The sequence below is a fragment of the Sinorhizobium alkalisoli genome (assembly GCF_008932245.1).
GTDB lineage: Bacteria > Pseudomonadota > Alphaproteobacteria > Rhizobiales > Rhizobiaceae > Sinorhizobium > Sinorhizobium alkalisoli.
In genome coordinates, this window is sequence record NZ_CP034909.1 from 113,747 (window position 1) to 227,959 (window position 114,213).

The following is a 114,213-nucleotide window of genomic DNA, read 5'->3' on the forward strand; positions in this document are numbered from 1 at the left end:
GGGGTGGACAAAAGTTGCGCCCGCGGTGAGCCCGTCAAAAACCGTAGAGGGCCTCGTCGGCGGCGGGCTCTCTGCCGTACTGGCGGGAGCCGGACTCTGGTGGATCACGCCTTTCACGCCGCTCGAGGCAGCGGCCATGGCGCTGGCGATTGTCGCCATGGGTTTCCTCGGCGGGCTGGCGCTCTCCGCCGTCAAACGCTCCATGGGTGTGAAGGATTGGGGCACGATGATCAGCGGTCATGGCGGGGTACTGGATCGCATGGATTCGCTGAGTTTCGCCGCACCCGTCTTCTTCCACCTGACGCGGTATTTCTATACATGACTCACTCGCTGGAGCAGCCAGTCCTGTGAGCCGTAACCTTGCGTCACGACCTATACGGCGATGTGCTTGAAAAGAATGGTGCCGCTTACGTGACTCGAACACGTGACCCCATCATTACGAATGATGTGCTCTACCGACTGAGCTAAAGCGGCCCATGAGGCGGTTCCGCAGATGGCCGCGGAACGGATGTGAGGCGCTGATAAACGCAAAGCGGCAAGAATTCAAGCCATCAGTTTCGAGAACCTGAAAATTCCTTGGAGGCGCGCCGCTCCCCTTGGGGCGAAAGCCCGAGGCGGGCGCGGGCGGCGTCGTATTCGCGCTTCAGCCGATCGACCATTTGGGCGACTGGACCGATCTCACGGACCGCTCCGATTCCCTGGCCGCAGCCCCAGATATCCTTCCACGCCTTGGCGCCGTCGGCGGCATTGCCGAAGTCCATCTTGGACGGGTCTGCCTCCGGCAGGTTGTCCGGGTCCATGCCCGCGGCGCGGATCGAGGCCTTGAGATAATTGCCGTGGATGCCGGTAAAATAGTTGGAATAGACGATGTCGGCGGCGGCGCTGTCGACGATCATCTGCTTGTAGGCGTCGCTGGCTCGGGCCTCTTCGGTGGCGATGAAGGGCGAGCCGATATAGGCCATGTCGGCGCCCATCGCCTCGGCAGCGAGGATTGCGCCGCCGGTGGCTATCGCGCCGGAGAGGAGCAGGGGCCCGTCGAACCAGGCGCGGATTTCCTGTACGAGTGCGAAGGGCGAGAGCGTGCCGGCATGGCCGCCGGCGCCGGCGGCGACCGCGATCAGTCCGTCGGCGCCCTTGCGGATCGCGGAGTTCGCATGGCGGTTGTTGATGACGTCATGCAGCACGATCCCGCCATAGGAATGGATCGCATCGTTCACCTCCGGCACCGCGCCGAGCGAGGAGATGACGACAGGCACCTTGTATTTGACGCAAAGCATCAGGTCGTGCTCGAGGCGGGCGTTCGACTTGTGGACGATCTGGTTCACGGCGAAAGGGGCGGCCGGACGGTCCGGGTTCTTGGCATCGTGCTCGGCGAGCGATTCGGTGATCTCGGCCAGCCAATCTTCGAGCTGCGCCTGCGGGCGCGCGTTCAGGGCCGGGAAGGCGCCGATGACGCCCGCCTTGCATTGGGCAATCGTCAGCTTCGGATGCGAGACGATGAAGAGCGGTGCTGCGACAACGGGCAGTCTCGTCGTTCCGGAAAGGATTGGCGGCAACGGCATCAGGCACCTCTATAAATTGACGTTCGCGTAAACGTCAAAACAGATAGCAGCAAGCGGCGTGCTTTGCTAGGCCCGAGCTCGACGGCAATCGTCTCCCCGAGCGTTATCGGTAGAAGGGAATATCCGCACGTGTCAGCTTTTTCCCGTGCGAGGCAGAGGAAGACGCAGCTGGACTTGCAGTTTGCGAAAGCAGCGGTTACCCAATCCTTAATGAAACCAATGGCGCCGGGAAAGAGACCGGTGATCGTTGGCCCGAGGTCGATGCGCAGAAGGAGCTGACGTGAGCGGACTTGAGACTGCCATCAGGAATGCGCTGGAGCGTTCGGACCGGAGCAATGCGGAGACCCGCGCGCGCATCTATCAGTCGGCACGCCAGGCGCTGGAAAACGGCCTGCAGAAGCAGCAGATCGAGGATCCGGAGTTCATCGCCAAACAGCGCCATCGGCTTGAAGCGATCATCCATGCAATCGAGACGGAGGAGCGTGCCGCCCTGAAGGCGCGCACGACGGCACCGCCCGTCGTCAGTTTTGGAGAAGGACGGCCGGGACAGGTGAAGGCAGGCGGCGGTGCCGCCGGCGTCGAGCCGCCGACGCGTCGCGAGCCGGCGTTCGAGGGTGCCCGGCCGGCTGCGCAGGCCGATGCGGGGCTGCAGGCGCTGCGAGCGGACCGGGACGGGCCCATGGTTTCCACGCGCCCGGCCGCCGAGGAGACGAGGCAGGCCGCCGGTGCCCACTCCACTCCCGCGGCGTCCGACCTCGGCGTCACGGACAAGCGTCCGCGCAAGCGCCGGCGCGGACGCTTGCTATCCTTTCTCATGGTTTTCACGACGCTCGCCGCCGCGGCAGGTGCCGCTGTCTGGTGGGTTCAGACAAACGACCTTCTGAGGCCGCCCGCCGATACCAATGTCGCCAACCCGCCTCCGAGCGTCGAGACGGAGGACTTCAGCGGTGCGGCCCTGCCGACGCTTGGCGAGCAGGAGGGTTTCTCTTCCGATTGGATCGAGATATTCACGGCTGCAGAAGCCGCAGCAGTCAGGCCGGCTGCGCGCGCCAGGGCCGAACCAGTGGACGACGGCGGCGGCGCCCGCGTCCGCCTCACTTCGATGACCGTGACGGAAGACGGCGATGTGGCCATCGAAATTCCGGCGGATGTTTTGTCCGAACTCTCGGGCAAATCGTCTACTCTGGCCCTGAGCGTCAAGGCGTTGCCCGGCAAGGCGACGGAATTCGCCGTCGAGTGCGATTTCTCCACTCTGGGCGCCTGTGGCCGCCATCGGTTCACCGTTCACGACGAAAGGCTGGACATGCTGTTCAAGGTGTCCTTCGACCGGAGCCTCGCGCCGAACAGCCCCGGAAGGCTGCTGATTAACAGCGACGTCAGCGGCGGCGGCAACAGCCTCGAGGTCTACGCGATCCGCGTGCTGCCCGGACAGTGACAGGTGACCGCAGTCTCGCTGATCGAGTTCGAACCAAGCGCTGCGCGTCTGATCGGAGCATTCTGCAGTCAGGTGGAATCACCTGACGTCGCACAAATGCGGCAAAAACAAGCGGGTAGAGCGGCAGCGCGAACGTATGTGAGCGCGCGCCGCTCTAGCGCATCGGCCCGAAAATCGTACCCGATTTTCGGAAAGCTCGATGCTCAGATTCAAAGAGTTACAGCGACCTTTGCGCGTCCGAAACGACGTGCGGCGCTGTAAAGCCGCGCGCGGCCGCGGCCCCTGCGCCGTGCCGTGTATCACTTCAGGAAGCCCGGGCCGAAACCGAGGACCTTGTCGTCCACATCGCCTATCGCGGCCTTGTCCTTGCCGTCGTAATCGAGCGCCGAGAGCATGTGGCGGATCAGGTTGATCCGCGCACGGCGCTTGTCGTTGCCGCGGATCACGGTCCAGGGCGCGTGGCCCGTATGGGTATCCTTCAGCATCCGGTCGCGCTTCTCCGTGTAGTCGTCCCATTTTTGCAGGGCGGCGATGTCCATCGGTGACAGCTTCCAGATCTTCAGCGGATCGTGCCGGCGATCGTGGAAACGCTTCAATTGCATCTCGCGGCCGATATTGAGCCAGAACTTGAAGAGATGGATGCCGTCCTCGGTGATCATCTTCTCGAAACGCGGGACCTGCTTCAGGAAATGCTCGTACTGCTCCGACGTGCAGAAACCCATGACCGGCTCCACGCCGGCACGGTTGTACCAGGAGCGGTCGAAGAGAACCATTTCGCCCGCCGTCGGGAGCGTCGCGACGTAGCGCTGGAAGTACCACTGCCCACGCTCGGTCTCCGTGGGCTTCGTCAACGCGACGATTCGCGCCGAGCGCGGGTTCATATAGGCCATCGTGGCGTGAATGGCGCCGCCCTTGCCGGCGGCGTCACGTCCCTCGAATACGGCCATCACGCGCTTGCCGGTCGCCTGCAGCCAGAACTGCACCTTGACGAGCTCGATTTGCAGCTTCTTCAGCGTCTCCTCGTATTCCTCCTCCTCGAGCTTCTTCCGATAGGGATAGTCGTCCGAGGCGAAGGCTTCATCGTCGATCCATTTCGGCAGTTCCGGATCGTCGATGTCGAAAATCCGGGTCTTGCCGCCGATCTGGAGCTCGACCGACCGGCTTCCCGGCTCGGCCGCGTTCGTTGCCTGTTCAAGTGACATTTGACGGTCTCCCGCTGCCATCGGATTTCGCCGAGGAGGCCACAATCACGTTGCGGATTCAAGCATGACGTGAAAATCATGTCATGAAACGCCGCTATCTCTCTGCCTTTACCGGCGAATCGTCGCAGTTCTGGGAGGCGGCAAACTGAGCGATGAGGGAATCGTGTTGGATAGCGCGAAGGAGCTCTGGCGGACCCTGCTGCCGAAGCTGAAGGCGGAACGCCCAATTCTCGGCCTTTCAGTGGTGCTGGCCCTGCTTGCGGCGCTTGCTGGCGTCCATGTCCTGGTCATTCTGCCGTTCTGGATTGTGTTCGTGGCGGTCATTCTCAACCGAAGCGAGCCGACGGAGCAGCCGTCGGCTCCTGCCGTGGCGGCTGCCGCCGAGGGCGGGAGCGATCCGCTGGTTCCGGTGTTGAACGCGCTCGATATGCCGGTGCTCGTCATCGCGGCGGACGAAACCGTCCTCTTCCAGAACAATGCCGCCGAGAAGACCTTTGGCAGGATCCCTCCCGATAGCTATCTTGCCGCCCGCGTGCGCTCCCCCGACATCCTAGACATGGTGCGCGAGACCATCGCCACGGGCCAGGTCAATCAGATCGAGCATGCGGAGCGGCTGCCCTCGGACGCCGTTTATGTCGTGCGGGTAGCGCCCGCCGATATCGGCGGTGGCGATTTCGGCCGGCGCGTTTTCCTGCTCACTTACCGCGATATCTCCCAGGCCCGGCGCATCGATCGGATGCGGTCGGACTTCGTTGCAAATGCCAGCCACGAGCTGCGAACGCCGCTCGCATCCCTGCGCGGCTTCATCGAAACGCTGCAGGGGCCGGCCCGCAACGACCTGAAGGCACAGGAGAAATTTTTCGGTATCATGCATGAGCAGGTCACGCGAATGAGCCGCCTCGTCGACGATCTCCTGTCCCTGTCGCGGCTCGAACTGAGGTCGCATATTGCACCGGACGAACCCGTCGACCTCGTTCCACTGCTCGGCCATGTCCGTGACGGCTTGGCGCCACTGGCCCGCGATCTCGATGTGACGATTTCGCTCGAGGCGCCCGAGACCCCGGTCGTCGTCAAGGGCGATCGCGACGAACTGATCGAGGTCTTCGAAAACCTGATCGAGAACGCCTGCAAGTACGGGCAGGAGGGCCAGAAGGTCGACGTGCGCCTGACCGGGGGCGGGGATGGGCAGGCGGAGGTGGTGGTCACGGACTACGGACCGGGCATCCCAGCCGAGCATGTGCCGCGCATTACCGAGCGCTTTTATCGGGTTAACGTGGAGGCGAGTCGTTCGAAGAAAGGGACCGGGCTTGGCCTGGCGATCGTCAAACACATTCTTACCCGTCATCGAGCCCGCCTGCTCATTCATTCCGAGATTGGCAAAGGCACGGTCTTTACGGTCCGCTTCTGACACAAAAATCCGGCGGGAAGCGGAGATATCTATAATTGCAAAGTATTTTCAATAACTTGGCCTGTCACAAATGTTTCACGAAATTGACATAAAAGATGTGGCCATCGGCAGCTAACTAGGGGCCGCCGACGACACGGCGAGAAGAGCGCTGGGAACTGAAGGCGCACCAACACGAGCCCACTCCGGGAGAACATCTATGAAAACTCTTAAATTCACTGTGGCGGCGCTGGCTGCCTCCGCCGTCTTCGCGGGCGTAGCAGCGGCTCGCGACCAGATCCAGATCGCTGGCTCCTCCACCGTTCTTCCCTACGCTTCCATCGTGGCCGAAGCCTTCGGCGAAAACACCGACTTCCCGACCCCGGTCGTCGAGTCCGGTGGTTCGGGCGCGGGCCGCAAGAAGCTCTGTGAAGGCGTGGGCGAAAACACCATCGACATCGCGAATTCCTCCTCGCGCATCAAGCAGTCGGACATCGACAACTGCGCTGCTAACGGCGTGAAGGAAATCCAGGAAGTCCGCATCGGCTACGACGGCATCGTCTTTGCCTCGGACATCAATGGTCCGGAATATGCCTTCACCCCGGCCGATTGGCACTCCGCTCTGGCCGCCAAGGTCGTGAAGGACGGTCAGCTCGTCGACAACCCGTACAAGGCCTGGAACGAAATCCGCGCCGAGCTGCCGGCTCAGCCGATCCTCGCGTTCATCCCGGGCACGAAGCACGGCACCCGCGAAGTCTTCGACGAGAAGGTCATCGTCGCAGGTTGCGAGGAGAACGGCACGCTCGAAGCGCTGAAGGCGGCCAACAGCGGCGACGAGAAGGCAGCTGAAAAGGGCTGCATGGCTCTGCGCACCGATGGCGTTTCGGTCGACATCGACGGCGACTACACCGAGACGCTCGCTCGCGTCGACGCCAACAAGAACGGCATCGGCGTTTTCGGTTTGTCCTTCTACCAGAACAACACCGACAAGCTGCGTGTCGCCACCATGGGCGGCGTGACGCCGTCCGTAGAGACGATCGCTTCCGGCGAGTATCCGGTTTCCCGTCCGCTGTACTTCTACGTGAAGAACGCTCACCTGGACGTCATCCCGGGCCTGCAGGAATATGTCGAGTTCTTCGTATCGGACGAAATGGCTGGTCCGGAGGGCCCGCTGTCTGCCTACGGCCTGGTCTCCGATCCGGAACTTGCCAAGACGCAGGAAGCAGTCAAGGCGCGCACGCCGATGGGCCCGCTGAACTAAAACTTGAAAATGCCTGGCGGCGCAATGATTGCGTCGCCAGTCTTCAACCTTGTCAAAGGATGCGGGCAGGATGAGTGTGAGCATCATTATCCTTGTCGTGCTGGCGCTTTCAGCACTCGGCTATTTCCTCGGCAGGCGGCGCGCCCTGTCTCTTGCGGCCGAGAGCGGCAGAAAACTTCACTCCCTTCCCGGCTATTACGGTCAGACCGTCGCCCTGTTCGTCGCGGTTCCGGCCTTTCTGCTCATGATCGCCTGGCTGTTCGTCCAGCCAATGGTTATCGACGCACGCGTCGACGGCATGATCCCGGACAGTGTCATCCCCGAAGGTGGCGCGCGAAGCCTGGTCATTTCGGACGTGCGCCGCATCGCCGGCGGTCTTGATGCGGTGCTGGCCAGGAACTCTCTGGATGAAGGCGCGCTCACCGATGGCAGAGTCGACTTCTCCACCGTCCGCGGCCGCCTCGCCGAAGTCGGCATTGCGCTCGGGAACGACGTGCCGACCGAAGTCTTCGAAGCTGCAAAAGCTTATCGCCAAGGCGCCAAGATCGGCACGTTGGCCATGACTCTCGCTGTCCTCGTCCTCTCCGTCGGGCTTGGAGCTTGGTCCTTCACGCGCATCCGCCCCGACATGCGCGCCCGCAATATCAGCGAGGCATTTATCAAATCCCTGTTGATCGGATCCTCGACGATCGCCATCCTGACCACCGTAGGCATCGTCGCGTCGCTGGTCTTCGAGAGCATCAACTTCTTCCGGATGTATCCGGCATCCGAGTTCTTCTTCTCCACCGTTTGGAACCCGCAGTTTCGCGGCGGTTCGGAGCTTGGCATCCTGCCGCTGCTCTGGGGCACGCTCTACGTATCGTTTGTGGCCCTCCTCGTGGCCGTCCCGATCGGTCTTTTGATTGCAATCTACCTTTCCGAATATGCGAGCAAGTCGCTGCGGAGCGTTGCCAAGCCGGCGATCGAGGTTCTCGCCGGCATTCCGACGATCGTCTATGGTCTCTTCGCCCTGATCACCGTCGGTCCTTTCCTGCGCGACTGGTTTGCCCAGCCGCTTGGCCTCGGCAACTCGTCCTCTTCGGTGCTGACTGCCGGTCTCGTGATGGGCATCATGATCATCCCATTCGTCAGTTCGCTTTCCGACGACATCATGAACGCGGTGCCGCAATCGCTGCGCGACGGGTCCTATGGCCTTGGCGCGACGCAATCCGAGACGATCAAGAAGGTGATCCTGCCGGCAGCCCTGCCGGGCATTGTCGGCGCCATCCTGCTGGCGGCAAGCCGCGCGATCGGCGAGACGATGATCGTGGTCCTTGGCGCGGGCGCGGCCGCGAAACTTGATCTCAATCCCTTCGAGGCGATGACGACCGTGACGGTCAAGATTGTCAGCCAGCTGACCGGCGACACCGAATTCGCAAGTCCCGAGACGCTGGTCGCTTTCGCCCTCGGTCTCACCCTCTTTGTCTTCACGCTCGGGCTGAACGTGCTGGCCCTCTACATCGTTCGCAAATACCGGGAGCAGTACGAATGATCGACATATCCGTGCCAGCCGATCGCGAAACAGTCTCGCCGTCGAAATCTATCCTGACCGTAGATGCGCGGACCCGCCAACGCCATGCGGCGGAAGCCCGGTTTCGCCTGATGGGCAAGATCGCTGTGGCCATCAGTGTGCTCGCCCTGGTCGGCCTTTTGACGTCCATTCTCTCCAACGGGCTGTCATCCTTCCGGCAGACCTACATAACACTGAACGTCTACCTCGATCCGGCCAAGCTGGACAAGCAGGGCAATCGCGCTCCCGAGGCTATCGCAAAGGTCACCACTTTTTCTTACGCGCCCCTGATACAGAAGGCGCTGACCGATGCCATGGCTGCAAAGGGCATTGCCATCGAGGGATTGAACGCCAAAAGCGCGTTCGAGCTGATTTCCAAGGAAGCCCCGGCCCACCTGCGCCGTTACGTGATTTCCGATCCGTCGGTCATCGGCGAAACGGTTTCCTTCGACCTCCTCGCCTCTGGTCGTATCGACGGGTACTACAAGGACCGCGTGACGATGGAGAGCGCTGAGCTCGACCGCAACATCTCCCCGGAGCAACTGATGCTTGCGGACGCGTTGAGGCAAGCCGGGATTCTGACGACAAAATTCAACTGGGATTTCTTCACGGCACCTGACTCGTCCGACACCCGTCCGGAAGCGTCCGGTCTGGGCGTCGCCATTCTCGGCTCGGCTTACATGATGCTGATCGTGCTGGTATTGTCGCTGCCACTCGGCGTGGCCGCTTCGATTTATCTCGAGGAATTTGCACCGCAGAACCGCTTTACCGACCTCATCGAGGTCAATATCGCGAACCTCGCAGCCGTCCCCTCGATCGTATTCGGTATCCTGGGTCTGGCCGTGTTCATCAACTTTGTGGGGCTGCCTCAATCGGCTCCGATCGTTGGCGGGCTCGTCTTGACCCTGATGACCCTGCCGACGATCATCATCGCCACCCGCGCCGCGCTGAAGGCCGTGCCGCCCTCGATCCGCGACGCGGCACTCGGCGTCGGCGCATCGAAGATGCAGTCGATATTCCACCACGTGCTGCCGCTCGCCATGCCGGGAATCCTGACCGGTACCATTATCGGTCTCGCCCAGGCCCTCGGCGAAACGGCACCGCTGCTGCTGATCGGCATGGTCGCCTTCGTTCGCGAATATCCCGCTGGACCGCCGGAAGGCTTTTTTGACCCGGCTTCCGCCTTGCCGGTTCAGGTTTATAACTGGACACAGCGCGGTGACCCCGCCTTCGTGGAGCGTGCTTCGGGTGCAATCATCGTGCTGCTGGTATTCCTGGTCGCAATGAATTTGATTGCAATCATTCTTCGCCGCCGCTTCGAGCGCCGTTGGTAGAAAAGGAGCGCAATGATGAACAATATGTCCGCTACGACAACGACGATGACGATGAAGGCCGCCGCCATGAACCAATCGAAAGTTTCCGCCCGCGGTGTGCAGGTCTATTATGGCGACAAACACGCCATCAAGGATGTCGCCATCGAGATCCATCCCCGCTCCGTAACCGCCTTCATCGGCCCGTCCGGTTGCGGCAAGTCGACGTTCCTGCGCTGTATCAATCGTATGAATGACACGATCAGCAGTTGCCGGGTCGAAGGCCATATCGCAATCGACGGGGAAGATATCTACGATCCGAAGGTGGATCCGGTGCAACTGCGTGCCAAGGTCGGCATGGTGTTCCAGAAGCCGAACCCGTTCCCGAAGTCGATCTATGAAAACGTCGCCTACGGTCCGCGCATCCATGGCCTCGCTTCGAGAAAATCCGAACTCGACGACATCGTCGCATCCGCCCTTCAAAAGGCCGGCCTCTGGAACGAAGTGAAGGATCGCCTGGATGCGCCGGGCACCGGCCTCTCCGGCGGCCAGCAGCAGCGCCTCTGCATCGCCCGGGCCGTTGCCGTCAGCCCGGAAGTCATCCTCATGGACGAGCCTTGCTCGGCGCTCGACCCGATCGCGACCGCCAAGGTCGAGGAACTGATCCACGAGCTTCGCGAGAACTTCACCATCGTTATCGTAACCCATTCGATGCAGCAGGCAGCCCGCGTGTCGCAGCGCACGGCGATGTTCCACCTCGGCAACCTGGTCGAAGTGGACGATACGGATAAGATCTTCACCAATCCGGACGACCAGCGCACGCAGGACTACATCATGGGCCGGTTCGGCTAGCGAACCCGACTCCACCGACGATCAATCGAGCGCGTCCCGAGGAATATAAGATGACCCATCCACACATAATGTCCGCCTTCGACGACGAGTTGAAGTATCTCACGCGCCGCATCTCCGAGATGGGAGGGCTCGCCGAGCAAATGGTGGCCGACTCCGTCCGGGCCCTGGTCAATTCCGACCTGGCGCTCGCCCAGAAAGTCATCTCGGACGACGCCCTCCTCGACGAGGCCGAACGCCAGATCGGCGAGAAGGCGATCGTCACCATCGCCAAGCGCCAGCCCATGGCATCGGACCTGCGCGAAATCATGGGATCGATCCGTATAGCGGCCGACCTGGAGCGCGTCGGCGACCTCGGCAAGAACACCGCGAAACGCGTGATTGCGGTTGCCGGCTCTGGAATCCCGCGCAAGCTCGCGCGCGGCCTCGAGCATTTGGCCGAACTCGCTTTGGTCCAGCTCAAGGAAGTGCTTGACGTCTTTGCCTCGCGCTCGCCGGAGAAGGCCAACAGCATTCGCCAGCGCGACGAGGAGATCGACGCGATCTACACGTCGCTCTTCCGCGAATTGCTCACCTACATGATGGAGGATCCGCGCAACATAACACCCTGCACGCATCTTCTTTTCTGCGCCAAAAACATCGAGCGGATCGGCGACCATGCGACCAACATCGCCGAGACGATCTATTACATGGCGACAGGCGCCCAGCCGGAAGGCGAGCGGCCGAAGGATGATACGACAGCAACGATGGGGTCGGTGACGGACTGACACCGAAAGGGGAGAGGGGCGCCTTCCAACTGATGGACCGAGGCAAGGAGTTGTAGCTTAGATGTTGCCGAAGATAGCTGTTGTCGAAGACGAGGAGGCGCTGAGCGTGCTGCTGCGCTACAACCTCGAAGCCGAGGGCTTCGAGGTCGATACTATTCTTCGCGGCGACGAGGCTGAAATCCGCCTGCAGGAACGTCTGCCCGACCTCTTGATCCTCGACTGGATGTTGCCCGGCGTTTCCGGCATCGAGCTTTGCCGCAGACTTCGACAAAGACCGGAAACGGAGCGGTTGCCGATCATCATGCTGACGGCGCGCGGCGAGGAAAGCGAGCGCGTGCGAGGGCTCGCGACCGGCGCCGACGACTATGTCGTCAAGCCGTTTTCGACTCCGGAACTGATGGCGCGGGTCAAGGCGATGTTGAGGCGCGCCAAACCGGAGGTCCTGTCGACGGTGCTCCGCTGCGGCGACATCGAACTCGACCGCGAGACGCATCGCGTCCATCGCCGCAGCCGTGAGGTTCGGCTCGGGCCGACGGAGTTCCGGCTGCTGGAGTTTCTGATGTCTTCGCCGGGACGCGTCTTTTCCCGCTCGCAACTGCTTGACGGTGTCTGGGGCCACGACATCTACGTGGACGAACGCACGGTCGATGTCCATGTCGGCCGCCTGCGCAAGGCGCTGAACCTCTCCAACATGCCCGACGTGATCAGGACGGTGCGCGGCGCCGGCTACTCGCTCGAGGGGTAAGTTCGAAAATCAATGCTGTTTCCAACAAAAAAGGGCCCATGGGCCCTTTTGCGTTGTTGCGCGATCGAGATCGAACGTCAGCGGATGCGCCGGCGTTCCGCCGAAGGCTGGTAGGCAAGCCGCGCATGATAGTTGCAATAGGGCGAGGATTCCGGCGAGTCGTTGCCGCAGAAGTGAAACTCCTCCTTTAGCGGATCGCCGATCGGCCACTTGCAAGTCCGTTCGGTGAGCTGCGTCAGCTCCAGGCGGCGCGACATCGGCAGGACGATGTTGGCATCGGGTGCGAATTCCTGTTCGGCGACTAGGTCGACCGCCACCTCTTCCTTGAGGACGGTCGCACCGGCAGGGCGGGCGACGGTGCGGGTGACGGCCCGAGCGGCGTAATTCGGTGCACGCGGCGCCGAGGTCGCTCGCTTGGGGCGCGCGGGGGTCGTGGTCCCGCCCGCCTTTGCGCGGCCCGGCAGGCTCAACCGGTGTACCTTGCCGATGACGGCATTGCGACTGACGCCGCCCAGTTGAGCCGCGATCTGGCTGGCGCTCAGGCCCTCGGACCACAGCTTCTTCAGTTTCTCCACCCGCTCGTCAGTCCAGTTCATATCTGCACTCCCCGTTCTCGGCGCTGGGATGGGCAGAATCCATCACCGTCCTCCAGAAAACCCCTGGAGTCACAACGCGATAACTATTTTGGTGACTAGGTCCGCCGCATGCGTCTAGTAATTAAATCTTAACCTACCGGCAGGGTGACTCTGTGGCAAGAGTCGCCGGAATCGCGCCGAATCGATTTCGCGGTTTTCCCCAACTTGCTGGCTCATAGTTGCATTTTTGCAAGCCCCGCGACGCGATTTTTTTGCGACGCGGAATCCGAGTTCGCAAGGTGGCCGCAGCCCTTGGTTTTCTTGACATTGCGCTGCGAAATGGGAATAGTGCCTCCGGCCGCCGAAAGGCGGCATTTTGATTTTTTCGGGCCGGATATCGAACGGTCCGCCTGCGATGCTGAGGAAGGAGAAGCCCGGATGGCCGCAACGCCGCCGCTCTATGATACCTATTTGCGTGCGCCGTTGCGTTTCGAGCGGGGCGAGGGCGTCTGGCTGATCGCGGAAGACGGTACCCGCTATCTCGACTTCGCCGCCGGCGTCGCCGTGAACTCGCTCGGGCATGCCCATCCGCATCTGATCGATGCGCTGAAGGCGCAGGCGGAGAAACTCTGGCACGTCTCCAATCTCTATGATGTTCCCGGGCAGGAGAGCCTTGCGCGGCGCTTGACGGCGGTCACCTTTGCCGACCGGGTGTTTTTCACCAATTCGGGCGCCGAGGCGCTGGAATGCGCGATCAAGACGGCGCGCCGCTATCACTTTGCCAAGGGCCATCCGGAGCGGTTCCACGTCATCACCTTCGAAGGCGCATTCCACGGCCGTACCATCGCCACGATCGCCGCCGGGGGGCAGCAGAAATACATTGAAGGCTTCGGACCCAAGGCGCCCGGTTTCTATCAGGTGCCGTTCGGCGATATCGCCGCCGTAAAGAGCGCGATCAACGACGAGACCGCGGCTATCCTGATCGAACCGATCCAGGGTGAGGGTGGGGTGCGCCTGGCCCCGAAGGAGTTCCTGCAGGAATTGCGCGCGCTCTGCGATGAATTCGGGCTGCTGCTGATCCTTGATGAAGTACAGTGCGGCGTGGGCCGCACCGGCAGGCTCTTTGCCCACGAGTGGGCAGGTATCCGGCCCGACATCATGGCCGTCGCCAAGGGCATTGGCGGTGGTTTTCCGCTCGGCGCGTGCCTGGCGACGGAGGCGGCCGCCGCAGGCATGGTGGCCGGGACGCACGGCTCGACCTACGGCGGCAATCCACTGGCAATGGCCGTCGGTAATGCGGTCCTCGACGTCGTCCTCGCCGAGGGGTTCCTTGACAATGTGCGTGACGTCGCGCTCGTGTTCCGCCAGGGGCTCGCTTCGCTCAAGGACCGTTTCCCCGATATTATCGAAGAGCTCCGCGGCGACGGGCTGATGCTTGGCATCAAGGCGAAAGTGCCCTCACCCGACCTTTTGAAAGCGATCCGGGCCGAAAAGCTGCTCGTTGTTCCGGCAGGCGAGAACGTGCTGCGCCTCCTGCCGCCGCTGATCGTCACCGCGGCTGAAGCGAGGGAAGGGCTCGCGCGGCTCGAGCGCGCCGCAGAGGCTGTGAGGGCCGCGGGCGGCACAGCTGCCGCCTAACTGCGGCGAGGCGCCTCCGCGGTGCCGATGCCCTAAGATCCACGGAACTATCACAGGAAATACAGCAATATGACCGCCACCAGACATTTTCTCGATCTTTCGGCCATGACGTCCGTCGACCTCAGGACGATCATCGACGACGCCCGGATGCGCAAGTCGGCGACAAAGGCCGGAACGGCCGACAAGCCGCTTGCCGGCAAGATGCTGGCGATGATTTTCGAGAAACCGTCCACCCGTACGCGCGTCTCCTTCGATGTCGGGATGCGGCAGCTCGGTGGCGAGACGCTGTTTCTTTCTGGCACCGAAATGCAGCTCGGTCGGGCCGAAACCATCGGCGACACGGCGAAGGTCCTCTCGCGCTACGTCGACGCGATCATGATTCGCACCACTGACCACCGCCGGCTCCTTGAATTGGCCGAGCACGCGACCGTGCCGGTCATCAATGGCCTTACGGACGACACGCATCCCTGCCAGATCATGGCGGACATCATGACCTTCGAGGAACACCGCGGGCCTGTCGGGGCGAAAACGATCGCTTGGACGGGCGACGGCAATAACGTGTTGCACTCTCTGATCGAGGGATCGGCGCGCTTCGGCTATCGGATGAACATGGCGGTCCCGTTCGGCTCCGAGCCGCAGGACAAGTTCCTCAACTGGGCTCGGAACAACGGCGGAGAGATTCTGCTGTGTCATGAACCGGAGCAGGCCGTCGCCGGCGCCGACTGCGTCGTCACCGACACGTGGATCTCGATGAACCAGGAGCACCGCGCCCGCGGCCACAACGTTTTCCAGCCCTATCAGGTCAACGAGGCTTTGATGAAGCACGCGGCACCCGATGCCTTGTTCATGCATTGTCTGCCGGCGCATCGCGGCGAGGAGGTCACGGATGAGGTGATCGACGGGCCGCAATCGGTTGTCTTCGACGAGGCGGAAAACCGGCTTCACGCGCAAAAGTCGATCCTCGCCTGGTGTCTCGGCGTCGTTTGAAGGGGCCTTCGCTGGTCGAAGTGAAGCGGTCGGCGGAGGCTTGAATCCGGCCCGGATCGACACAATCTAGGCGAAATGGAGGGTGGCTCCGGCATGAGTGCTGCGAGTGCCGCCCATAAAACCAGCGTCCGGACGAGCGAGGCTGCTTCTGCAGTGGCGCCGTCGGCGGGCCGTGAATTCTGGACAAATCCGTTCACAACGGGATCAAATGGGATAACGGGCAGGTTGCACGAGGGCATTCGATGCCCGGCGACCAGCGCCTGCGAGACAAGGAGCAAGCGATGACGGAGATAGCACCGGGGCTGGGCGAGTTCGATTTCGCCGGTGACGATCATGTCGTGCCCTTTCATGTCGAGGATCTCGACGTCCGCGGCCGCGCCGTTCAGCTTGGTCCGATGCTCGACGCGATCCTCGAGCGGCACAACTATCCGCTTCCGGTTGCCCGGCTGCTCGCGGAGACGGTGGTGCTGACGGTTTTGCTCGGCACCTCGCTGAAATTCGAAGGCAAGCTCGTCGTGCAGACGCAGAGCGATGGCCCGGTCGACCTCGTCGTTGCCGATTTTTCGACGCCCGACCGGGTGCGTGCCTATGCGCGCTTTGACGAGGAGGCGCTTGCGGCAGCCGAGAAGGGCGGCCGTACTCAGCCGCACGAGCTCCTGGGCAAGGGCATCCTGGCCTTCACCATCGATCAGGGCGCCCACACGCAGCGCTACCAGGGCATCGTCGCGCTTGATGGTGCGACGCTCGAGGAGATCGCTGGCGTTTATTTCCGCCAATCGGAGCAGATCCCGACCAAGGTGCGCCTCGGCGTTGCCGAGCTACTCGACCGCGACGAAAACGGCAAGCCGCGGCACCGCTGGCGCGCCGGCGGCATGGTGGCTCAGTTCCTGCCCGAGGCTCCGGAGCGGATGCGCCAGCCGGACCTGCACGGCGGTGACGGCGACGATGGCAGCAGCAACGGCCTCTTTGAGGAGGATGATCTCTGGACAGAAGCCAAGGTAATGGTCGAGACGATCGACACCGACGAACTCACCGACCCGACGGTCGGCACCGAACGCTTACTCTACCGGCTGTTCCATGAGCGCGGCGTCCGCGTCTATCAGCCCCAGGCTGTCTACGATCGATGCAGTTGCTCGCGCGATAAGATCCGCAACGTGTTGGAGGGGCTCAGTCAGGAGGACATTGAGAGCAGCATCGAGGACGGGCTGATCAAGGTGACCTGCGAATTCTGCTCCACCACCTATCGCTTCGAGGCGACCGAGGTGCACTCGCGGTAGCAGACGGACGGGGCGCCTGTGCGCCCCGCTCCAGCTCTCGAATGGGGGAGTAAGGGGCAGGACCACAGCGCCGCGCGTCTTTTCAGGCGCGCTGATGTCGCTGTAATTCATTGGATCTGCGCATCGAGCTCTCCGAAAATCGGGCCGATGCGCTAGTTCAGTGTGCGAACCTGCCCGGGGGTGTCCAGCGAGAAGGCGGGGATCGCGACGTTGAAGGTCTCTCCGTCCTCCGCCTCCATGCTGTAGTGGCCGAACATGACGCCAGAAGGCGTGTCCAGCGGACAGCCGGAGGAATATTCGTAGGTATCGCCGGGATTGAGCAGCGGCTGTTCGCCGATAACGCCGGATCCGCTGACCTCGTCGACCTGCCCGTTCTCGTCGGTAATATGCCAGTAGCGGGTCACCAGCCGAACGGCGATTTCGGAATGGTTCGATATGACGATGCGGTAACCCCAAACATAACGGCTGTCGTCGGGATCAGACTGCTCTTCCAGATAGTACGGCTCTACCGTGACTTCTATGTCGCGAGTGAGTGCGCGATACATGTTTCGACATCCTGTTCCAATTCCGTGCGGATATCCTATAGCAATAAGGTTTCGTGAAGAATAACGGCAATATCGCCCGAGTCGTACACAATTTTCACTTGAAGGACTGAGACATGCTCGACGGGGCTGTGCGCAGGCGGCTCGAGCCAATACTGGATCGGATCGGAATGGCGCTTGCAAACCATGGCGTCGGGGCCGATACGGTGACCATTGCCGGTTTTCTGCTCGGTCTTCTGGCCGCCGTCCTGATCGCCTTTGAATTCTATTTCTCCGGCGCAGCCTTGATCCTGTTCAGCCGGCTATGTGATGGCCTCGACGGTGCCGTCGCCCGCGCCAGCCGCAAGACGGATCTCGGGGGCTTTCTCGACATCGTCCTCGACTTCGCCTTCTACGGCGCGATCCCGCTCGCTTTCGTCATTGCCGACTCGGCCGCCAACGGCCTCGCCGGCGGCTTCCTGCTGTTTTCCTTCTATCTCAACGGCGCCACCTTTCTCGCATTCGCCGTCATGGCGGAAAAGCGGGCGATGACGACCGAGGTAAGAGGCGCGAAATCGCTCTATTTCACCACGGGGATCGCCGAGGCGACGGAGACGATCGCCTTTTTTCTCGCCTGCTGTCTTTTCCCTTCCTGGTTTCCAACTCTTGCCGCGTTCTTCGCCGCTGTCTGTCTTTACACCGCTTTGTCCCGGATCGTGCTGGCGCGTCTCGCTTTCCAGGACAAACAATGAAAAGCCGCCCGCGCGTGACGCAGGCGGCCAAAGCTCCTTCGGGTTCAGGCTGAGCGGATCAGGCTTTGACGCCCTTCAGCGCCTGCGCAAAATCCTCGATGAGGTCGTCGCCGTCCTCGATGCCCGCCGAAAGGCGGACGGTGCCGGCGGAAATGCCGAGTTCGGCCCGGGCTTCATCGGAGAGGTTCTTGTGGGTCGTCGTTGCCGGATGCGTGATCAGGCTCTTGGCGTCGCCGAGATTGTTGGAAATCCTTATGATCTCGAGCGCGTTCTGCAGCGCGAAGGCCGCCTCCTTGCCGCCCTTGAGTTCGAAGGCAACAAGCGTCGAACCGCCGCTCATCTGCTTGGCGATGATGTCGGCCTGCGGATGATCCCTGCGGCCCGGATAGAGAACACGAGCGACCTGCGGCTGCTCGGCAAGGAAATCTGCAATTCGACGCGCATTATCCGTCTGCTGTCTTACACGCAGCGGCAGGGTTTCGACGCCCTTCAGCAGCGTCCAGGCGTTGAAGGGAGACATGGCCGGACCGGTGTGGCGGAAATAATCGTGCAGGTTCTCGTCGATCCACTCCTTGCTGGAGAGCACCACGCCGCCAAGACAGCGACCCTGGCCGTCGATGTGCTTCGTCGCGGAATAGACGACGACATGGGCGCCGAGTTCCAGCGGCTTCTGGAAGAGCGGCGTCGCGAAGACGTTGTCGACGACGAGCTTGGCGCCGACCTGGTCGGCGAGGCGGGCGACGCCGGCGATGTCGATGACCTCCAGCGTCGGATTGGTCGGGCTTTCCAGGAAGAAGACCTTGGTATTCGGGCGGATCGCCTTCTCCCAATTGGCAAGATCGCGGCCGTCGACGAGGGTGCATTCGACGCCATATTTCGGCGCAAGCGTCTCCACGACCCAGCGGCAGGAGCCGAAAAGCGCCCGCGCGGCAACGATATGATCGCCGGCCTTCACCTGGCAGAGGATCGCCGCGGATACGGCCGCCATTCCGGAGGCGGTGGCGCGCGCATCCTCGGCGCCTTCGAGCATGCACATGCGCTTCTCGAACATGTCGTTGGTCGGGCTGCCGTAGCGGGCGTAGATGAAGCCGTCGGTCTCGCCCTTGAAGCGCGCTTCCGCGGCTTCCGAGCTCTCGTAGACGAAGCCTTGCGTCAGGAAGATCGCTTCGGAGGTTTCGCCATACTCAGAGCGGAGCGTTCCACCGTGGACGAGTTGGGTTGCCGGGCGCCAGTTCTTGCTCATCGGACAATCACTTTCAAAAACAAAAAAACCGGCCGCAAAACGGCCGGTTCGAAACCCGGCCTTTTTAGCTATTTGTTTAACGTGGCTGCAAGCCGACCGGCCAAATCACCACGGGATAAAGCTGCAATACTGCTTGGCTGTGCTTGCGTCAATTCCCGGAGTTTGGTTTTGTCTGGCAGATTGAGAAGAGGAACGCAATGGCCCGCGAAACAGGGATATTGGCCGACCGCGCGATTGCCGCGCTGCACGCTTCGGGACGGTTGAAGAGCGAAAGGGCGCTGGATCATGACCAGATCCAACCGGCCAGCCTCGATCTTCGCCTCGGTTCCAAGGCCTTCCGGGTGCGCGCGAGCTTCATGCCTGGGCCGGCGCATCTTGTCGCCGACAAGCTCGATCGGCTGAAACTGCACGTCGTCGATCTCAGCGAAGGCGCGGTGTTGGAAACGGGCTGCGTCTACATCGTGCCGTTGATGGAAAGCCTTGCGCTGCCGGAGAACATGTCGGCCTCGGCCAACCCGAAAAGCTCGACCGGACGGCTCGACATCTTCACCCGCGTCATCACCGACCGGGCACAGGAGTTCGATAAGATTCCGGCCGGTTATAGCGGCCCGCTCTATCTTGAAATCAGCCCACGGACTTTCCCGATCGTCGTGCGCCGCGGCTCGCGGCTCTCGCAAATCCGCTTCCGTGTGGGGCAATCGCTGCTTTCCGAACGGGAATTACTGGCGCTGCACGAGAGCGACACGCTCGTTGCCAGCGAGCAGCCGAACATCACGGGCGGCGGCATCGCGCTATCGATCGATCTCAAGGGCACCGGTCCGGATGGGCTGATCGGCTATCGCGGCAAGCACCACACCTCTGTCGTAGATGTCGACAAGAAGGCCCAACACCCCGTCTTCGACTTCTGGGAGCCACTCTATAGCCGCGGCCGCGACGATCTGATCCTCGATCCGGACGAATTCTACATCCTCGTCTCGCGCGAGGCGGTGCACGTGCCGCCTCTCTATGCCGCCGAAATGACCCCCTTCGATCCGCTTGTCGGCGAATTCCGCGTCCACTATGCCGGCTTTTTCGACCCGGGCTTCGGCCATGCCTCCGCAGGGGGCAGCGGCAGCCGCGCGGTGCTCGAGGTCCGCAGCCACGAGGTGCCCTTCATTCTCGAACACGGGCAGATCGTTGGGCGCCTGATCTACGAGCACATGCTGGAGCGACCCGACGGGCTCTACGGCCTTGATCTCGGGTCGAATTACCAGGCGCAGGGGCTCAAGCTCTCAAAGCATTTTCGCGCCGAGTGAGCATTGTGCTTGACAGATCGCGGCCGTTGAGGAAATTTCCGCTTCTGACGCGGGTGTAGTTCAGTGGTAGAACGCCAGCTTCCCAAGCTTGATGTCGTCGGTTCGATCCCGATCACCCGCTCCATTTCTTCCCCCCGTGGGCGTGGGGCCGTGGCAAGTGGAATTCAAATCCTGCTTCGGGCCATAGTCGGATTCGTGGCCGTTTGCACGTCGCTTGCCGCCGGTACGGCGCTGGCCGAGCCGAAGGGCCTCCCTTTGCTTTTCGACGCCCGCGAGCGCATCGCCAAACCCGACTTGAGCGCGCTACCGCGATTGCGCTTTCTCACCACCGTCGATTTTCCACCCTTCAACTTCATCGACCAGTCCGGAAAACTCTCGGGCTTCCATGTCGACCTCGCCCGCGAAATTTGTCGGGAACTCGAGATCGAGCCGAAATGCCAGATCCAGGCGGTGACTTATGAGGAATTGGCCCCCGCTCTGGAAGAGGGGCGGGGGGAGGCGGTCGCCGCCGGCATCGCCGTCACGCCGGAACTGCGGCGGAGCTTTGCATTTTCCAGGGCTTTCATGCAATTGCCGGCCCGCTTCATTCTCAACACGAAGGCGGCAAACGGCTTGGAAAGCCCAGCCGATCTCGCCGGCAAGCCCATAGGCGTCGTCTCCGCTACGACGCACGAGGCTATGTTCAAGGCCTTCTTCCCTCGGCTCAAAGCCCAGGCCTTTTCCGATCGGGATGCGATGCTCTCCGCCCTGCGGGAAGGCTCGATCGCGGCCGCCTTTTCCGACGGTATGCAACTCTCCTTTTGGGTTTCCGGCAGCGGGGCCGCCGGCTGCTGCAGTCTGATGGAAGGCGCCTATTTCTCGCACCGCTTCCTTGGCGAAGGGCTGACGATCGTCAGCCGCAAGACCGAGCCCGCCCTGGCCCAGGCGATCGACCATGCCCTGCTGGCACTTTCGCGCAGCGGCGGGCTCGAAGAGATCTACCTGCGCTATTTCCCGAATGGGATCTATTGAACGGCTGAATGCCTGGCCGGCGGCGCCGCGCGCCTATGCGGGCTATTCTCGCCGAAACGGCAGGAGCATCGACCAGACAAGCTTCGTCGGGTCGACCCGCCCATAGACCTTCAAGCCCGTTTCGATCGCGTCACCGCTTGCCGGGTGCGCGACATAGGTCGCAAACAGCCGGTCCCAGATGGAAAGGTTGAAGCCGTAATTGGAATCGGTTTCGCCCCTCTCGACGGAATGGTGAATGCGGTGCATGTCCGGCGTGACGATCACCCGCCGCAAGAACCGGTCGGCCTTGCCTGGCAGCCGCAGATTGGCGTGGTTGAACATTGCGCAGGCATTGAGAACGATCTCGAAGATCAGGACGGCGAGCGCCGGGGCGCCGAGCAGCATAATGACGAGGCCCTTCCAGACCATCGAGAGCAGGATCTCCAGCGGATGGAAGCGAAGCGCCGTCGTCACGTCCACCCCGGGGTCGCTGTGATGGACCCGGTGGACGCGCCACAGCAGAGGGACTTTGTGGAACACCACGTGCTCCAGCCAGACGGCAAAGTCGAGCGCAACGAAGGCGATGATCCCGCCGAGAAGCTGCGTGACGCCGAAGCCGGGCAGGATGCCGATCCCGCGCGCTTCAGTCCAGATTGCGACGCCGACGGCGGCTGCCGGAAAGGCGATGCGCAAAAGCACGGAAGACGCAACGAAAATTGCGAAATTCGTCGCCCAGCGACGGCCCTTCAGCATGCGCGTCAGTTCCGGCCGTTCGAGCCGCGGGTGCAAGAGCTCGAGGACGGCCAGGGCAGCGAAGGCAGTCGTAAAGGCCACCAGCCGCCAGACCGGTTCAGCGAAACCCAAGAAAAGCTGTTCGTCCGTCATTCCTGATCAACCCGCTACAGCGCCGCGCGTCTCTTCAGACGCGCAAAGGTCGCTGTAACGCTTTGAATCTGCGCATCGAGCTTTCCGAAAATCGGGTACGATTTCGGACCGATGCGCTACTGCATGTCTCCTTTAATCGACCTCGATCAAAGGACAAAGACATGCAGCAATTCAAAGTGCTACAGCGACCTTTGCGCGTCCAATAGACGCGCGGCGCTGTAGACGATAGGATGCGTCGCGGCGTGCTGTCAAAGACCGGTCCGCCGGCGCTATCTGCGGAAGCGCGCGATTGCGCCGCGTTCGATCGCAGCACAGGTGAGTTTGTCCAACTGCAGCCGGTCACGCAGCAACTGGAGGAGGCGGATCTCCTCGTTGCGGATGCGCTGATCGGCGGCAGCGATTTCCACGGCAAGCGCATAGGCCGTATCATGAAGCCGCTGCGGCAGTGCCTCGCGCAGCATCTCGAGGGTGACATCAAGGCCCTCGGGAGCGGCAAGCTGGGTTGCGCACTCGCGACCGATGTGAATCAGTTCGTTCTCGTCGAAGCCGTCGAAGGCCGGCAGGAACCGCACGAGCCCGCCGATACGCGCGAATTCATCATCGGTCATGTCGCGGTCGACGGCAGACATCATCACCATGACGTAGACAAGGGCTTCATGTTGGCTGAGGCTTGAGGGCATCGGGTCACTCCAGGAAGGTAACAGCGGTTAGTTGGGAATCTCGCTTCCGGCTTGCAAGCCTCCCGAGGCCGATCCGCGATCCCTCGGATCCTCGCCATAGATGCCACGCCTCGCTTTTCGCGCGGCGTTTGTCGCCGCCTCGAGAGATGTGCCCGGCAGAGCAATGGCCCAGCCGTTCGCCGCAAGCCATTCGGCAGCGTTCCGACCGCCGACGGAGCAGGTGGCGACCGCGGCTCCGTCCGGCTTCTCTTCCATGTGATCGCAAACGAGCGCTCGACCCCTGAGGAAATTGCGGAACGCCGTGCGCGCGATCATACCGCAAGGCCAGGCCTCGCCATTTCCCCCGCAGACCTTTTCGACGCCTTCCGGCTCTATCTCCCTGAATTGCAGCGTGAGGTCGCCGGATTTGACCAGCCCCGCGGCAAGGGCGACGGGGCGGTGAAGAACGATCGGCGAAGGCTTATGGACTTTATCCGGCCCGGACAGTGGAGGGCGCGGCGCGATGCGTTCAAGCGGCCGCGCAAGCTGGTCTTCCGGAAGGGCGAATAGGTCGGGATCGACGGAGCGTAAGGGCAGGCGGGCGGTCTTTTCGGTTGCGCCCTGTCCGGCAGCGCCTTCCTTTTCGGCAGCGGGTGACCTGGGCGAGGCGGGCACGTCCTGCAACGGGGTGGTCTCTTCCGTGGCAGCAAGATCCGGCGTATCGAGAACGAAATCTTGCGGCAAAGCGCGTTCGCGGTCGCGAATGGCGACGGCGCCACCCATCAGGAGACCGGCAAAGAACAGAATGGCGGCGAGTGCGCCAGCGATGGTGAAGAGTTGCTGCCGCATCGGCAAGAATGTCCTACTGGCTGGCCCAGAGGATCCGGGCAATCCATTCGACGTCCTTCATCTCGAAACTGCGATCGGGGTGTTCGGGGTTGAGCGACATGAGCTCGATGCCGCGTGGTGTCTGTCGCGCCAGGATCTTGGCCATGACTTCGCCCCCTTGTGTCCGGACGACAACGCGGTCGCCGCGCCGCACGTGGGCGCTCGGGTCGATAATAAGGATGTCGCCGTCACGGTAAAGCGGCAGCATGCTGTCGCCCTGGACTTCGAGCGCATAGACCCCCGCCCTATCCCCATCAGAGACGGGAAAGTCGATCTCATCCCAGCCTTGCCCGGCCGGAAAGCCGCCGTCATCGAAATATCCGCCGGAACCGGCCTGGGCGAAGCCGAGCAGCGGAATACCCGCCGGGCGCGCAGCCCCACTCCCGGGCTGCAGGAGTGCAGTGAACTGCTCAACCGTCGCGCCGGTTGCATCGAGGATTTTCGAGATCGATTCCGTCGAGGGCCAGCGATCGCGGCCGTCGCGGGATTTGCGTTTCGAGCGGTTGAAGGAGGTCGGATCAAGGCCGGCCCGGCGCGCGAGCCCCGAAGGCGAAAGCCGATGACGCTCTGCCAGCGCGTCGATCGCGCGCCAGATGCTGTCGTGTGAGAGCATGTCGAATTCCATCCCCGAACGCGATCGACGCCGTCCCTTGCCATCGCTCCCAATGCACATCGCCCAGCTGTGCCTGGCGCTCGAGGGGGGAGACGACGCTATAAAAACTGGTGCGCCTTTCATCAAACCGATCAGGTGCAACGTTCGTCCTTTGGAGCGCACAAAGGACGCCGTAGGCCTAGACTATCCGAGCAGTGGAAGGCCGTAAAGAACGCACAGGAAAATAGTCCTCGAACTTTGCCGTAGTACAGCGCCGCGTGTCTTTTCAGACGCGCAAGGGTCGCCGCAGCTCTTCGAATCCGGCATAGGCCTTCCGAAACGCACTTCCGATTTCGGGCCGATGCGCTATCCGCTGGGTTCGTCGAGCTCCCGTTGCATTGTCTTGCGGCCGACAACTTCCTCATAGGCCGACTGCAGGGCGCGGCGAACGGAAATCTCCTCCGACGGCTTCGCGACAGGGCCGAGATGTTCCGCCCTGAGTTCGTCCATGAAGCGCTCCCATAGCTCCGGTCCGCCTTCTTCCATCAGTCGCGCGCGGATGCTGAGCTCCTCGCTCACAGGCAGGTAGCGCCGACCCCAGGCGCCGAGATGCGCCATGATCGGCACCAGCGCGATCGCCTTTTCCGTGAGGCTGTAGATTGCCTTCTGCTTATGGCTGGGATCGGCGCTCTTCGTGAGCATACCGGACTCCGTAAGCGTCTTCAGTCGATCGGCGAGGATATTAGAGGAAATCCCTTCCTCGGAGCGCAACAGCTCGCGGAAATGCCGCTTGCCGCCGAAGATCATGTCGCGGATGATCAAGAGGCTCCATTTATCCCCGAAGACTTCGAGCGAGAGGTTGATCGGGCAGCCCGAGCGATGGTCGTCAGTCATGTTGGCCTCCAGCGGGCGGGTACGGCGCTCTCTCTCCATGCCGCTCGGAACTGCTTGTACTATTGCACCAGTTGTGTGCCCCCGCAACGGCGTTCGGCCGCTGGGAGACGTGCGGCCACGCCCGCTGAAGATCAGACAACCGTGGCAAGCGCGCTGCCCGCCATCGCGAGGGAGAAGAAGGCGAGGAAACCGGCCGCGATTCGGCGGAACAGCTGCTGACCGGCCTTGCGAGTGGGACCGCGGCCGAGAATTGCGCCGGCGCCGATCCAGAGCGAGCCGGCAGTGAGCGTCAGCACCACGAACCAGGCGAGCCAGGGCAGCATTGCCATCAAACCCACCTGTGGCATGATGACCAGTGCCACGACCAGAGCCTTGGGGTTGAGAAGCGTCGTCACGAAAACCTGCCCCGCCCCGATCGGCCGCTCAGCGGCCCCCGACGCCGACGTCAGCCAGAGTGAGCGCGCTAAGAACAGGACCCAGACCGCGGCTGCAAACCTCAGCAGTATCCCGAGTTCAGGCAGGGCTATTAAGAATGGCCTGGCGAACATCGATATCGGAATGGTTACGGTGAGATAGCCGCAGACCTCGGCTACGAGCAGGCGAATGGAACGGCGCGGGCCGGCCGTCGCGCCCGATAACCACAGCAGCGTGTTGGTCGGACCCGGTGTTGCGAGTAGCAGCGAGACGGCGAGAGCGAAGGGGAGCGGCTGCATGATTGCTTCTGCAAATTTGTTCACTTCCTCATAGCCCGGTCGCCCGTCGACCCGTTTGATCCTGCTCAATTTGACGCCAGGCTGACGAAGGGCCGCGGTTGACGGGCGGCCCTCGCTTCGTTCGGGAGGCGCGCAGCCTATGCCGCCCGCTGCGCCTCGCCATAGGGGTTGAAGCGGCCATAAAAGGTCTCGCCTTTCTCGGCCATGTCTTTCAGAAGCGGCGTCGGCTTGAAGTGGTCGCCGTAGTCTTCGGCGAGCTTTTCGCAGAGTTCGACGAAGGCATTGACGCCCATGCCGTCGATATAGGAGAGCGTACCGCCGGTATACGGCGCAAAACCGAAGCCTAGGATAGAACCGACATCGGCCTCACGCGGGTCGGTGACGATGCCTTCCTCAATCGTGCGGGCGGCTTCCAGCGCGATGGTCGCGAGGAAGCGCCGCTTCAGCACCTCGACATCGATCTTCTCGGCGTCCTTCTGCGGATAGAGCTCCTTAAGACCCGGCCAGAGATACTTCTTCGCCGGCTTTGCCGGATATTCGTAGAAGCCCTTGCCGTTCTTGCGTCCGCGGCGGTCGAACTCGTCGACCATCTTGTCGATCAACGCCATGTGGCGCGGATCGACGGCTTTCTCGCCGAGATCGGCAACGGTCGCTTTCAGGATCTTTTGGCTGAGGTCGATCGCCACCTCGTCGTTGAGCGACAGCGGCCCGACCGGCATGCCGGCCATCTTGGCGGCGTTCTCGATCATCGCCGGCGGCACGCCCTCTATCAGCATGTCATAGGCCTCGTGGATATAGCGGAAGACGCAGCGGTTGACGTAGAAGCCGCGCGTGTCGTTGACGACGATCGGTGTCTTCTTGATCGCTGCGACGTAATCGAGCGCCGTCGCGAGCGCTCGGTCGCCGGTCTCCTTCCCGAGGATCACTTCCGTCAGCATCATCTTCTCGACTGGCGAGAAGAAATGGATACCGATGAACTGGTCCGGCCTTTTGGAGTTCTTGGCGAGGCCGGTGATCGGCAGCGTCGAGGTGTTCGAGGCGAAGATCGCATCCTGGGCGATTACCGCTTCCACATTCTCGATTACGTCTTTCTTCACCTGCCGGTCTTCGAAGACCGCCTCGATCACGAGGTCTGCGTCCTTGAGATCGCCATAATCGGCCGACGGCGTGATGCGCGAAAGCAGGGCCTCGCCCTCGCCCTTCGTTAGCCGGCCTTTGCCGATCGAGTCCTTGACCAGCCCCTCCGAATGCGCTTTGCCCTTTCCGGCCGCTTCCATGTCGCGGTCGATAAGGGTGACGGGAATCCCGGCGGCGGCCGTTACGTAAGCGATCGAGGCGCCCATGAAGCCTGCGCCGATGACGCCGACCTTTTTCAACTCGGTCTTCGGCACGCCGGCCGGCCGGCGGGCGCCCTTGCCGAGCTCCTGCATCGAGATGAACAGCGAACGGATCATCGAAAAAGCTTCGGTCGTCTGCAGGATTTCAGTGAAATAGCGCTGCTCGATCCTGAGGCCCGTATCGAAGGGAACCTGCAGTCCCTCGTAGACGCTTTTCAGGATGGCGATGGCCCCCGGATAATTGCCATAGGTCTCGCGGCGCAGGATGGCCGAGGCCGCGGGCCAGAGCTGCGCGGAAGCCGGCGTCCAGATGCCGCCGCCGGGCAGCTTGAATCCCTTTTCGTCCCAGGGCTGAACCGGCTTCAGGCCGTTCTTGATCATCCCCTTGGCGGCGTCGATCAACTTGTCTGGATCGACCACTTCGTGCACGAGACCCATGGCCTTCGCGCGGGCGGCCGTCAGCGACGAGCCGGTCGTCATCATCTGCAGCGCGTCCTGCGTATTGGTCAGGCGCGGCACGCGCTGAGTGCCGCCGGCACCGGGAAAAATGCCGACCTTGACCTCAGGCAGCGCGATCTTCACAGATTTCGCATTGGAGGCGACACGCCCATGGCAGGCGAGCGACAGCTCGAAAGCGCCGCCCATGCAGGTGCCGTTAATCGCGGAGACCCAGGGCTTGCCGGAGGTTTCAAGCTTGCGGAAGAGGCCGCTCAGCCGGCCAGCGAGATCGAAGAGCTTTTGCGACGCATTGGCCGGATCCTTCGCCTTTTCTTCGGCCTGGATCGCGAACATCGACTTGATCATCGTGAGGTCGGCACCGCCGGAGAAGGAGGATTTGCCGGAGGTGATGACGACGCCCTTGACGGCCGGATCACCACTCGTCTGATCGACAATGGCGTCGAGCTCCGCCATCACCTCCTGAGTGAAGACGTTCATCGTCTTCTCGGGCATGTCCCAGGTGACCAGCACGATGCCGTCGGCGTCGGTTTCGATCTTGAAGTTCGTATAAGACATATTCTCTCTCCCGGGATCGGATCAGACGCGTTCGATGATAGTGGCGGTGCCCATGCCGGCGCCGATGCAGAGCGTAACCAGGGCGGTGTTGAGGTCGCGGCGCTCGAGCTCGTCGAGCACGGTGCCGAGGATCATGGCGCCGGTGGCACCGAGCGGATGACCCATGGCGATCGCACCGCCATTGACGTTGATCTGGTCGTGGGGGATGTCGAAGGCCTGCATGAAGCGGAGCACGACGGCCGCAAAGGCCTCGTTGAGTTCGAAGAGATCGATGTCGGACAGCTTCATGTCCGCACGCTTCAGGATCTTCTCGGTGACATCCACGGGGCCGGTCAGCATCAGCGCCGGATCCGAGCCGATATTGGCGAAGGCGCGAATGCGGGCGCGGGGCTTCAATCCCATGGATTCGCCGCCGGCCTTCGAGCCGAGCAGAACTGCCGCGGCGCCGTCGACGATCCCCGAAGAGTTTCCGGCGTGGTGGACGTAGTTGATCCGCTCGATCTCCGGATGCGCCTGGATCGCGACGGCCTCGAAGCCGCCCATCTCTCCGGGCATCTGGAAGGACGGATTGAGCGAGGCAAGCGCCTGCATGTCGGTGCCCGGACGCATGTGCTCGTCGCGGTCGAGGATGGTCAGACCGTTCCGGTCCTTGACCGCCACGACAGAGTCCTTGAAGTAGCCCCTGTCCCAGGCATGGGCCGCACGCTGCTGGCTTTCGACGGCATAGGCGTCGACGTCGTCGCGGGAGAAACCGTATTTGGTGGCGATCAGGTCGGCGGAGACGCCCTGCGGCATGAAATAGGCCGGCAGATTGACCGACGGGTCCATGAACCAGGAGCCGCCCGACATGCCGAGGCCGATGCGCGACATCGATTCGACGCCGCCGGCTATGACGATGTCGTCCGCCCCCTGGGCGATCTTGGCAGCGCCGAAATTCACCGCGTCGAGACCGGAGGCGCAGAAGCGGGAGATCTGCATCCCCGGCGCCCGCGTCGAATAGCCGGCCTCGAAGGCAGCCGCCTTCGGGACCACCGCGCCCGCATCCATCACCGGATCGACGCAACCCATGATGACATCGTCGACGGTCGACGTGTCGAGCCCGTTGCGGTCGCGCACCGCCTCGAGCACCTTGGCTGCAAGGCGGACGGAGGGCACTTCGTGCAGTGCGCCGTCCTTCTTGCCACGGCCGCGCGGCGTGCGCACGTGGTCGTATACGAAGACTTTCGTCATCTCTTGATCTCCTGTTCGGCGGCACTCCCGGCGCCGGCATATGAAAACTTGGAGCCGGATGCGGACAAAACGCTGCACGCTTCTCCTCAAGCCAGCTCCAGCTTGAAATCAGAATGCGGCAGCGTCCAGTGCCATCATCGAGTCGGCACCGGTTTCGATGCGGGCCTTGCGAAGCGCCGTCTCGGGCATGATGCGTTCCATGAAAAACCGCGCCGTGATCAGCTTGTTCCTAAGATAATCGGCATTGTCTGGTGCTCCTGCCGCGAGCTTTTCCTCCGCGGTCTTCGCGATCTTCGCCCACATGTAGCCGAGCACGACGAGGCCGAAGAGGTGCATGTAATCGGTCGAACCGGCGCCGGCATTGTCGGGCTTGGCCATGGCGTTCTGCATGAACCACATCGTGGAGGCCTGCAGGTCGCTCAGTCCCTTCTTCAGGCTCTTGGTATAGCCGGAGAGCCTGTCGGCGCCGCGGTTCTCCTCGCAGAAATCGCCGATTTCCTTGAACAGAGCCATGACCGCGCGGCCGCCATTCATCGCCAGCTTGCGCCCGACGAGGTCGAGCGCCTGGATACCGTTCGCCCCCTCGTAGATCATGGCGATGCGGGCATCGCGCACATACTGGCTCATGCCGTGCTCTTCTATATAGCCGTGGCCGCCGAAGACTTGCTGCGCCATGACCGCATGGTCGAAACCCTTGTCGGTCAGCACGCCCTTCAGGATCGGCGTCATCAGGCTGAGCAAGTCATCGGCCATTTGCCGGTCCGCCTCGTTGTCGGAACGGTGGGCGATGTCGGATTGCAGCGCCGTCCAGAGCGTGAAGGCGCGGCCCGCCTCGTTGAAGGCCTTGATCGTCATCAGCGTGCGGCGAATGTCGGGATGGACGATGATCGGGTCCGCCTTCTTGTCCGGCTCTTTGGCGCCGGAGAGCGATCGGCCCTGCAGCCGCTCGCGGGCATAGTTCACGGCATTCTGGTAGGCGATCTCGGCGATCGACAGCCCCTGCATGCCGACGCCGAGGCGAGCTTCGTTCATCATCACGAACATGGCGTTGAGGCCCTTGTTCTCCACGCCGATCAAGTAGCCGGTCGCATCATCGTAGTTCATGACGCAGGTGGCGTTTCCGTGAATGCCCATCTTGTGTTCGATCGCACCGCAGGAGACGCCGTTGCGCTCGCCGGGCTCGCCATTCGCGGCGAGCTTGAACTTCGGCACGATGAAGAGCGAAATGCCCTTGACGCCTTCCGGGGCACCTTCGATGCGGGCCAACACGAGATGGATGATGTTCTCCGACATGTCGTGCTCGCCGGCGGAGATGAAGATCTTCTGCCCGGAAATCCGGTAGCTTCCGTCACCGTTCGGCACTGCCTTGGTACGCAGCAGTCCGAGATCTGTACCGCAATGCGGCTCGGTGAGATTCATGGTTCCGGTCCAGTTGCCGTCCACCAAGTTCGGCAGGTAAGCCCGTTTCTGTTCGTCCGACCCATGTGCCAGGATGGCGGCAATCGCGCCTTGCGTCAGGCCGGGATACATCATCAGCGCCATGTTGGCAGAGGACATGTATTCGCCGACGGCAGTATGCAGCGTATAGGACAGGCCCTGGCCACCGAACTCCTCCGGCGCCGCGAGACCGAGCCAGCCCCCCTCACGGTAGAGATCATAGGCCTCCTTGAATCCCTTCGGCACGGCGACCGATCCGTCCTCGTGGCGCCTGCAGCCTTCCTGGTCGCCCGAAAGATTGACCGGGAATAGCACTTCCTCGGAAAGCCTGGCTGCTTCGCCGACGATCGCCGCGAGCATGTCCGGCGTCGCATCCGCGAATCCCGGCAGATTGCGGTAGCGTTCGATCCCGAGCACGTCGTTGAGGATGAACAGGGTGTCTTCAACCGGAGCCTTGTAGATGGGCATTCTTTCCTCGCCTTGATATCCCGTCGGGCCGCGCCGCGCGGCTTGCCCGTTTCCTGCCTTTGAGCACGCACCACGAGCATCGCGTGCGGCAACGTGTACAGGATGCTACAAAACTTTGACGTTTGCGTAAACGTCAAAAATTAGAATCCGAAAAGTTTCGTCCGTGGGAGCCTATGCAGCCTGACAAATCGTTAAAAATCGAACCAGTTAACGGCTTGTTTACCACGTTCGCTGAATTGTGCGCTTTGAGATGGTCAAGGCTGCAACCGGTCCGATTCGCCCGTGTTGCGGCATTGCCCGCATCGGCTGAGCGCCGCTGAATGTAAGGGCACTTCCCTCCTATGGCGCTCTCGATGATGGTCACGACAGGGGCGAGAGACAATGAACGGATCGCGAGCCAATTCTCAGCGCATGGGCAACCCGTCCTATGGCGACAGGTCTTCGCTCGATGCCCTCAATCGCACCATCGAGGGGCTCGAGGCACGCATCGAAGGCCTGATGAGCAGCGTCAGCCGTGAACCGCCTCAGGGGGAGAGGCCGCGCGCACCGGCTGACAATCCCGTTTCCGAGATACTCCAGCGCCAACGGGTACTCAGTGCCGGCCGCGAACGCTCGCCATTGCGAGAGCGCTTGGCCGCGCGCGAAGCAGAACGTTCGGCCCCCCGGTCTCCGGAAGAGACGCGATATCAACCGCATTCGCTCCGGCCCTCCGCAGCTACCGATATCGCCGAGGCGCTCGTGGGCTTGCGCCAGGATCTGAAGCGAGAAATCGGCGATGGTCTTGTCCGCGAGATGCATGCGCTTCGCTCGGAAATCCGCAGCATCAAGTCCGAGGTGGCGCAGGATCGCGGCTTTGCCGCCGACGTCCGGACCGATATGCAGCGGCTTGCCGAGAGCATCGGTCAGCTCGGCAGGCATGCACCATCGGCCCAGGCGGAGGCGCTCCGGGCCGAATTCGACGACCTTCGCGCGACGCTTGACGGCCTGGCGCGCGAAGACAGCATGCGCCGCATGGAGAATCGCTGGAGCGGGGTCGAGGACCGGCTGAACGCCTTCGACCAGAACCGCGACGATGAACTCGTGGCGCTCGCCTACCGACTCGACGAGATCAAGACGCAGATCGCGTCCCTGAACAAAGGCCCCGGTATCGACGCTTTGGAGGATAAGCTCGTGGCGGTTGCCCAGGCGGTCGAACTGCTCGGCCGCCAGATTCAGCCGGACGACCGCCGCCTGTCCACGAAATTTTCCGATCTCGATGCGCGGCTCGACGAAATCAGCCGGGCGATTGCAGTCAACAGCCGCAATGCCGGCACGGACACGTCCTTCGTCAATCGCCTGGAAAGCAGGCTCGGCGATCTCTCGCGCCAAATCGACCATCTCTCCCGCCCCTCCGATTCCGGACTCGGTGCCAGGATCGAGGCACTGTCGGCGCGCGTCGAGGACTTGGCCGGCGAGAGATCGGCCGCCCGGCTCGAGGAGCGTCTCGATCATCTTTCAGCTCTTCTCGAGCACGGCCAACGCACCGCCGATCCCGAGCTCACCGGCTATCTTGCCGATATTTCGCGCAAGATAGAGGCGCTTGACCAGGGCAGCCTCAATGGCGGGCTCGTCGAAAGGCTCGATTACCTCGCCCGCCGCATCGACGAGCTGGATGCGCAAGCCGAAGCGCCGATGAGCGATACTCGCTTCGACAGGCTCGAAGACCGTCTTGCCGACATCGCACAGCGCCTCGAAGAAACGCAGGCCGCTCCCTTCGACGATCGCGAGGCCCTGCGCAATCTCGAGGCGCAGATCAGCAATCTCTCCACGCTTGTGAGCCAGCCGCATGGGGAGTCCGGTCAGGCGGCGTCGGCGGAGTTCGAGAGCCGCATGAACGCGCTTGAAGACTATCTGGCCACAAGCGACGAATATATTATCGAAGCCGCTCGGCAGGCGGCTGAAGCGGTGATGGAGGCCTATTCCAAGAACGTCTCGTCGCACACGTCGGCAGGCGCCGACATGGCCGCAATCTCGGCCCTTGCCGAAGACCTGCGCGCGCTCGAAGAGCTCAGCCGTTCGAGCGACGACCGGACCGCGCGTACCTTCGAGGCCCTGCACGACACGCTCGTCCACATCGCTGAAAAGCTCGAGCGGCTGGAGGAGAACCGGCCGCAACGGAGCGTCGGCGCACCGGCAATGCCGAAGGCCGCCCAGCCCGACTTCGAAGAACCGTCTCCGGCTGCGGATCCCGACTACCGCGACGGCGAGTTACAGCGCAGCGTACGGGCGCTGCAATCCGAGAGCAGAGATTTCGTTGCGGAGCCGGCTGCGGCCGAATCCATGGTTTCGCTTGATATTTCGACCGTGGAGCGGGTGGAGGAACAGCCTGCAAAGGCGGGCCTCCTGGCCGGCCTGACCCGGCGTTTTTCTTCCAAGCGCAATGCGGCGCCACCGGCGCAGGCGCGACAGCTTGTCGAACCGGCCCCGTCGATCGACCCCTCCGAAATGCTTGCGACCGAGGAAGCCAATCTGCTCCTTGAGCCCGGTTCCGGTGTTCCCGACGTCAAAAAGATCCTCGAACGGGTCCGCGCCGGTCAAATGGCACGTGGCGGTCAGCAGGCACCCGGTGGCGACAAGGCGGATTTCATCGCCGCCGCGCGCCGTGCGGCACAGCTTGCCGTGGAAGAGGCCGACATGCATAACCGGGCCAGGGACAACAGGGCGCCCTCGGCGTTCTCCGGCGCTTTGGCCCGTCATCGCCGCCCGATCCTGATGGCGGTCGGCGCGGTGCTGTTGGCGATCATGTCCTATCCGCTCGTCAGCACGATGCTGAAGGGCAAGGAAGCACCGGCTCAGCCGGCAGTGGCGATCGAACGTCGGGCGGAACCTGAAGGCGCGCAGCCGAACGCCGCAACTGCGGTTGAAACAGCTCCCGCCGCAACTTCTGAAACGGCCGCTGAAGAGCCGGCGGGCGATGCGCCGGCAGGGGCGGCGCAGGCCGCCTCCGCTGCTGACGAGGAAGATGCTGCAAGTCCCGCCGCCCGCGGCGCGGGTGCTGCACCTCTGCTGCAGCCGGCGGCAGGGACAACGGGTCCCGTTTCATCATTCGAACATTCCTCGCATGAGGCGTCCGGGGTTCCGGCGCTCGAACAGGCGAAGGCGATCGACGTCGTTCTGCCGGAAGGGTTCGGACCGCCGGCACTGGTGACGGCGGCCAAGGGCGGTGACCCGCTGGCATTTTATGAGATCGGCGCCCGCTTCACCGAGGGCCGCGGCGTGAAGGAGGATCTCGCCGAGGCCGCCAAATGGTACCAGCGTGCGGCCGATGCCGGTGTCGTGCCGGCGGATTACAGGCTCGCCAATCTTTACGAGAAAGGGGCCGGCGTCGAGCGCGATGCCGCCAGGGCCAAGGTGCTCTACCTGAAGGCTGCGGAAGCGGGCAATGCGAGTGCGATCCACAATCTCGCAGTCATGCTCGCGAGCGGACGCGACGGCGCCCCGGATTTCGTGGAGGCGGCAAGGTGGTTCGAGAAGGCCGCCAACTTCGGCGTCCGCGACAGTCAGTTCAATCTCGCCGTGCTCTATGCCCGCGGCAATGGCGTCGCTCAGAGCCTCGAGGAGGCGTACAAGTGGTTTGCCATCGCAGCCCGTGACGGCGACAAGGACGCGGCCGAGAAGCGGGACGAGATCGCCAGGGCGATGAACCCGGACGTGCTTTCGAGCGCCAAGGCGAAGATCGACGCATGGAAGGCACAGCCGGTCGACGCCAAGGCCAATACGGTCGAGGTGCCGGACGCCTGGGTCGGGAACTCGACAAAAACGGCGTCGGTCGACATGACAAAAGCCGTGCGCAACATCCAGGCCATCCTCAACAATAACGGCTTCGATTCCGGTCCGGCGGATGGGCAGATGGGCAGGAAGACGATCGCCGCGATCAAGGCCTTCCAGAAATCGATCGGTCATGAGCCGACCGGGGAGATCACGGACGCGCTGGTGAGAGAGCTCTTGAAGCGCAACGCGTAACGAAACCAGCTCCGGCGCAGTACGTCCAGGCGCACACAGAACCCCAGTCGCACTTGCCCGCCGGCCCGGCTACGCTCTTTCCGCAGCCGCGAGAAAAACGCCCCAATAATGCCGCAGATAGGCGCCACAGCGCTGTCAGCACGGAAGTTGCGCGCCATTTGCCTGCCATGTGCCCGGCAAGGTTGACAGTTTCGGACCTGGGGCGCATGAGGGGAGGTGCAGTCTGCTGTCCCTCGGAGGTGGGCCGTCTGCCGCTACATCCCTGCTCGTGGTGAATCACCATCCGCTTCGACGCATCGCGCCGCGCCTCTTGAAGGCGTGAGCCATGCGGAGAATTCAAGGCATGCACAATTCCTAAATCGTTTCCGGTTTAGGGGTTGTGAAGTTGCAGTTGCCGCCCGCGCCGCGGGCTGTTGATACATCGAGGTTCGGCCGTGACGGTCTATCTGCCCATTGCAGAGTTGTCGGTGAATATTTTCGTCATTCTCGGCATGGGCGCGGCTGTCGGTTTTTTGTCGGGCATGTTCGGGGTTGGCGGCGGTTTCCTGATCACGCCGCTGCTGATCTTCTACAACATTCCGCCGGTGGTGGCGGTGGCGACAGGCGCCAACCAGGTAGTTGCCTCCTCGATCTCCGGCGCGATCACGCATTTCCGCCGCGGCACGATCGACGTCAAGCTCGGCACAGTGCTGCTCGGCGGCGGCCTCGTCGGGGCGACCGTCGGCGTCTGGCTGTTTTCGTTGCTGCGCCGCATGGGCCAACTCGATCTGGTGATCTCTTTGCTCTATGTCGTGCTGCTCGGCTCCGTCGGCGGGTTGATGCTCTGGGAGAGCCTCGGCGCCATGCGCAAGGCTGCCAAGAATCTGCCGACTGCCTTGCGCCGGCCCGGGCAGCATATCTGGATCCACGGCCTGCCGCTGAAGATGCGCTTCAAGAAGTCGAAAATCTATCTGAGCGTCATTCCGGTCGCCACGCTCGGCTTCTCGATCGGCATGTTGACCTCGATCATGGGCGTCGGCGGCGGCTTCATCATGGTGCCGGCGATGATCTATCTCTTGCGCATCCCGACCAATGTCGTCGTCGGCACCTCGTTGTTCCAGATCGTGTTCGTCTCCGCCTACACGGTTCTCGTCCAGGCGTCGACGAACTACACCGTCGATATCGTGCTCGCCTTCGTGCTGATGATCGCCGGTGTCATCGGGGCGCAATACGGCGTGCGCGTCGGCCAGCGTCTGCGTGGCGAACAGTTGCGGGCGCTGCTGGCGCTGCTCGTGCTCGCCGTCGGGATCCGGCTCGCGATCGACCTCGTCATTCCGCCGGAGAATGTCTATTCGGTCGTCTCGGGGGGGTTCGGATACTGATGGTCACTAGCCCGTATCCAACTCGCCACAATCCAACGCAGGGCCCAAGGAGTGTGAGAAATGCGGGCTAGCCTCCGCCTTTTGCTGACGGTCCTTGTTCTGGCCGCTGCCGCGCCGGCCGCGGCGCAGGCGCCGGTACGGCCCCTGGAGCGGCAGATCACGAATTTCAACGAGAAGCTCGAGATCGGTATCTCGACCGACGAGATCGCCATCACCTCCGACTTTCGCGGCGCCGACCTGACGATTTTCGGCGCCATCGACGGCTTCGATCCCAACCTTCTCGCCCAGGGCAAATACAACGTCGTCGTCGCCCTCGAAGGCCCGAAGGACAATGCGACGGTGCGCAAGAAGGAGCGGGTCTTCGGCATCTGGGTCAACACGCAGTCGATGACCTTCGAGCTGGTTCCCGAAGCCTACTCGCTGTCAAGCACGCGCGACATTGCAACGATCGCACCGCCGCGCGACATTGCCAATATGGGGATCGGCGTCGATCACATGCGCCTGGTGCCGCTCGGTTTCTTTGGCGACGGCAGCAATCTCGGCGAATTTCGCAATGCCTTCCGGCGCCTGCGGGAGGAAAGCGGCGTCTACCAGCGGGATCCGGGCGGCGTGCAGTTCATCAGTTCGAGCCTGTTCAAGGCCTCCGTGCGGCTGCCGGCCAACGTACCGAACGGCATTCACGTCGTGCGCGCCTATCTGTTCCGGGACGGGCTGTTCGTCGCCGCCAAGGCGCTGTCGCTCCGGGTCGTCAAGACCGGTCTCGAACAGGCCATCACCCGGGCCGCGCATGACCAGCCCCTCGCCTATGGTCTCCTTGCCGTGGCGCTGGCTGTCATCACCGGCTGGGGCGCAAGCCTGCTCTTCCGAAAGGACTAGGGTCAGGAGGTCTTTCCCGCTTCGCAGCCATCCTGAAGTGCGGCCTGTGCTTTCGCCTCACTCAACAGCCAATTGCCGAGGCGGCTGACCGGTTGGCTCGCCCGCGCAGGCCGGACCAGGCAGTAGCCGCGCTCGCGGACCTCGAGAGTGGGGCCGACGGGCACCAGAAGGCCCGAGGAAATGTGTTCATCCACGAGGCCCTTCCACCCGATCGCAATTCCCTGGCCGCCGACGGCGGCTTGCACGACAAGCGAATAGGTGTTGAAGCTCAGATCGACATGTCCCGACTGCACGTCTCTCACCGCCTTGAAATGCGATAAATAGGTGCGCCATTCGAACCAGGGCGAAGGCGCCGAGCTATCGAGATGTATCAAGGTTGATCTCGCGAGCGACGAGACATCTGCGAAGGGGCCGTTCTGTTCGGCGAAAGCCGGTGTGCACACGGGCGTGACCGCTTCCGGTAAGAGCAATATGACATCGTCGCCGAAATCGCGCTGCGCGCCGAAAGCGACGGCGATGTCGTTATCTCTCAACAGTTCCCGCTGAAGCCTTTGCGTCGCGACGATCTGGATGTCCAACTCCGGATATAGAAGCCGGAATGCATGCATTCGAGGCATCAGCCAGAGCGACGCAAATGCATAATCCGTCAGCAACCGGATCGTCGATCTTTCCTGGTCGGCGCGAAAAGCGCCAACGGCATCGTCGATTTCGTCGACCGCCCGTTTCGCAATGTCGTAAAGCCTCTGGCCCGCGGGCGTGAGTTCGACACCGCGGTGGACGCGGGTTAGCAGATCCACTCCGATCTGGTCCTCTATGCGTCGAATTTGGTAGCTGATCGCCGGCTGCGAAATTCCAAGCGCAGCCGCAGCGGATGTCAGGTTGCCACGCTTTGCCACCTCCACGAAAAGCCGCAGCCAGCCGAGATCGACCACTCTCTGTCTCATAGAAAGGCCTTATGGGAAGAATCAAGAAAACCCGACTTCACAGGGATTTAGAATAGCGGCACGAATACGGAAATCAAATAGTTCAGGGGAGTAACATGATGATGAATGCAGTCAGCACCTGCCTCGCCTTGGGATTGTTCCTGTCGCTTGCCGGTATGGCGCCAGTCCAGGCCGCGGAGGATGAGGCCTGCAAGGTGATCCGCATGTCTGACCCGGGCTGGACGGACATCACTGCAACGAATGCCGTCGCGCGCGTCCTGCTCGAGGCACTTGGCTATGAGCCCGACATCAAAACGCTCTCCGTGCCTATCGGCTACGAGTCGATGAAGAACGGGGAGATCGACATCTTCCTCGGCAACTGGATGCCGGCCCAGAGCGCTTTCATAGAGGACCTGCAGAAGGCTGACGCCGTCGAGATCGTCAATCGTAACCTCGATGGCGCTAAGTTCACGCTGGCTGTACCATCCTATGTCGCGGAACGCGGCATCAAGGACTTTTCTGATCTCCAGACGCATGGTGAAGAGTTCGAGCGACTGATCTATGGTATCGAGACGGGGGCACCGGCCAATGCCAGCATCGAAAAAATGATCGGCGCAAATGATTTCGGGCTTGGAGACTGGCAGCTGGTCCAGTCGAGCGAACAGGCGATGCTGGCCCAGGTGGAGCGCGCTGCACAGAAGGAGGCGGCAATCGTTTTTCTCGCCTGGGCGCCGCATCCCATGAACAACCGGTTTGACATCACCTATCTTTCCGGTGGCGACGCCTATTTCGGGGCCAATTACGGTGGCGCGGAGGTCTATACGCTCGCGCGGACCGGCTGGACGAAGATGTGCCCCAACGGTGCCAACTTGTTCAAGAATCTCACCTTCGACATGGCAATGGAAAACACGTTGATGGGCAAGATCCTGGAAGGCGACAAACCGGAGGAAGCCGCAGCGGCGTGGCTCAGCGAGAATCCGCAGTCGCTCGACAAGTGGCTCGCGGGCGTTACGACCTTCGACGGTGGTCCCGGATTGGACAGCGTGAAAGCCTCTCTCGGACTCTAAGCCGACGTGCGTGACTGCCAGCGCCGCGCGTCTTTTCAGACGCGCAAAGGTCGCTGTAATTCTTTGAAATTGTGCATCGCACTTCCGAAAACAGGTACGATCGCCGGGGCGATGCGCTAGACTGAAGGACGAATCCAATGACGCGGCCAAACATCCTGATCCTGATGGTCGACCAGTTCAACGGAACTCTGTTTCCCGATGGTCCCGCCGATTTTCTGCATGCGCCTCATCTCAGGGGCTTGGCAGAGCGCTCGGTTCGCTTTGCCAATACCTACACCGCCAGCCCGCTTTGCGCTCCGGCACGGGCGTCCTTCATGTCCGGTCAACTCCCGAGCCGCACACGCGTCTACGACAACGCTGCCGAATTTGCCTCGGACATACCGACCTATGCGCACCACCTCAGGGCCGGAGGATATCAGACTTGCCTCTCGGGAAAGATGCATTTCGTCGGCCCCGATCAACTGCATGGTTTCGAGGAGCGGTTGACGACGGATATCTATCCGGCGGATTTCGGTTGGACGCCGGACTACCGTAAGCCGGGGGAGCGCATCGACTGGTGGTATCACAATCTCGGCTCCGTCACGGGTGCCGGGGTGGCCGAGATCACCAACCAGATGGAATACGACGACGAGGTTGCCTACAACGCCACCCGCAAGCTCTACGATCTTGCGCGCGGCAATGACGATCGACCGTGGAGCCTGACGGTTAGTTTCACCCATCCGCACGATCCCTATGTCGCTCGCAAGCGCTTCTGGGATCTTTACGAGGGCTGTCCTGCGCTGGACCCGAAGATCGGACCCATTCCCTTTGAACAGCAGGACCCGCATTCGCGGCGCCTCCTGGAGGCTTGCGACTACCGGTCATTCGACATTTCGGCGGATGACGTACGGCGCGCACGGCGCGGCTATTTCGCCAGCATCTCCTACGTGGACGAGAAAATCGGCGAGATTCTCGACGTGCTCGAGCGGACCGGCATGGCCGGGAATACCGCCATACTGTTCGTATCCGACCATGGCGACATGCTGGGCGAACGTGGCCTCTGGTTCAAGATGAGCTTCTTCGAAGGCTCGGCGCGCGTGCCACTGATGATCTCGGCGCCTGGCTGGAAGCCGGGCAGGGTCGACGCACCGGTGTCGACGCTCGACGTAACGCCGACTGTCGCCTCGATCGCCGGCTTGGATATCGCTTCGATCCTCCCTTGGACCGACGGCGAAGATCTCGCGCCGCTGGTGCGGGCTGAGGCCGACCGGGGTCCGGTGCCGATGGAATACGCGGCAGAAGGCTCAGTGGCGCCGCTCGTGGGGTTGCGATCGGGAGCATACAAATTGACGCTCTGCGACGAGGATCCGCCGCTGCTGTTCGACGTCAGCTCTGATCCCGATGAATTGACGGACCTTGCGTCAAATGCGGAACACAGCGAAGCCCTCACCAGCTTGCTCGCCGAAGCAAACAAGCGTTGGAGTCTCGCCGCCTTTGACGCTGCGGTGCGTGAAAGCCAAGCCCGTCGCTGGGTGGTGTATCCGGCGCTGAGGAACGGCGCCTACTACCCTTGGGATTTCCAGCCGTTGCAGAAGGCCTCCGAGCGATACATGCGCAACCACATGGATCTCAACGTGCTCGAGGAAAAGCAGCGGTTTCCTCGGGATTGAGGCGCGATGCTCGTCCCACAGATATGATCTAACGTCTTCGCCTCATTCAGCTGGACAGTGGCGCCGGCTGAAGCGGACGCATTTCCTTTTGCCCTGTTGCGGTTTATGGAAGCGCACGACAGTATCCCAGACGGTCCTGACCGATCGACGCGAACGGGGAGGAGTTGGGCCACGGATCCGCTCCCGGAAAAGCAGAGGAAGCCAATGAAGCCGATTTTCGTGCAATTGCAATGCGCCCCCGGCAAAACCTACGAAGTTGCCGACGAGATCTACCGCAAGGAAATCGTCTCGGAGATGTATTCGACCAGTGGTGACTACGACCTGCTTCTGAAGATCTATGTCGAGGAGGGTCAGGACGTCGGCAAGTTCATCAACGACAATATAGCCAGCGTGCCGGGTATCTCCCGTTCCTTGACGACGCTCACCTTCAACGCGTTCTGAAGGCTTCTATCCGAGCAGGTTGGCGAAGCGGACGGAATAGATCCGGTCGCGTCCCATCATATGGGCGACGAGGTACTGGCGATCGAAGAGCCCATTCATGGCGCGGTGCCGGAGGTCCAACCCGCCGGTGGTCACACCGAAGGCGGGCATGAGCAGCCGTTTGCCGTCCGTCGCGAAACAGGGCCGGCGAACCGATCTCTCGCGGCGCCGCACGGTAGCCGAGGGATGCAAGTGGCCGGCGATCTCGCCGAGGCCGTCCTTCAGGGATGGCTCGTGTCGGAAGACGAGCCCCGCGTGCCGCAGTTCATCCATGAAGGCGCCCGGCAGTCCGAATGCGCCGTCCGGATCGTGGTTGCCGTTGATCCAGATCCAGTCGCGCCCGTGCGCCATGGAGCAGATCATCTGGCGAAAGTTTTCCGGCATCGCCGCCGAGCCCCTGCGGTCGTGGAAGTTGTCGCCAAGACTGATGACAGTCTTCGGATCATGGCGCGCGAGAACCGCCTCCAGGATGCGTAGCGTCGCGATCGTGTCGTAGGGCGGCAGCATCATGCCGCGGCGGGCGAAGGCGGAGCCTTTTTCCAGGTGAAGGTCGGAGACGACGAGCGTTCGGCTCTCGGGAAGATAAAGACCCCCCAGCGCATCGCAGATGGCCGCGACGCCGTTGATCGTCGTGCGCGCCTGGAAAAGAGCACACCCAGCAGGGGCCGATGTCGCGTGGACGAGCCGATGCATTCCTGTCCTATTCCTCTGTGAGGCCCATCGCCTCGCTGATCAGCTCATCGGCCGCTTCCGTGAGCAGGAAGTCCTGTGCTTCTCCATGGACCGATTCCCGCCCGATTTCCAGCATCACCGGGATGGCGAGCGGCGAGATGCGATCGAGCCGGCGATGGGCGACGTGGCCTTTGATTCGCTTCAACATGGAGCCGAGCCGGTCGATGTCCAAGAGGCCCGTCGCCGCGTCGTTCCTGGTTGCCTCCAGGAGAATGTGATCCGGCTCGTGAATCCGCAATACGTCGTAAATGAGGTCGGCGGAAACCGTGATCTGCCGGCCGGTCTTCTCCTTGCCGGGGTGGCGTTGCTCGATGAGGCCGGCGATGACTGCGCAGTTGCGGAAGGTACGCTTGAGAAGGAAGGACTCGTTGAGCCAGGCCTCGAGGTCGTCGCCCAGCATGTCCTCGTCGAGGAGGTCTCCAAGCGAGGGTGCGCCGGTGCGGAAGGCCGAGCCCAAATCATCGAGCGCCCAGACGGCGAGCGAATAGTCGGTGGCGACGAAGCCGAGCGGCTTCAGCCCGGCGCGGTCGAGCCTGCGGGTGATGAGCATGCCGAGCGTCTGGTGCGCGAGCCGCCCTTCGAAGGCATAGATGACCATGTAATGGCGGCTGCCGCGCGGAAAGGTCTCGATCAGGAGCTGGTCCTCCGGCGGCAGCATCGAGACATCCTGCTGCAGCGCCAGCCAGTCGCGCACCTGATCGGGAAGTGGCGCGCGGCGGGCGGGATCGGCGAGCATTTTTCGCACCTGCGTCGCGAGATAGGTCGAAAGCGGGAACTTGCCGCCGGCATAGCTCGGCACCTTCGGATCGAAGGAAAAGGCTTGCGAGACGAGGCACTCGCTCTCGCGGATGCCTTCGAAGCGCAGAACCTTGCCGGAGAAGAGAAACGTGTCGCCCGGCGACAGCAATTCGAGAAAGTACTCCTCTACCTTGCCGAGCGACATGCCGCCGCGGCCGAGCGAGCCGCGGGCATTGCGTTTCACCAGCCGGACGTTCAGCATCGGCGATTCCACGATCGTCCCGACATTCAGCCGATATTGCTGCGCCACCATCGGGTTCGAAACTCGCCAAAGGCCCTCCTTCGTCTTGCGGATACGAGCGTAACGCTCATAGGTCCTGAGCGCATAGCCGCCGGTGGCGACGAGATCGACGACCCGTTCGAAGGTCTCCCACGAGAGGTCGCGGTAGGGCAGGGCGGTGGTGATTTCGTCGTGCAGCTCGACCGCATCGAAAGGGCCGGCACAGGCCCTGCCGAGCACATGTTGCGCGAGCACGTCGAGCGCACCCCGGCCGATCGGCGGCGTATCCTGCGCGCCGATATAGTTGGCGTCGAGCGCGGCCTGGCATTCCATCACCTCGAAGCGGTTGGCCGGCACGAGGAGGGCGCGGCTCGGCTCGTCCATGCGGTGATTGGCGCGGCCGATGCGCTGGGCGAGCCGGCTCGCGCCCTTCGGGGCGCCGACATGGACCACCAGGTCGACATCGCCCCAATCGATGCCGAGATCGAGCGTCGAGGTGGCGACGACGGCGCGCAGCCGGTTCTCGGCCATTGCCGCCTCGACCTTCCGGCGCTGGGCGACGTCGAGCGAGCCGTGGTGCAATGCGATCGGCAGGTGGTCGTCGTTGATGGTCCAGAGCTCCTGGAACAGCATTTCCGCCTGGCTGCGCGTGTTGACGAAGAGCAGCGTCGTGCCATGCGCCTTGATCGCCTCGTAGACATCGGCGATCGCATAGCGGGCAGAGTGCCCGGCCCAAGGCACGTGTTTGTCTGAGCGCAGGATCGAAATCTCCGGCTTGGCGCCGCCGGAAACGGTGATCAGGCCGGCATGGCCATCGCCGTCCGGAGGCTGCGCCACCAGCCAGCGCTGCAGTTCCATCGGCTCGGCGACCGTTGCCGAAAGCCCGATCGATTGCAGGCGGGGCGCCAACCGCCGCAGCCGCGCGAGCCCGAGGGAAAGCAGATGCCCGCGCTTCGAAGTTACCAGCGAATGCAATTCGTCGAGCACGACATAGCGCAGGTCCTTGAAGAAGCGTCCCGCCTCGCCATCGGCGAGAAGCAGCGCGAGCTGCTCGGGGGTCGTCAGCAGGATGTCTGGCGGGTTCGCCTTCTGCCGCTGGCGCTTGCCCTGCGGCGTATCGCCAGTGCGGTTTTCGATCCGGACGGGAAGTCCCATCTCGCCGACGGGCTTCATCAGGTTGCGCTCGATGTCGACGGCGAGCGCTTTCAGCGGCGAGATATAGAGCGTGTGGATGCCGACGAAGGCAGAGCCCGGCGGGATCCTGCCGCGCCGCGTGAGATCGATGAGGGATGGCAGGAAGCCGGCAAGTGTCTTGCCTGCGCCGGTCGGAGCTATCAGAAGTGTGCTCTCCCCGGCTTCCGCGCGGGAGAGCAATTCGAGCTGATGCGCGCGCGGTCGCCAGCCCTTGTCGGCGAACCACCGGAGAAAGGGCGCCGGCAACGTCAAAGCATCACGCTTCGGCAAAGGGGAATCGATCCTGTTCACGGGGAACAAAGGTAGATCATGTGCGGCAAAAGAGAAGCGTCGATCCGCCGGCCGATCGGTTCATCCCGGCCGTGGCGGCTCTTTTCAGAGCGCGATGTAGCGATCGGCGCGGTGGTTGATCGCCACGAAGAGATTGAGGACGATCGCGCCGAGCACAGACCAGGCGACGACCCCGGGCGTGGTGACCGCGAAGGCGACGGCGAGAACGGCCATGTCGATTACAAGCTGTACAAGCCCGGCGCGAATGCCGAAGCGTTCCTGCAGATAGATGCCGAGGATGCCGACGCCCCCGAGGCTGGCGCGATGGCGGTAGAGCGCCAGCAGGCCGTATCCGAGCAGTAGGCCGCCGATGAGCGCCGCCCAGCCCGGATGGATCTGGCCGATCTGAAAGAGCCGCGATTGCGCGTCGGTGAGGAACGAGGTGAGTCCGATGGCGATGAAGGTCTTTACGGTGAAAGCGGGGCCGAGCCGCTTCAGCGACAGATAGAAGAAGGGCAGGTTGAGAAGGAAAAAGGCGAGGCCGAAGTTCACGCTGGTTGCGTAATGCAGCAGAAAGGCGATGCCGGCGGTGCTGCCGGTCAGAAGGCCGGCGCTTGCGAGAAAATAGAGGCCCAGAGCGGCAATAAGGCTGCCGGAAAAGATGCCCTGCACATCCTCTATCGGCGTGTGCCTGGTGGGACTGGTGTTCCAGAGACCGAAAACACTGCTGCCTTGTGCCATGACCAATCCCCTGCTCGTGCTGGCATGACAATGCTGCAGTGCACAAAAATAATCAAGAAAAATATGTAAGCAATGCTGACCTATTTCGCATGGCAGCGTTGCGCGTCAGGCGCCTTTGCGGGCGAGAAACAATATGCCGGACACCGGCAGGCCGGCATCCATGCGAATGAACGTGCGTTCGACCGCGATCAGCGAAAGCCCGTGTCCGGCGCAGAGCGAAGCGACATAAGGCTCCGAATGCGCATAACGCAGCGACGGCCGGAGCACGAAGCCCTCCTCCGCTGCCGCCTTCTCTACCGAGAAGGCGAAGAAACCCTCTGGCTTCAGCAACCGGTCGATGATGAGGAACACGCTTTCGAGATTGCCGAGATACATCAGCACATCCGCGGCGCTGGCGAGATCGGCACGCCGCTCCTCCAGTTCGCCGAACAGGCCGCACACCTCGGGCAGCAAAGAGAGGTCCGCCTGGCTCAGCCGATCGTAAATCGCCTTCCCCTCGGCCTTGGCGAGCATGTTGGCCGATAGATCGAAGCCCTCGAGAAAGTCCGAGCGGTCGCGGACGCGCTCACCGAAAAGCCCCGTTCCGCAGCCAAGGTCCGTGACGTGACGGAAGCGCTGCCTGCCGCTCGTCCGATCGATGAGTGCGGCGAGCTTTTCCGGCACGCTGTAGTTCAGCTTCTCGGTAAGCGCCTCGTCGAAGCGTTCTGCATAGTCGTCGAAGAGCCGCTCGACGTAGGTGCTCGGCGGCTGCTCCGGCGTCTCGGCGGCGCCGAGGAGTGCAAGCTTGAGACTGGCACCGAAAATGTCGTCCGGGTTGAGGCGGAGCGTATTGCCAAGGGCCTCGATGGCTGCCTCTTTTCGGCCCGATTTTTCTTCATAGTCCGCCAGCCGGAACCAGCCGGCCGCCCAGTTCGGTGCGAGCTCGAGGGCCTGGGCCATGAGTTCGGCCGCGGCTTGCAGTTCGCCGCCTTCGGCGAGCATATTTGCGTAGTCGGCACGTCGGTCGGCGATCAAGTCACCGGAGGAGAGCTGGTTGAAGATCATGACGGTGGCGGTTCCGTTGCGACGGACGCTTCTGGGGCCGGGCGCGACAAAACACAAGCGGAATCTGGATGGGCCCCTTGCTCGCGGGTTGCGGGGGCAGGAATGTCGGCTTATGTGAGGGAAAACAGGAGAATTCTTCGCCCATGTCGGACGGCATAAATAGATTCCTGGGTGACTCGCCGCTGCGCGTGCTGGTCAAGCTCGTCGTCGTGTCGATCCTGGTCGGCTTCGTCATGACCTTCTTCGACTGGTACCCTGTCGATATCTACTACGGCATCCGCAACTTCCTGCTCGACGTCTGGTACAAAGGCTTTGCCGCGCTCGGTAGGGTCGGGGACTATCTCCTCGTCGGCGCCGCCGTCGTTATCCCGGCTTTCCTCCTCCTTCGTATCCTGAGCTATCGGCGGTAGGCATGGCGGATTCGATTTGTCTTCCCCGCAGAGTGCTGATCCTGCGCGCCGGTTCCGTGATCTCGCTCGGCTTGATCGCCGGTTGCTCTGCCTACGATGGGCTCGTCTCCGACGAGGGCGCCCGCAGCGACCAGACGGAGACGACGCTCGGCTACGTCAACGCGCTGCGTGAGGGGAGGGGGCTTTCGGCGCTCGCGCGCGACCCGGCAGCGTCCCTTGCAGCGATGCACCAGGCGGTGCGAATGGCCAGAGCCGGCAAGATGCAGCACAATATCGGCTGGCGCGACGACTTCTACGACCGCATGAAGGGCGAAGGCGTCACCCTGCCCGCAGCCGAAAACATCGCCATGGGCCAGGAAGACGCCGAGCGCGCCTATCGGGCTTGGGTCAACTCGCCGAACCATCTGAAGAACATGCTCGGCAACTATCGCGGTCTCGGCGTTGCGACTGCACAAAATTCCGCTTCCGGAAATCGTCCCTATTGGGCCATGGTGCTCTGCGGCTGAGCTGATTCCCCGAGACGGACCTTGCGGGAGTGGCCGCATGGGATGAAACGATGACTGCCATGGAAAGCCTGGAACCCGCCGGCGATAGTGCCGGCCCGTTTCACGTCAGCAACCGGCTGATTTTTTCCATCGCGCTGCCGATGACGCTCGGTTTCCTGACGACACCGCTGCTCGGCCTTGTCGATACGGCCGTGGTCGGCCGGCTTGGTCGGGCGGAGATGCTCGCCGGACTTGCGGTCGGCGCAGTCATGTTCGACCTCATCTTCGCCACTTTCAATTTCCTGCGCGCCGCCACGACCGGCCTCGTCGCCCAGGCCTGTGGCCGGGGCGATCGGCGCGAGCAGCAGGCGGTCTTCTGGCGGTCCATGGCTATCGCGCTCGTTTGCGGGCTAGGAATCCTGCTCCTCTCTCCGCTGCTGCTCCTGGTCGGCCTGTGGCTGATGGCGCCCGGGCCAGAGGTCGCGGCGGTCACCAGCACCTATTTCTTCTATCGGATCCTCTCGGGTCCGGCGGCGCTTGCCAATTACGCGATTCTCGGATTCGTGCTCGGCCGTGGCCAGGGTACGCTCGGCCTCCTGTTGCAGACGATCATCAACGGAACCAACATCGTGCTTTCGATCCTGCTTGGGCTCGTTCTCGGCTGGGGCGTGGCCGGCGTTGCGATCGCCACGGTCACTGGCGAGGTGGTCGGTGCGGTCCTTGGCTTCCTGATCGTCTTCGGCCGCTTCGACGGGCAGGACGCGCCCGGCTGGGCGGCCGTTTTCGCGCGGAACCGCCTGAAGGCGCTCTTCGGCCTCAACCGCGACATCATGATCCGTTCTTTCGTGCTGCTCGCCGCCTTTGCGCTGATGACGCGGATCGGCACCGCTCTGGGCCCGGTAACGCTTGCCGCAAATGCGGTGCTGATGAGCATCTTCCTGGTTGCCGGCTACTATCTCGACGGGCTTGCCAATGCGGCCGAGCAATTGACGGGGCGCTCGATCGGGGCGGCCTACAGGCCGGCTTTTGACCGCGCCCTGCGGATGACCGTCGCCTGGGCGCTCGGGCTGGCCGCGGCGACGACGCTCGCGTTCCTCGCCTTCGGCAATGCGCTTGTCGATCTGTTGACGACGGTGGCGGTGGTGCGCGCAGCGGCGTACGAATACATGCCCTGGGCGGCCCTCACGGCGCTGACCGGCGCGCTCGCCTTCCTGATGGACGGAGTCTTCATCGGGGCCACCTGGTCGCGCGACATGCGCAATATGATGATCGCCGCCTTCCTCGTCTATTGCGCCTCGCTCGCCGCGCTCGTGCCCCTGTTCGGCAATCACGGTCTCTGGGCGGGGCTCAACCTCTTCCTGCTGATGCGAGGGCTTTCACTGCTCGCCCTGGTGCCGCGCCGGGCGGCTCAGACTTTCCGTCCGGCCCAGTAATCGGTGCGGCTGTCGCGGATCTCGCGGATGGAGGCAAGTCCGTCGCGGTCGCAGAGCGCGGAAAGCCCCCGCACGATCCGACCCGGAAGACCCGGTCCCTGGTAGACCATGCAGGAATAGAGCTGGACGAGATCGGCGCCGGCACGGATCTTTTCCGCCGCCGTTTCGGCCGAACCGACACCGCCGACGCCGATGATCGGCATGTCGGGCCCGATGCGCTTGCGCATCCGCGCGAGGACCGCCGTCGACTTCTCGAAGAGCGGCCTGCCGGAAAGTCCGCCGGTCTCCTTCGCCTGCCGCTGGTCCTTGAGTCCCTCGCGCGAGAGCGTGGTGTTCGATACGATCAGTCCATCGAGATCATGCGCCAACACTTCCGCCGCAATGTCGTCCATCCCCTCGTCGGTCAGGTCCGGGGCGATCTTGAGAAAAACCGGGATGCGCCTACCGGTCTTTCCTGCTTCCTCCTCGCGTGCGGCAAGCACGGCCGAAAGCAGCGCCGCGAGGCTTTCGCGCGCCTGGAGATCGCGCAAGCCCGGCGTATTGGGCGAGGAGATATTGGCGGTGAAATAGCGTGCGACCGGGTAGAAGGTGCGAATGCCCGCCACGTAGTCGGCAATGCGGTCGGCGCTGTCCTTGTTGGCACCGATGTTGACGCCGACCAAAGCCTCCCGCGAGTAGCCCCGAAGCCTCGCCAGCGCCGCCCCGTGCCCTTCATTGTTGAAGCCGAGCCTGTTGATCACAGCCTCGTCTTCCACGAGGCGAAAAAGCCGAGGCCTGTCGTTGCCCGCCTGCGGACGCGGCGTGACCGTGCCGATCTCGGTAAAACCGAAGCCGAGCTTCAGAAGCGCCTCGGGCACTTCGGCATTCTTGTCATAGCCCGCCGCCATACCGATCGGATTGGCAAAGGTCAGGCCCGCCACGGTTTGCACCAACCTTGGGTCTGCGGGCGCTGCACAGCTCCGGACGAGACCGCTCTTCAGCGCCCGGATCGAGAGGCCATGGGCGGACTCGGGGTCGAGCAGAAACAGGCCGCGACGGGCGAGGCTTTCGAAAGGTCTGGTCATGGGGCAAGCTCTGGAAACACGTGGTCGCCGTCGTCGTCAAGCAGCAGCGGCTTTTCCCACAGCACCGCATCGAGAGTGAGCGGCGCGTAGAGATGCGGAAAAAGTGCGCCGCCACGCGATGGCTCATAGGTGAGCTTGTCCCCGAGCACGGCCGCGTTCACCGCGACCAGCAGGAGGTCCGTCTGTCCCTCGAAATGGCGCGCGGCCGTTTCGGTCACCTGATCACGGGTCGAAAAATGGATGAAGCCGTCGGCGAGATCGATAGGTGCGCCATCGAATCGTCCCGTGCGCCGCGCCTCCTGCCAAAGCAGTGCCGGAACGATCTTGTATATGGTAGCGTTCATGCTGTCCGCTCGTCCGTCGTGAAAACCGAGCCATGGCCTTGCCGCAAATATAGCCGCATGTCCACCGTGCAACACCAGATCGAGGCGGATTTCTCTACGGCGCCGAGCGTCCCTTTGGGCGTGCGAGGATGAACGTAGCACAGGAGGCTTCCGGAAGAGGATGTCATGAAGCAAGCAACCGCAGCATTGGTGTTCGGCCTGAGTCTTGGATGGGCGCTTTCGGTGACCGCCCAGGAATCGTCGCCTGGACGCTACACGATGCAGAAATCCGAGACGGGGTTCGCCCGGCTCGACACCGAAACCGGCGAGGTTGACCTCTGCCAGGAGAAGAACGGAGAACTCGTCTGCCGGATGGCGGCCGACGAGCGCGCAGCCTTCGAGAGGGAGCTCGATCTTCTCACCAGGCGCGTCGAAGCGCTGGAAAAAGCCGTTGGGAGAGGAGCGGCAGCAAGCAAACCGGATCTTCCGACCGACGAAGAGATTGACCGGACAATGAGCATCATGGAAAGAGTGATGCGGAAGTTCATGGGGATCGTGAAGGAATTCGACGACAAAGGGAAGTCGCCCGCCGAGGAGGGTGGGCAGGTACCCGACCGGACGTGAATTCGCCCCTGGGCGACACCGGGCTGCGGCATGCGTCCTTATGTCGATGCCGATTCGGTGGTAATAAGATTGCTGCAGCAGGTACTGTTGCAGCCGAGGCTCTTGGGAGGGGGCGTCACCATGCCGGACATGACCATCATCATTGCCGACGACCACCCGCTATTTCGAGGCGCGATGCGCCAGGCGCTGAGCGGCATGGCCGGCGCCCCGGCCATTGTCGAGGCGGGCGACTTTTCAGCGGTGCGCAAGGCTGCGGCCGACCACCCGGACGCGGATCTGATGCTCCTCGACCTGACGATGCCGGGTGTCAGCGGTCTCTCCGGTCTGATTGCGCTGCGCGCCGAATTCCCCAGCCTGCCGGTGATGATTGTCTCCGCCCATGACGATCCGGCCACCATCCACCGCGCGATAGACCTCGGCGCTGCAGGTTTCCTGTCGAAATCCGCGGGCATCGAAGAGATTCGCGACGGCATCGCCAAGGTGATGGCCGGCGAAGTATTTGTGCCGGCCGACTACGACCGGAATCAGCAATACGAGCCGGAGGTTGCCGATCTGATGCATCGGCTGCAGACCCTCACGCCGCAGCAATCTCGCGTGCTGTCGATGCTTGCCGAGGGCCTGCTCAACAAGCAGATCGCCTACGAACTCGGCGTGTCCGAGGCGACGATCAAGGCACATGTGTCGGCAATCCTGCTAAAGCTCGATGTCGACAGCCGCACGCAGGCCGTTATCCAGTTGCAGAAGCTCGGAAGCGTCGCGGCCTGACGCGTCCGCTCGATCGTGCAAACTCGGTGCGACTATTCTACTCCGCCGCAGCCCTTGATGCAGCGGCGAGCTGCGTCAGCCAGGCACGCAGGGCGGCGGGACGTACCGGCTTGTGCTGCAGCGAGACGCAGTCGCGTTCGGCGGCACTGCGGACTTCAGGCGTGCGGTCCGCCGTCACCATCAGCGCCGGAATGTTCTCTTTCCAGAGCGCGCGGATGCAGGCGATTGCCTCGATGCCGGTGCCGTCGCCGAGGTGATAGTCGGCGACGATGGCGTCCGGCCGCACGGCAAGCTTCTCCGGTCCCATCCCCGCACAGGCGGAGAGCGATTCCGCCGTGGTCACCGTGCAGCCCCAGCCGCCAAGCAGCAGCGCCATGCCGTCGAGGATCTTCAACTCGTTGTCGATGCACAGCACGTTGAGCCCGGTGAGCGCATCGGCCGACTTCGTGGCTGCGACCGGTTGGACCGCCGCTTTGCCGGCACTGACGGCCATCGGAACGCTCACCTTGAAACGGGTGCCTTTGCCCGGCTGCGATTGCAGGCTGACCGGATGATTGAGCACGTGCGAGATGCGGTCGACGATCGACAGCCCGAGCCCGAGGCCGGCTGCGGTGCGCGCGCCTTCGTCGAGCCGCGCGAATTCCTTGAATACGGTACGGAACTTCGACGGGGGAATGCCGATGCCGGAGTCGAGCACCTCGATTGCCGCCGTTTGTCCACGCCGACGGACGCCGACCAGAACCTTGCCCCGAAGCGTGTACTTTATGGCGTTGGAAACGAGGTTCTGAACGACGCGCCGCAGGAGGTTCGGGTCGCTGTGCACGACGAGCGAAGTCGGCATGATGACGAGCTTGATCTCTTTCGCCCGGGCCATCGGCGCAAAATCCGTCTCGATGCGCCTGAAGAGTTCGTTGAGCGGCACCGACTGCAGCCGCGGTTTCATCGCGCCGGTGTCGAGACGCGAAATGTCGAGTACGGCACCGAGAATGGCCTCCACCGATTCGAGTGATGAATCGATGTTCTGCACCAGCGCACGGTTGTCAGAGTCGCCCAGTCGCTCGACGAGCGAGGAAGAATAGAGGCGTGCGGCATTGAGGGGTTGCAGAATGTCGTGACCGGCGGCGGCGAAGAAGCGGGTCTTGCCGATATTGGCCTCTTCGGCCGCTGCCCGCGCCTCTGCCAGTTCCCGATTCACCAGCGTCAATTCACCCGTCCGTTCGGCGACGCGCATTTCCAGCGTCTCGTTCGCCTGTTTCAACGCCATGTCGGCGGCCACGCGCTGTGTGATGTCCGTATAGGTCGTGACGATGCCCTTGTCGGGCATCGCATTCGTCCTCACTTCGATGATGCGCGTGCCATTGGACAGTTCCAGCAGGAAAGGCTTGTCGAGCGTCAGGAAGTTGGCGATCAGCGCCTTCTCGTCCTCCTTACGCAGATCACCGCGGCGGGCGAGGATCGCGACGATGTCGGCAAGCGGGAAGCCAACCTGGCCGGTTGACTCCGGCAGATCGAGCAATTGACGGAAACGGCGGTTCCAGATGATCAGGTTGTTGGCGTTGTCGAAGACGGCGATGCCCTGATCCATCTGAGAAAGCGCGGTGTGCAGCATGTCCTGGTTATATTGCAGCGCCTCGCTTGCCTGGTCGAGCAGCCAGGCCGTGTCCGAGGAGGCATCGTCAACGCGCTGGAGCACGAGCGAGAGAACCAGTCGCGCAGATGAGGAGCCGATGGCGCTGCCGAGCAGTTGTTCGGAAAAATGCACGAGGGCCATGTCTGCGGAGGCGTTGTCGTCGAGCCAGCGGCCGGATTGCTGTTCATAGGTGTGGAACGAGCGCTGCATGCGTTCCTCGCCCATGTAGCGGGCGATCGTGGTCTTCAGATCACGCACCGTCACTTTGGTCTTGCGCCCGCGGAAGGTTCCTTCCGTGCGGGACCGGCGGGTGATGAAAACACCGGCCTGGATGCGCTCCAGGGGTTTCGGTGCGCGCGTCAGCGAGCCTAGGACGTAGGCTGACGCATTGACGAGCATGCTCAGCGCCGTTGCGCTGACGAGCGGATCCGACTGCGGCCCGGAGAAGAGATCGGTGAAGGGCAGCAGGAAGCTCAACACCGTCGACGCGACGTGGGAGTTGTCCGGGCCGCCGAGGCTCGGCAGGAACAAGAGGTAGGCCCAGACGAGAAAGCCCGACACCATGCCAGCGATCGCGCCGCGGGAGTTCGCCTGCCGCCAGACCAGCCCGCCGAAGAGCGCCGGTGCCATCTGCGAGACCGCGGCGAAGGAGAGCAGGCCCAGCGAAGCGAGGCCGGCACTGATGTCGGCGGAGCGGTAATAACCATAGCCGAGCAGCAGCACGAAGAGAATTGCCGTGCGGCGGATGTTAAGGAGCGTGCCGGCCATGTCTTCCTGCAGCGAGCCGCGAGTCCCCAGCCGGCGACGCAGGAATACAGGCATGACGATGTCGTTGGAGACCATGATCGACAGGGCGACCGAGGCGACGATGACCATCGCGGTTGCGGCGGAGAAGCCTCCGATGAAGGTTGTCAATGTCAAGAGCGGCAGATCGCTCGCCAGCGGCAGCGTCAACAGATAAAGGTCCGCGTCGCCGGAGCCGGAAAACGTCAGAATCCCGGCAATCGCGATCGGCAGCACGAAGAGATTGATGGCGATCAGATAGAGCGGAAAAAGGATGCCCGCCGTGCGCAGTTCCGTGTCCGTGCGGTTCTCGACGACGGTGACGTGGAACTGCCGCGGCAGCATGATGATCGCGAACGCCGACAGCGCGATCAGCAGGATCCAGCGCGCCGCCGGCGTCTCGTAGGCAAGCGCGGAGAGGACTTCCGGGCTTTGCTGCGCCCTTTCCATGAGTTCGGCGGGGCCGCCGAAGAGTACGAAGACGACATAGACGCCCACCGCCAGCATGGCCGCGAGCTTCACTACCGATTCCATCGCGATCGCGAGGATCAGGCCGTCCTGGTGCTCCGTCGCATCCGTGTGGCGCGTGCCGAACACGATTGCGAAACAGGCGAGGAAGAGCGTGACCAGTAGAGGCAGGTCGATGAAATGCTCCCCCGAACCGATGCCGTATTCGCTGGTGTCGATCATCGCGGCGACGGAGCTCGACACGGCCTTGAGCTGAAGGGCGATGTAGGGGATCGCCCCGACGAGCGAGATCAAGGCCACAATCGCTGCGACGGTGGGATTCTTTCCATAGCGCGCGGCCAGGAAATCGGCGACCGAAGTCAGCCTCTCCGTCTTGGCGAGCCGGACGATGCGGCGGATCAGCGGCAGGCCGACCGTAAACATCAGAATGGGACCGATATAGATGCCGGTGAATTCGAGGCCGCGTTCGGCCGCGAGCCCGACGCCGCCGAAATAGGTCCAGGAGGTGCAATAGATCGCTAGGCTGAGCGCATAGACCAGCGGCCTGCCCTTACCGGCGATCTTGTTTTTTCCGGCCTGGCGGTCGCCATAGCTTGCGACCGCAAAGAGCAGCAGCAGATAGGCGAAAGCGGAGGCAAAGATGATTGAACCCGAGAGCATGCCTCACTCCTCGATCGGCAGCATAGGGCAAGTCCATTCCATTGAGAATTGGCTGCTTCTTCGTCTTAAGTCCAAGACCGCACGGAGTGCCGACCGGGCGTCCGCGGGATCGTTGGCTGCAGGTGCCTCAAGGAGAGTTCCATCGCGCCCGCCTTTGGTCTAAGGTCCCACCGCCGGTTGCCGAGGGGGCAGGCGGCGATTGCTCGTAACCTTACCGAGAGGTGCGCATGCTGGACGAATTCAAGGAGTTTATCGCGCGCGGCAATGTGATCGACCTTGCAGTCGGCGTGATCATCGGCGCGGCGTTCAGCAAGATCGTCGATTCGGTCGTCAACGATCTCGTGATGCCGATCATCGGTGCGATCACGGGCGGCGGCTTCGATTTCTCCGATTACTTCCTGGCGCTTTCGCCGAGTGTCACGGCGCCGACCCTTGCCGCCGCCCGTGAGCAGGGCGCCGTCTTCGCCTATGGCAACTTCATTACGGTGCTCCTCAACTTCCTCATCCTCGCCTGGATCATCTTCCTGATGATCAAGCTCGTGAACCGCGTGCGTGCGTCGGTCGAAAGAGAAAAGGCCGCTGCTCCGGCTCCCCCGGCTGCCCCGCCGCCACCGGACATCCAACTGCTGTCGGAAATCCGTGATCTGCTGAAGCAGCGCACCTGAGCGACAGATGCCACAGTTCGCGGCCGGCGCCTGGGTTCGTCCCCGGCCGGCCGCGAAAGCATCACAGAAATCGATCGATAAGTCAGAGAAAATCGCGTGATCGTCGGCGCCAATGCGTCTAGAAGCGGCGGGCAACAGGAGCCTCCGATGACGATCATGTCCAGCCTCAGTCCCCGTGCCCTGTCTGCGCCCGAAAGCGGCATCGTCGAAGTGGTGAACTATGCGCGCGGTCGCGAAGGGCTCATCCCGCTCTGGGTCGGCGAGGGCGATCTTCCGACCCCCGACTTCATCAGCCGGCCGGCGGCGGAAGCATTGGCGGCCGGCGAGACCTTCTACACCTGGCAGCGCGGCATCCCTCCGCTCCGCGAAGCACTGGTGCGCTACTATCAGCGCCGCTTTCAGAAGACGCTGTCGCCCGAGAATTTCTATGTTGCCGGATCGGGCATGCAGGCGATCAAGCTTGCGATCGAGGCGATCACTTCCCCGGGCGACGAGATGATCCTGCTGACGCCGGCCTGGCCGAATTTTGCGGCTGCCGCCGATCTCTCCGGTGCGCGCCCGATTTCCGTGCCGCTGCATTTCGCGAATGGCAAGTGGCGGCTCGACCTCGATCGGCTCGAGGCGGCGATCGGGGAGAAGACGCGCGCGCTCTTCATCAACACGCCGTCCAACCCGACCGGCTGGACCGCATCTCGTGAAGACCTCGCGGCCATTCTCGCCCTGGCACGCAAGCATGGTCTGTGGATCATCGCCGACGAAATCTATGCGCTCTATTACTATCTCGGAGGAAGGGCTCCATCCTTCCTCGACATCGCAGAGGAGGACGACCGCATTCTTTTCGTCAATTCCTTCTCGAAGAACTGGGCAATGACCGGCTGGCGCGTCGGCTGGATCGTCGCGCCGCCGGCCATGGGGCAGGTGCTCGAAAACCTCATCCAGTATTCAACCTCCGGCGTTGCGCAGTTCATGCAGCGTGGCGCCGTCGCGGCCCTCGACGAGGGGGATGCTTTCGTCGACGAGAACGTCGCCAGGGCGAGGGCCAATCGCGACCATTTCTGCGATGCGCTGATTGCGACCAATCGGGTTGAAACGCTCAAGCCCGAAGGGGCGCTTTACGCCTTTCTGAAGATCGACGGCATCGCCAACTCGCGGCAGGCGGTGATCGACATCGTCGACAAGACCGGCGTCGGCCTCGCGCCCGGGACAGCCTTCGGCAAAGGCGGCGAACTCTTCATGCGCGCCTGCTTCCTGCGCGATCCGGCCCAGATCGCCGAGGCGGCGGAGCGTCTGCGCGCCTACATTCTCGCTCGCTGAGGCCGATCGATAAAACGCGATCGTTTTCGCCAAGCGTGGCTTAACGACGCCGGCGAGAATAGGCGGCGAAGCCCGGCCGAGTGCGTCCGTTTTACCGATTCTGAAAGCAACACCCGTCTTTCCTGTTCCCGGGTTCACAGGGGTGGAAAGCAATCAATGGCCGTACTGGTAACCGGAGGGGCGGGCTATATAGGCAGCCACATGGTCTGGACCCTGCTTGACGCAGGGGAGCGCGTCGTCGTGCTCGACAGCTTGACGACCGGATTTCGCTGGGCGGTGGCGCCCGAGGCGCGCTTCTATTTCGGCGATGTGGGAGACCGGTCCGCTCTTGCACGGATTTTTGCCGAGAACGACATCGATGCGGTGGTCCATTTCGCCGGGTCGGCGGTGGTGCCGGACTCGGTCGCCAATCCGCTCGTCTATTACGACAACAACACGGCAAGGACGCGCACGCTGATCGCTGCGACCATAGAGGCAGGAATCCGCCGCTTCGTGTTCTCGTCGACCGCAGCGGTTTACGGCCCGCAGGACACGCCCGATCCGGTCACGGAAACGGCGACCCTGCGTCCCCAAAGCCCCTACGGCCGCTCCAAGCTGATGTCCGAGATGATGCTCGAGGATGCAGCTGCGGCCCATGATTTCAGCTATGTGGCGCTCCGGTATTTCAATGTGGCCGGCGCAGATCCGCTCGGCCGAGCCGGTCAGTCGACGCGGGAAGCCACCCATCTCATCAAGGTCGCCTGCGAGACGGCGCTCGGCAAGCGCCGCAAGGTGGACGTCTTCGGCACCGATTATCCAACGGCGGACGGCACCGGGGTTCGCGACTATATCCACGTCAGCGATCTGGTAGACGCACACGGGAGTGCACTCGCATATCTGAGAGGGGGCGGCGAGCCCCTGGTCCTGAACTGCGGCTACGGCGAGGGCTTCTCGGTGCTGCAGGTCATCGACGCGGTGCGGCGGGTTTCCGGCCGGGATTTCCGCGTCGACTACGCGCCGCGGCGGCCGGGCGACGCCGCGCAGGTCGTGGCCGATCCATCGCTAGCGCGACTCAAGCTCGACTGGGTGCCGACCCATGCGGGCCTGGAGCACATCATCCAGAGCGCTTTCGATTGGGAGAATTATCTCAGTCGCAAGAACAGTTTCGATGGGGGGGCGGAAGAGAGCCGGCGGCTCGTCGTCAACGGCTGATCCAGCGGCGATTACAGCGCCGCGCGTCTTTTCAGACGCGCAAAGGTCGCTTTGGCTCCATGCGCCAGGCGCGGTGCGCTCGCCTCATGCCTCGTCTTCACCGAGGATCTGGCGCTCATGCGCGATCGAATGGTCGATCAGTTGCGCCCATAGCTTCGCATAGAAGTTCGGTTCTAGGCCGAGCTCGATCGCAGTCCTGCCGGCGTTTTCCTTGACCTCGGCAACGCGCGCGGGAATGTCTGCCTTCAGCTTCAGCGGGCGTTTGATCTCCGCGGCGCGGTTGATGTAGCCCCAGCGCTCCGCAAACAGCATCATCAGAGCGCGGTCGAGGCGATCGATTTCGGCACGCACATCCGCCATCGTCGTGCATTCTGCGGGTGTCCTTGACATATCCGGCTCCTGCCGGGGCGGTTGCGCCCCGTTCATCGCGCCGAACTGCTACCAAAGCGGATGCCGGCTGAGAAGGGGTAAAAGGGCCGCAGTGCCGGATGTGGTCACCTCGGCGGGCGATCATCCGGGGAAGCAGGGTGCGGTCCTGTCTCCATCCGGCGATCGCCTGCCGACGTGTCTGAAGAAATTAGCTCGGCAGGCTTGAGCGGGGCTTTCTCAATTCCCGAGCACCAGCTTTATCGCCACCCCCACCAGGCTGACGATGACGACGCCGGCAAGCCAAAGGCCGAAGAACCAGAGGAGCTTGCGCCTAAGGCCGTCGGCGCTCAATGGTAGCCCTCCTCCGGATCGACCTTGCCGCGGAAGACCCAATAGGCATAGGCGGTGTAGGCGAGAATGATCGGCACCAGGACGACGGCGCCGACGAGCAGGAAGGCGAGGCTGTCGTCCGGAGCCGCGGCGTCCCAGATGGTCAGCGACGGCGGGACGATGTAGGGATAGAAACTGATGCCGATGCCGATATAGCCAAGGACGAAGAGGCCGAGCGCGGCGATGAAGGGTTGGGTGTCGTGCCGGTCGCGAATGCCGTTCAGCAGCAGATAGAGGCAGCCGAGCACGAGCAGCGGTACGATGACACTGAAGATGGCCGTCGGCCAGCCGAACCAACGTTCGAGATAAACCGGTTCCAGAAACGGCGTCCAGAGGCTGACGATGCCCATTGCCGCGATGGTGGCGAAAGAGCAGCGCAAGGCGATGGTGCGAGCGCTGTCGGCAAGCGCGCCGCGGGTCTTCATGATCAGCCAGGTGGCGCCGAGCAGGGCATAGCCAACGACGATGGCAAGACCCGTCACGATCGAAAAGGGCGTCAGCCAATCCCACCAGCCTCCGACATAGGCGCGATCCTCGACGGGGATACCCTGGACAAGGGCGCCGAGCGCCAGCCCTTGCGCGAAGGCTGCGAGGGTCGAGCCGCCGGCAAAAGCCCAGTTCCACAAGAACTCGCCGCGGCGCGTCCGCCAGCGATATTCGAAGGCGACGCCGCGGAAGATGAGGCCGAGCAACATGGCGATGATCGGCGCGTAGAGCGCCGGCAGGACCGTGGCATAGGCGAGGGGAAAGACGGCCATCAGCCCGCCACCGCCGAGCACCAGCCAGGTCTCGTTGCCGTCCCAGACGGGGGCGACGGAATTCATCATCACATCCCGATCGTGTTTTTCGGGAAACAGTGGAAAGAGGATGCCGACGCCGAGATCGAAGCCGTCGAGAACGACATAGGCGAGAACAGAGAAGGCGATGAGCCCGGCCCAGATCAGCGGCAGGTCAATGTCCATGTTGGCCTCCATGGGGTTGAGCCGGCCCGGGCGCGACGCCGGCGGTGCGTATTGGTCCCTCGCCGAGCTCCGGCAAGGTGTCGCGCGGCAGGCGTGCCATCAGCCGCAGTATGTAGAAGGTCCCGGCTCCGAAGACGAGGAAATAGACCATGATGAAGGCGATGAGCGAAGCGCCGACGGCCGGGGCCTCGATCGGCGAGACCGAATCCGCCGTCATGAGGTGGCCATAGACCGTGTAGGGCTGGCGCCCGACCTCGGTGGTGATCCAGCCCGCGAGTACGGCCACGAAGCCGGATGGGCCCATGATAACAGCGATGCGGTGCAGCCAATCATTCGTGTGGAGCGTGCCGCGATGGCGACACCAGAGGCTCCAGAGGCCGATGCCGAGCATGGAGAACCCCATGAGCAGCATGACGCGGAAGGACCAGAAGACGATGCCGACCGGCGGCTGCAACTGTTCGGGTACCGTATCGAGGCCGGCAAGCGGTGCATCGAGCGAATGTTTCAGGATGAGGCTCGACAGCTTCGGGATTTCGATCGCGTAATCGACCCGCTTGTCCGCGGAGTTGGGAATGCCGAAGAGGATCAGCGGCGCTCCATCGGGATGGCTCTGATAGTGGCCTTCCATCGCCATCACCTTGGCGGGCTGGTGTTCGAGCGTGTTGAGCCCGTGCTGGTCGCCGGCAAAGATCTGGATTGGCGCCACGATCGCCGCCATCCACATGGCCATGGAAAACATGGTGCGGGCGCGGCGCGGAGCGGTGTTGCGCAAGAGGTGCCATGCCCCGCAGGCGCCGACGACGAAGGCGGTCGTCAGGTAGGCGGCGAGCACCATATGCACGAGTCTGTAGGGGAAGGATGGATTGAAGATCACCGCCCACCAGTCGACGGGAACGAATTGGCCCGCCTCGTTGACCGAGAAGCCGGCCGGCGTCTGCATCCAGGAATTCACCGCCAGGATCCAGGTGGCCGAGATCAGCGTGCCGAAAGCGACCATCGCCGTTGCGAGAAAATGCAGCCTCGGACCGACCCGGTTCAGGCCGAACAGCATGACGCCAAGGAACCCGGCCTCGAGGAAAAAGGCCGTCAGCACCTCGTAGCCCATCAGCGGCCCGATGACCGGGCCCGCCTTGTCGGAGAACACGCTCCAGTTTGTGCCGAACTGGTAGGACATGACGATGCCGGACACCACGCCCATGCCGAAGGCGACGGCGAAGATCGTTTTCCAGAAATTGAACAGTTCCAGATAGACATCGTCGTTCTTCCAGAGCCACAGCCCTTCGAGAACGGCGAGATAACTTGCAAGACCGATGGAAAAAGCCGGAAAGATGATGTGAAAGGAGACAGTGAAGGCAAATTGAATGCGTGCAATGAGAGTTGCATCAAAGGCTTCGAACACGGCGCAATCCTTTCGGCGCAAGGAGGATCACTTCGTCCCCGCATTGTCGCTCATCGGCGCCGCAACCGGTGTCGGCGCCGTTGATTTCATCGTGTGATTGAATCTGAGGGAAAATTGCCAAAGGTCAATGACGGCCCTGCCGCCACGTTGTCACACTGCGGCAATCTTTCGCCTGCGGCATTTTGGTCGGAAGGCGGCCTCAGGACCGTGCAAGGTAGGTTTCTGCAAGTTCCGTCCAGAAGGCGGCGCCGATCGGAAGCAGGCCATCGTTGAAATCGTAGCCGGGGTGGTGGAGCGGCTTCTCCTCGCCTGTCGCCTTCGCTCCGAGGTAGAAGTAGGTCCCCGGCCTTTCCTTGAGCATATAGGCGAAGTCCTCGCTGCCCATATAGGGACGGGCAAGGTCGATCACCTTGTCGACTCCTGCGAAGCGGAACGCGAGGTCGCGGACGAAGTCCGTCTCCTTCTTGTGGTTGATCGTCGCGTCATAGCTGCGCTCGTAGTCGATAGTCGCGCGCATGCCGTAGCTTTCCGCCTGCGCCTCGGCAATCGTGCGGATGCGGCGTTCGAGTTCATCGCGCACGGCCGCGTCGAAGGAGCGAATGCCGACGACCATTTCGGCCCGTTCCGGAATGATGTTGCTCGCCGAGCCCCCGTGAAACGCACCGACGGTGATGACCGCCGGGTCCATCGGATGGATGTTGCGCGATACGATCGATTGCAGCGCCATCACGATGCTGGCGCCACAGACGATCGGATCGGCCGTCTCCTGAGGCTCGGCACCGTGGCCGCCGCGGCCGTGGACAGTGATCCGCGCCTCATCCACCGCCGCCATCACCGGCCCTTCGCGGAGCGCGAACTGGCCGAAGGGCAGGGCCGGTTCGTTGTGGAGCGCAAAAATGGCGTCGCATGGAAATTTTTCGAACAGACCCTCTTCGACCATGATCCTCGCGCCGCCGAAATTCTCCTCGGCCGGCTGGAAAATGAGGTGCACCGTGCCGTCGAAGTTCCTCCGCTCGGCGAGAGCGCGGGCCGCTCCGAGCAGCATTGCCGTGTGGCCGTCATGGCCGCAGGCATGCATCAGACCCGGCGTCCTGCTTGCGTAGTCGAGCCCCGTCTCCTCGTGGATCGGCAACGCGTCGATATCGGCTCGGATACCAATGGAGCGGGAGCCGGTGCCGTTTGTCAGCGTGCCGACGACTCCGGTCTTCGCAAGCCCCGTCGTGACATGATAGCCCAGGGTTTCCAGATGACGCGCGATGAAAGCGGAGGTTCGCTTTTCCTCCAGTCCGAGTTCCGGATGCGCGTGCAAATCCCGGCGGATCGCAACCAGCTCCGGCGTGGCATTGTCGATGGCGGCGGAAAGTTTCATGTCAGGCACCACGGGTTGGTATGCGGTTTTCGAAATAACGGAAGGCCAGGACCAGAAGGCCTGTCAGGCACATGTAGATCAGCGCGAGGAGAAGCAGCGGCTCGTAGGTCAGATAGGTCTCCTGCCGAACCTTTGAAATCACCGCATAGACGTCGACGACGGTGATTGTGGCCACCAGCGGCGTGGATTTGAGCTGCAACACGGTTTCGCCAGTGAGCGTCGGCAGCGCCCGATGGACGGCACGCGGCAGCCAGATACGCCGGAATAGCGTCCAACGCCCCATTCCGTAGGCGCGCGCCGCTTCCAATTCGCCCTGTGGCACGCCCGCGAAGGCGCCGCGCATCACCTCGCCCTCATAGGCGGCGAAGGAGATCGTCAGCGCCGCCACTCCATAGGGCCAGGCCTCGCGCAGATAGGGCCAGAGGAAAGACTGACGAATTGCCGGGAATTGGGGAAAGAGCGATCCGAGCCCGTAATAGAGCAGCCAGAGCTGCAGGAGCAATGGCGTGCCGCGAACGACGGTGCAGAAGAGACGGGCGGGGCCCTTCAGGAACCACGGACCCGTCACCTGGGCGAGCCCGAGCGGGACCGCAAGCAGGAAGCCCAGGATCGACGTACTGAACAGCATTGCCAGGCTGACGAGAATGCCGGTCCCGAGCCGAGGCAGGTAGCGCGGCAGCCAATCCCAGCGCATGAAGAGGGCGATGGCCGTGACCAGCGCTCCAAAGAGCACGATCAACACGATCCGATGTGGCTTGAAGAAGCTCTCCGCTTTAGGGAGGTCTTCGGGCGCCAAGGCGAGCGCGTGCGTGGTTTCGTTGCTCATCGTCTCTCCACCAGGCCGCGGCGGGCATGCCGTTCGATGACGCCGATGAAGAGGTTGGAAACGAGGGTCAGCGCCAGGTAGAGTGCACCTGCCGCGCAAAAGAACAGGAAATAGGCTTTCGTGGCGCCGGCTGCCTGGCGGGTTACCAGCGTCAGCTCGGCAAAGCCGACGACCGCGAGCAGCGCCGTGTCCTTAGTTGCGATCAGCCAGAGGTTGGCGAGGCCGGGAATGGCATGGGACAGCATCGCTGGCAGCGTGATCCGTCTCACAACCTTGGCCGGCGACATGCCAAAGGCGCGCGCCGCCTCGATCTGACCCGCCGGCACCGCCTTGATCGCGCCGCGCAGCACCTCCGTCGAATAGGCACCCTGGACGACGCCGATGACGAAGATGCCGGCCAGCAGGCCGCTGATGTCGACCGGGCCGATTGCGACAAGGCCGAGCAACTGGTTCAGGAGATCGGTGCCCGCATAATACAGGAGCAGGATCAGCACGAGCTCCGGCACGGCCCGCACGACGGTGGTGTAGCATTCGAGCAGATCGCGCAGCACCGGCCCGCCATAGAGTTTTCCGAAGGCGCCGCCGATGCCGAGCAGGAGCCCGAGCGCATAGCCCCCGAGGGCGATTTCGATCGAGCGGAGGAAGCCCTGCAGCAGAACGCCGCCCCAGCCCGGGGCCGAAAGAGCAAGCAGGCTCCAGTTGACGAAGGAATCCATCGCGGTCAACTCCGAACGCTTCGGCCGGCGGTCTTATGATCGCCGGCCGGTTGCGGCTCAGCCGCCATAGATGTCGAAGTCGAAATACTCCTTCGAGAAGGCCTCGTAGGTGCCGTCCTCGCGGATCGCCTTGATCGCCGCGTTGATCTTGTCCTTGAGTTCGGTCTCGCCCTTGCGCAGACCGACGCCGACACCGGGGCCGAGCACCTCGACATCCTGGGCGACGTCGCCCTTGTAATCGCAGCACGCCTTGCCTTGGTCGCTCTCGAGGAAAGCGCCGAGGGCAATCGCATCCGCCTGCACCGCGTCGAGGCGACCGGCGGCGAGATCCTGATTTGCCTCGTCCTGTGTCTGATATTCCTTGATCTCCACGCCGGCAGGCGCGAAATGCTTGGTCGCATAGGCCTGGTGCACGGTCGAGACCTGCACGCCCAGCGTCTTGCCGGCGAGCCCTTCCGGCGTCGGTTGGATGTCTTCGCCCTTGGCGCCGATGATCCCGGTTGGCGTGTTGTAGTACTTGTCGGAGAAATCGATCGTCTTCAGTCGCTCCTCGGTAATCGACATCGACCCGACGATCATGTCGATCTTCTTCGCGTTGAGCGCCGGGATGATGCCGTCCCAGGCGACCGGAGTCACTACGCAATCGAGCTTGGCCGCGGCACAAACCGCCTTCATGAATTCGATTTCCCAGCCCTCCCAATTGCCATTGGCGTCGGGCGAGGTGAAGGGCGGGTAGGGTTCGGCGGCAATGCCGACCTTGACCGTTTCAGCGATGGCGGCGGCAGCGCCGGCAATCGAGAGGGCGGCGGCCAACGCCAGGAGCTTCAATGTCTTCTTCATGCTGTTCCCCTTGTGGTTGTTGAGCATTCAGGAATTCAATGAATGGAGCGGATGAATTTCTGGAGCCTTTCGGATTTCGGCGCGCCGAAGATCGCTTCCGGCGGTCCTTGTTCCTCGATGATGCCGTTGTGCAGGAAAACGATGTGGTTCGCGACGTTGCGGGCGAACTTCATCTCGTGGGTGACGAGGATCATCGTCCGCTTCTCCTGCGCAAGGTCGCCGATCACCGAAAGCACTTCGCCGACGAGTTCCGGATCGAGCGCCGAGGTCGGCTCGTCGAAGAGCATGACGAGCGGCTGGATCGCCAGCGCCCGGGCGATCGCCGCGCGCTGCTGCTGGCCCCCTGAAAGAAAGGCAGGATAGGCGTCGCGCTTCTCGTAGAGCCCGACCCGCCTGAGCAACGCTTCGGCCATCTCCACGGCTTCGTCCCTGGATCTGCCGAGCACATGCACCGGAGCCTCGATGACATTTTCCAGGATAGTCATGTGCTGCCAGAGATTGAAACTCTGGAAAACCATGCCAAGCTGGGTGCGGATCCGCTGGACCTGCCTGCGGTCCGCCGGCACCAGTCCGCCCTTCCCATCGGGTTTCATCCGGATCTCTTCGCCGTGAACGCTGATCCGACCGGCCGAGGGCAATTCCAGCATGTTGATGCAGCGCAGCAGCGTAGACTTGCCCGAACCGCTGCCGCCGATGATCGCGATGACATCGCCCGGGCGTGCCGTTAGCGACACGCCCTTCAGCACGTTCAACGGTCCGAAATGCTTGTGGAGGTCACTGATAGCGATTGCCTCGGCCGCCTCCGTCATCGGTGACCGGTTCCCGTGGTTTGCGGGCTTCTCGAAAGCATGAAAACAGTTCCCCTTGTGGCGCTGTCGTGCAGCATTTTTCGGCTTGTCGCGCTGTTTCCTGCCAATATGGTTGCACTTGTGCCGTTATTATTCAAGTGTATAATAGGTGCGCCGTCCAATTTTCTGGCGGAATTCCCGCTCGAACGAACCCTCCGCAGGAGCAGCCCATGAGCCCATTCGGTTGGAAGGCAATGACTTGGACCGGAGACGCCGGGCTCCGGGGGCGGTCATGACGCGCCGCAGCTTTCACCGCGCTCCGGAAGGCGAGCGCCGGCAGGAGCTGATCGAGGCGACGCTCGACTGCATATCCGAGTTCGGTCTCAAGGGTGCCACCGTCCGCCAGATCGCGGTCCGCGCCGGCGTGACCGCGGGGCTCGTCCGGCACTATTTCGACTCCAAGGATCAGATGATCGCGGAGGCCTACCGGGCCGTGATCGCCTCGTTGACGGAAAAGGCGAAAACAGTCGAGGGCGATCCGGCGACGCGTCTCCGGGAATTTATTTGCATCAATCTCAGCGAGCCGGTGGCCGACAGCCGCAGCGTCTCGCTCTGGGCAGCTTTCATCAGCCAGGTGAGGGTTGATCCTGTCCTCGCAGAGATTCACCGCGAAGGCTATTTGGCCTTCCGCAATGCCCTCCAGGACCTATTGAGCGATTTTCTCGCGGCCAAGGGCAGGCCGGCGAGTGCGGAGCTCTGTCGCCGCTACGCCATCGCAATCAATGGTTTGGTCGACGGGCTCTGGATCGAAGGCTGCCTCGCCGGCGATCTCTTCCGCGAGGGAGAACTGATCAGCATCGCCATGGCCTCGGTCGAATCGTTGCTTGGCCTGCCTATAGACGAATGACGGAGGGGAGAAATCACATGCGCTATGCGTCGATCACCTCGCGGCTGGCCGATCTCGGATCCGGCAAGTGGGCCCTGCACATTCGTGCGCGGCAATTGAAAGCCAGCGGTGCCGACATCATCGAACTGACGATCGGCGAACCGGACCTGCCGCCCGACCGCGCCCTGCTGGACGAGTGTCAGCGCGCCATGAACGCCGGTCGGTATCGCTACTCGAACGGCCGCGGCGAGGCAGCCGTGGTTTCGGCGATTGCGGAAAAATACCGTCGCCGCCGAGCCGACGTGACGGCGAAGAACGTCCTCTGTTTCCCCGGCACCCAGACGGCGCTTTTTGCCGTGATGCTGGGGCTGGCCGAGGCGGGCGACGGCGTGCTCGTCGGCGATCCGCTCTACGCGACCTATGAAGGCGTCATACGTGCGGCCGGCGCCCATCCGGTATTCGTAGCGCTGAAACCTGATTTTGGTTTCCACATGCAGCGGGAAGACCTGGAAAGGTCCGTCACGCCCGAATGTCGCGTGCTGCTGCTCAACACTCCGCACAACCCGACCGGCGCGGTGCTTACGGCCGCCGAAATCGCGGCGATCGGCGAGGTGGCCCGCCGCCACGACCTCTGGATCGTCTGCGACGAGGTCTACGAGGAGCTGGTCTTCAGCGGAACCTTCGTTTCACCCTTCGACGATCCGGATCTCGCCGAACGAACGATCGTTGTTTCGTCTATTTCGAAGTCCCATGCCGCGCCTGGTTTTCGCAGCGGCTGGGCCGTCGGGCCGGCTGAGTTCACCCGGCGCCTCCTGCCGGTTTCCGAAACCATGCTGTTCGGTCAGCAACCTTTCATCGCCGACATGACGGCCTATGCCCTGACGCATGAGATCGATACCGCGCGGCGGATGCGGGAGACCTATGGCCGGCGCGCGCGTCGTATAGTCGACGGTCTTTCCCATGTGCCGGGCGTGGCGGTCCTGCCGCCGGAGGCGGGGATGTTCGCCCTCATCGACGTTGCCGGCACCGGACTCTCCGGCGATGCCTTTGCCTGGGCACTGCTTGAAGAGGAACGCGTGGCGGTGATGCCGGGGGCGTCCTTCGGCACGCAGGCGAAGAACTTCCTCCGGATAAGCCTCACGGTTCCGGATGAGACCATCGACGAAGCCTGCCGTCGCATTGCAGCCTTGGCCGAGCGCCGCACGACGAGAAGGGAACGCCGCGCATGAGTGTTGCGATGAAAACCGTCGGTGAAGCTCTCGTCGGACTCCTGGAGGCAAACGGGGTCGAAGTTGTCTTCGGCATCCCCGGCGTGCACACGGTCGAGCTTTATCGTGGTCTTGCGGCTTCGAAAATCCGCCACGTTACCCCGCGCCATGAGCAGGGCGCCGGCTTCATGGCAGACGGCTATGCGCGCGTCAGCGGCAAGCCGGGCGTCGCGCTGGTCATCACCGGTCCCGGTCTCACCAATACGATTACCGCCATGGCGCAGGCCCGGCAGGATTCGATCCCCATGCTGGTGATCTCCGGCGTCAACCGCCGCGATTCGCTCGGGCATGGCCGCGGCTTGCTGCACGAACTGCCCGACCAGCATGGAATGATGACGACCCTGGCGCTCTATTCGCATACGCTGCTCAATCCGGCCGACCTGCCGCTGGTCATCGACCGCGCCTTTGCCGTGCTGCTATCCGGCCGCGCCGGTCCAGTCCACATTGAGATCCCGACAGACGTGATGGCTGACACGGTCGGGAGCCAAGCGGCAAGGCCGGCCATGGCGACCCGCCCGTGCGCCGACGGAGAAACGCTGCAGAAAGCGGCCGCCTTCTGTGCCGACGCGTCCCGGCCGGTCATTCTTTGCGGCGGCGGCGCGCTGGCTGCCGAAGCGGAACTGCGTGTGTTGGCGGAACGGATCGGGGCACCCGTGGTCACGACCGTCAACGCGCGCGGCCTGTTGGCGGGTCACCCCTTGCGCGTGCCCGCGAGCCCGAGCCTCCAAACCGTGCGCGCGCTGCTCCGCGACGCGGATCTGGTGCTGGCCCTCGGCACCGAAATGGGGCAAACCGATTACGATCTCTATGCCGACGGCGGTTTCCCCGAGCTCCGAGATCTCATCCGCATCGATATCGATGCGGCACAGCTTGCGCGGGGTCCGCGCACGGCGCTCTCGATCCTCTCCGGCGCGAAGGCTGCGACGGGCGGCATAGTCGGCTTGCTCCCCGACCGAACAGCGAAGGACGACACATCGCGGGCCGAGGCGACGCGAAAGGCAGCGCTCGAGGAGTTGACATCGAAGATGCGGGCGGAGGTGGGCATCATCGACGCGATTTTTCAGGCGCTGCCGGATTGCACCATCGTGGGGGATTCGACCCAGGCGGTCTATGCCGGCAACCTCTATTGCGACGCGCCGCGGCCGCGCGCCTGGTTCAACTCGGCTACCGGCTACGGCGCGCTCGGCTATGCGCCGCCCGCAGCCGTCGGCGCAGCGATTGCTGATCCAGGGCGACCGGTCGTCTGCCTTGTCGGCGACGGCGGTTTTCAATTTTCGCTGTCTGAGATCGGATCGGCCGTCGATGCGGAGGCAAAGGTGATCTTCCTTGTGTGGAACAATGGCGGCTACCGGGAGATCGAAACCCATATGCTCGAGGCCGGCATCGTCCCGGAAGGCGTCAGGCCGACGGCTCCGGACTTCCTGCTGACGGCCAGGGCTTACGGCGTCGCGGCCGTGCGATTGGTCGACATTGAGGAACTGCCGGGCGCACTCGCGGATGCGGCCGCGCGAACGGGTCCCTCGCTGATCGAAATTCACCAGACGAGGACTGTCGGCGCTACCGCCTGAGGGAGAGCGAAAGAAGAAATCCGTGGCCGGTTTCCTGCCGCGTCGCGGCATTTCAGGGTAGGGGCTGCAACAGAAGCACAGGGTTTGACTTTTTCTGCCCGGAGTGGTGTTAAAGGCGCCGGCGTTCGAATCCGGCCACGTTCTTGCGTTAGTCTCCGGATGTCGAGGCCAATTCGTCTCGTGGGCGCCAGGCGCCGAGAGAAAGGAATCGCGTCCTCAATGGACCTCCTGGGTGGCAGCAAGAGCATGCAGGCGGGCCGGCTTCTTGCCGTGCTGTGGCTGTTCTGCGCCTCCTTCGCCGTGCAGGCGATCGCTGTCGGTCAAAGCGTAACGGGTCGGAACGGTCCCGGCGCGCAGACAGGCGATATCGCCGCTCGGGACATGGGCTCTGCCGATCGTCCGGTGGCGCGTCAGGTTTTCAGGGCTGTCGCCTTGCCCGACTTCCGCTTCACCGGCGCGCGGGCGGAGGGGAAGGCGAGCCCCGGCGGCGAGCCAGATCCGGCTCTTCCACTCGCCTTTTCCGTTCTGCCTGCGGTCGTCGGTAATCATCCGGCGCCGGTCGCGCAAACGCTAGCCGTGGTCAAGGCCTCGCGCCAGAGCGAGCGCATTCGCGGCCCGCCTGCGGCCGAGAACGTCCTCTAACGTCCGGGCTCACCGACTATCGGTTCTGCCCGGCATAATGAAATCAGGCCCGGGCCGCCCGGAAAAGGCGCGTCCAGCCGTTCATGGAATTTCCAAATGCGTACATCCAGATGGGCGATTCTCGCCTATGTCGCGATCGCTATCTTCGGCTGCCTCGCGGCGCTACCCAGCATGCTGCCGCCGGCGATGCGGCAGCAATTCACGTCCGTTCTGCCGTTCGAGCCGGTCACGCTTGGCCTCGACCTCAAGGGCGGCTCGCATCTCGTGCTCGAGGTCGACGGCGCCGGCCTGCAAAAGGCGCGGCTCAACACGCTTCTCGACGACACCCGGCGCGCATTGCGCGGCGAGCGTGTCTCCGCCTCTTCGGCCCGCATCAGCGGTAATATGGTAACGGTGAGCATCCCTGATCCGGCGGATCGGGAAAGGGTGCTGCCGAAGCTGCAGGAATTGGCGACGCCGGTCAGTGTCATCGGCTTCGGCGGCTCGGCGCCAGAGGTCGAGGTGACCACGGCCGGCGACGTCGTCACGCTGTCGCTCACCGAAGCCGGCCTTGCCGATCGCATGACCAAGGCGGTCGAGCAGAGCCTGGAGATCATCCGGAACCGCGTCGACCAGGTCGGCGTCGCCGAGCCGCTGATCCAACGGATCGGCTCAAACCGCATTCTCGTGCAGCTTCCGGGCCTTCAGGATCCGACGCGCCTTCGTGAACTTCTCGGTTCCACAGCTCAAATGAGCTTCCATATGCTCGACCAGACCGTGGATGTGACGCAGCCGCCGCCGCGCGGCGTCGAGATCCTTCCCGGCGCAAATGACGGCAACCGCTATCCGATCGAAAGCCGCGTCGCGATTTCCGGTGAACGTCTTGCCGATGCCAAAGTCGGCTTCGACCAGCGTACAAACCAGCCGGTCGTGGATTTCAGCTTCGATTCACTTGGCGCTCGCCAGTTCGCGGAGATCACCCGGGAAAATGTCGGCCGGCCTTTTGCGGTCGTGCTCGACGGCAAGGTTCTGACGGCGCCCGTCATCAACGAGCCGATCCTTGGCGGTCGTGGTCAGATCAGCGGTAACTTCACGGCCGAGGAGGCAACTGTCCTTTCGGCGCTCTTGCGTTCCGGTGCCCTGCCGGCGCCGCTGACGATCATCGAAGAGCGCTCCGTCGGACCCAATCTCGGCAGCGACTCGATCCGTATGGGCCTCTATACCGGTCTCGTCGGCTTCGCTCTCGTCATCGCCCTGATGGTCGTCCTCTACGGTGCCTGGGGCATGATCGCCAATGTCGGCCTGCTGCTGCACACGATCATGACGATCGGCGTTCTCGCGCTCATCGGCTCGACGCTGACCCTGCCCGGCATCGCCGGCATTATTCTTGGCATCGGCATGGCGGTCGACGCCAATATTCTCATCAATGCCCGCATCCGGGAGGAGACAGAAAACGGCGCCGGGGCGATGAAGGCGCTGGACCTCGGCTTCAACAAGGCATACGCCACCATCATCGACGCCAACATCACCACGCTCACCGGCACGATCCTGCTGTTCTGGCTCGGCAGCGGACCGGTGCGTGGTTTCGCGGTGACGATGATGCTCGGGATCGCCATCTCGATGTTCACGTCTGTCACGATCGTGCGCTTGCTCATGCGCGAAGTCGTGATCCGCCGAAAGATGAAGAAGCTCGAAATTCCGTCGCTCTTCGGCCGGGTGCCGAAACTGCCGACCATCTCCTTCATGAAACGGCGCTTCCAGGCGATCGGCCTTTCGGCCTTCCTGTCGATCAGTTCTGTTATCCTGTTTTTCACGCCGGGCCTTAATTACGGGATCGATTTCATCGGCGGTATTCAGGTCGAAGCCGTTTCCAAGGAGAAGGTCGACTTGTCGAGGTTGCGCAGCAGTCTCTCCTCGCTCGAACTTGGCGAAGTGGCGTTGCAGGATTTCGGCAACGGCCAATCGGTGCTGATCCGCGTCCAACGTCAGCCGGGCGGCGAAAACGAGCAGACGGCGGCGCTGAACCGGATCAAGGATGCCGTGACGAATGCCGTGCCGGATGCGACGCTGGAGCGGACCGAGGTAGTCGGCCCGACAATCAGTACGGAGCTTGCGCGTTCCGGCTCGCTTGCCGTCGGTCTCGCCATGCTGGCGATCCTGCTCTACATCTGGTTCCGGTTCGAGTGGCACTTTGCGGTCGGTGCGATCGCGGTGCTTCTGCTCGACATCACCAAGACCATCGGCTTCTTCGCTTTGACCGGCGTGGACTTCAACCTGACGGCGATTGCCGCGCTCCTGACGATGATCGGCTACTCCGTGAACGACAAAGTGGTGGTCTATGACCGCATGCGCGAAAACCTACGTAAGTTCAAATCGATGCCCTTCTCCGAACTCATCGACATGAGCATCAACCAGGTGATCGCACGATGCATCTTCACCTCGGTGGCAACGGCTCTTTCGTTGGTGCCCATGGCCATCTGGGGAGGCGAGGTCGTGCGCAGCTTCGCCTGGCCGATGATCTTCGGCGTGATCATCGCTACTTCCTCGTCTATCTATATCGGAGGGCCGATCCTCCTGTTCCTCAGCCGCTGGTGGAAGGACCGGGAGGTCCGCCGTTCCGGTGCGCAGGAGGCAGGCACGCCGACGGCCTAGCGGACCCAATGGGTTCATTCGGATTTCGGGAACGGGAAGACCGCTCCCGATCCATCGCGAGACTGCAAAAAGGGGTGACTCGGACGAGTTGCCCCTTTTTCGTCCGAAAGAGCTGACTATATACGAGGCGTCCCTTGCAGGTCGATTCGACGCTCACCATGTAGCGCGATAGCCCACCTGGGGCGGCGGGATAATCTGCAGGGCAGTCTCCTGACCAGGTCTTCGAGGCATTGATTTTTCGAGACCGGTTGTCGTTTGACTGAGATGTGAGATTGTCCTAGCTTACGCAGTGTGACGCGGAAGGATTCCGCCTCCCATCGTTCATGAACCGTCGCGGCGCTTTGCGCCGCCACAAGCCAAAGGAGAGTGACATGTCAAGAACCGTCTCGACCGCCGCTTTCTGCGGCTCGCGTTCCCTTTGTCGTGCAACGGTGAAAGGTCTCATTGGCACGCTTTGCCGAATGTGACCGTTCGCACCACCGGACTTATCCCTGCCGAGAATTGAAGATCCGCGCTTGATGCGTGGAGGAGCGTTATTTGCATGAACAAGCAAGTCATCGAACATAATGGTGTGCCCGTCGGCGTCGTTGTTCCCGATGCAGATCAGGTGAAGTTTGTGGCCGTGAAGTATCAGGTCTGGGACCTCGACGCGCAGCGGTTCCGCTCGGCCGATGAGGCGCGCGCGGCGATCCGGCACCTGCTCACCGGTCAGGCTCCCCATGCCCGCCAAGGCGGTGCCGCGGCGGCATGACTTTGTCCGGCCGCGGTTTTTCCTTGTTACTGCGTGAATATCAAGTGTAAGTCCAGGCTTCAGCGCCGTGCAAATGAGATGCACGGCGCTGCGGGTGCGCACCGGTCGCCTCTTCAAAAGTCGGCATAATTTTGTATTGGCAGAGCAATTCTGTGCTATGCCGAACACATAAGCTTGTGCGCGTGTGGACGGTTGCCGACGATCCGCGCGCGGGGAGACTCTGCCGGAATGCTGACAAAAAAGGGAAAATACGGATTGAAAGCCCTTGTCGACCTGGCACGCCTTGAACCAGGCGAAACGGCCTTCATCAACGAGATTGCGCTTCGCAACAACATTCCGAAAAAATTTCTCGATACGATCCTGCTCGAATTGCGCAATGCTGGGGTGCTGCGCTCCAAGAAGGGGCCCGGCGGCGGCTACTCCTTGTCGCGCCCGGCATCGGAGATCCGCATCGGCCACGTCATCCGAACGCTCGATGGTCCCCTTGCACCCATCCGCTGTGCCAGTCGTACCGCCTATGAAGTCTGTGAGGACTGTCGCGATCCGGAGACCTGCCAGGTCCGCATCTCCATGACGTCCGTACGCGATGCGATCGCCTCCATTCTCGATTCGATGACGCTTGCCGAGTTCGCGACCGGAGCCGTATTGATTCCGGAAGTGCCTGTGGAAAAGCGCGCCGGCTGATCACAGCGGCCCGCAATATTCCTGGCGCCGTAGAAATTCGGCCCAGGGGAGCTTGGTTTGCCGGAAGAATGGGCCTATTTGGCTCCAATCGTTTTTCGCCGCGTTTCGGACGGCCGGTACGGCTGCCGATTCCGCTTCAGACCAGGGACCGAAGATGGGCTTGAGACATGTGAAAGCGGAGGGGCATTCGCGCGCTGCGGTGCTCGATTCGATCAATAGGACACTGGCGACGGCAAGCAATGGCATCAAGGTTCTCGCCGATCATGCGGCGACGGACGAAGCCTTTGCGCAGAGCCTCATCGACGCAGTCGAACTGATCGGCGAGGGCCGGGGCCGTGTCGTCGTCTCCGGCGTCGGAAAGAGCGGACATATCGGCCGCAAGATTGCCGCAACCATGGCTTCCACCGGCACCTCTGCCTATTTCGTCCATCCGACGGAAGCCAGCCACGGCGATCTCGGCATGATCACCTCGGAGGACACCCTCATCCTGCTCTCCTGGTCCGGTGAAACGGCGGAACTCGCCAACATGCTCACCTATGCCAAGCGCTTCAGCGTGCCGATCGTCTCGATTTCATCCAACCGCGACAGCATCCTCGCGCGCAATTCGGATGTTGCGCTGGTGCTGCCGAAAGTGCCGGAGGCCTGTCCGCACGGGCTGGCGCCGACGACTTCGGCCATGCTGCAGCTTGCCGTCGGGGACGCACTGGCGATCGCGCTCCTGGAGCGGCGCGGCTTTTCCGCCGAGGATTTCAAGACCTTCCATCCGGGTGGCAAGCTGGGTGCCCAATTGCGCCTGGTTCATGAACTGGCGCATGTGGCGGAACAGGTGCCGCTGCTTACAGTCGGCCGTCCGATGAGCGAGGCGGTCATCGAGATGTCCTCGAAAGGCTTCGGCGTCGTCGGCATCGTCGATGAAGGTGGCGCCTTGATCGGCGTGATCACCGACGGCGACCTGCGCCGTCACATGGCTGGCGACCTGCTCGCTCAGCCGGTCGAAGAGGTGATGTCGCATAACCCTCGCGTAGTGAAAGGCGACGTGCTCGCCAGCGCCGCCATGGAATTCATGCAGGAGCACAAGGTGACCGTGCTCTTCCTCGTCGATGAGGCGCAAATGCCGGTCGGTATCCTGCACATCCACGACCTGCTGCGCGCCGGCGTGGCCTGATCAATCGAACGGAGAGCTGGCGCGAGCGCCTGTGAGCGAATCCCGCAGCGGTGAGGGGCTTCTCTTCTCGGGTTTTTGCCGGGGCGGCGGATCTATGAAGGCGCCCGGCTGGTTGACCATGTTCCTGTGGATACGTTCGGCGATTGCTTCCGCGCCGGCATCCGTCCCCGCATGCGAGTAGAAATTGCCGCGCACCTGGATCGACGCGGCCATCAGCCGGAAAGTCGCCGCGCTCAAGTCGGGATCCGGTTGCGTCGGCGCCGCCCAGAATGCATCGAGCGGCTGCTGGTCCGTCAGCCCGGCAATATCGAAGACCGCCCGGCCGAGCACCTTGACCGGTTTGCCCTGTTTGAGGGCGTGCAGCCCGGCGGTCGAATTGACCGTGACCATGCCGGCGCTCCCGGCCATGAGAAGGTCCAGGTTACCGCCGTCGAGAAAGGCGACACGATCTTCGATGCCAAGCGCCGCCGCTTGGCTGGCGATGATCCTGCGCCAGGGAATGAGGTTGTTGTCGAGAGGGTGGACCTTGATCGCCAGCTTGCTTGTCGGGGGCGCCTGGCGTGCAAAGGAGGCGAGGATATCTCCGATTGCCTCCTCCTGGCTGTTGAAGGGGGAGTGGGCGCGCAGCTGGAAGTCGGTCTCGAGCTGCAGCGGATAGACGAAATAGGGGAGACGATCCGAGGTGAGCGAGCGGATGACGGCCTCAGCCGCCCGCTGCTGGCGCTTGGCTCCGGCAAGGCGCCTCAACCATCCGGCATATTCCGCCAGCGGATGAAAGATCCCATGCCGGTGGTAGCCCGGGAAGAGAAACCAGAGAAGGACGTTCGGCAGGTTGTACAAGAGGTCATAGGCCGCCTCGGCCAGGAATGTCTGCGAATAGCGTCGCTGCCAATCCGGCTCGGGCAGGGATGCGGCGGCCTTGAGGATCTGCTCGGGCTCGGCCGGAAAATGCGAATTGGACGACATGCCGCCGCATTCGAGGGTCAGCCAATCGGGTCGGAGATAGCCCATTTCCACGACGTAGACTGCAGCCCCGTACCTCCTGGCGGCGGCAATGGCCTTCTGGTGATAAGGCCGCTCTTCGCCGAGCAGAACGAGATCGCTGACCCCATGACAGCGAATAAATGCGTCGACATAGCCGGGCCACCTGGCAAGAGAGCCGCGATAATTGTACCCGCCGCGGCGGCGCCAGAAGATCCGGTCGCCGACGTTGAGATTGATCCGGACGCAGCGATGTCCATAGGCTTCGAGCCGGGTGGCGATCTTGGGAAAGATCGACGACGAAGGACCTTGCAGGAACAGGAATGTCCGTCGCCCCGTATGCCTGATCATTGTGCCTTCCGTCATGTCCATTCTGCAGCCGCTATTGCAGCGCATCCTTGTGCAGGTTGGCGTGCTGGAGCAATGCGCGCAGAAGGTTCCATGGATCTTCGTCCTGCGGAGGTCCGGGGCGATGCTTGGCTGGCTTGGCCTTGGCGAGCGGCACGATGAAATAGTCCGTACGCGGGTCGGGGAAGGGATCGGCGAACGATTTCAACAACGGCGCGTGGTCGCCATAGAAGGCAAGCCAGACCGGGCGGTCGAACTTTTCGAGGCTGTCGATCAGATGTTTCAGCGCGGCATCGGATTGTTCGAGGATCGCCAGATATATGTCGACGGGATTGGCGAGCTCTCCGACGCGTCCGGGTTCCCATGGTCCGTGATTGGCCATCGATGCAACGAACAAGAAGCCGCTTTCCTCCAGCGGCAGCCTCCGCGCCTCGGCGACGACCCGCTCCGTAAGAGCCGCATCCGACACATAAAGCCCGTCGCGCGCGGGATCATGGTCGAAGGCGTCTAGCATGGTGAGCTTCTCGAAGCCGAGCAACGGCATCGCCTTGTGACGCAGGAAGAATGTGCGGTCATAGGGATGGATGAAATGCGTGTGCCAGCCGGCGCGCTTCATCTTTCCCGGCCAGACGACGTCGGCATAGTGCGACGCTCGCAGATAGGGATAGCTGGCATCGACATGGATATCGTCGGGCAGCAGCCCGCTCAGGACGGCGAATTCGGTGCGCAGCGTATAGCCGCCCTCGAAGATATTGCTTAGGCGGCCCCATTGAACCGCGTGCTTGCGCAGCCGATCAATCGTCGGCAGCTTGATCGTGTCTACTCCGAAATGCCGCATGTCGATGAACGATTCCGACTGCCAGACGACCACCAGCGGCGCTTCCTCATGGCCGATGAGGTCATGGACCGCCGCAAGCAAGCGTTCCGAGAGTTCGGCAACGATCTTTTCGCGCTTTACGCCCAGCCAGATGATGAAGTGAAAGACCACAGAGCCGAAGGTGCCGAAGCGCACCGTGCTCATCTTGACATTCACCTTGCCGACGAGCCGCTGGACGAGCGCGGCGGTCGGGCGATTGACCGGGCCGTAGAAAAGCGAGATCCAGGGCGCGCTTGCGGCAAGGACCATCAGGACGATCCAGAAGAGCTTGTCCCGCGTCGGCAGGACGCTCGGTTCGAAATACATGTAAAGGCCCGAGACGCCGAAGACATACAGGAAGGCGACGATCCAGAAGACGATGTTGAGCGAAGTCGCGTAGAAGATCGACTTGTACTTGAAGACATCGGCGACGAGCGCGATGTCCGAGAAGACCAGCGGCTCGCGGATGAACTTGAACTTGGCACGGGAAATACCGGTGAAGATGATGAAGAAGCTCATCGTGCCGGCCGCCGCATAGAGCGGGCGCCAGGAAATTGCAAAGAATCCGGCAAAGACGAGCGCAACCACCGGGAGGCGGGCAAGAATGTCGACGGTGTCGTGATTGCGGCCGTAGGGAGAGGCATTCTTTCGCCGCTCCCGCTTCGGCAGCGCGAAGCGGTCGGTAAAGAAGATCACCGCACAGGAGAGAAGATAGCAGCCAAGGATCAGCGCTTTCGGGTGGTCGTGCAATTGAAAGGGAACTAGCGCCAAACCCATACCTTTGAGCCGTTTACTGCCGGCGCCGCCTCGGCAGCGGGGCTCATCGACACTTAAATCCTAATACCGGCAGGAACAAGCACGCATTCTCTCCTGCGATCACCGTCCACGACTGCGTGCGATTGCCCTGTCGAACCACCAATTGAGAAATGGCCGGACGGCCGGACCGAAGCGGCCGAGCAGTAAGAGCGTGAAGCCGAAATAAATCTCGGACCGTCCCCGTACGACGTCGTCAGCAATCTTGCTCGCAACGGCATCGGCGCTCCAGGGCCGAACTGTGCCCATGACGACGGTTGCCTCTGGCGGACGCAATTCGAGCTCCCGCTCGAGTTGCGGGGTCTCGGTATCCGGCGGAAAGGCCACGGTCACCTGGACGCCGTGGCAGCACGCTTCGGCGCGCAACGCCTGCGCAAACCCGTGCAGCGCGAATTTCGATGCGCAGTAGCCGGAATAACCATAGATGCCGATGAGCCCCGCACCGGAGGATATTATCACGATCTGTCCCTGTCGGCGCCGAACCATGTCGGGATAGACGGCGCGCACCGCATTGACGGTTCCGGAAAAGTTCGTCTCCCATTGCCGGCGGAAGGACAGGCTGGGCATGGCTACGAACGGCCCCGGCTCGACGATGCCCGCCGAAGTCACCAGTATGTCGCAGGGGCCGAACGCCTCGACGCAACGGAAGATCGCGGCGTCGATCTGATCCTCGCTCGCCACGTCGGCTGTTTCGATGCGGATGTCTTCGGCGCGGGCCCCGTGCGGCGAAACGAGCTTTTGCGCCGCCTGCTCCAACAAAACGCGCGAGCGGGCAATGAGCGAGAGCCGGGCCCCGCGACCGGCATAGAGGGAGGCGAGTGCCAGGCCTATGCCGCTCGAGCCGCCGGTGATGATCACATGAGTCATGCGGAGATCCCGCTTGCCGCCGCTGACGGCGGATCTGTTAACGTGCCGGAGCGGATGGGGGATTGAAAACCCATGCCAAATCCACCGCACACTTTTCAGCCATAGGCAGCATTAGCGCTCCGAAATCGCTTTAAGCATCTGTTCGATGTCGACCCCGCCAAGGCCGAAATTGCGCGCGGTGAGGTTGTTGAGGCGCTCTGCGGTCAGCGTCACTGTGCGGCGGATCTGCTCCTCGGTGTGGTCGCTGGTGATAAAGAAGCGAAGGCGCGCGAAACCTTCCGGAACGGCGGGATGGATGATCGGCAGGACGTTGATGCCATCCGAAAGAAGGTCGTTCGAAAGCTGCACCGCACGCAGCGAGTCGCCGACGATCACCGGTACGACCGAATAGCCGCCGCTCAAGCCCGTATCGAGCCCCGCTTCTTTTGCGAGTTTCAGGAAAAGACTGCCGTTCCGCCGCAGTGCCGCAGTGCGCTCCGGCTCGCGTTCCAGAATATCGATGCTCGCGACCGCTGCTGCGCCGAGCACCGGCGCAAGGCCGACGCTGTAGACGAAACCGCCGGCTGATGCCTTGAGCACGGCGGCGAGCGCCGCGCTCCCGGCGACATAGCCGCCGCAGCTCGACGTCGTCTTCGACAGCGTTCCCATCCAGATGTCGACCTCGTGCGGGTCGATGCCGAAATGTTCTGCCAGCCCCTTGCCCCGCTTTCCCAGCACCCCCATCGAATGGGCCTCGTCGACCATCAGCCAGAAGCCATATTCCGCCTTGAGCTTGAGCAGTGCCGGCAGATTGGCGACATCGCCATCCATCGAATAGATGCCCTCGACGATCACCATGATGTGGCGGTAGTCACCGGCAACCGTCCGCAGCACATGCTCGAGATCCGCCGTGTCGTTATGCTTGAACAGCCGGCGGGTGGCGCCCGAAAGCTTGATGCCGGCAAGTGCGCTGTTGTGGATGAATTCGTCGTGGATGACGAGGTCCTTCGGGCCCATGAGACAGCTGATGGCCGCCACGTTAGTGAGATAGCCACTGACGAAACAGACCGCGGCATCGACGCCGTAGAAGCGTGCTATCCTCTCCTCGAGCTCCATATGGACGGGCCGCTCACCGGCGACCAGCCGGCTCGCCGAGGCGGAAATCCCGAACGTGCCGATCGTCTCGCGCGCGCGCTCCACCACATCGACATGCTTGTTCAGCCCGAGATAGTCGTAGGAGGCGAAATTGATCAGCATGCGGCCATCGATCACCGTCGTCGCGCCGGCCGCCGTCTGATGCGGGCGGTAGAACGGGTTGGCGATGCCGAGCTGTTCGCTTGCGAACTTCTGCGCCATCACCTGCTTGTATTCGGCGAGGTCCTCGAAGCGGGCCTGTTGGCGACGGGGCGCGGGCGGCAATTCGCGCTCCGACCGCGCCATCCGGTTCCGCTCGGACGATTGGTGCGTGTTCCTCATCCTGTCCAGCAGGTTCTCCTTGAGACTGCTGTTCATCTTGGAGAAGCTTGGGCCGTTTCCGTCGTTGCTCATTGGCTCTGTGCTTTTTCGCGGCTGCCGTTCTCGTTCCTTGAGCCGGCGGTTCAAGGAACGAGAACGTGGATTTAGATCGACCTTTGCGCGTCTGCCAGGGCACGCGGCGCCGTGGTCGCTCCAACATGGCGTTGCGTCAACTCGGTAACGAGCTTGTCGTCGGCGCCTTCGCCTTCATCGCCCAGGTCGCGCTTGCTCACTTTTTCGTAGAGCTTGCGCGCAACATCGCCGACAGTCGTATGGTCGGCAACGCCGCTCAAGGGCATGTCGAAACCGGTGTTCTGCTGGAAGCTGATGCCGAGTTCCACCGCCATCAGGCTGTCGAGGCCGATCTCCTTGAGGATCTTGCCGCGCGTCACGGTATCCTTCGACACACGCAGGATCGCGGCGATTTCTCCCGCCACCAGATCGAACAGAATGTCTTCCGCCTCCTGTGGCGACTTGCCCTCGATCATCGCGACAAGGTCCATCGTGGTGCCCTCGGCGCCGGAGACGTGCTGGTCGGCACTGCGCAGGACCACTTCGAAGAGCGCATTGCGGGCAATCGGCAGGTTGCGCGCCGCCGCCCAGTCGATCTCCGAAATCATGACGACGCCGGCGTCGATGGTTCCCGTGTCCGCGGCGATATGGCTTGCGACCATGTCGAGCGCCATCTGGGCCTTGAGCGCCGTCTTGCCGATGCGCTTGGCGAGCAGGTCGTTGACGTCGGCGTTCTGCGTCAGATAGCCGGCATCCGCGATCGCGCCGAAGCCGACCGCCAGGCCCGCCAGGCCTTCTGCACGTCGCGTCCGGGCCAGACCTTCGAGATAGCCGTTGGCCGCGACATAGTTCGCCTGGCCCGGATTGCCGACTAATGTGGTAGCCGAGGAGAACAGGAGGAAATTGTCAAGCTGGTCTCCGCGCGTCAGCCGGTCGAGGATCGCCGCGCCCTTAGCCTTGGTGTCGATCACGACCCGGTTGCGTTCGCGGTTGAGATTGCTGATCAGCGCGTCGTCGAGCACCATCGCGGCATGCACGACGCTGCGCAACGGTGCTTGCCCCCGAAGCGTGGAAAGCAGCGTTTCGACGGCTGCGGCGTCGGTCACGTCGCAGGCGTGAAGCGAGGCGCACACGCCGGCTTTCTCCCAGCGCGACAGCATCGCCGTGGTCTCCGCGTCGGGCTGGCCGCGTCGGGAGCAAAGGGCGATCTTGCGCGCGCCTTTCTCGACCAGCCAATTGGCCGCCATGAGGCCGAAGCCGCCGATGCCGCCGACGACGAGATGCATGCCGTCCGGATCGACGTTCATGCCCGCGTTCGGCCTCGCCGTAATCTCATGCCTGCCGGTTACCGGGGGCAGCACCACGATCTTGCCGATATGACCGGCATTCTGCATCAGCCGGAAGGCATTGCCGATCTCATCGAAGTCGAAGGCGCGGTAGGGAAGCGGCGTTAGCTTTCCTTCATCGAAGAGCGCGCCGATTTCCACGAAGATGCGCTTTGTCAAGCCGGGCTGGTTGACGAGAAGCTGATCCGCATCGATGCCGAAATAGCTGATATTGCGCCGGAACGGTCTCAGGCCGATCTTGCTGTCGGCATAGTAGTCGCGCTTACCGAGTTCGAGGAAGCGGCCGAAGGGCTTGACGAGCGCGAGGCTCTGCTCCATCGCCTCGGCGAAGAGCGAGTTGAGCACGAGGTCCACGCCTTCGCCGCCGGTTACGGCCCGGATATCGTTGACGAAGCCGAGCGAGCGGGAATCGAAGACGTGATCGGCGCCGAGCATCTTCAGGAAGCGCCGCTTTTCCCGGGTTCCGGCCGTCGCGATGACCGTCGCCCCGTTTAGTTTCGCCACCTGGAGTGCGGCAAGGCCGACACCGCCGGCGGCGCCGTGGATGAGGATCGTTTCTCCCGGCCGGACGCGGCCGAGCTCAACCATGGCGTAATAGGCCGTAAGAAAGGCGACGGGCAGGGTGGCGGCTGCCACCGGGTTGATTGTTCGCGGCAGTTTGGCAACGCCGGCGCGCGAGACGACCGCGTGGGTCGAGAAGGCGGAGGAGGCGATCGCCATCACGGCGTCGCCGACGACGAGGTCGTCGACACCTTCGCCGATCTCGACCACATGGCCGGACAGCTCCATGCCGATCGTCGCTCCGGCAAAGCCGTCTTCGAGCGCTTCCTCGGGCAGGAGGCCCATGGCCCACATGACGTCGCGGAAATTGAGGCCTGTCGCGGCGACCGCAACGACGATCTCTCCCGGTCCGGCCCGCGGCACGTCGGTCTCCTCCCAGGCGATGCTGCCGACCTGGGAACTGACGCGCTGGCGAATGGTCGCCGCAGCGAAGCTGCGCGTTTTACCTTCGCTCTTGCCGACGGGGCCGGGCACTGCCCGGATCTCGGAGAAGAGGCCCGAGCTGCGATCGAGCAGCCACTCGCGATTGGAGCCTTCGATTGTCAGGAGCGGCAGTGCGGAGGCGATCATCGCTTCCGCCCCCGCTTCGATCTTGTCGCTGAAATCGAGCGAATGGACGTCGAGAAACTCGTATTCATTCTCGAGCACGCGGACGAAGGTCCACAGACCTGAATTCACGCCGGAGTTTGTCGGGGCGGAAACCGGCGCGCCTCCCGGTGCAACGAGCACGAGGCGGGGACGCTCGTCCCCGCTGCCCTCTCCGACGTGCTGGCGCAGGGCTTCGGCGAAAGCGCTGAGCGCCAACACCTGCGTCTGCAACAAGGCGGAATCGTCGTCGCCGGCAGGACCGGTGGCCGGCGAGAGGAGCACTGCGCGAACCGGCCTTTCTCCAAAGGCAGCGAAGGCGCCGCGAAGCTTGACCGTGTCCGTCGCCATGTCGCCCCCAAGCGAAATGCGCATCGCATCTGCGGGCACCGCTGCCGGTCGGCTCCCTGCAGTTTCGAGTAGCAGATAGGGGATGGCGCCGGAGACAGGTCCTTGCGCCGGCTGGCCTGCCGCCCCGCGGGCTTCGATAAGGATGGCGTTGCCGTGCGGCCATTCGCGCTCGGCGATCCTGACCTCACGCAGTTTGAGATCGCTGAGGCATTTCTGCCAATGCGGTACGGCGGCAAGCTTGCCGATCGGGAACTCCGCCGTCTGGCTGCGCGCGAACCAGCCATCGCAGAGGCCGAGCGCAAAGTCGCGGAAGATCGACGGCGCGCTGACGGATGCGACCAGGGCACCGTTCTCCCGCAGCATCGACCCGAGCGCGTTGCGCACGCCGCTCTCCTCCTCGATCAGCTCATAAAGGCTGTCGGAGGCGCTCACGGCCAGATCGAAGGGACCAAGGGCGGAAAATTCACTCTTCTCGAGTATCCGCACATGTGCGTCCTGCTCGAAGGCGATCTCGAGATTGCGTTGGGCGTTGTCGCGCGGCTCGACGACGGAAAGGCGTGCTCCGTGCCAGAGCGCGAGCTCCGCGAGCCGACGCGTGAAGCCGACGGAAACGCTGCCGAATTCGACGATGCCCAAGCGGCTGCCCTTCGGCTGCCCGGCCAGGGCACGGTCCACCGCAGCGAGGACTTGCTCCATGCGCGACCGGCTTGCCGGAGAATGAACGGCCTGATGGTCGAGCGTCGCCTCGCTGATGAAGGCTCCGTTGAAGGCCAAGGCTTCGCCGCCGAACCGCGCGGAGAGCAGTGCGTCGAGGCGGCTGAGCGCCTCCCGATAAGCATTGTTGATCAGAACCGCTTCGACGGCACGATCCGGGCGCTCGCCGTAAAGCTCGCCGAGGATCTCCTCAACCGTCGGAAGGGTGAACTCCGTGGAGACCTGCCAGTGATCGTTCTGGTGTTCGCAGAGCCCTGCATCTTCGAGAGCATAAAGGCAACTCGTGAGAAAGCATTGGAACGCACGGTCCCCAGGCAGTGCATCGCTCGCGATCAGGCCCTTACCGTTCGCAAGCTTCAGAGCAATCTCCTGGCAGGCGCGATAGATGGCGGCATTGAAGAGCAGCGTCGCATTGTCGACGCCGCTTGCGGCGCCATCCTGCTCCGTCAGCCTTGCCGGCATCGACAGGAGGGGCTTCCTGCCCGGAAGTGCTGCCTCGGACAGCACCGCCTCGTAGTGAAAGGAGAGGTCGCCGAGCGTCTTATGCTTGCGCAGATAGGTGCGCCGGAAACGGCAGTCGTCGAAACGCGCGACCGCCGCGCCCTGCTCGTCGAAGAAGTGGAACCGCGCCTTGATCGAATTGGCGCTGACGCGCTCGATTTCGATCGTTGCACGGGCGATCGTCCGACCCGAATTGACAACGCGCACCGAGCCGAAGCGCACCGGGATGTAAGGCGCGCCGCCCCTGTCACCGGTGAAGCGGTCGAAGAGCGCCACCAGGCCATGGAAGGTCGCATCGATGGAGATCGGATTGAGCGCATAGCTGACAAACGGATGGCCCGGCTTTGCCGGTGCCTTCAGTTCCACGTCGATCAGCCGGTCGCCATAGGCGACGGCCTCAGCGAGCAACTGGAAGCGCGGGCCGTAGTCGAGTCCGAACTGTCTTGCCGTTTCATAGGCTTTTGCCGGCGTTACGATTCCTGTTTTTGCCACGCCCGCGAAGGACGGACAGCCCGCATTTGCGCCCGGTATGGGCTTGCGGCTCCTGGCGACGGCATGCACCGTCCAATCGTCCTCCGACAGGCGCTCGCGCGAGCGGATTTCGATGTCGCCGGTCTCCGGCGACAGGACCGTCGAGAGTTCCATGATGCGGCTGTCGCTGAGTTCGAGCGGTCGGACGATCTCCAGATTGGTGATCTCGACCTCGTCACTGCCGTAATATTGCTGCGCAGCCGAGATCGCCACTTCGATGAATCCGCTGCCCGGCAGGATGGCCTTGCCGTCTACGACGTGTTCGGCGAGATCCGGATAGAGATGCGCATCGATGTGGTTTTTCCAGCTGCCGCTGTTCGGGTCGGCGCGCCAGCCGGACAAGCGGTATGGTTTGCCGGAGCGGCCGAAGAGGTCCGTCGCGTCGCTGGTCGCTTGTGGGCGCAGTTCCACCGGCTCGAAAGGCAGGCAAGGCAATTCGACGAAGGCATCCCGCCTGCCGTAGACGCGGGGCCGGTCGACGGTGGCGCCGTGCGCGACGGCGCGGGCCATAGAGGCGGAGATCGGGTCGTGTCCCGGCTCTCCCGCATCGCGCAGCAAGGTCGGCACCACCGTTGCCGGAAGCGCCGCCTGCTTCACGGTTTCCTTGACATAGGAGGAGAGGATTGGGCGGGGGGAAATTTCGACGAACAGACGGCAGCCGAGCTCGAGCGCGGCTTCGGCCGCCGCCTGGAAGCGGACCGGTTCGCGGACGTTCTTCCACCAGTATTCCGGGTCGAGTTCGGTGCCGTCGAGGGCGCCGCCGGTGACCGTCGACAAGTAGGTCAGCTCCGTGCGGCGCGGGGCAATGTCCGGTATATCGGCCAGGAAGGCTTCTTTGGCCTGATCAATGATCGGATGGTGGAACGGATAGTTGATGTCCAGGATCTGGACCGGGATCTTCGCCTTGCGCGCGGCGTCGCGGAAAGCGGTAACCTCGTGCGCCGGTCCGGAGATCGTGACCGAATTATGCGCGTTGACTGCGGCGACGCAGAGCGCGTTCAGCCCACGCGCCTGGGCGAAGGCTTCGGCCGCTTCCTCGCCAAGCATCACGGCGGCCATCGTGCCGTGGCCCGCAAGCCCGTCCTGGTGCAGCGATCGCTTGGCCACGATCGCCACGGCGTCGACGAGCGACAGCGCGCCGGCTGCGTAAGCGGCGGCGATCTCGCCGACCGAGTGGCCGAACACGGCGGCCGGTTTGATACCCATCGCCACGAGCGAGTCGGAAAGGGCCGCCTGGATTGCGAAGAGCAGCGGCTGTGCGACTTTCGTATCAGGGAGCTTCTTGTCGAGCGCCGGATCCGTCAGCAAGTCCGTCAGCGCGATGTCGGCATGGAATCGGAAGAGGGCACTGATGGACGTGAAGGATTGCCGGAAGTGCAGGTTCTCCCGGAAGGCCTCTACGCCCATGCCGGCCCATTGCGAGCCGTTGCCGGAGAAAACGAAGGCGATCGGCGCATTCTTCACCGGTGCCTCGCCGATTTCGCCGATATCGGAACCCGGCTTGTCGAGATGGCTGGCAATGGCCCTGGCGATGTCTTCGGGACTGTCACTGCGCGCAACGAAACGGTGGCGCATATGGGTGCGGTTCGCGCCCGAGGCGGCGATGATCGCGCGCGCCTTCTCCTTCGAGGCGCCGGCGAACGCGGCCTTGTAATCCTTGAGCAACAATTCCAGGCTCGACTGCGTGTGAGCGCTCGCGAGAAACACATGCCCGGAGGGCGCGGCCGCAGGTTTTTGCTCAGGCTGCACGTCCGGATCGCCGATGACGACATGCGCGTTGGCACCGCCAAATCCAAAGGAATTGACCCCCGCGAGGCGCGTACGCTTGCCCTTCAGAAGCTCGATCGGATTGGCCGTAACGCGAACATTGAGCCCATCGAAATCAATGTGCTCGTTCGGAGTGTCGAAGTGCAGCGACGCCGGCAGATAATTGTGTTCGAGCGCAAGGACGGCCTTCATCATGCCAAAGAGACCTGACGCCGGTTCGGTATGGCCGATATTCGACTTGATCGAGCCGATCGGTACCGGGGCACTGCGCTTGGCGCCGATGACCGTGCCGATGGACCAGACTTCCGCCGGATCTCCGACCTTGGTGCCCGTCCCATGTCCCTCGACGAAGGCCACCTGATTGGCATCGATGCCGTTGCCCTCGTAGATGGACCTGAGCAGGTTTGCCTGCGCCTCGCGCGACGGCAGCGAAATACCGTTTGTGCGGCCGGCGGAGTTGACGCCGGTCGCGACGATCTTCGCATAGCTCCTGTCCCGCTCCCGTCGGGCCCGGTCCGAACGGCGCAGGATGAAGACGACGCCGCCTTCGGCGCGCACATAGCCGGCGCCATCATTGTCATAGGCCCGGCAGAGACCTTCGGGAGAAAGCATGCGCGCCTGTGCGAAGCCGACGAAGGGGAGCGGATGGGCCAGCACGTTGACCCCGCCGACGATCGCCGTGTCGATCTCGCCGGCATTGAGCGCCCGCATCGCTTGGTCGAGCGCCACCAGTGAGGAGGAGCAGGCGGTATCCACCGTCATGCTCGGTCCACTCAAGCCGAAGACGTGGGAAATACGGTTGGAGACGATCGACAGCGTGTTGCCGGTCATGAAATAGGGACCGGCGGCGGCCGGGTCTTCGACCGTCAGGTTGGCGTGGTCCAGGCTCGAGGCGCCGACATAGACGCCGACATTCTCGCCATGCAGAGAGGCAACCGAGATGTTTGCGTCTTCCAGCGCGCGCCAGGCAAGCTGCAACAGCACGCGCTGCTGCGGATCCATATACATGGCCTCGCGCTGCGACATGCCGAAAACGGCGGGATCGAAATCATAGATGCGATCAAGGACGCCGGCGGCGAATGTGTAGGTCTTGCCCTGCGTCCCCATGCTGGGGTGCCAGAATCGCGCCAGATCCCATCGGTCTTCGGGCACCCGGGACACGGTGCACATGCCCTGACGAAGGATTTCGAATAGCGCCTCTGGTGACTGCGCTCCAGGAGCCAGGCATGCACGCCCAATGATTTCAACTGTCATGTACGATCGAACGCTCTGAACTGTCGTTAAAGTTGTTCCAGCCCATTGCAACGTCGAACGCGGGATTGCAATGGAAGATGCTCTCCTTGGGTGAAATTTCCCCGTTTGAACCCTCTACTGTATTAGCGAGCTTTTAACCGATAGAGCCTAGCTTTCAAGCCCGAAGGCTTAGATATCCCTCGCGCAAGCTCTATCCAACACAAATAAGACGACAGTCTGTAACCGAGATTGCCGGGGTATGACCGTAAAGGCGCAGTGCCGAATAAATTTGGTTGCCGTGACTGCGGGTGACTTGTTGTGGGGCGGCGATTGTGCTTTTCAGGGACCGGCGGATTGCCTGCCGGGAAATATGCGGCGCAGAAACATGAACGGAATCATGGCTGTGCTGAATACTGGAGTATCGTGGTGAAGCGAGTGACTGCCCTTCTGATCTGTACCGCGCTTGCGGGATGTCAGGCCGTACCGGGAGAGGGGCCTCTAACGACTGATATCGTTGCGGAAGCAGGGCAGTCCGGCGCGGCGATCGGCAGGAAGAACGCCACCGTTTTCGATATTGTCGACGTCGATGGACAATCCGCCCGGCTCGTTTCCGATTATGTGGCGACGACGCTCAGCCGCCGCTTTGGAATAGGCGGCGGCGTCGGCCAGGTCGTCATCGGTGTCGGCGATCAGCTGAAGGTCACGATCTTCGAGGCGGGCAGCGACGGCCTGTTTTCCACAACCGAATCGAAGCAGACGAGCATCGATCTCGTCGTCCAGCCGGACGGCAAGGCTGCCATTCCGTATGTCGGCTCGGTCCGGTTCGCCGGCCTGACGCTCGAGCAGGCACGCCAGGCCATTCTCGAGGCCCTCAGGCAGAAAGCGGTGGAACCGGACGTCATCGTGACGAGCACGTCGACTGCCTCGCGCATCGTCACCGTTTCAGGGGCGGTCGGTCGTCCATCGGTCGTGCCGCTCAATCTCGTCAGTGAGACCATCAACGAGGTAATCGCCAAGGCGGGCGGACCCTCGGCGCAGCCCTACGAGACCTATGTCACGCTCGTGCGCGGCAAGAAGACCGGAACGGTCCTCCTGAAGTCGATCATCGAAAGCCCATCGGAGAACATTCACGTCAAGCCGGGCGACCAGATCTTCGTGACCCGCGATCCGCGCACCTTCACGATTCTTGGCCAGGTGCGGCTTAACAAGCGCGTCGAGTTCGGTTCCAACGATCTCAACCTGCTGGAGGCCGTTGCGCTTGGTGGCGGTGGTTCCGATCGGACGGTCGATGCCAAGGGCTATTTCGTCTTCCGTTACGAGGAACCGGACATCGTCATGAGTCTGTTCGGCCAGGAGCGATTCCATGCCATGCTCAAGAAAGGCATGAAGCCCGACAGCGTCGGCCGTTACCCGCTCGTCTATCGCTTCGATATGACGAATCCCGACAGCCTGATCGTCGGCCAGACTTTCCCGATCAAGAACCGCGATGTGATCTATGCATCGCGCCACCCCTCGGTCGATATCACCAAATTCATGGACTTCATCGCAAGACCCATCGGAATTGCAAATTCCGGAGTCAACATCGCCGACAATATCAACGATCTCGGCAACTGATAGCGGGCGCCCGCCTGGAGCAGGTGATCTCATCCATACCGGGCGAAATTCAATTCGCGGCGGATCATCGGCCGCGCCGTGAACATGCTTGCCGCCTCCCGCGTTCTATGATTGATCTTGCGTCCAAATCGATTTGCTGATCGCGAACACGGGATTCGCCGGATCGAGAGGAGGGACCATGGCCGAAGACGCCTTGATCGTCATCGATATGCAGAACGACTTTTGCCCTGGCGGAGCACTTGCGGTCGAGGGCGGCGACGAGATCGTGCCGGTGGTGAATCGCCTGATCGAACGGGCCCGGCACGTCATCCTGACCCAGGACTGGCACCCGCCCGGTCATTCGAGCTTCGCCTCCAGCCATCCCGGCAAGGCCCCCTTCGAGACGATCTCGATGCCCTATGGCGAGCAGACGCTCTGGCCGGAGCATTGTGTTCAGGGCAGCGCCGGTGCCGATTTCCATCCCGGGCTGCGGTGGACTTCGGCGGAGCTGGTTGTGCGCAAAGGCTTCCGCGCCGAAATCGACAGCTATTCCGCATTTTTCGAGAACGATCACAAAACGCCTACGGGGTTGGCGGGCTGTCTTCGCGAGCGCGGTATCACGAAATTGCAGCTTTGCGGTCTCGCGACCGATTTCTGTGTCGCCTTTTCCGCGCTCGATGCCGTCGCGCAGGGCTTTTCGACATCGGTCGTGCTCGACGCCTGCCGCGGAATCGACCTGAACGGGTCGCTTGCGGCGATGATTGAGCGCATGCGCCAGGCCGGCGTGCAGGTCGGCTAGGGCTCTGACCCAGTGATGCCGGGCGCGAGGGCGAATGTACCCCTTGACCTCCGTCCGCTTTGGCTGACACGAATCGATCACCGGGTTTAGAATCGCTCGACCGTGGTGATCCGAAGGGAGTATTCTCGCAGATGCCTAAGACCGATATTGCGCGGCGGGTCTACAACCATACCTGGAAGCTCGATCCCATTATCCGCAGCCTGCTGGACACGGACTTCTATAAACTTCTGATGCTGCAGATGATATGGCAGCTCTATCCGGACGTCGACGCGACCTTCTCGCTGATCAACCGTACCAGGACCGTGCGGCTAGCCGAGGAAATCGACGAGCAGGAATTGCGCGACCAGCTCGAACATGCGCGCAGCCTGCGCTTCACCAAGAAGGAGATGATCTGGCTGGCAGGTAACACGTTTTACGGCCGCAAGCAGATATTCTCCCCGGATTTCCTCGCCTGGCTCGCCAAGTTCCGCCTGCCCGATTATGAGCTGTCGCGGCGCGATGGCCAGTTCGAGCTGAATTTCCGTGGCCGCTGGGTGGAAACGACCATGTGGGAAATCCCGGCGCTCGCGATCATCAACGAATTGCGTTCGCGTGCGGCGATGAAGGGTCTCGGTCCCTTCACGCTCGATGTGCTCTATGCACGAGCCAAGGCCAAGATGTGGTCGAAGGTCGAGCGTCTCAGGCAATATCCCAACCTGCGCATTTCAGACTTCGGCACGCGCCGTCGCCACAGCTTCCTGTGGCAGCGCTGGTGCGTCGAGGCGCTGAAGGAGGGCATTGGCGCGTCCTTCACGGGCTCGAGCAACGTGCTTCTCGCCATGGATACCGATCTCGAAGCGCTTGGCACCAATGCGCACGAGCTGCCGATGGTGGCGGCGGCACTCGCACGCGACGACAAAGAACTCGCCGCCGCGCCTTACAAGGTGCTGCAGGACTGGAACCGGCTTTATGGTGGCAACCTCTTGATCGTATTACCGGATTCCTTCGGCACCGCGGCATTCTTGCGCAATGCGCCGGGTTGGGTGGCGGACTGGACCGGTTTCCGGCCGGACAGCGCCCCGCCGATCGAAGGCGGTGAGAAGATTATTGCTTGGTGGGAGAAGATGGGTCGCGACCCCCGCGAAAAGCTCTTGATCTTCTCCGACGGGCTGGATGTCGACACCATCATCAGGACCTATTGCCATTTCGAAGGCCGCGTGCGCATGAGCTTCGGCTGGGGAACCAACCTGACCAATGATTTCGCCGGGTGCGCCCCGACGGAGATCGGCGGCCTCTATCCGATCTCGATCGTCTGCAAGGTCAGCGAAGCCAATGGCCGACCGGCCGTCAAGCTCTCCGACAATCCGCGCAAGGTCATCGGCGATCCCGCTGAAGTGGAGCGCTACCTGAAATTCTTCGGAACGGAGGATTTCGTCGAACAGACCGTCCGGGTTTGACCGGCCTCACGCTTAGCGTGTCCTGCTCCTGAACTGACACGGTCCATTCCAGCGGAGATACAGGCAATGCGAATATCCGCGATCGCCCAGTCAAATAGGGCCATGGAAGCTTGATCTCGCGTCAAGGTCGTGAAGGTTCAATCCAAAGTGCTACAGCGACCTTTGCGCGTCTAATATGGCGCGCGACGCTGTAGGGGGGCGCTGTAAGGTCCGGGGGAAGCGACGGAAATCCGCACATTTCCTCCAATCATATGACTTATTGAGGCGCCTCACTATTTTCTTGAATTTCGTTCGAAATACCCCATGATGGCGCACATTGAGGTACACCTTGGGAGGGGTTCGTGCGTCAAACCTATTCACCGGATGACGTGGATGTCATGCGCGGAGCGCTCGACATCTGGTGCGCTCTGCACAATGTCGGGAAAGATGGCGCGGAGGCCAACCGGGCAGCCCGGCGGATCCTCGACCTGATGGATCAGAAGAAGTGCTCCTGCCACGAGCTCCTGGCCCGCATGGGAGACTTCATGCCGGCCCAGCATCACCAGCTTTCCTGATAGATAGCGGCTTTCGGCCAGCTCAGCTTGTAGCAGGTATGCGGAAGAGACTTGCGCTTTTCCGCCTGCGGACGGCCGGCAAAGCGTAGACGCCGAGGCCGGGGGAGTTTCCTCGTAGGTCAGGCGGTGCTGCCTCGAGCCGAGCGCCGTTCGCGCGAGATCGTCAGCGCGGTATGGAAGAGGTGATTTCGCCCGAAACGGCGGCGTTCGCTTCCGTCCTGTATTGGGACAGGGCGAGATGCAGGATGCCGCTGACCATGATCGAGACAACAAGAACGGCAATAGTGGCGCCAACACCCGATTTGATCATATCCATGTCCTTCAGAACGCAAGAATTGCGGGGCTCTACAGCGCCGCGCGTCTTAAGAGACGCGCTAAGGTCGCCGTAGCACTTTGAAGTTGCTGCACGTCTTTGCCTTAAATTGAGATCGATTTCAGGAGACGTGCAGTGGCCCCCAAAGAACGCTCAATGGAGATAATCCTGTGGCAGTGATCCGTCTGTTCCCCGCGTAACTCAGGATATGGTTAAGAATGTCTTGATCCAGATCTGCACGCAGGATGCGTGGCCGAAGGTCCACACCGAGGCCGAAGTCGCCGCCTATTGCCCCTGGCGATGAGGCGCGATCACGTTTCGGACATCTTCCTGGCAACCACTCGCCGGCAATTGCGTTATGCGCGAGAGCCCAGGGAGACCTTTATGAAGAAAATCGGGACAATCGTCGCGGTACTTGCGACTGTTTCCGGTCAGATGGGGACGGCGGCCGCCGAAGCCTGAACGACGAAAGCGGTCACGGCAGATGGTCGCCGCGGTACGAGGAGCACCCCCGTCGTTTTTATCGCGAGCATCGCCACCAGCGACGCGGCAATTGCAAGATCGAGCGCAAGTGGGACAAGGACGAATATAAGGAAGAGATCAAGTGCAAGCGCGGCCGTCGGGTTCCCGTCTATTATGACGTATACTGATGTCTCTGCGCATCGCCGCTAATACAGCGCCGCGCGTATTATCGGACGCGCGAAGGTCGGTGTAGCACTTTGAGCTGCTGCATGTCTTTGCCCTTAGGTCGAGGTAGATGCAGTAGGGGAACTGGCGGATCGAGAGCTCGGATGGCGGAAAGCGATGTCGCAAAGGAAAGCGGTGAGGAGGCCCCCGGAGCGGACGTGCCTCGGCCCGACCGTCGGCTTCGCTCCGGTAGGGCGGAGCCTTCGGCATTCACAAAGACGAAGAAGGCACTTGCCGAACTGGGGCGCGCGGTCGTCAGGCTCGGCCGGGCTCTGCGCGTGGAAGTACCGGCAGCGACCCGTCAAGCCATCGGAAAATCCGGCGCTCGGGGCGTCGCTTTCCGGAAGCGGCAGAAGAAAGCCCTTTCTTCCGAGGCGAAGCCCGCGGCCGCGCCGGCAGCGCCTTCGGTGCAGATGTGGCCGAGGGGCGCCGGCCGCGGACTGGATCCGGTTGCCGGGCCCGGCCGTGGCGTCACGCGATCGGTATTGGTGCGGCGTTTCCTGGTCGGAATCGCCGCGATACTGGTGTTTTTCACCACCGTTTTCGCCTGGGCGCTTTACGACGTTCCGTGGGGCGAAATTGCCGACGGATCGCGGAAACCTGTCGTCGTCCTTGAAACAGCCGATGGCAAGCCCCTCGTCAGCCAGGGACCGCTTCAGGGCCCCTACGCCGCACGAGAAGATTTCCCGACGCACCTGATCGATGCCGTCCTCGCCCGGGAGGATCGCCGTTTCTATGCGCATGCCGGCATCGACTTCCGGGGCATCGCCCGGGCGATCTACAGAAATCTCGGCGCCGGCGAGGTCATCGAGGGCGGCAGCACGATTACGCAGCAATTGATAAAGATTCTCTATCTTGAGCGAGAGCGCACCTGGAAGCGAAAGATCCAGGAGGCGGTGATCGCCTTCTGGCTGGAGCGAAAGCTTGGCAAGGACGAGATTCTTGCGCGCTATCTGAACAACATCTATCTCGGGGCGGGGGCAACCGGCGTGCCGGCGGCCGCGCGCATCTATTTCGACAAGGACGTGCACGAGCTCAATGTCGGCGAGGCGGCGATACTCGCGGGCATCATCCGTGCTCCCTCGCAGCTCAATCCGCTCACCAATCCAGAGGGAGCCCGCCAGCAGGCGGAGCAGGTTCTTGCCGCCATGCGCGCTGGCGGCAAGATAACGCCGGAACAGGCGGAGGCGGCGCGCGCCGAATTCGCCAGCCTCCGGCCGTCGACGCCGGCGATCCGCTCGGGCAGTTGGTTCGCCGACTGGGTGATGCAGGATGCCCGCGAGCTCGCCGGACCCTATCGCGGCACGATCAAGGTCAGGACGACGATGGTTCCGAGGCTGCAACGGATCGCCGAAAAAGTCGTCGCCGAAGCGCTCGAGCGGGAGGGCGAAAAGGCGGGAGTCTCGCAGGCGGCGCTCGTCGCCATGACTCCGGAAGGGGCCGTCGTTGCGATGGTCGGCGGCCGTGATTATTCGAAAAGCACGTTCAATCGCGCCGCGTCGGCCATGCGCCAGCCCGGCTCGGCCTTCAAATTGTTCGTCTATTATGCCGCCCTGAAGGCTGGTCTGACCCCGTTCGATCCGATCGACGACGCGCCGGTCGAAATCAATGGCTGGTCGCCGGAGAATTTCGGCGGCGGTTATAGTGGTCCGGTCAGCATCGCGGAAGCCTTCGCGCGGTCGTTGAATGCGGCGACCGTCGCCCTGGAGATGGAGGTCGGCATCGACAGGGTCGTTGCCGCCGCGCGCGAACTCGGGATCGATGCCAAGCTTGTGGACACTCCAAGCCTTGCGCTGGGGTCGTCGGAAGTGAACCTGCTCGACCTGACCGGCGCGTATGCATCGGTCCGCGCGGGCCGGGCGCCCATCGAGCCTTGGGGCATTGTCTTCGTGCATGCCGACGGCCAGCCGCGGGCCTTCCGGGTGGGACCCTCCAAGCAGCCGACCATCGATATCGGCGAATACCGGCCGGATCTTGTCGGGATGCTGAGGCTCGTCGTCGAGCGCGGCACCGGCCGCGAAGCGCGCATCGATGTGCCCGCCGCCGGCAAGACCGGCACCAGCCAGAACCATCGCGACGCCTGGTTCGTCGGCTTCACCGAGCCCCTCGTCGTCGGAGTCTGGGTCGGCAATGATGACGACACGCCCATGAAGGGCGTCACCGGCGGCAAGCTGCCGGCGCGCATCTGGCGGAATTTCATGACGGCCGCCCTGGCCGAAGGGGATCCCGAGGAGCCCGGTGCCCGGGTAGCCGGCTCGGCGCCCGCCTGCAACTTCCGCGCCTGCGCCCGCGCCTACCGCTCCTTCCGGCCGGATGATTGCACCTTCCAGCCCTATGATGGGCCGCGGCGGCTCTGCGAGAAGTAGGCCGTGTCCCTGACTTCGGCTCAGGCTATTCCTGCCGCTTGCCCGCGACCGCAATCGCAACCTTCCGTCCCTCACCGGTGGCAAGCATCGCAAATCCGAGATGGGTCGGCTCGGAACCAAGAAGCGCTGCCCGGTTCTTGGAATTTTCGAGCCATTGATCGACGAAGTAACGGATATCGGCTCCGGTCGGCTGCGTGCCGCAGCCGCCGCAACCACCTGCTGCCACGGTGATCGTGCGCCACTCCCTTGCAGAACCGGAAGGCAGCAGCTCGAAAAAGCCGTCCGGCCGCTCCATGACCCTGTCGTCGGACAGGTCTTTTGGCAGGAGGCGCTGCGCAAGCGCATTGAGCGCCTCGCTCGTCTTCAAGCCCGCGCGGCCCTCCCGTTCACGTTCTGCGTTTATCAGACGCGCGGCCGCAGCAATCTGCTCCTTCGCCGAAAGCGCGACGGGCTCTTCGTCGGACTTCAGCGCCAATGGCATGCCCGGGCCGGCAAATGTTTGCACCGCAAATTGCCTGCCGCTCTCGCCGATGATGCCGAAGCCGAAGTCTTCCAGTCCCCTGGCGAGAATGTTCCTGCGATGTCCGGGACTGTTCATCCAGCCCTCGTGAAACTCGGAAACGCCCTCGGTCGTCGGCACGCTCGGGCAGCCGGTGCAGCGGGCGATGTTCTCTGCAACTTTTTCCCAGCGGCTCCCGCCGCGCTGGCGATAACGGTCACCGACCTCCTCACCTTCGGGAGCGGTATGGGAATAGTAGTTCCGCGCGAGCATGTCCTCCGCGTGGGCCTGCGCCGCGGAATTGAGTGTCTCCGTCAGGTGCAGTGGATCAAGACCATGCCGGCTGCGAGCCTCATTGACCAGGGCGAGCGCCTCGGCGCGCAGCGACGCCAGATCCCCCGTATCGCCGACCCGCGCCGCCGCGCCGAAGCAAAGCGGCAGCAGGATGGCTGCGACGACAAAGCCTAACCTCCGGGCGATTGAACTGGTGATCCAGCCCCTCACGGACCTCCTCCTCTCGGCGCCCACAGCGGGCGTTCATTGGCGCGTACGAACCGCCCTCAGTCCTCGTGGCCACGCCTCATGGCAGGGGACGAACGCAAGTTTGCCGAAGATGTTCCCCTGGCAGAACCCGCGTGGCTCTATCCAGAGGAACCGATGGCCTCGCCGGCGGTTAATCCCCAACAGCGGGATGACGGCTCATCATTCGGAGAAATCGACATGCCTACCTATCATCGGCTTCCTGACCAGCCCGTGCCGGGCGCCGTAATCGTCAAGCTCTACCGTTCCGATGGTCAGGTGAGAGGTTATGTCCGGAAGGTCACCGATGCCTCGGAGGACGACACCATTTTCCCAGGCGAGGAAATGGGACCGGAGGATGCCTTGAAGCTGGCAAAGACCCACAGCCTGGGCGCAGCACCGATCTATGTCGAGCTTGCCGAAGGCGTCGAATGGGACCCGAATTGGGGCGCAACGACCGGATGAGGGTTGAATGGCTCCGGATGGCAAAGCGCTCCAACAAGCACAAGCCCATCGACCCGACAATGGCCCGATGCCAGCATGACTGCCGCTACGGGCTGTCCTCTTTCCAACTGCCTTCGTCCATATAATGGGTCAGGAGAAAGCCGTATTGCTCAAGCCATTCGCGAATGATGAGGCGGATCAACTCGTCTCGCGTCATCTCCAGCTCTTTGCAGGCGGCATCGAGGGCCGGCTCAACATCATCGTAGGCCCTCGTCCGCTGACGCTCCACGCTGGGAAAAATCATGATCGCCCCCTACGCATTACAATCAGGAGCTTCAAGGGTCGCATAGGCGGAGGTGCAGTCAAGGCTTAGTGGCGTCGCCCAATGGGGGTAGGAGAGCAACGGGTAGACCGATGATGTGGCGCAATTCCATATTAAACCTGGGGGTTGTTGCTATTCAGACCACAAGGGCGCAAGGTCCAACCTTCAGTAGCAATATCACGGGCACTACTGCTTGAGGGCTAATTGCCCTAGCCCTCAACGAAAGGAGGACGCCATGTCTTCCACCGTAGACACGATCTCACCTTCCGATAGGCGAATGATCCAGTCTGTCTTGGATGACGCTGGCTACGACTCCGGCTTCCTTGCCGAGGACCACCACCTTTTCAACACTGCTGCGCTGCTTGTGACCAAGCTGTTCCTGGCGGGTGAGGGGTCCCGATCCGGCCTGGCGGCGAAGCTTGAGTATCAATTGGGCAAGGCTGCCAAAAACAGGCGAACCTGCGCATTTTCGCTGCCGCGCTATGCAATCCAGGGCCTTCCAATCGAGCTACAGTCGCGAAACCTCGCCCAACAAAAAAGGCCGGGCTGAACCCGACCTTCCGCAGCCGCCTCCCGTCGCTGCCAGTACATCCGTGGTCAACGACGAGAGGGGCCGTATGGTTTTAATGTAAGCGCTGGTTGAATTTTAATCAAACGGAAATCACAGCGGCGATGCCGGAGCGGCTGGTGATCAGGCTGTGCCAGGTTTGTGCCACAGGGCTATTCAGGTGGCTGCGCTAGTAGCCGCTAAGGTGCTGTGCGTTGAGAAAAACTGGTGCTGCTAGAGAGATTTGAACTCTCGGCCTCTCCCTTACCAAGGGAGTGCTCTACCCCTGAGCTATAGCAGCATTCGGCGGCTTCGTTGCGAGCCGCATCAAGCGAGGGGCCTATTGCCATAGCTTGGCGGCAAGCGCAAGCAGCATTTCGAAGTTTTTGGTCCGGCTTGGCGGGCGGGCTGTCGCACCGTCCTGCGGACAGCCGAAGGGGGCGCACGGTTTCAATGTCTTAGCCTTGAGGTGGAGAGGGAAACCGGTCTCGCCGCATTCTAGGACTCGGCGCTGCTGGAGAGCGCCTTGCCGCTTCCGGACGTCGCGGTTTTGCGCTAATCCAGAATACATGCAGAACGATGACGACAAGGAGCGCGCACCGGGCTCAAAAAGCGGTGCGCAGGCACCGGCGAGCGGGGCGGAGGTGCGGCGTAAGCGGCTGGCGAAGAACCTGCGCGACAATCTCCAGCGCCGCAAGCAGCAGGCGCGCGCGCGTCGGGCAGGAGCGGCCGACGAGACGACCGGATTGCCTGCCGCAAAAACGGACGAATCGGAAGATTAGGTCCCTGTCCGGCGGTGAGTGGCGCAAAATTTGTGCGTTCTCGCGGTTTCCGGCATTCAACTTGCACTTCAAGGCACTTCTATTTTCACGGCATCTCCACTAAGAGACGCGCTTTAGCAACACTGGAATTTTGGAAAGGCGGGCGGCGCCCGTGCAAGAGGTCTCATGGATCGCATCAGGATCGTAGGCGGAAACGAACTTCATGGGGTCATCCCCATTTCCGGCGCCAAGAACGCCGCTTTGCCGCTGATGATCGCGTCGCTTTTGACCGATGATACGCTGACTTTGGAAAACGTGCCGCATCTTGCCGACGTCGAGCAGCTGATCCGCATCCTCGGCAATCATGGCGCCGACATTTCCGTCAACGGCCGGCGCGAGCGTCAGGGCGAGAGCTATGCCCGCACGATCCATTTTACCAGCCGCAACATCGTATCGACGACGGCGCCCTATGAGCTGGTTTCCAAGATGCGCGCGAGCTTCTGGGTCATCGGTCCGCTGCTTGCCCGCGAAGGCAAGGCGCGCGTCTCGCTGCCCGGCGGCTGCGCCATCGGCACCCGACCGGTGGATCTCTTCATCGAAGGGCTGACGGCGCTTGGAGCCGAGATCGAGATCGATGGCGGTTACGTCAACGCCAAGGCGCCGGAAGGCGGGCTTCTCGGCGGGCGCTATGTCTTCCCGAAAGTTTCCGTCGGGGCGACGCATGTGCTGATGATGGCGGCGACGCTTGCCAACGGCACGACCGTCATCGGCAATGCCGCGCGCGAACCGGAAGTGGCCGATCTTGCCCGCTGCCTCAACGCCATGGGGGCCAGGATTTCCGGCCACGGCACGAGCACGATCACGATCGAGGGCGTGCGCTCGCTGTCCGGCGCCCGCCATCGCGTGCTGCCTGACCGCATCGAAACCGGAACCTACGCCATGGCCGTGGCGATGGCCGGCGGCGACGTCATTCTCGAGGATACCGAGGCAAGCCTACTCGACACGGCGCTCGAGGCGATCCGCCGCGCGGGTGCCGAGATCAGCGAGACCAACAGCGGTATCCGGATCGTCCGCAACGGCGCCGGCATCCGCCCCGTCGACATCGTCACCGATCCCTTCCCGGGATTCCCGACCGACCTTCAGGCGCAGTTCATGGGGCTGATGACCAAATCTACCGGCGTCTCCCACATCACCGAAACGATTTTCGAGAACCGCTTCATGCATGTGCAGGAGTTGGCGCGCCTCGGCGCGAAGATCTCGCTCTCCGGCCAGACGGCGAAAATCGAGGGGGTCAGCCGGCTGAAAGGGGCGCCGGTCATGGCGACGGACCTGCGTGCCTCCGTCTCGCTCGTCATTGCCGGGCTTGCGGCGGAAGGCGAGACCGTGGTCTCGCGCGTCTATCATCTTGATCGCGGTTTCGAGCGGCTCGAGGAAAAACTGACGCGCTGCGGCGCCCATGTGGAGCGGGTCAGCGACTGATTTCCAGCTCCGCACTGAAACCGTTGCGGTTTCGAGCGCGACGTCCTATGTCCTTGGCGGTTGCGGCGCCAAAGACGCTACAGCGCCGCGCGTCGTCTCAGACGCGCAAAATCGCCGTAGCACTTTGAGTTGCTGCATGTTCCTCGTCCTTGATCGGGGACGGAGACAGGCGGTAAGCGAAGAAACAGGGATGGGTGGCATGGATGCTTTGAAACTGCTGGCACTCGACGAGGAGGACCTGGGCGTCGTTTCCGCGCATGTGCAGGACGCAGTCTTCAAGGTGGGCGGCATGGTCTATGACCCGCGCCGCGGCCAATTCTCCCTGGTGATCAATCGTTTCGTTTGGGAAAAGGTAGCGGGTGGCCGCCGCAGCTTCGAACGGCGCCGGTCCGTCCTGCTTTTCAAGCGCATTACCGCCGTTCGCTCGCTCGGCTTCGACCGCAACGACGCGGAAACGGTTCTCGACCTTCTCGCCCTGCGCTTTTCGCAAAAGGAGGAAGGGCCGGAAGGAACGATCGAATTCGTACTCGCCGGTGCCGCGTCCATTGCGCTTGATGTCGAATGCATCGAGGTGCAGCTTGCCGATACAGGCGGCGCCTGGGAAACGGCCTTCAAGCCGCGCCACCCCGAGGGCGTCTGAGCGCACCGCCAGCCATCATTAAAAGGATCAACGCATTGGCAATCAGGCTGAACTATCTCGATGCGAGCTTCGAACGCGAGTTCGCCGCCTTCCTGACGACGAAGCGGGAGGTCTCCGAGGACGTAAACGCCGCCGTGCACGCCATTATCACTGACGTCCGGGCGCGGGGCGACGCGGCGCTTGCCGACTATTCGGCCCGCTTCGACGGCCTTGATTTCGCAAAGACCGGCATGGCGGTCACGGCGGCAGAAGTCGACGCGGCGATCGATGCGGTCGAGCCGGAGGTCCTCGGCGCGCTGAAGGTCGCCGCAACCCGGATCGAGGCGCATCACCGCCGGCAATTGCCGAAGGACGACCTCTATGAGGATGCGATGGGCGTCGGTCTCGGCTCGCGCTGGACGGCGATCGATGCGGTCGGCCTCTATGTTCCGGGCGGCACGGCGAGCTATCCGAGCTCGGTGCTGATGAACGCGCTGCCGGCGAGGGTCGCCGGCGTGCCGCGGATCGTCATGGTCGTGCCTGCAAGCGGCGGCGCCATCAATCCGGCGGTTCTCGCGGCCGCGCGGCTGGCCGGCGTCGAGGAAATCTACCGCATCGGCGGCGCTCAGGCGGTCGCGGCTCTTGCCTATGGCACCGAGTCGATCGCCCCGGTGGCGAAGATCGTCGGGCCGGGCAATGCGTACGTCGCGGCGGCGAAGCGCCAGGTTTTCGGCACGGTCGGCATCGATATGATCGCCGGTCCCTCGGAAGTGCTGGTGATCGCCGATGGCGACAACGATCCGGACTGGATCGCCGCCGACCTGCTTGCCCAGGCCGAGCACGATCCCGGCGCGCAGGCGATCCTGATCACCGACGATGCCGCTTTCGCGGATGCGGTCGAAATGGCGGTCGAACGGCAGCTGAAGACATTGCCGCGGGCCGAGACGGCGATGGCAAGCTGGCGCGATTTCGGCGGCGTCATCCTGGTGCCGGATCTCGAAAAGGCGGTGCCGCTCGCCAATCGCATCGCGGCGGAACATCTAGAGCTGGCAATCACCGATCCGGATGCGATGGTGCCGAAGATCCGAAATGCCGGCGCGATCTTCATCGGCCGCCACACGCCGGAAGTCATCGGCGACTATGTCGGCGGCTCCAATCACGTGCTTCCGACGGCGCGCTCCGCCCGCTTCTCCTCCGGCCTTGGCGTGCTCGATTATATGAAGCGGACCTCGATCCTGCGACTTGGCCCCGATCAGTTGCGCGGCCTCGGTCCGGCGGCGATCGCGCTCGCGCAATCCGAAGGGCTCGAGGCTCACGCCCGCTCGGTCGCCATCCGCCTCAATCTCGGGGGAGAGGGATGAGGGCCGATCGCAACTTGCGCCTTTGCGACATCGTACTGGACGAGACGATCGGACGCTCGACGCCGGACGTGGAGCACGAGCGCGCGGTTGCGATCTTCGATCTCCTCGAAGAAAACCTGTTCGAACCCCTCGGCCATCCCGGCGGCCCCTATAGGCTCAATCTGTCGCTGGTCGACTCGAAGCTGGTTTTTGCCATCTCGACCGATGGCGGCGAGCCGGTCGCCACCCATATTCTGTCGCTCACGCCCTTTCGGCGGATCGTGAAGGACTATTTCCTGATCTGCGAGAGCTATTACGAGGCGATCCGTTCGGCGACGCCAAGCCAGATCGAAGCGATCGACATGGGACGGCGCGGCATCCACAACGAAGGCTCGCAGACGCTGATGGATCGCCTGTCGGGCAAGATCCGGCTGGATTTCGACACGGCGCGCCGGCTTTTCACGCTCGTCTGTGTGCTCTATTGGCGCGGCTAGAGGGGTGGACATGAGTGGGATCGTCTTGCACGATTTTAAGACGCCCCGTTCGATTCTCTTCATGTGCGGCATGAATGCGATCCGTTCGCCTATGGCCGAGGCGCTTGCGAGGGCGGCACTGCCGAAGGGAACCTATGTCGCTTCCGCGGGCGTCCGCCACGGCGAGCGCGATCCTTTCGTCGACGTCGTGCTGGAAGAGGTGGGGTTGACGATCGGCCGCCATCAGCCGCGCACGCTTGACGAACTCGAAGACGACTATTTCGACCTGATCGTCACGCTGGCGCCGGAGGCGCACCACCTGGCGCTCGAATTGACGCGCTCGATGGCCGTCGACGTGGTATATTGGCCGACGCCCGATCCGACGGTTGCGACCGGCACGCGCGATCAGATCGTCGGCGCCTATCGGGCGGTACGCGACCATCTGGCGGGGTTGATCGCCAGCCGGTTGACCGGCCAAAGCCTCCGCAAGGGTGCCTGACCGATACCGGTTGCGACACGGCAAAATTGCGGAAAAAGCGGCATCAAGGCGGGTTCACAAACCCGTGGCGATTGTGTAGTTTCCGGCCAAATTTTTCGACGGATGCGTGGCGCATCCGCGAATGAACGCGAGAAAGAACAACCCTGCATGGCGAAAGAAGAAGTCCTCGAATTTCCGGGCGTGGTCACCGAATTGCTTCCCAACGCGACCTTCCGCGTGAAGCTTGAGAACGAGCATGAGATCATCGCCCATACGGCGGGCCGTATGCGCAAGAACCGTATCCGGGTTCTGGCGGGCGACAAGGTGCTCGTCGAGATGACCCCGTACGACCTGACCAAGGGTCGCATCACCTACCGCTTCAAGTAAGCCCTTTTCCAGCAGGTTCAGCGCGAGAGCGCCCACCCGGTACTTCACGGCTCGATGACAGTGACCCAGAAACTGATATTGGCGTCCGGATCGCCGCGTCGTGTCGAACTTCTGGCGCAGGCCGGGATCGAGCCCGCGCGGCTGCTCCCGATGGATCTCGACGAGACGCCCAAGCGCGCCGAGCATCCGCGCTCGCTGGCGCGCCGGCTGTCCACCGAGAAGGCCAAAGCGGCGCTGGCGGCGATCAAGGGCGAGGCGGACTGGCAGGGCAGCTATATACTGGCGGCCGACACCGTCGTCTGCGTCGGCCGCCGGATTCTGCCCAAGCCTGAGCTGGTCGGCGAAGCGTCGAGCGCCCTCCACCTTCTCTCCGGCCGCAGCCACCGCGTCTATACCGGCATCTGCCTCGTTACGCCGGATCGCACGCTGCGCCAGAAGGTCGTCGACACGAAGGTGCGCTTCAAGCGGCTTACCGGCCTCGACATCGAGAGCTATCTCGCCTCCGGGCAATGGCGCGGCAAGGCCGGCGGTTACGGCATCCAGGGCATTGCCGGCAGTTTCGTCGTCAAGCTCGTCGGATCCTATTCCAATGTGGTAGGATTGCCGCTGTACGAGACGGTCAATCTGCTCGTCGGCGAGGGCTATGAGGTTCACAACAGCTGGATGGAAGGCTGAGCAAGTGAGCGGCGCTGGCAAGAAGAACGGCTCGAACGTCGAGCCCCTGCGCGCACCGCGTCCCTGCCCGGAATGTGGTCGTCCGTCGGCGCGTGAGCACTATCCCTTCTGCTCCGAGCGCTGCCGCAACATAGACCTCAACCGCTGGCTTTCCGGCTCCTACGCAATTCCTGTGGCCGACGACGAGTCGAAGGCCGACGACGGCGACGATCGCTAGAAGTGGCGAGCGGGCGAGCGGTTCCAAACGTCTGCCCAGGGCACCGGCGGTGTGCCTTCCCAGTCGGCCGAGGGGGCGACGGCCCCGCGCGATCCTCCTGAATCCCTTGGCTTTTCGCGGCTTTTTCACCGCACGCCAGATTCCTTCAAAAAAGAGTCATTTGGTGCTGGACACCGCCGAACAAGATGTTATAACCCCGCTCGCTTCCGGCGGCGAACCAAGCGCCCCGGCGGTTTCTCGAAGAAGCCGTTGCCTCACAGGCAAAAAATGCCCGGATAGCTCAGTTGGTAGAGCAGCGGATTGAAAATCCGCGTGTCGGTGGTTCGAATCCGCCTCCGGGCACCATTTTACCAGTTTCCGATCTTTGAGATGCAAACAATCGTCCACGCGTTGCGTGCGCGGCGTGAGCCATGACAATCGGAACCGTTTTTCGGAATGTTCGGTGCGCAGTTCAAGAGGGTTACAGCGCCTTTGCGCGTCTGAAAGGACGCGCGGCGCTGTCATCCTCATTGGCAAGGTGACTTCTTAACCAACTTGCCGGAAAATTCCCGATATTGGGGTGAGGAGCGGGTCGGTCGGCGGCCCGGAAACAGGCCCGCGATTATCATTCGACGGAAGGCGCGGGCGGGGCGAGGAAAATGGCCAAGCACATGATGAAGATGCTGATGAGCATCATTGCCGCGCTGTCGCTCGGCTCGCTCATGGTCCTGGTCGCCGTGCTCTGAATGCCGACGGGCCGCTGTGATTACACACCGCCTTTGCAGCCGATTGTTCAAATCTCCGAGACGTCGATCCACTCCGCCCCGATCAATTCCGCCATGCGGTACGGGTTGATATGCACCGCGGCATTTACGGCGCCTGCGGCGGGCACCACCAGGTCGAAGGCCTTGAGGGATTCGTCGCAGTAAACGCTGTGCGGCCGGACGAGGCCGAAGGGGCAGACGCCGCCGACCGGATGGCCGGTCTCGGCTTCCACTTCGTCGAGACCGAGCATGCGTGCCTTGGCACCGAAGCGGGCCTTATATTTCTTATTGTCGAGGCGTGCATCCCCGCGGGTGACGATCAGGATCACATCATCGCCGACCCGAAGCGCCAGCGTTTTGGCGATCTGCGCCGGCTCGACGCCGTGGCCCTCTGCCGCGAGCGCCACAGTCGCTGTGCTCTGCTTGAGTTCGATGACGTTGATGTCAGGGGCATTCCTGGAAAAGAATGCTTTCACCGAGTCGAGGCTCATGACGGACGATCTATTCTGTGATTGGCAATAGGGAGAGCGGCGGCAGAGCGGCACGCCGGCAGCTTTCGCAAATGCCAATCTTTCAGTCGTCGTTCGATGCGTCAAGCTCTTCCGGACGTAGCCCCTCCTGCTGCGGGGGCAGATAGCCATGGCTCGCAAACCAGTTCTCGAGGATCGCAGAGATCGCCTGCTCGCGCGTCAGGCTGCCCTGATGATCGTTGACATAGGTCTGAAGTGCGATTTCGATCTTATCGGCATAGAATTCGGTCATCTTTCCCTCCGCTCATGCGTTGCGGCGGTGATCCGCGCCTTGGGCGCCTTTCATGCAGCAGCGCGAATCTCTCCAGCGTGCCGGTCAGGCGCAGGAGATCGCTGTCGTGTCTCTACCTCCTGATTTGGTGTCTGGATCGAACCTATCCAAGGGATGGTGCAGGGGCATCGATCATCAGGCCTGCTTTACGATGCGGATCAGCACAAGCAGGATGATCGCGCCGATCGTCGCATGGATGATCGCCGCGAGAACGCCGGTGCCGAGGGTGACGCCCAGCGCCGGGAATAGGTAACCGGCGATAAGCGCGCCGATAATCCCGACGACCATATTGCCGATCAACCCGAAGCCGAAGCCGCTGACGATCAGGCCGGCAAGCCAGCCCGCAATCGCGCCGACGATCAAAAATACCAGAATACTCTCAATACCCATCATAGTTCCTTTCGGTTGTAACCTGAAGGAAAGGATAGCTCATGATCTTGGATCAGGTAGAGGGCAATTCAATCGCGCGGCCATTTTTCTGCGCAATCGGGATTTGTGGTCGCTGAGCGGCTAACCAAGCCGCTTTCGCAAGTTTCAGCGAACTGAAAAAGCCCGGTGAGAGCCGAACCGGTCGTGAAACGATCGCTTGCTCGCGCCGTGGCTTCAGACAATGCCGCCGCCCCCGCCCGCAACCGGCGGGCGCTCCGCCGCCACCCTGGCGCGGTAGCCGCTTGCGCGGTATGCCGCAACCGGCGCAATCGCACCGCCCTTTTCGAGGCGGGCCATTGCAAGGATCGGCTCGACGTCGGTCCGGAAGGCCGCCTTCAGGGTTTCCGATGCCATCAGCGCGTCATTGTCCTGCTGATAGCCCTCGAGCGCCTTGCGGTTGACGAGAAGCGCCTGGGCGTAGGCGCGGCAGACTTCCATGGCGCTCGTCATCAGGCTTTCGATAGGGTCCGTGACATTGTGGCTCTGGTCGAGCATATGTGCCGGCTCGAAGCCCTCGGCCTTGCGAACCTCGGCATCGACGAGCTCGTTGAAGACCAGGAAAAGGCGGTAGGGTTCGATCGAGCCGGTATCGAGATCGTCGTCTCCATATTTCGAATCGTTGAAATGGAAGCCGCCCAGCTTCTTGAATTGGATCAGCCGGGCGACGATCATCTCGATATTGACGTTCGGTGCGTGGTGGCCGAGGTCGACGAGGCAGAAGGCCTTGGGCCCGAGTTCCTGGGCGATCAGATAGTTCGTGCCCCAGTCCTGTACGACGGTGGAATAGAAGGCCGGCTCGAACATCTTGTGTTCGGTGAAGACGCGCCAGTCGTCCGGGAGCGCGGCATAGATCGCCTTCATCGAATCGAGATAGCGATCGAAGACGCGGGTGAAGTTGCTCTGGCCGGGAAAGTTCGAGCCGTCGCCGATCCAGACCGTCAGCGCCTTCGAGCCGAGCGCCTTGCCGATCTCGATGCATTCGAGATTGTGCTCGATCGCCTGCCGCCGCGTGGCGGCGTCTGTGTGGGTGAGCGACCCGAACTTGTAGGAATGCGCCTGGCCGGGCGCATCCGAAAAGGTGTTTGAGTTCATCGCGTCGAAGCCCAGCCCGAGCGAAGCGCCCTTTTCCTTCAGCGCCGGGAGATCCGCGACCTTGTCCCAGGGGATGTGCAGCGACACGGTCGGCGTCGCGCGGGTGAGTTCATGGATGACGCCGCAATCCTCAATCTTGTCGAAGATGTTGCGGGGCTCGCCCAAGCCCGGGAAGCGCGCGAAGCGCGTGCCGCCGGTTCCAACGCCCCAGGAGGGAACGGCAACGCCGTATGCTGCGACCTTTACCCTGATCGCGTCGATGTCGACGCCACGGCGCGCGAGCCGCTCGCCGAGGCCTTCATAGTCGCGCTTCAGTTCCTCGAGCCGTCTTGCGTTCTCGGCCTCGACGAGAGATGTGCTGATGATGACGGTCATGGCAGCCTCTCCTAGCGGGTGAAGGACTGGGCATTGCCCGCGTCGACATTGATGATATTGCCGGTTGATTTCGCCGACATGTCGGAGGCGAGAAAGAAGATGGCTTCGGCGATGTCCTCGGGGAAAACGCTGCGCTTCAGCATGGAGCGCTCGCGGTAATGCGCCTCTAGCGCGTCGACGTCCATGTTGTAGGCAGCCGCGCGCTGCTCCTTCCACTCGCCGGTCCAGATCTTCGACCCTCGCAGCACCGCATCCGGATTGACGACGTTGACCCGGATCTGTGCCGATGCGCCTTCGAGCGCCAGGCAGCGGGCAAGGTGGATCTCCGCCGCCTTGGCCGTGCAATAGGCCGCAGCGCCGGGCGAGGCGGCCAAGCCATTCTTCGAGGCGACGAAGACGACATTGCCGCCGGCCTTCTGGGCGCGGAAGATGCGGAAGGCTTCGCGCGAAACCAGGAAATAGCCGGTTGCGAGAATGTCGATGTTCTTGTTCCAGAGCGAAAGCGTCGTGTCCTCGATCGCCGCCGAGGAGGCAAGTCCCGCATTCGAAACGAGAATGTCGAGGCCGCCAAAGGCGAGAAGCGCATCGCCGAAACCGGATTCGACTGCCGCTTCGCTGGTCACGTTCATGTTGACGGCGCGGACGAAATCCTTGCCGTGACGGGCGGCAAGCTGCCCTTCGGCAGCCTCCAGCGCCCCTTGATCGATATCGGCAAGGACGACGCAGGCGCCTTCCTGCATCAGCCGGTCGGCCGTCGCCTTGCCGATGCCGCCGGCGCCGCCGGTCACGAGCGCGACGCGGCCGGCAAGGCTCTTCGGCTTCGGCATGCGCTGGAGCTTTGCTTCCTCCAGCAGCCAGTACTCGATGTCGAAGGCCTCCTGCTCGGGCAGGCCGACATAGGTCGAAACGCCCGAGGCGCCTCGCATCACATTGATGGCATTGACATAGAATTCGCCGGAGATGCGTGCCGTCGCCTTGTCCTTGGCAAAGGTCATCATGCCGACGCCCGGAACGAGATAGACGACGGCATTCGGATCGCGCATCGCCGGACTGTCTGCGCGCTTGCAGCGACCGTAATAGGCTGCATAGTCGGCGCGATAGGCGGCGATCGCCTCCGGCAGGCCGGCAAGCGTCCTTTCGATATCGGGCGCGGTGGGATCGAAATCGATCACCAGCGGCCGGATCTTCGTCCGAAGGAAATGGTCGGGGCAGCTCGTCCCGAGCGCCGCCAGGGCACCGAAGTCCCTCGACGTCACGAAATCCAGAACCGCTTGGCCGTCGTCGAAATGGCCGACCTTGTTCTCGTCGGCGCTGATCAGGCCACGGATCACCGGCATCAGCCGCTTCGCAACCGCAGTCCGCTCGGCGGCTTCAAGAATCGGTTTGATCGCTCCGCCGAAGGCCGGCACCGTGTTCTCGGCTTCGAACCAGGCAATTGCCCGGTTGATGATCTCGATCGTCGTCTCGTAGGCTTCCTTGGCCGTGTCACCCCAGGTGAAGAGGCCGTGGCTCTCGAGCACGACGCCGCGCGCCTTCGGGTTTTCGAGGCAGAATTTCCCGAGCCAGAGGCCGAGTTCGTAGCCTGGCCGCTTCCAGGGAAGCCAGCCGATCTCGTCCCCGAAGATCTTCCGCGTCAAGTCCTTGCTGTTCTGAGAGGCGGCAATGGCGATGATCGCATCCGGGTGCATGTGGTCGACATGCGCCTTCGGCACATAGGCGTGCAGCGGCGTGTCAATCGATGCGGCCCGCGGATTGAGATTGAAGGTGCAATGCGGCAGGTAGCCGACCATCTCGTCTTCGAATTCAACGCCGCGATAAATGCCCTTGAGCGCCCTCAGCTTGTCCATGTAGAGCGTGGCAAAACCGTCCATCTTTATGGTGCCGACATCGCCCCCGGACCCTTTCACCCAAAGGACTTCAACCGTTTCCCCGGTCAGCGGATCCTTCTCCATCACCTTCGCCGACGTGTTGCCGCCGCCATAATTGGTGATGCGCTTATCGGAGCCGAGAAGATTGGAGCGATAAAGGAGCCGCTCCGGCTCGCTCATTGCTGCCGCCTTGGCGTCATCCCAGAGGTTGGCCAGGCGTGCGCCTTGTCGCTTGTCGAGCATCTCGAAGTCCTCCCGGTCAGTTTTCCGCGGGGCGCTCGCGCCGCGGCGATTGGTTGACATCAGATCACATGCGGGATGCAGGATTGTCAATCAAAAACGATCAAAAACAGTCATATTGCGCCGCACAATGAAAAAATATGATCGATACTGATTGACAATGTTTGGGCTTGATGGAAGCATGCGGCATCGGAGGAGCGCATGCACGAGAAAGAAAGACACAGGATCATCCTGTCGGCGGTGCAGGAAAAGCCGGTCGTGACCGTGCCGGAACTGGTCGAACTCACCGGCAGCTCGGAGGCGACGATCCGCCGTGATATTGCAGCGCTCCACGTGCAGAAGCGGCTCCGGCGGGTGCGTGGCGGCGCCGAGGCAATCAATCCGCCGCAATTCGTCGGCCTGGCCGGCCGGCCCTTCCGCGTCAATGAAGGCCTGCACGCGCGGGAGAAGCAGGCGATTGCCCGCGAGGCGGTGGCGCTCTGCCAGGACGGCGAGCCGATCATCATCAATGGCGGCACGACGACATTTCAGATGGTGCACTTTCTGGCGAACCGCCGGATGCAGGTCTTCACCAATTCCTTTCCGATCGCCGAGCATCTGCTCAAGCACTCGAAAAACACGGTCATGCTGTCCGGCGGTACGATCTATCGCGAGCAGAACATCATCCTGAGCCCGTTCGAAAACGACGTGACACGCAACTTCTATGCACGTCGCATGTTCATGGGTGCACAGGGGCTCGGGCCGCTCGGCCTGATGGAGGCTGATCCGCTTCTGATCCAGGCGGAGCAGAAGCTGATCGACCAGGCCGACGAGTTGGTCGTGCTCGCGGATGCTTCTAAGTTTCACAAGCGCTCGAGCCTCATTCTTTGCGGCCTCAAGCGCATCACCACTGTGATCACCGATTCGGGCATCGAGGACAGGCATGCCGCGATGCTCGAAAGTGCCGGCGTCAATCTCGTCATTGCCGACACGAAGGCGGCGAGCGACCCGGAGATCGCTTCGACATCCGCCTGAGGGCGGATCGGAGGGGGATGGAAGGCGATTCTGGCGAAGCCGGAACAGGATCGTAGGGGACTGGTTTTTGGGCCTGTGAATGTAGCCGCTGCGGCTGCACGGGCCCCAGGGAGGAGAAACTGATGAAAATCCTGAAATCATTGATGGTAACGGTGGCCGTCGCGGTTGCGCTCATGGCCAATGCGGCCCATGCGGAGAACAAGAAGATCGCGCTCGTGGTCAAAGCGCTCGGCATCGGCTTCTTCGAGGCCGCCAACAAGGGTGCCCAGGAGGCGGCCAAGGAACTCGGCGACGTCGAAGTCATCTATACCGGCCCGACCTCGACGACCGCGGAAGGGCAGATCGAGGTGATCAACTCGCTAATCGCCCAGAGGGTGGACGCCATCGCCGTTTCGGCCAATGACACCGATGCGCTCGTGCCGGCGCTGAAGAAGGCGATGGATCGCGGCATCAAGGTCATCTCGTGGGATTCGGGAGTCGCCAAGGAAGGCCGGATGATGCATCTCAATCCGTCCTCGAACGCCTTGATCGGCAACATGATCATCAAGCTTGCCGCCGATCATCTGCCCGAAGGTGGCGATGTCGCCGTGCTTTCCGCATCGGCAACGGCCACGAACCAGAACACCTGGATCGCGGAGATGAAGAAGGTTGAGGACAACTACAAGGGCATCAATGTCGTCGCAACGGTCTATGGAGATGACCTTGCCGACAAGTCCTATCGCGAGACGCAGGGCCTCATTCAGTCCCATCCGAACCTGAAAGCAATCATCGCGCCGACCTCGGTCGGCATCGTTGCCGCCGCGCAAGCCGTGACCGACGCCGGCAAGATCGGTGAGATCAACGTGACGGGCCTTGGCCTGCCGTCCGAAATGGCCGGTCACGTCAAGTCCGGAGCGTCGAAGTCCTTCGCGATCTGGAACCCGATCGATCTCGGCTACTCGGCTACGATGATTGCTTACGACCTCATCAATGGCGCCGAAGCCAAGCCCGGCGCGGAGCTGAAGATGGGCCGCATGGGAACCGTGAAGCTCGACGAGAACAATGAAGGCGCCATGGCCGATCCCTTCGTCTATGATGCCTCCAACGTCGAAGAATTCGCGAAGATCTTCTGATCGGGGGAGGGCAAATTTGCCCCTCATCCGGCCTTCCGGCCACCTTCTCCCCCCTCGCGGGGAGAAGGGAACAAGCGGCGCCGCCCTTATAACATCGGCGCGAGCGGCGGTCCGCGAAGGGGTACCCTCTCCCCGCGTGCGGGGAGAGGGCTAGTCCTCGGGTAACACCCGAGGAGAGGGGCGACCCCGTCCCCAACAGGCTCGACGGTCTCTTTATCTCGAAGAGAGTGAGTGCCTTGCCCAAGACGGCTGAAGCCGAAACGGCAGCCTATTTTAAACGACTGGATTGGTGGACTCTCACTTGTTGCAGGATACGACCACACCGCGGATGAAGCCGGCTATCGCGCTCGAGGGCATATCGAAATCCTTCCCCGGTGTGCGCGCGCTCTCGGACGTCTCCCTCGCGCTTTACCCCGGTTCGGTGACCGCGCTGATCGGCGAGAACGGTGCCGGCAAGTCGACGCTCGTCAAAATCCTGACGGGCATATACCAGCCCGATTCCGGCGTGATCCGGGTCGCGGACGGGAAGACGACCTTCCCGACCGCTCTCGCAGCCGCCCGCGCGGGCGTGACTGCGATCCACCAGGAGACGGTCCTCTTCGATGAGCTCTCGGTGGCCGAGAACATCTTCCTCGGGCATGCCCCGCGCAACCGCTTCGGCCTCATCGACTGGAAGAAACTCAACGCCGATGCTGCCGCGCTGCTTCAGCGGGCAGGCGCGAATTTAGACTCGACGATCCGCCTGCGTGATCTCGGCATCGCCAGGAAGCATCTGGTGGCGATCGCCCGCGCGCTCTCCGTCGATGCGCGTGTCGTCATCATGGACGAGCCCACCGCGGCGCTGTCGCACAAGGAAATTCATGAACTCTACGCGCTGATCGAGCGGCTGAAGGCCGACGGCAAGGCGATCCTTTTCATCAGCCACAAGTTCGACGAAATTTTCCGGATCGCCGATCGCTACACAGTCTTCCGTGATGGCACCATGGTCGGCGAGGGACTGATCGCCGATGTCGCCCAGGACGATCTCGTCCGCATGATGGTCGGTCGCGCCGTCGGCGCCGTCTATCCGAAGAAGCAGGTCGAGATCGGCGAACCGGTGCTGACCGTTTCCGGCTATCGCCACCCGACCGAATTCGAGGACATCAATTTTGAGCTCAGGCGCGGCGAAATCCTCGGCTTCTACGGC

100 protein-coding genes, 4 tRNA genes and 1 riboswitch (2 of these 105 only partly in view) are annotated in these 114,213 nt (G+C 62.7%); of the genes, 59 read left to right on the plus strand and 45 right to left on the minus strand.

Translation table 11 applies throughout. From position 1 onward, the window contains the following. On the plus strand, window positions 1-322 hold the 3' end of the coding sequence (locus EKH55_RS00540) for a phosphatidate cytidylyltransferase (RefSeq protein ID WP_151610778.1). It extends 620 nt beyond the left edge of the window; 322 of the gene's 942 nt are visible here — the last part of the coding sequence; its start codon lies beyond the left edge, outside the window; it ends in the stop codon at window positions 320-322. A gap of 76 nt (window positions 323-398) precedes the next feature. Here the strand turns inward: EKH55_RS00540 and EKH55_RS00545 are convergent. Together EKH55_RS00545 and EKH55_RS00550 are read right to left on the minus strand one after the other, a co-directional pair. After that, a tRNA-Thr gene (locus EKH55_RS00545) sits at window positions 399-474 on the minus strand. Window positions 475-551: 77 nt separating this feature from the next. Beyond that, entirely contained in the window at window positions 552-1,562 is a 1,011-nt protein-coding gene (locus EKH55_RS00550; RefSeq protein WP_069459603.1) for an NAD(P)H-dependent flavin oxidoreductase, read from the minus strand. Between the two features lie 280 nt (window positions 1,563-1,842). Between EKH55_RS00550 and EKH55_RS00555 the strand changes: the two genes are divergently transcribed. After that, a complete protein-coding gene (locus EKH55_RS00555; RefSeq protein WP_151610779.1) occupies window positions 1,843-2,997 on the plus strand; it encodes a biotin transporter BioY in 1,155 nt (384 codons plus the stop codon). A 299-nt stretch (window positions 2,998-3,296) separates the two neighbouring features. Here the strand turns inward: EKH55_RS00555 and ppk2 are convergent, their stop codons facing one another. Continuing rightward, a complete protein-coding gene (gene ppk2 / locus EKH55_RS00560; RefSeq protein ID WP_069459601.1) occupies window positions 3,297-4,199 on the minus strand; it encodes a polyphosphate kinase 2 in 903 nt (300 codons plus the stop codon). Between the two features lie 145 nt (window positions 4,200-4,344). Here ppk2 and phoR point away from each other — a divergent pair, with 145 nt between their 5' ends. The 7 genes from phoR (at window position 4,345) to phoB (ending at window position 12,064) form a co-directional block, all read left to right on the plus strand. Further along, on the plus strand, window positions 4,345-5,607 hold the full coding sequence (phoR, locus tag EKH55_RS00565; protein WP_151610780.1) for a phosphate regulon sensor histidine kinase PhoR: 1,263 nt from the start codon (window positions 4,345-4,347) through the stop codon (window positions 5,605-5,607). Window positions 5,608-5,803: 196 nt separating this feature from the next. Then, window positions 5,804-6,844 carry a substrate-binding domain-containing protein gene (locus EKH55_RS00570; protein WP_151610781.1) on the plus strand — a complete coding sequence of 347 codons (1,041 nt, stop codon included), beginning with the start codon at window positions 5,804-5,806 and terminating at the stop codon, window positions 6,842-6,844. Between the two features lie 70 nt (window positions 6,845-6,914). After that, entirely contained in the window at window positions 6,915-8,375 is a 1,461-nt protein-coding gene (gene pstC / locus EKH55_RS00575; RefSeq protein ID WP_151610782.1) for a phosphate ABC transporter permease subunit PstC, read from the plus strand. Continuing rightward, window positions 8,372-9,727, plus strand: coding sequence for a phosphate ABC transporter permease PstA (gene pstA, locus EKH55_RS00580; protein WP_069459597.1), 1,356 nt, complete (start codon window positions 8,372-8,374; stop codon window positions 9,725-9,727). Before pstC ends, pstA begins: the two co-directional genes overlap by 4 nt. Before the next feature lie 45 nt (window positions 9,728-9,772). Further along, window positions 9,773-10,555: a phosphate ABC transporter ATP-binding protein PstB gene (gene pstB / locus EKH55_RS00585; RefSeq protein ID WP_225191362.1), complete on the plus strand. Its 783-nt coding sequence runs from the start codon at window positions 9,773-9,775 to the stop codon at window positions 10,553-10,555. Between the two features lie 50 nt (window positions 10,556-10,605). Beyond that, entirely contained in the window at window positions 10,606-11,319 is a 714-nt protein-coding gene (gene phoU / locus EKH55_RS00590; RefSeq protein WP_069459596.1) for a phosphate signaling complex protein PhoU, read from the plus strand. 61 nt (window positions 11,320-11,380) lie between these two features. After that, a complete protein-coding gene (phoB, locus tag EKH55_RS00595) occupies window positions 11,381-12,064 on the plus strand; it encodes a phosphate regulon transcriptional regulator PhoB (RefSeq protein ID WP_069459595.1) in 684 nt (227 codons plus the stop codon). Between the two features lie 77 nt (window positions 12,065-12,141). On the opposite strand, the gene EKH55_RS00600 is transcribed toward phoB, so the two are convergent. Next, window positions 12,142-12,660 (minus strand): GcrA family cell cycle regulator, encoded by a 519-nt coding sequence (locus tag EKH55_RS00600; protein WP_069459594.1) that lies wholly within the window; start codon window positions 12,658-12,660, stop codon window positions 12,142-12,144. Between the two features lie 417 nt (window positions 12,661-13,077). Here EKH55_RS00600 and EKH55_RS00605 point away from each other — a divergent pair, with 417 nt between their 5' ends. From EKH55_RS00605 to EKH55_RS00615, 3 genes are all read left to right on the plus strand, one after another. After that, a complete protein-coding gene (locus tag EKH55_RS00605) occupies window positions 13,078-14,277 on the plus strand; it encodes an aspartate aminotransferase family protein (protein ID WP_151610783.1) in 1,200 nt (399 codons plus the stop codon). A gap of 69 nt (window positions 14,278-14,346) precedes the next feature. After that, window positions 14,347-15,264, plus strand: a complete 918-nt coding sequence (gene argF / locus EKH55_RS00610; protein ID WP_069459593.1) for an ornithine carbamoyltransferase — start codon at window positions 14,347-14,349, stop codon at window positions 15,262-15,264. Window positions 15,265-15,545: 281 nt separating this feature from the next. Further along, window positions 15,546-16,541, plus strand: coding sequence for an Hsp33 family molecular chaperone (locus EKH55_RS00615; protein ID WP_069459998.1), 996 nt, complete (start codon window positions 15,546-15,548; stop codon window positions 16,539-16,541). Window positions 16,542-16,693: 152 nt separating this feature from the next. Here EKH55_RS00615 and apaG read toward each other — a convergent pair whose 3' ends face one another. Further along, a complete protein-coding gene (gene apaG, locus EKH55_RS00620) occupies window positions 16,694-17,086 on the minus strand; it encodes a Co2+/Mg2+ efflux protein ApaG (protein ID WP_069459592.1) in 393 nt (130 codons plus the stop codon). Window positions 17,087-17,199: 113 nt separating this feature from the next. Here apaG and EKH55_RS00625 point away from each other — a divergent pair, with 113 nt between their 5' ends. Next, entirely contained in the window at window positions 17,200-17,814 is a 615-nt protein-coding gene (locus EKH55_RS00625; protein ID WP_069459591.1) for a CDP-alcohol phosphatidyltransferase family protein, read from the plus strand. Window positions 17,815-17,872: 58 nt separating this feature from the next. Here the strand turns inward: EKH55_RS00625 and EKH55_RS00630 are convergent, their stop codons facing one another. Beyond that, a complete protein-coding gene (locus EKH55_RS00630) occupies window positions 17,873-19,057 on the minus strand; it encodes an O-succinylhomoserine sulfhydrylase (protein ID WP_069459590.1) in 1,185 nt (394 codons plus the stop codon). Window positions 19,058-19,100: 43 nt separating this feature from the next. Next, window positions 19,101-19,179: riboswitch (SAM riboswitch) on the minus strand. A 75-nt stretch (window positions 19,180-19,254) separates the two neighbouring features. Here EKH55_RS00630 and EKH55_RS00635 point away from each other — a divergent pair. The 3 genes from EKH55_RS00635 (at window position 19,255) to EKH55_RS00645 (ending at window position 21,363) form a co-directional block, all read left to right on the plus strand. After that, entirely contained in the window at window positions 19,255-20,352 is a 1,098-nt protein-coding gene (locus EKH55_RS00635) for a 2'-deoxycytidine 5'-triphosphate deaminase (protein WP_069459589.1), read from the plus strand. Window positions 20,353-20,401: 49 nt separating this feature from the next. Further along, a tRNA-Gly gene (locus EKH55_RS00640) sits at window positions 20,402-20,476 on the plus strand. Between the two features lie 44 nt (window positions 20,477-20,520). Then, window positions 20,521-21,363, plus strand: a complete 843-nt coding sequence (locus EKH55_RS00645) for a transporter substrate-binding domain-containing protein (protein WP_425353242.1) — start codon at window positions 20,521-20,523, stop codon at window positions 21,361-21,363. 42 nt (window positions 21,364-21,405) lie between these two features. Here the strand turns inward: EKH55_RS00645 and EKH55_RS00650 are convergent, their stop codons facing one another. The 9 genes from EKH55_RS00650 to EKH55_RS00690 all read right to left on the minus strand — a co-directional run bounded on the left by EKH55_RS00650 (window position 21,406) and on the right by EKH55_RS00690 (window position 31,459). Further along, complete coding sequence (locus EKH55_RS00650) at window positions 21,406-22,227, minus strand: sterol desaturase family protein (RefSeq protein WP_151610784.1); 822 nt, start codon at window positions 22,225-22,227, stop codon at window positions 21,406-21,408. Window positions 22,228-22,496: 269 nt separating this feature from the next. Then, complete coding sequence (locus EKH55_RS00655; RefSeq protein WP_069459587.1) at window positions 22,497-22,907, minus strand: tellurite resistance TerB family protein; 411 nt, start codon at window positions 22,905-22,907, stop codon at window positions 22,497-22,499. A gap of 27 nt (window positions 22,908-22,934) precedes the next feature. Continuing rightward, window positions 22,935-23,735 carry a thermonuclease family protein gene (locus EKH55_RS00660; RefSeq protein ID WP_069459586.1) on the minus strand — a complete coding sequence of 267 codons (801 nt, stop codon included), beginning with the start codon at window positions 23,733-23,735 and terminating at the stop codon, window positions 22,935-22,937. A gap of 13 nt (window positions 23,736-23,748) precedes the next feature. Continuing rightward, complete coding sequence (locus EKH55_RS00665; protein ID WP_069459996.1) at window positions 23,749-24,387, minus strand: S24 family peptidase; 639 nt, start codon at window positions 24,385-24,387, stop codon at window positions 23,749-23,751. A gap of 345 nt (window positions 24,388-24,732) precedes the next feature. Further along, window positions 24,733-25,260: a winged helix-turn-helix transcriptional regulator gene (locus EKH55_RS00670; protein ID WP_069459585.1), complete on the minus strand. Its 528-nt coding sequence runs from the start codon at window positions 25,258-25,260 to the stop codon at window positions 24,733-24,735. Between the two features lie 131 nt (window positions 25,261-25,391). After that, on the minus strand, window positions 25,392-26,042 hold the full coding sequence (locus tag EKH55_RS00675) for a LysE family translocator (RefSeq protein WP_246231750.1): 651 nt from the start codon (window positions 26,040-26,042) through the stop codon (window positions 25,392-25,394). 68 nt (window positions 26,043-26,110) lie between these two features. Continuing rightward, on the minus strand, window positions 26,111-28,324 hold the full coding sequence (locus tag EKH55_RS00680; RefSeq protein WP_069459584.1) for an FAD-dependent oxidoreductase: 2,214 nt from the start codon (window positions 28,322-28,324) through the stop codon (window positions 26,111-26,113). 21 nt (window positions 28,325-28,345) lie between these two features. Further along, window positions 28,346-29,554: an acetyl-CoA C-acetyltransferase gene (locus tag EKH55_RS00685; RefSeq protein ID WP_069459583.1), complete on the minus strand. Its 1,209-nt coding sequence runs from the start codon at window positions 29,552-29,554 to the stop codon at window positions 28,346-28,348. A gap of 108 nt (window positions 29,555-29,662) precedes the next feature. Continuing rightward, window positions 29,663-31,459: an acyl-CoA dehydrogenase C-terminal domain-containing protein gene (locus EKH55_RS00690; RefSeq protein WP_151610785.1), complete on the minus strand. Its 1,797-nt coding sequence runs from the start codon at window positions 31,457-31,459 to the stop codon at window positions 29,663-29,665. A gap of 381 nt (window positions 31,460-31,840) precedes the next feature. Between EKH55_RS00690 and EKH55_RS00695 the strand changes: the two genes are divergently transcribed. The 3 genes from EKH55_RS00695 to EKH55_RS00705 all read left to right on the plus strand — a co-directional run bounded on the left by EKH55_RS00695 (window position 31,841) and on the right by EKH55_RS00705 (window position 37,698). Next, window positions 31,841-35,461: a peptidoglycan-binding protein gene (locus EKH55_RS00695; protein ID WP_151610786.1), complete on the plus strand. Its 3,621-nt coding sequence runs from the start codon at window positions 31,841-31,843 to the stop codon at window positions 35,459-35,461. A 434-nt stretch (window positions 35,462-35,895) separates the two neighbouring features. Continuing rightward, the gene (locus EKH55_RS00700; RefSeq protein ID WP_069459580.1) at window positions 35,896-36,822 is read left to right on the plus strand and encodes a sulfite exporter TauE/SafE family protein; all 927 of its coding nucleotides are present in this window, start codon (window positions 35,896-35,898) and stop codon (window positions 36,820-36,822) included. A 60-nt stretch (window positions 36,823-36,882) separates the two neighbouring features. After that, window positions 36,883-37,698 carry a TIGR02186 family protein gene (locus tag EKH55_RS00705; RefSeq protein ID WP_069459579.1) on the plus strand — a complete coding sequence of 272 codons (816 nt, stop codon included), beginning with the start codon at window positions 36,883-36,885 and terminating at the stop codon, window positions 37,696-37,698. Between the two features lie 2 nt (window positions 37,699-37,700). On the opposite strand, the gene EKH55_RS00710 is transcribed toward EKH55_RS00705, so the two are convergent. Then, on the minus strand, window positions 37,701-38,642 hold the full coding sequence (locus EKH55_RS00710) for a choline sulfate utilization transcriptional regulator (protein ID WP_151610787.1): 942 nt from the start codon (window positions 38,640-38,642) through the stop codon (window positions 37,701-37,703). Between the two features lie 95 nt (window positions 38,643-38,737). Here EKH55_RS00710 and choX point away from each other — a divergent pair, with 95 nt between their 5' ends. The 3 genes from choX to EKH55_RS00725 all read left to right on the plus strand — a co-directional run bounded on the left by choX (window position 38,738) and on the right by EKH55_RS00725 (window position 41,778). Then, the gene (gene choX, locus EKH55_RS00715; protein ID WP_427915833.1) at window positions 38,738-39,688 is read left to right on the plus strand and encodes a choline ABC transporter substrate-binding protein; all 951 of its coding nucleotides are present in this window, start codon (window positions 38,738-38,740) and stop codon (window positions 39,686-39,688) included. 137 nt (window positions 39,689-39,825) lie between these two features. Further along, complete coding sequence (betC, locus tag EKH55_RS00720; RefSeq protein WP_151610788.1) at window positions 39,826-41,337, plus strand: choline-sulfatase; 1,512 nt, start codon at window positions 39,826-39,828, stop codon at window positions 41,335-41,337. 204 nt (window positions 41,338-41,541) lie between these two features. Further along, window positions 41,542-41,778: an Lrp/AsnC ligand binding domain-containing protein gene (locus EKH55_RS00725; protein WP_034859316.1), complete on the plus strand. Its 237-nt coding sequence runs from the start codon at window positions 41,542-41,544 to the stop codon at window positions 41,776-41,778. 6 nt (window positions 41,779-41,784) lie between these two features. On the opposite strand, the gene pdeM is transcribed toward EKH55_RS00725, so the two are convergent. From pdeM to EKH55_RS00745, 4 genes are all read right to left on the minus strand, one after another. Then, window positions 41,785-42,510, minus strand: coding sequence for a ligase-associated DNA damage response endonuclease PdeM (pdeM, locus tag EKH55_RS00730; RefSeq protein WP_151610789.1), 726 nt, complete (start codon window positions 42,508-42,510; stop codon window positions 41,785-41,787). Window positions 42,511-42,517: 7 nt separating this feature from the next. Continuing rightward, on the minus strand, window positions 42,518-45,061 hold the full coding sequence (locus EKH55_RS00735; RefSeq protein WP_069459575.1) for a ligase-associated DNA damage response DEXH box helicase: 2,544 nt from the start codon (window positions 45,059-45,061) through the stop codon (window positions 42,518-42,520). A gap of 75 nt (window positions 45,062-45,136) precedes the next feature. Further along, window positions 45,137-45,772, minus strand: a complete 636-nt coding sequence (locus EKH55_RS00740; RefSeq protein WP_151610790.1) for a YitT family protein — start codon at window positions 45,770-45,772, stop codon at window positions 45,137-45,139. A 105-nt stretch (window positions 45,773-45,877) separates the two neighbouring features. Then, complete coding sequence (locus tag EKH55_RS00745) at window positions 45,878-46,816, minus strand: class I SAM-dependent DNA methyltransferase (protein ID WP_069459573.1); 939 nt, start codon at window positions 46,814-46,816, stop codon at window positions 45,878-45,880. Window positions 46,817-46,959: 143 nt separating this feature from the next. Between EKH55_RS00745 and EKH55_RS00750 the strand changes: the two genes are divergently transcribed. Genes EKH55_RS00750 through EKH55_RS00760 form a run of 3 tightly spaced genes read left to right on the plus strand, consistent with a single transcriptional unit; the run spans window position 46,960 to window position 49,144 of the window. Beyond that, entirely contained in the window at window positions 46,960-47,226 is a 267-nt protein-coding gene (locus EKH55_RS00750) for a DUF6460 domain-containing protein (protein ID WP_069459572.1), read from the plus strand. Window positions 47,227-47,228: 2 nt separating this feature from the next. Further along, the gene (locus EKH55_RS00755) at window positions 47,229-47,732 is read left to right on the plus strand and encodes a CAP domain-containing protein (RefSeq protein ID WP_069459571.1); all 504 of its coding nucleotides are present in this window, start codon (window positions 47,229-47,231) and stop codon (window positions 47,730-47,732) included. A 50-nt stretch (window positions 47,733-47,782) separates the two neighbouring features. Then, window positions 47,783-49,144: an MATE family efflux transporter gene (locus tag EKH55_RS00760; RefSeq protein WP_151610791.1), complete on the plus strand. Its 1,362-nt coding sequence runs from the start codon at window positions 47,783-47,785 to the stop codon at window positions 49,142-49,144. Here EKH55_RS00760 and EKH55_RS00765 read toward each other — a convergent pair. Continuing rightward, window positions 49,120-50,208 (minus strand): quinone-dependent dihydroorotate dehydrogenase, encoded by a 1,089-nt coding sequence (locus tag EKH55_RS00765; protein ID WP_069459569.1) that lies wholly within the window; start codon window positions 50,206-50,208, stop codon window positions 49,120-49,122. The genes EKH55_RS00760 and EKH55_RS00765 overlap by 25 nt on opposite strands. After that, the gene (locus EKH55_RS00770; protein WP_069459568.1) at window positions 50,205-50,552 is read right to left on the minus strand and encodes a DUF952 domain-containing protein; all 348 of its coding nucleotides are present in this window, start codon (window positions 50,550-50,552) and stop codon (window positions 50,205-50,207) included. Before EKH55_RS00770 ends, EKH55_RS00765 begins: the two co-directional genes overlap by 4 nt. Before the next feature lie 165 nt (window positions 50,553-50,717). On the opposite strand from EKH55_RS00770, the gene EKH55_RS00775 reads away from it, so the two are divergent. Together EKH55_RS00775 and EKH55_RS00780 are read left to right on the plus strand one after the other, a co-directional pair. Next, on the plus strand, window positions 50,718-51,155 hold the full coding sequence (locus EKH55_RS00775; protein WP_069459567.1) for a hypothetical protein: 438 nt from the start codon (window positions 50,718-50,720) through the stop codon (window positions 51,153-51,155). Between the two features lie 120 nt (window positions 51,156-51,275). Beyond that, window positions 51,276-51,920, plus strand: coding sequence for a response regulator transcription factor (locus EKH55_RS00780; protein ID WP_069459566.1), 645 nt, complete (start codon window positions 51,276-51,278; stop codon window positions 51,918-51,920). 37 nt (window positions 51,921-51,957) lie between these two features. Here the strand turns inward: EKH55_RS00780 and EKH55_RS00785 are convergent, their stop codons facing one another. Beyond that, on the minus strand, window positions 51,958-55,461 hold the full coding sequence (locus EKH55_RS00785) for a PAS domain-containing hybrid sensor histidine kinase/response regulator (RefSeq protein WP_151610792.1): 3,504 nt from the start codon (window positions 55,459-55,461) through the stop codon (window positions 51,958-51,960). A 227-nt stretch (window positions 55,462-55,688) separates the two neighbouring features. Between EKH55_RS00785 and mscL the strand changes: the two genes are divergently transcribed. The 3 genes from mscL to galE all read left to right on the plus strand — a co-directional run bounded on the left by mscL (window position 55,689) and on the right by galE (window position 58,631). Continuing rightward, on the plus strand, window positions 55,689-56,126 hold the full coding sequence (gene mscL, locus EKH55_RS00790; protein WP_151610793.1) for a large conductance mechanosensitive channel protein MscL: 438 nt from the start codon (window positions 55,689-55,691) through the stop codon (window positions 56,124-56,126). Between the two features lie 147 nt (window positions 56,127-56,273). Beyond that, window positions 56,274-57,440 (plus strand): pyridoxal phosphate-dependent aminotransferase, encoded by a 1,167-nt coding sequence (locus EKH55_RS00795; protein WP_151610794.1) that lies wholly within the window; start codon window positions 56,274-56,276, stop codon window positions 57,438-57,440. A gap of 156 nt (window positions 57,441-57,596) precedes the next feature. Beyond that, entirely contained in the window at window positions 57,597-58,631 is a 1,035-nt protein-coding gene (galE, locus tag EKH55_RS00800; RefSeq protein ID WP_151610795.1) for a UDP-glucose 4-epimerase GalE, read from the plus strand. An 84-nt stretch (window positions 58,632-58,715) separates the two neighbouring features. Here galE and EKH55_RS00805 read toward each other — a convergent pair whose 3' ends face one another. The 8 genes from EKH55_RS00805 to EKH55_RS00840 form a co-directional block, all read right to left on the minus strand. Continuing rightward, window positions 58,716-59,021, minus strand: a complete 306-nt coding sequence (locus EKH55_RS00805) for a chorismate mutase family protein (protein ID WP_151610796.1) — start codon at window positions 59,019-59,021, stop codon at window positions 58,716-58,718. 326 nt (window positions 59,022-59,347) lie between these two features. After that, the gene (gene cydB / locus EKH55_RS00810; RefSeq protein WP_069459560.1) at window positions 59,348-60,352 is read right to left on the minus strand and encodes a cytochrome d ubiquinol oxidase subunit II; all 1,005 of its coding nucleotides are present in this window, start codon (window positions 60,350-60,352) and stop codon (window positions 59,348-59,350) included. Beyond that, a complete protein-coding gene (locus tag EKH55_RS00815; protein WP_069459559.1) occupies window positions 60,342-61,751 on the minus strand; it encodes a cytochrome ubiquinol oxidase subunit I in 1,410 nt (469 codons plus the stop codon). Before EKH55_RS00815 ends, cydB begins: the two co-directional genes overlap by 11 nt. Window positions 61,752-61,950: 199 nt before the next feature. Beyond that, window positions 61,951-63,120: a M20 aminoacylase family protein gene (locus EKH55_RS00820; RefSeq protein WP_151610797.1), complete on the minus strand. Its 1,170-nt coding sequence runs from the start codon at window positions 63,118-63,120 to the stop codon at window positions 61,951-61,953. Between the two features lies 1 nt (window position 63,121). Next, entirely contained in the window at window positions 63,122-63,946 is an 825-nt protein-coding gene (locus EKH55_RS00825) for an ABC transporter permease (RefSeq protein ID WP_069459557.1), read from the minus strand. After that, window positions 63,943-64,662, minus strand: coding sequence for an ABC transporter permease (locus EKH55_RS00830; protein ID WP_069459556.1), 720 nt, complete (start codon window positions 64,660-64,662; stop codon window positions 63,943-63,945). The genes EKH55_RS00825 and EKH55_RS00830 overlap by 4 nt, the downstream gene beginning before the upstream one ends. A gap of 57 nt (window positions 64,663-64,719) precedes the next feature. Further along, window positions 64,720-65,502, minus strand: coding sequence for a transporter substrate-binding domain-containing protein (locus tag EKH55_RS00835; RefSeq protein WP_069459993.1), 783 nt, complete (start codon window positions 65,500-65,502; stop codon window positions 64,720-64,722). A 35-nt stretch (window positions 65,503-65,537) separates the two neighbouring features. Further along, window positions 65,538-66,311, minus strand: coding sequence for an ABC transporter ATP-binding protein (locus tag EKH55_RS00840; protein ID WP_069459555.1), 774 nt, complete (start codon window positions 66,309-66,311; stop codon window positions 65,538-65,540). A gap of 271 nt (window positions 66,312-66,582) precedes the next feature. Here EKH55_RS00840 and EKH55_RS00845 point away from each other — a divergent pair, with 271 nt between their 5' ends. The 8 genes from EKH55_RS00845 (at window position 66,583) to EKH55_RS00885 (ending at window position 75,885) form a co-directional block, all read left to right on the plus strand. Beyond that, window positions 66,583-67,197 carry a TetR family transcriptional regulator C-terminal domain-containing protein gene (locus tag EKH55_RS00845; protein ID WP_069459554.1) on the plus strand — a complete coding sequence of 205 codons (615 nt, stop codon included), beginning with the start codon at window positions 66,583-66,585 and terminating at the stop codon, window positions 67,195-67,197. Window positions 67,198-67,214: 17 nt separating this feature from the next. After that, window positions 67,215-68,405: a pyridoxal phosphate-dependent aminotransferase gene (locus EKH55_RS00850; protein WP_151610798.1), complete on the plus strand. Its 1,191-nt coding sequence runs from the start codon at window positions 67,215-67,217 to the stop codon at window positions 68,403-68,405. Further along, entirely contained in the window at window positions 68,402-70,012 is a 1,611-nt protein-coding gene (locus EKH55_RS00855; protein WP_151610799.1) for a 5-guanidino-2-oxopentanoate decarboxylase, read from the plus strand. Before EKH55_RS00850 ends, EKH55_RS00855 begins: the two co-directional genes overlap by 4 nt. 219 nt (window positions 70,013-70,231) lie before the next feature. Continuing rightward, window positions 70,232-70,654 carry a hypothetical protein gene (locus EKH55_RS00860; protein ID WP_069459551.1) on the plus strand — a complete coding sequence of 141 codons (423 nt, stop codon included), beginning with the start codon at window positions 70,232-70,234 and terminating at the stop codon, window positions 70,652-70,654. 96 nt (window positions 70,655-70,750) lie between these two features. Continuing rightward, window positions 70,751-73,285, plus strand: a complete 2,535-nt coding sequence (secD, locus tag EKH55_RS00865; RefSeq protein WP_069459550.1) for a protein translocase subunit SecD — start codon at window positions 70,751-70,753, stop codon at window positions 73,283-73,285. 541 nt (window positions 73,286-73,826) lie between these two features. Beyond that, window positions 73,827-74,036, plus strand: a complete 210-nt coding sequence (locus EKH55_RS00875; RefSeq protein WP_069459549.1) for a hypothetical protein — start codon at window positions 73,827-73,829, stop codon at window positions 74,034-74,036. A 228-nt stretch (window positions 74,037-74,264) separates the two neighbouring features. Continuing rightward, entirely contained in the window at window positions 74,265-74,720 is a 456-nt protein-coding gene (locus EKH55_RS00880; protein ID WP_069459548.1) for an RrF2 family transcriptional regulator, read from the plus strand. A gap of 154 nt (window positions 74,721-74,874) precedes the next feature. Next, window positions 74,875-75,885 (plus strand): KpsF/GutQ family sugar-phosphate isomerase, encoded by a 1,011-nt coding sequence (locus EKH55_RS00885; RefSeq protein WP_069459547.1) that lies wholly within the window; start codon window positions 74,875-74,877, stop codon window positions 75,883-75,885. On the opposite strand, the gene EKH55_RS00890 is transcribed toward EKH55_RS00885, so the two are convergent. The 5 genes from EKH55_RS00890 to EKH55_RS00910 form a co-directional block, all read right to left on the minus strand. After that, complete coding sequence (locus EKH55_RS00890; RefSeq protein WP_151610800.1) at window positions 75,886-77,232, minus strand: capsule biosynthesis protein; 1,347 nt, start codon at window positions 77,230-77,232, stop codon at window positions 75,886-75,888. Between the two features lie 16 nt (window positions 77,233-77,248). Beyond that, complete coding sequence (locus tag EKH55_RS00895) at window positions 77,249-78,847, minus strand: LTA synthase family protein (RefSeq protein ID WP_151610801.1); 1,599 nt, start codon at window positions 78,845-78,847, stop codon at window positions 77,249-77,251. A 99-nt stretch (window positions 78,848-78,946) separates the two neighbouring features. Further along, window positions 78,947-79,750: an SDR family oxidoreductase gene (locus tag EKH55_RS00900; RefSeq protein ID WP_069459544.1), complete on the minus strand. Its 804-nt coding sequence runs from the start codon at window positions 79,748-79,750 to the stop codon at window positions 78,947-78,949. Between the two features lie 111 nt (window positions 79,751-79,861). Next, complete coding sequence (locus EKH55_RS00905; protein WP_069459543.1) at window positions 79,862-81,277, minus strand: aminotransferase class I/II-fold pyridoxal phosphate-dependent enzyme; 1,416 nt, start codon at window positions 81,275-81,277, stop codon at window positions 79,862-79,864. 71 nt (window positions 81,278-81,348) lie between these two features. Continuing rightward, on the minus strand, window positions 81,349-88,866 hold the full coding sequence (locus tag EKH55_RS00910; RefSeq protein ID WP_151610802.1) for a type I polyketide synthase: 7,518 nt from the start codon (window positions 88,864-88,866) through the stop codon (window positions 81,349-81,351). 405 nt (window positions 88,867-89,271) lie between these two features. On the opposite strand from EKH55_RS00910, the gene EKH55_RS00915 reads away from it, so the two are divergent. The 4 genes from EKH55_RS00915 to EKH55_RS00930 all read left to right on the plus strand — a co-directional run bounded on the left by EKH55_RS00915 (window position 89,272) and on the right by EKH55_RS00930 (window position 93,227). Next, window positions 89,272-90,459, plus strand: coding sequence for a polysaccharide biosynthesis/export family protein (locus EKH55_RS00915; protein ID WP_069459541.1), 1,188 nt, complete (start codon window positions 89,272-89,274; stop codon window positions 90,457-90,459). 178 nt (window positions 90,460-90,637) lie between these two features. Further along, window positions 90,638-91,237, plus strand: coding sequence for a bifunctional nicotinamidase/pyrazinamidase (gene pncA, locus EKH55_RS00920; protein ID WP_151610803.1), 600 nt, complete (start codon window positions 90,638-90,640; stop codon window positions 91,235-91,237). 131 nt (window positions 91,238-91,368) lie between these two features. Beyond that, window positions 91,369-92,673 carry a nicotinate phosphoribosyltransferase gene (gene pncB / locus EKH55_RS00925; protein ID WP_069459539.1) on the plus strand — a complete coding sequence of 435 codons (1,305 nt, stop codon included), beginning with the start codon at window positions 91,369-91,371 and terminating at the stop codon, window positions 92,671-92,673. Between the two features lie 341 nt (window positions 92,674-93,014). Then, the gene (locus EKH55_RS00930; RefSeq protein WP_083265370.1) at window positions 93,015-93,227 is read left to right on the plus strand and encodes a hypothetical protein; all 213 of its coding nucleotides are present in this window, start codon (window positions 93,015-93,017) and stop codon (window positions 93,225-93,227) included. 163 nt (window positions 93,228-93,390) lie between these two features. On the opposite strand, the gene EKH55_RS00935 is transcribed toward EKH55_RS00930, so the two are convergent. Then, a complete protein-coding gene (locus tag EKH55_RS00935) occupies window positions 93,391-93,537 on the minus strand; it encodes a hypothetical protein (RefSeq protein ID WP_106407894.1) in 147 nt (48 codons plus the stop codon). A 461-nt stretch (window positions 93,538-93,998) separates the two neighbouring features. On the opposite strand from EKH55_RS00935, the gene EKH55_RS29645 reads away from it, so the two are divergent. Beyond that, window positions 93,999-94,190, plus strand: coding sequence for a hypothetical protein (locus EKH55_RS29645; RefSeq protein WP_425353241.1), 192 nt, complete (start codon window positions 93,999-94,001; stop codon window positions 94,188-94,190). Between the two features lie 141 nt (window positions 94,191-94,331). After that, a complete protein-coding gene (locus tag EKH55_RS00945) occupies window positions 94,332-96,593 on the plus strand; it encodes a PBP1A family penicillin-binding protein (protein ID WP_069459537.1) in 2,262 nt (753 codons plus the stop codon). A 25-nt stretch (window positions 96,594-96,618) separates the two neighbouring features. Here the strand turns inward: EKH55_RS00945 and EKH55_RS00950 are convergent, their stop codons facing one another. Further along, window positions 96,619-97,596, minus strand: a complete 978-nt coding sequence (locus EKH55_RS00950; RefSeq protein WP_069459536.1) for a CAP domain-containing protein — start codon at window positions 97,594-97,596, stop codon at window positions 96,619-96,621. Window positions 97,597-97,812: 216 nt separating this feature from the next. On the opposite strand from EKH55_RS00950, the gene EKH55_RS00955 reads away from it, so the two are divergent. Beyond that, window positions 97,813-98,076: a hypothetical protein gene (locus EKH55_RS00955; protein ID WP_069459992.1), complete on the plus strand. Its 264-nt coding sequence runs from the start codon at window positions 97,813-97,815 to the stop codon at window positions 98,074-98,076. 85 nt (window positions 98,077-98,161) lie between these two features. Here the strand turns inward: EKH55_RS00955 and EKH55_RS00960 are convergent, their stop codons facing one another. Then, the gene (locus EKH55_RS00960) at window positions 98,162-98,359 is read right to left on the minus strand and encodes a ribbon-helix-helix protein, CopG family (RefSeq protein ID WP_069459535.1); all 198 of its coding nucleotides are present in this window, start codon (window positions 98,357-98,359) and stop codon (window positions 98,162-98,164) included. A 253-nt stretch (window positions 98,360-98,612) separates the two neighbouring features. On the opposite strand from EKH55_RS00960, the gene EKH55_RS00965 reads away from it, so the two are divergent. Continuing rightward, window positions 98,613-98,927, plus strand: coding sequence for a hypothetical protein (locus EKH55_RS00965; protein ID WP_069459534.1), 315 nt, complete (start codon window positions 98,613-98,615; stop codon window positions 98,925-98,927). Window positions 98,928-99,150: 223 nt separating this feature from the next. Here the strand turns inward: EKH55_RS00965 and EKH55_RS00970 are convergent. Continuing rightward, window positions 99,151-99,225 (minus strand) — tRNA-Thr (locus EKH55_RS00970). 268 nt (window positions 99,226-99,493) lie between these two features. On the opposite strand from EKH55_RS00970, the gene EKH55_RS00975 reads away from it, so the two are divergent. The 10 genes from EKH55_RS00975 to EKH55_RS01020 all read left to right on the plus strand — a co-directional run bounded on the left by EKH55_RS00975 (window position 99,494) and on the right by EKH55_RS01020 (window position 105,698). After that, entirely contained in the window at window positions 99,494-99,706 is a 213-nt protein-coding gene (locus EKH55_RS00975; protein ID WP_069459533.1) for a hypothetical protein, read from the plus strand. A gap of 165 nt (window positions 99,707-99,871) precedes the next feature. Beyond that, window positions 99,872-101,164: a UDP-N-acetylglucosamine 1-carboxyvinyltransferase gene (gene murA, locus EKH55_RS00980; protein WP_069459532.1), complete on the plus strand. Its 1,293-nt coding sequence runs from the start codon at window positions 99,872-99,874 to the stop codon at window positions 101,162-101,164. A gap of 199 nt (window positions 101,165-101,363) precedes the next feature. After that, the gene (locus tag EKH55_RS00985; RefSeq protein WP_069459991.1) at window positions 101,364-101,804 is read left to right on the plus strand and encodes a DUF2948 family protein; all 441 of its coding nucleotides are present in this window, start codon (window positions 101,364-101,366) and stop codon (window positions 101,802-101,804) included. Between the two features lie 35 nt (window positions 101,805-101,839). Beyond that, a complete protein-coding gene (hisD, locus tag EKH55_RS00990) occupies window positions 101,840-103,144 on the plus strand; it encodes a histidinol dehydrogenase (protein ID WP_151610804.1) in 1,305 nt (434 codons plus the stop codon). Then, window positions 103,141-103,617, plus strand: coding sequence for a UPF0262 family protein (locus EKH55_RS00995; protein ID WP_069459530.1), 477 nt, complete (start codon window positions 103,141-103,143; stop codon window positions 103,615-103,617). Before hisD ends, EKH55_RS00995 begins: the two co-directional genes overlap by 4 nt. 10 nt (window positions 103,618-103,627) lie before the next feature. Continuing rightward, window positions 103,628-104,095, plus strand: coding sequence for an arsenate-mycothiol transferase ArsC (locus EKH55_RS01000; protein WP_151610805.1), 468 nt, complete (start codon window positions 103,628-103,630; stop codon window positions 104,093-104,095). Window positions 104,096-104,242: 147 nt separating this feature from the next. Next, the gene (infA, locus tag EKH55_RS01005; RefSeq protein WP_004435948.1) at window positions 104,243-104,461 is read left to right on the plus strand and encodes a translation initiation factor IF-1; all 219 of its coding nucleotides are present in this window, start codon (window positions 104,243-104,245) and stop codon (window positions 104,459-104,461) included. 54 nt (window positions 104,462-104,515) lie between these two features. Then, window positions 104,516-105,136 (plus strand): Maf-like protein, encoded by a 621-nt coding sequence (locus EKH55_RS01010; protein WP_151610806.1) that lies wholly within the window; start codon window positions 104,516-104,518, stop codon window positions 105,134-105,136. A 4-nt stretch (window positions 105,137-105,140) separates the two neighbouring features. After that, window positions 105,141-105,353, plus strand: coding sequence for a DNA gyrase inhibitor YacG (gene yacG, locus EKH55_RS01015; protein ID WP_069459527.1), 213 nt, complete (start codon window positions 105,141-105,143; stop codon window positions 105,351-105,353). Window positions 105,354-105,622: 269 nt separating this feature from the next. After that, window positions 105,623-105,698, plus strand: a tRNA-Phe gene (locus EKH55_RS01020). Between the two features lie 427 nt (window positions 105,699-106,125). Here the strand turns inward: EKH55_RS01020 and EKH55_RS01025 are convergent. The 5 genes from EKH55_RS01025 to EKH55_RS01045 form a co-directional block, all read right to left on the minus strand. After that, window positions 106,126-106,587, minus strand: a complete 462-nt coding sequence (locus tag EKH55_RS01025) for a YbaK/EbsC family protein (RefSeq protein WP_069459526.1) — start codon at window positions 106,585-106,587, stop codon at window positions 106,126-106,128. Window positions 106,588-106,669: 82 nt separating this feature from the next. Beyond that, window positions 106,670-106,858: a hypothetical protein gene (locus EKH55_RS01030; RefSeq protein WP_069459525.1), complete on the minus strand. Its 189-nt coding sequence runs from the start codon at window positions 106,856-106,858 to the stop codon at window positions 106,670-106,672. 174 nt (window positions 106,859-107,032) lie between these two features. Next, window positions 107,033-107,287, minus strand: coding sequence for a GlsB/YeaQ/YmgE family stress response membrane protein (locus tag EKH55_RS01035; RefSeq protein ID WP_069459524.1), 255 nt, complete (start codon window positions 107,285-107,287; stop codon window positions 107,033-107,035). Window positions 107,288-107,500: 213 nt separating this feature from the next. After that, window positions 107,501-108,793 (minus strand): L-rhamnose catabolism isomerase, encoded by a 1,293-nt coding sequence (rhaI, locus tag EKH55_RS01040; protein ID WP_151610807.1) that lies wholly within the window; start codon window positions 108,791-108,793, stop codon window positions 107,501-107,503. A gap of 11 nt (window positions 108,794-108,804) precedes the next feature. Then, window positions 108,805-110,904 (minus strand): bifunctional rhamnulose-1-phosphate aldolase/short-chain dehydrogenase, encoded by a 2,100-nt coding sequence (locus tag EKH55_RS01045; RefSeq protein WP_151610808.1) that lies wholly within the window; start codon window positions 110,902-110,904, stop codon window positions 108,805-108,807. A 198-nt stretch (window positions 110,905-111,102) separates the two neighbouring features. Between EKH55_RS01045 and EKH55_RS01050 the strand changes: the two genes are divergently transcribed. The 3 genes from EKH55_RS01050 to EKH55_RS01060 all read left to right on the plus strand — a co-directional run. Continuing rightward, window positions 111,103-111,915 (plus strand): DeoR/GlpR family DNA-binding transcription regulator, encoded by an 813-nt coding sequence (locus EKH55_RS01050; protein WP_069459521.1) that lies wholly within the window; start codon window positions 111,103-111,105, stop codon window positions 111,913-111,915. Between the two features lie 122 nt (window positions 111,916-112,037). Beyond that, window positions 112,038-113,027, plus strand: coding sequence for a rhamnose ABC transporter substrate-binding protein (rhaS, locus tag EKH55_RS01055; RefSeq protein ID WP_151610809.1), 990 nt, complete (start codon window positions 112,038-112,040; stop codon window positions 113,025-113,027). A gap of 328 nt (window positions 113,028-113,355) precedes the next feature. Then, window positions 113,356-114,213, plus strand: partial view of a sugar ABC transporter ATP-binding protein gene (locus EKH55_RS01060; protein WP_151610810.1) — the 5' portion only. Its footprint extends 654 nt past the window's final position; 858 of the gene's 1,512 nt are visible here — the first part of the coding sequence; the start codon lies at window positions 113,356-113,358; the stop codon falls past the right edge of the window.

Bases quoted from the DNA above. Each gene is read 5' to 3' on its own strand.
- EKH55_RS00550 (WP_069459603.1), bottom strand. From the start codon at position 1,562: ATGCCGTTGCCGCCAATCCTTTCCGGAACGACGAGACTGCCCGTTGTC.
- ppk2 (WP_069459601.1), bottom strand. From the start codon at position 4,199: ATGTCACTTGAACAGGCAACGAACGCGGCCGAGCCGGGAAGCCGGTCG.
- EKH55_RS00570 (WP_151610781.1), top strand. From the start codon at position 5,804: ATGAAAACTCTTAAATTCACTGTGGCGGCGCTGGCTGCCTCCGCCGTC.
- pstC (WP_151610782.1), top strand. From the start codon at position 6,915: ATGAGTGTGAGCATCATTATCCTTGTCGTGCTGGCGCTTTCAGCACTC.
- pstA (WP_069459597.1), top strand. From the start codon at position 8,372: ATGATCGACATATCCGTGCCAGCCGATCGCGAAACAGTCTCGCCGTCG.
- pstB (WP_225191362.1), top strand. From the start codon at position 9,773: ATGACGATGAAGGCCGCCGCCATGAACCAATCGAAAGTTTCCGCCCGC.
- phoU (WP_069459596.1), top strand. From the start codon at position 10,606: ATGACCCATCCACACATAATGTCCGCCTTCGACGACGAGTTGAAGTAT.
- phoB (WP_069459595.1), top strand. From the start codon at position 11,381: ATGTTGCCGAAGATAGCTGTTGTCGAAGACGAGGAGGCGCTGAGCGTG.
- EKH55_RS00600 (WP_069459594.1), bottom strand. From the start codon at position 12,660: ATGAACTGGACTGACGAGCGGGTGGAGAAACTGAAGAAGCTGTGGTCC.
- EKH55_RS00605 (WP_151610783.1), top strand. From the start codon at position 13,078: ATGGCCGCAACGCCGCCGCTCTATGATACCTATTTGCGTGCGCCGTTG.
- argF (WP_069459593.1), top strand. From the start codon at position 14,347: ATGACCGCCACCAGACATTTTCTCGATCTTTCGGCCATGACGTCCGTC.
- EKH55_RS00615 (WP_069459998.1), top strand. From the start codon at position 15,546: ATGACGGAGATAGCACCGGGGCTGGGCGAGTTCGATTTCGCCGGTGAC.
- apaG (WP_069459592.1), bottom strand. From the start codon at position 17,086: ATGTATCGCGCACTCACTCGCGACATAGAAGTCACGGTAGAGCCGTAC.
- EKH55_RS00625 (WP_069459591.1), top strand. From the start codon at position 17,200: ATGCTCGACGGGGCTGTGCGCAGGCGGCTCGAGCCAATACTGGATCGG.
- EKH55_RS00630 (WP_069459590.1), bottom strand. From the start codon at position 19,057: ATGAGCAAGAACTGGCGCCCGGCAACCCAACTCGTCCACGGTGGAACG.
- EKH55_RS00635 (WP_069459589.1), top strand. From the start codon at position 19,255: ATGGCCCGCGAAACAGGGATATTGGCCGACCGCGCGATTGCCGCGCTG.
- EKH55_RS00650 (WP_151610784.1), bottom strand. From the start codon at position 22,227: ATGACGGACGAACAGCTTTTCTTGGGTTTCGCTGAACCGGTCTGGCGG.
- EKH55_RS00655 (WP_069459587.1), bottom strand. From the start codon at position 22,907: ATGCCCTCAAGCCTCAGCCAACATGAAGCCCTTGTCTACGTCATGGTG.
- EKH55_RS00660 (WP_069459586.1), bottom strand. From the start codon at position 23,735: ATGCGGCAGCAACTCTTCACCATCGCTGGCGCACTCGCCGCCATTCTG.
- EKH55_RS00665 (WP_069459996.1), bottom strand. From the start codon at position 24,387: ATGCTCTCACACGACAGCATCTGGCGCGCGATCGACGCGCTGGCAGAG.
- EKH55_RS00670 (WP_069459585.1), bottom strand. From the start codon at position 25,260: ATGACTGACGACCATCGCTCGGGCTGCCCGATCAACCTCTCGCTCGAA.
- EKH55_RS00680 (WP_069459584.1), bottom strand. From the start codon at position 28,324: ATGTCTTATACGAACTTCAAGATCGAAACCGACGCCGACGGCATCGTG.
- EKH55_RS00685 (WP_069459583.1), bottom strand. From the start codon at position 29,554: ATGACGAAAGTCTTCGTATACGACCACGTGCGCACGCCGCGCGGCCGT.
- EKH55_RS00690 (WP_151610785.1), bottom strand. From the start codon at position 31,459: ATGCCCATCTACAAGGCTCCGGTTGAAGACACCCTGTTCATCCTCAAC.
- EKH55_RS00695 (WP_151610786.1), top strand. From the start codon at position 31,841: ATGAACGGATCGCGAGCCAATTCTCAGCGCATGGGCAACCCGTCCTAT.
- EKH55_RS00705 (WP_069459579.1), top strand. From the start codon at position 36,883: ATGCGGGCTAGCCTCCGCCTTTTGCTGACGGTCCTTGTTCTGGCCGCT.
- EKH55_RS00710 (WP_151610787.1), bottom strand. From the start codon at position 38,642: ATGAGACAGAGAGTGGTCGATCTCGGCTGGCTGCGGCTTTTCGTGGAG.
- choX (WP_427915833.1), top strand. From the start codon at position 38,738: ATGATGATGAATGCAGTCAGCACCTGCCTCGCCTTGGGATTGTTCCTG.
- betC (WP_151610788.1), top strand. From the start codon at position 39,826: ATGACGCGGCCAAACATCCTGATCCTGATGGTCGACCAGTTCAACGGA.
- EKH55_RS00725 (WP_034859316.1), top strand. From the start codon at position 41,542: ATGAAGCCGATTTTCGTGCAATTGCAATGCGCCCCCGGCAAAACCTAC.
- pdeM (WP_151610789.1), bottom strand. From the start codon at position 42,510: ATGCATCGGCTCGTCCACGCGACATCGGCCCCTGCTGGGTGTGCTCTT.
- EKH55_RS00740 (WP_151610790.1), bottom strand. From the start codon at position 45,772: ATGGCACAAGGCAGCAGTGTTTTCGGTCTCTGGAACACCAGTCCCACC.
- EKH55_RS00745 (WP_069459573.1), bottom strand. From the start codon at position 46,816: ATGATCTTCAACCAGCTCTCCTCCGGTGACTTGATCGCCGACCGACGT.
- EKH55_RS00750 (WP_069459572.1), top strand. From the start codon at position 46,960: ATGTCGGACGGCATAAATAGATTCCTGGGTGACTCGCCGCTGCGCGTG.
- EKH55_RS00755 (WP_069459571.1), top strand. From the start codon at position 47,229: ATGGCGGATTCGATTTGTCTTCCCCGCAGAGTGCTGATCCTGCGCGCC.
- EKH55_RS00760 (WP_151610791.1), top strand. From the start codon at position 47,783: ATGACTGCCATGGAAAGCCTGGAACCCGCCGGCGATAGTGCCGGCCCG.
- EKH55_RS00765 (WP_069459569.1), bottom strand. From the start codon at position 50,208: ATGACCAGACCTTTCGAAAGCCTCGCCCGTCGCGGCCTGTTTCTGCTC.
- EKH55_RS00770 (WP_069459568.1), bottom strand. From the start codon at position 50,552: ATGAACGCTACCATATACAAGATCGTTCCGGCACTGCTTTGGCAGGAG.
- EKH55_RS00775 (WP_069459567.1), top strand. From the start codon at position 50,718: ATGAAGCAAGCAACCGCAGCATTGGTGTTCGGCCTGAGTCTTGGATGG.
- EKH55_RS00780 (WP_069459566.1), top strand. From the start codon at position 51,276: ATGCCGGACATGACCATCATCATTGCCGACGACCACCCGCTATTTCGA.
- EKH55_RS00785 (WP_151610792.1), bottom strand. From the start codon at position 55,461: ATGCTCTCGGGTTCAATCATCTTTGCCTCCGCTTTCGCCTATCTGCTG.
- mscL (WP_151610793.1), top strand. From the start codon at position 55,689: ATGCTGGACGAATTCAAGGAGTTTATCGCGCGCGGCAATGTGATCGAC.
- EKH55_RS00795 (WP_151610794.1), top strand. From the start codon at position 56,274: ATGACGATCATGTCCAGCCTCAGTCCCCGTGCCCTGTCTGCGCCCGAA.
- galE (WP_151610795.1), top strand. From the start codon at position 57,597: ATGGCCGTACTGGTAACCGGAGGGGCGGGCTATATAGGCAGCCACATG.
- EKH55_RS00805 (WP_151610796.1), bottom strand. From the start codon at position 59,021: ATGTCAAGGACACCCGCAGAATGCACGACGATGGCGGATGTGCGTGCC.
- cydB (WP_069459560.1), bottom strand. From the start codon at position 60,352: ATGGACATTGACCTGCCGCTGATCTGGGCCGGGCTCATCGCCTTCTCT.
- EKH55_RS00820 (WP_151610797.1), bottom strand. From the start codon at position 63,120: ATGAAACTTTCCGCCGCCATCGACAATGCCACGCCGGAGCTGGTTGCG.
- EKH55_RS00825 (WP_069459557.1), bottom strand. From the start codon at position 63,946: ATGAGCAACGAAACCACGCACGCGCTCGCCTTGGCGCCCGAAGACCTC.
- EKH55_RS00830 (WP_069459556.1), bottom strand. From the start codon at position 64,662: ATGGATTCCTTCGTCAACTGGAGCCTGCTTGCTCTTTCGGCCCCGGGC.
- EKH55_RS00835 (WP_069459993.1), bottom strand. From the start codon at position 65,502: ATGAAGAAGACATTGAAGCTCCTGGCGTTGGCCGCCGCCCTCTCGATT.
- EKH55_RS00840 (WP_069459555.1), bottom strand. From the start codon at position 66,311: ATGACGGAGGCGGCCGAGGCAATCGCTATCAGTGACCTCCACAAGCAT.
- EKH55_RS00845 (WP_069459554.1), top strand. From the start codon at position 66,583: ATGACGCGCCGCAGCTTTCACCGCGCTCCGGAAGGCGAGCGCCGGCAG.
- EKH55_RS00850 (WP_151610798.1), top strand. From the start codon at position 67,215: ATGCGCTATGCGTCGATCACCTCGCGGCTGGCCGATCTCGGATCCGGC.
- EKH55_RS00855 (WP_151610799.1), top strand. From the start codon at position 68,402: ATGAGTGTTGCGATGAAAACCGTCGGTGAAGCTCTCGTCGGACTCCTG.
- EKH55_RS00860 (WP_069459551.1), top strand. From the start codon at position 70,232: ATGGACCTCCTGGGTGGCAGCAAGAGCATGCAGGCGGGCCGGCTTCTT.
- secD (WP_069459550.1), top strand. From the start codon at position 70,751: ATGCGTACATCCAGATGGGCGATTCTCGCCTATGTCGCGATCGCTATC.
- EKH55_RS00875 (WP_069459549.1), top strand. From the start codon at position 73,827: ATGAACAAGCAAGTCATCGAACATAATGGTGTGCCCGTCGGCGTCGTT.
- EKH55_RS00880 (WP_069459548.1), top strand. From the start codon at position 74,265: ATGCTGACAAAAAAGGGAAAATACGGATTGAAAGCCCTTGTCGACCTG.
- EKH55_RS00885 (WP_069459547.1), top strand. From the start codon at position 74,875: ATGGGCTTGAGACATGTGAAAGCGGAGGGGCATTCGCGCGCTGCGGTG.
- EKH55_RS00890 (WP_151610800.1), bottom strand. From the start codon at position 77,232: ATGACGGAAGGCACAATGATCAGGCATACGGGGCGACGGACATTCCTG.
- EKH55_RS00895 (WP_151610801.1), bottom strand. From the start codon at position 78,847: ATGGGTTTGGCGCTAGTTCCCTTTCAATTGCACGACCACCCGAAAGCG.
- EKH55_RS00900 (WP_069459544.1), bottom strand. From the start codon at position 79,750: ATGACTCATGTGATCATCACCGGCGGCTCGAGCGGCATAGGCCTGGCA.
- EKH55_RS00905 (WP_069459543.1), bottom strand. From the start codon at position 81,277: ATGAGCAACGACGGAAACGGCCCAAGCTTCTCCAAGATGAACAGCAGT.
- EKH55_RS00910 (WP_151610802.1), bottom strand. From the start codon at position 88,866: ATGACAGTTGAAATCATTGGGCGTGCATGCCTGGCTCCTGGAGCGCAG.
- pncA (WP_151610803.1), top strand. From the start codon at position 90,638: ATGGCCGAAGACGCCTTGATCGTCATCGATATGCAGAACGACTTTTGC.
- pncB (WP_069459539.1), top strand. From the start codon at position 91,369: ATGCCTAAGACCGATATTGCGCGGCGGGTCTACAACCATACCTGGAAG.
- EKH55_RS00935 (WP_106407894.1), bottom strand. From the start codon at position 93,537: ATGATCAAATCGGGTGTTGGCGCCACTATTGCCGTTCTTGTTGTCTCG.
- EKH55_RS00945 (WP_069459537.1), top strand. From the start codon at position 94,332: ATGGCGGAAAGCGATGTCGCAAAGGAAAGCGGTGAGGAGGCCCCCGGA.
- EKH55_RS00955 (WP_069459992.1), top strand. From the start codon at position 97,813: ATGCCTACCTATCATCGGCTTCCTGACCAGCCCGTGCCGGGCGCCGTA.
- EKH55_RS00960 (WP_069459535.1), bottom strand. From the start codon at position 98,359: ATGATTTTTCCCAGCGTGGAGCGTCAGCGGACGAGGGCCTACGATGAT.
- EKH55_RS00965 (WP_069459534.1), top strand. From the start codon at position 98,613: ATGTCTTCCACCGTAGACACGATCTCACCTTCCGATAGGCGAATGATC.
- EKH55_RS00975 (WP_069459533.1), top strand. From the start codon at position 99,494: ATGCAGAACGATGACGACAAGGAGCGCGCACCGGGCTCAAAAAGCGGT.
- murA (WP_069459532.1), top strand. From the start codon at position 99,872: ATGGATCGCATCAGGATCGTAGGCGGAAACGAACTTCATGGGGTCATC.
- EKH55_RS00985 (WP_069459991.1), top strand. From the start codon at position 101,364: ATGGATGCTTTGAAACTGCTGGCACTCGACGAGGAGGACCTGGGCGTC.
- EKH55_RS00995 (WP_069459530.1), top strand. From the start codon at position 103,141: ATGAGGGCCGATCGCAACTTGCGCCTTTGCGACATCGTACTGGACGAG.
- EKH55_RS01000 (WP_151610805.1), top strand. From the start codon at position 103,628: ATGAGTGGGATCGTCTTGCACGATTTTAAGACGCCCCGTTCGATTCTC.
- infA (WP_004435948.1), top strand. From the start codon at position 104,243: ATGGCGAAAGAAGAAGTCCTCGAATTTCCGGGCGTGGTCACCGAATTG.
- EKH55_RS01010 (WP_151610806.1), top strand. From the start codon at position 104,516: ATGACAGTGACCCAGAAACTGATATTGGCGTCCGGATCGCCGCGTCGT.
- EKH55_RS01025 (WP_069459526.1), bottom strand. From the start codon at position 106,587: ATGAGCCTCGACTCGGTGAAAGCATTCTTTTCCAGGAATGCCCCTGAC.
- EKH55_RS01030 (WP_069459525.1), bottom strand. From the start codon at position 106,858: ATGACCGAATTCTATGCCGATAAGATCGAAATCGCACTTCAGACCTAT.
- EKH55_RS01035 (WP_069459524.1), bottom strand. From the start codon at position 107,287: ATGGGTATTGAGAGTATTCTGGTATTTTTGATCGTCGGCGCGATTGCG.
- rhaI (WP_151610807.1), bottom strand. From the start codon at position 108,793: ATGACCGTCATCATCAGCACATCTCTCGTCGAGGCCGAGAACGCAAGA.
- EKH55_RS01045 (WP_151610808.1), bottom strand. From the start codon at position 110,904: ATGCTCGACAAGCGACAAGGCGCACGCCTGGCCAACCTCTGGGATGAC.
- EKH55_RS01050 (WP_069459521.1), top strand. From the start codon at position 111,103: ATGCACGAGAAAGAAAGACACAGGATCATCCTGTCGGCGGTGCAGGAA.
- rhaS (WP_151610809.1), top strand. From the start codon at position 112,038: ATGAAAATCCTGAAATCATTGATGGTAACGGTGGCCGTCGCGGTTGCG.